The organism is Rathayibacter sp. AY2B9, from assembly GCF_002931595.1.
Classification (GTDB): domain Bacteria; phylum Actinomycetota; class Actinomycetes; order Actinomycetales; family Microbacteriaceae; genus Rathayibacter.
The window spans coordinates 111,969-219,910 of record NZ_PSUB01000003.1; the positions used below are offsets into that span (position 1 = coordinate 111,969).

The window sequence follows — 107,942 nt, forward strand, 5'->3', positions numbered from 1 at the left end:
CAAGCTCCGCGAGGAGGCCTGGCGCCGCCTCGCCCACGACCTCGACCTGGAGCTGCTCGACGAGCTGACGACGACGGTGCCGCTCGGCGGCGCGGTAGACGCGGCCGAGGACGTGCTCGCCGGCCGCTCGCACGGTCGGACGCTGGTGGACGTCCGCGCCTGAGTGCACGGCGTCGCCGGAGGGCGTCCGCCCGCCTCGAGCGTGGAGGAGGGGGCGCCCCGGCCGGCGCTGCGGGGCGGCTGCTCGTGCGGCGGTGCGCTACTCCGCGGCCTCGGTGGCGCCGCTCGGCTCGGCCGACGCGTGACCGACGGAGGAGTCGGGCCGCGCGGCGCGGGGCTTCGCCGGCGTGCGGGGCTTCGGCGCGGGCTTCGCGGCCGGAGCCGGCTTCGCGGGGGCGGGCTCGGCGGACTCGGATCCGGCGGGCTTCGGCTCGGCGGGCTTCGATCCCGCGGACTTTTTCTCGGCGGGCTTCGGCTCCGCGGGCTTCGGCTCGGCGGGCTTCACCGGAGCTGCGGAGTCGATCGGCTCGGAGCCGATGACGTCCACGGGCGCGAAAGCCCCGGACTCGGCCGGCGTGCTCGCGGCGGTCCGAGCACTCGTCTTCGGAGCGGCCTTCGGAGTGGCCTTCGGGCTCCTCGGAGCGGCCCCCGCTGCTGACTCCGTCGGCGCCGCGACGTCCTCCGCGGCGCCGTCCGCCTCCGGAGCCGCGGTCGCCGCGGCCGCCGCGCTCCCGCCGCTCGCCGCCTCCTGACCCTCGACCACCTTCGCCGGACCCGCCGCCTCCGCGGCCACGGCCGCGGCCTCCGCCGCCTTCGCCTTCGTCTTCGCGCGCTTCTCCGCGGCGGCCGCCTGGGCCCGCTCCGCCTGCTCGGCGACCTCGGGGACGATCACGAGGTCGTCGGTCTCGATCACGGGGATCGCCGCGGTCGTCGTCCCCAGCTGGAGGGCCGCGATCAGCTCGGGCGCGTGCTTGGTGCTCACGATCAGGCGGGAGTAGTCCTCGTCGACCAGGTCGATCACGACGGCCGAGGCAGTGCGCTTGATCAGCAGGAAGTCCTTGCCGCCGTGGAACTTCCACGTGCCGGCTGCGAGCGTGAGCGGCACCGCGGTGCCCGGCGCGCGGATGCCCCGGACCCAGATCCAGGGGTCCTCGGTGACCGTCGCCGAGCGGATGCTCGACCGGTCGACGACGACGTCGCTGCGGTGGAACGCGAACAGTCGCTCGGCCGCGGTGAGGCGGAGTTCGAGGCGGTCGGGGAGCACGGTCACGACGGGCATGCCTCTAGTCTGCCCCGCCGCCCGCCGCCGGGTCAGCGCCGGATCGCACAACGATGCCCCGCCGCTCGCGTGGGTGGCAGCATGGTCGGATGCCGATGGATCCGGACGAGGCGCGCCTCCTCGACGCGCTGCTGGCCGAGCGGCAGGCCGAGACGCGCGACGAGGCGGCCCGGCTCGAGGCCTCGCTGGCCGAGCTCCTGCGCGACCGTGCCGACGGCACCGCCGATGACGAGCACGACCCGGAGGGCACGCCGCTCTCGGCCGAGTGGTCGCGGATGGCCGGAGTCCGCGACGCTCTCGCCCGCACGGCGCGCGAGCTCGACGCCGCTCGCGCCCGCCTCGGCACCGGCGGCTACGGGGACTGCGCCTCGTGCGGCCGCCCGATCGGGGCCGCCCGCCTCGCCGCCCGGCCCACGGCCGAGCTCTGCATCGACTGCGCCCGTCTGGCGGAGTCGCGCATCCGCTGACGCCCCGCGAGGCGAGCCTGCGGCGCGCCCTCCGCCTGAAGGCCCCCACAGATCCCGGCGTGCGGAAACCCGGTTTCTCCTGCGAGCATTCACACCCGGTCGCGTCCCTCGAACAGGTCTGACGGACCCCCCCTCCCCCCCTGCTCGAAAGGCACTCCTGCGATGACCGAGACGTCGACCGCCCGATCGACCGGCGCCCCTCCCGCCCCCGACAAGCGCGCCTGGCGCTCGCTGATCGTCCTGCTCGCGGGCATGTTCATCGCCCTGCTCGACACGACGATCGTGAACGTGGCGCTGCCCACCATCCGCACCACGCTCGACGCCTCCGAGTCGACGCTCTCCTGGATCATCTCCGGCTACGCCCTCGCGTTCGGCCTCGCCCTCATCCCCGCCGGCCGCCTCGGCGACCGCTTCGGGCACAAGTGGGTCTTCGTCAGCGGCATCGCCCTCTTCACCGTCGCCAGCTTCGCGTGCGGACTGGCCGCGGACGACACCCAGCTCGTCATCGCCCGCATCGTGCAGGGCCTGGCGGGCGGCGTCTTCGTCCCGGCGGTCAACGCCTACATCCAGCTCCTCTTCCGCGGTCCCTCGCGCGGCAAGGCCTTCGCGGTGATGGGCGCGGTCCTCGGCGTCTCGTCGGCGCTCGGCCCGATCATCGGCGGCCTGATCATCCAGGCCTTCGGCGACGAGAACGGCTGGCGCCTGGTCTTCTGGGTGAACCTGCCCATCGGCGTCGCGACCCTGATCGCCGCCGCGGTCCTCCTCCCCGCCCGCCGCGACCTCGAGGCCGGCGACCGCGCCCCGAGCGGAGGCGTCGACTGGCTCGGCCTCGTGCTCGTCTCCGGCGGCCTGGTCGCCCTGCTCGTCCCGCTCATCCAGGGCGAGGACGAGGGCTGGCCGCTGTGGACCTTCCTCTCGATCGCCGGCGGAGTCCTGCTCCTCGCCGCGTTCGGCGCCTGGGAGGTCCTCCGCGTCCGCCGCGGCCGCGCTCCCCTGGTGCCGCCGTCGCTGTTCCGCCACCCGGCCTTCACCGGAGGCGTGATCCTCGCGCTGGTCTACTTCGCGGCCTTCACGAGCATCTTCTTCACCATCTCGCTGCTCTGGCAGTCGGGCCTCGGCCACACCGCGCTCGAGTCGGGCCTGGTGTCGATCCCCTTCGCGATCGGCAGCATCATCAGCTCCTCGCAGAGCAACCGGATGACCGCGCGCCTGGGGCGCAACGTCCTGGTGATGGGCAGCGGACTCCTCGCCGTCGGGCTCGGCTGGGTCTGGCTGGTGCTGCTGACCGCGACCCCGGACTCGATCAGCAACTGGCAGCTCCTGCCGCCGCTGCTGATCGCGGGCCTCGGCAACGGCTTCTTCATCGCCCCGAACGTGCAGTTCATCGTCTCGACCGTCGACCCGCAGGACGCGGGCGCGGCGAGCGGCGTGATCTCGGCGATCCAGCGCATCGGCTCGGCCGTGGGCATCGCGGTCATCGGCAGCGTGCTGTTCGGGAGCCTCGTCATCACGGGTCCGGACACGGTCGCCTCGGGCTTCCTCGACGCCGCGGCTCCCGCGATGCTCCTCAGCACCCTGATGGCGGTCGCCGCCTTCGCGCTGGTGTTCGTGCTGCCGAAGTCGGTCTCGCGCCGGGGCTGAGGGCCCCTGCCCGGTCGCCGCACGCCGGCGGCCGGGCGCGCGGGACGTCCGCCGCTCCAGTGCGGCGGGCCCCCCGCCTGATCCGCGGGTGGCCCCGGAGCCTACGCCCGAGCGGCCGCCGCGGCCTTCGCCGCCGCCGGCAGCGCGTCCACGATGCGCCCGATCGCCGCGTCGTCGTGCGCGGCCGAGACGAACCAGGCCTCGTACACCGACGGCGGCAGCGAGACGCCCGCGTCGAGCATCGCGTGGAAGAACGCCGGGTAGCGGAACGACTCCTGCGCCTGGACCTCGGCGTAGTCCCGCACCGGCCGGCCCAGGTCCGTGAACATGAAGCTGAAGAGGCTCCCGGCCGTCTGCACCGTGTGCGCGACGCCCTCGGCCGTCAGCGCCGCCGACACCTCGCGCTGGAGCGTCAGCGCCGTGGCGTCCAGCGAGGCGTAGACCGCGTCGTCGGCCAGCTGCAGCGTCCGGATGCCCGCGGCCACCGCGACCGGGTTCCCGGAGAGGGTGCCCGCCTGGTACACCGGCCCGAGCGGCGCCAGGTGGTCCATGACGTCCGCACGGCCGCCGAGAGCCGCGACCGGCATCCCTCCGCCGATGACCTTGCCGAAGGTGTAGAGGTCGGCCCGGTACGGAGCCTCGGCGCCGCGGTTCTCGAGCCCCCACCAGCCGCCGGCGCTCACGCGGAAGCCGGTCAGCACCTCGTCCATGATCAGCAGCGATCCGTTCGCGTGCACGAGGTCGGCGAGGGCCGCGTTGAAGCCCGGGTCCGGAGCGACCACGCCCATGTTGGCGGCCGCGGCCTCGGTGATGACCGCCGCGATGTCGGCGCCGCGCTCGGCCAGGACCGCGCGCACCGCCTCGAGGTCGTTGTACGGCAGCACGATCGTCTGGGCCGCGGTCGCGGCCGTGACGCCGGCGGAGGCGGGCAGCGAGAGGGTCGCGAGACCGGAGCCGGCATCGGCGAGCAGCCCGTCGGAGTGGCCGTGGTAGTGGCCGGAGAACTTGATCAGCAGGTCGCGGCCGGTGACGCCGCGGGCGAGACGGATCGCCGTCATCGTCGCCTCGGTGCCGGTGGAGACCAGGCGGAGCTTCTCGATCGGCGAGACTCCCCCGGCCGTGATCCGCGCCTCGACCAGCTCGGCGAGATCCGTCTCGGCGGGAGTGGACGCGCCGAACGAGAGACCGCGGGCGGCCGCCTCCTGCACCGCCGCGACGACCTCGGGGTGCGCGTGCCCGAGGACGGCAGGGCCCCAGGAGCAGACGAGGTCGACGTACTCGCGCCCGTCCGCGTCCGTGATGAACGGGCCGGCGGCCGAGACCATGAAGCGCGGGGTCCCGCCGACCGAGCGGAACGCTCTGACGGGCGAGTTGACGCCTCCGGGGATCGCGTGTCGGGCACGCTCGTACAGGGTGTCGTTCGCCGAGGTGGTCACCCCTCCAGGGTACGCGCGCCGCCCGGCGCCCTCGCGCCGGAGGAGCGCTTTCGGACGAGACGCCGAGGCTCGCTCCCGGGAGGAGGAGCGGCTACTTCAGCAGGTCGCGAGCGATCTCGACGGCCCAGTACGTGAGAACCGCGTCGGCCCCCGCGCGGAGGATCCCCGTGACCGACTCCAGGATCGCCGGCTCGCGCGAGATCCAGCCGTTCGCGGCGGCGGCCTCGATCATCGCGTACTCCCCCGACACCTGGTACGCCCAGACCGGCACGTCCGAGACGGAGGCGACGTCCGAGAGCACGTCGAGATAGCTCATGGCCGGCTTCACCATCACCACGTCGGCGCCCTCGGCGAGGTCGAGGGTCGCCTCGCGCAGGCCCTCGCGGCGGTTCGCCGGGTCCTGCTGGTAGGTGCGGCGATCGCCCTCGAGCGTGGACTGCACGGCCTCGCGGAACGGACCGTAGAAGCTGGAGGCGTACTTCGCCGAGTACGCGAGGATCGCGGTGTCCAGGTGCCCGGCGCCGTCGAGAGCGGCGCGGATCGCTCCGACCTGGCCGTCCATCATCCCCGAGAGCCCGAGCAGGTGGGAGCCGGCCTCGGCCTGGGCGAGCGCCATCTCCTCGTAGCGGAGGAGCGTGGCGTCGTTGTCGACGCGCCCGCGGTCGTCGAGCACGCCGCAGTGGCCGTGGTCGGTGAACTCGTCCAGGCACAGGTCGGTCTGCACGACCAGCGCGTCGCCGACCTCCTCCACGACGACCCGCGTCGCGGCGTTGAGCACGCCGTCGGGGTCGGTCGCACCGGAGCCGACCGCGTCGCGCGTTGTGGGCACGCCGAACAGCATCACGCCGCCGATCCCCGCCTCGGCCGCCTCCGTCACCGCTCCACGGACGCTGTCCAGCGAGTGGTGCATCACCCCCGGCATCGACCCGATCGGCCGGGCCTCGGTGATCCCCTCGGCCACGAAGAGGGGCAGGATCAGCTGCGCCGGGTGGATGCGCGTCTCCTGGACGAGACGGCGGAGTGCGGGGGTCGTGCGGAGGCGGCGCGGGCGGATGGCAGTCATGTCCTCCAGCGTAATCCCGCCCCGCCGAGCACCTCCCGGGAGCGCGGACGCCTCACCCCGTGGAGGTGCTCCGGACGCACGACGTCAGCCGAGAGGCGGGTCGCTGCGCTGCGGGGCGAGGCCCGCCCCTCCCGGCCGACGTCGCGCCGGGGAGGCGGCTCAGCGGGGAGCGCGCTCCGTGGCGACGGCGGCGACCGCGTCGATGAGGGAGGAGGCCGAGCGCTCGTCGGCGACGACGTCGACGCGCAGGCCGAAGGCGCGGGCGTCCTTCGCGGTCTGCGGGCCGATCGCGGCGACGAGGATCGACTCGGGCACCGGGCCGAGCTGCTTCTGGACCTGCTCCGCCACGCTGCCCGAGGTGACGAGGATCGCGTGCACGGCTCCGCCGGCGACATCCGCCACGACGCGCTCCTCCACCGGGACGCCGACCGTGCGGTAGGCGACCACGGAGCGCACGTCGTGCCCGATGCGGGTGAGGCCCTCGGTGAGCAGCGGCTTGGCGATCTCGGACCGCAGCGTCAGCACGCGCAGGGGGTGCCGGCCGCCGGTGGCCTCCTCCCACTCGGCCAGGAGGCCGCGGGCGGAGTTGTCCTCGGAGGGGACGAGGTCGACGGAGTAGCCGGCGGCGACGAGCGCGGCCGCCGTGGTCTCGCCGACCGCCGCCACCTTGGTGCTCGCGGGCACGGTGGTGCGCAGGAGGGAGAGGACGTCGACCGTGGTGGCACTCGTGACGGTCATCCAGTCGAAGGCGCCGGCCTCGAGGTCGGCGAGGGCCTGCTCGAGCGCGGGGAAGTCGTCGGTCGGCGCGAAGTTGATCATCGGAGCGACGACGGGCGAGGCTCCCTTGGCACGGAGAGCGGCGGCGACACCGTCCCCCCACGGGCCTCCGCGGGGGACGAGGATGCGCCACCCCTGCAACGGCTTCTCCCACTGGGAGTAGGCGGCGGGGACGATCACGAAGGGGCTCCCAGGGGTGCGAGTTCGGCGGCACCCGCACCGAGAAGCGCGTCAGCGAGCAGAGAGCCGCAACGGAACGCGGCTTCGACGACGGGCAGTTCGCGACCACCATACTGCGGATCCGCCCGGTGTCGACCACCGCCGACCGAACCGTTATCGACCGGCTCCGCGACCTCCCGTGCGAGGGACGCCGTGCCGTCGACGGCGAAGACCACGCCGTGCAGGACGACGCGGTCCTCCTCGACGACCGCGGAGGCTCCGATCGGAGCGGCGCACCCGGCCTCGAGGGAGGCGAGGAGCGACCGCTCGGCCGTGATCGCCGCGCGGGTCGGCACGTGCTCGACCGCTGCGAGAGCGGCGCGAAGCTCCTCCGACGGCTCCTCGTCGCGCACCTCGATGGCCAGCGCTCCCTGACCGGGGGCGTGCGGGGAGACGTCGAAGCCGAGCACCTCGGTGATCGCGTCGACCCGGCCGAGGCGGCGCAGGCCGGACAGGGCGAGCACGATCGCGTCCAGCGGCGAGTCGCTGCCGGGCAGCACCCTCCGGAGCCGGGTGTCGATGTTGCCGCGGATGTCCACGATCTCGAGGTCCGGACGGGCGGCCAGCAGCGCCGCGCGCCGGCGGGGCGAGCCCGTGCCCACGCGGGCTCCGACCGGCAGGGTCGCCAGGGTGAGCCCGTCGCGGGCGCAGAGCGCGTCGCGCGGGTCCTCCCGCTCGGGGACCGCTCCGAGCAGCAGGCCCTCCACCGGAGCGGTGGGCAGGTCCTTCAGCGAGTGCACGATCGCATCGCAGCGCCCGGCGAGCAGCGCGTCGCGCAGGGCGCTGACGAACACGCCGGTGCCGCCGAGGGAGGCGAGCGAGCCGCGCATGCGGTCGCCGTCCGACTCGATGCGCACCAGCTCCACGGGGACCCCCGCGGCGGCCGACATCAGATCGGCCGTCATCCGGGTCTGCGCCACCGCGAGCGCGCTCGCGCGGGTGCCGACTCTGATGCTCACGACAGACGACTCCTCATCACGGTGCGACTCCCGCCAGGGCGGGCTTGAACCCCGCTCGCACGTTCTCGCAGCAGCCGGGGCGGCAGACGTCGTACCAGGGGCCGAGCGCCGTCATCGAGGGCCGGTCCTCGGTCGGCACGCCGTTGACGCGCTCGAGGACCAGGTCGATCAGGCCGGAGACGTAGACCGGGTCCGTGCCGGGGGTCGCGACGCGGAGCGCGACGAGTCCGTGCTCCTCCGAGGTCTCGAGGGCCTCGTTGTCGAGGTCCCACATGACCTCCATGTGGTCGGACACGAAGCCGAGCGGGACGATCAGCAGCGCGCGGCGGCCGCGGGCCGGCAGTTCCGCGATGGCGTCGTTGATGTCCGGCTCGAGCCAGGGCTGAGTGGGCGGGCCGGAGCGCGACTGGTAGACCAGCTGCCAGGGCACGTCCTCGTCCGTGGCGGCGGCCATGACGACCTCGGCGACGGCGAGGTGCTGCGCCTCGTAGGCACCGCCCGGTCCGAACTCGTGCACGTCGACGACGGTGCCGTCGTCGTGGCGCTCGTGGGGTCCGCTGCGCTCGGCGTCGGCCATGGGGATCGAGTGCGTCGAGAACAGCACCTCCACCTCGGACGTGACATCGAGGTCGGGCATCCGCTCGCGCAGCTCGTCGAGCCCGTCGTGGACGGCCTTGACGAACGGCATGACGAAGCCGGGGTGGTCGAAGAACTGGCGCACCTTGTCGATCCGCAGCTCGCCCTCGAGGCCGGTCGCGTCGAGCGCCGCCGCGTAGTCCTCGCGGTACTGCCTGCAGGACGAAAAAGAGGAGTACGCGCTGGTGGCGATGGCGAGCAGGTTGGTGAACCCGCGCTCCTTCGCCTCGGCGACGGCCTCGCTCATGTAGGGCGCCCAGTTGCGGTTGCCCCAGAGCACGGGGAGGTCGATGTCGCGGTTCGCGAGCTCGGCCTCGAGCGCCTTCTTCAACGCGCGGTTCTGCGCGTTGATCGGGCTGACGCCGCCGAAGTGGCGGTAGTGGTGGGCGACCTCCTCGAGGCGCTCCTCCGGGATGCCGCGGCCGCGGGTGACGTTGCGGAGGAACGGGATGACGTCGTCCTGACCCTCCGGCCCGCCGAAGCCGGCGAGGAGGATCGCGTCGTAGGCCACGGGGACCTCGACGTGCTCGGGGCCGGACGCCGCCGCGGGGGTGGCCCCGCGGACGAGGATCGGCTCGCTGGTCGTGTCGCTCATCGGAGCACCTCGGCGATCTGGTCGGCGTCGATGCGCCGTCCTGTGTAGAAGGGGACTTCCTCGCGCACGTGGCGGCGGGCCTCCGTGGCGCGCAGGTCGCGCATGAGGTCGACGAGGTTGACGAGCTCCTCGTCCTCGAGGGCGAGGATCCACTCGTAGTCGCCGAGCGAGAACGAGGCGACCGTGTTGGTCAGGACGGAGCGGAACCGCGAGCCCTGGCGCCCGTGCTGGGCGAGCATCGCGCGGCGCTCCTCCTCGGGGAGGATGTACCACTCGTAGGAGCGGACGAAGGGGTAGACCGTGAGCCAGCGGGCCGGCGCCTTCCCGCGCATGTAGGCGGGGAGGTGGTTCGAGCTGAACTCGGCGTCGCGGTGCACGCCCATCGCGTTCCACGTCGGCAGGAGGCCGACCAGCAGCTCCGTGCGCCGCAGCTCGCGGTAGGCCCGCTGCAGCTCCTCGGGCGCCGGGCCCGTGAGCCACAGCATGATGTCGGCGTCGGCGCGCAGGGCCGAGACGTCGTAGGTGCCGCGAACGGTCACGCCCTGGCCCTCCAGCTGGGCGACGAGGTGCTCGTACTGCTTCACCGCGGGATCCACGGCGTCGCTGGAGAGGGTGAACGGACGTGCGGGATCCCTGCGGAGAACCGCCCAGAGCGTGTATCCCAGGGCCTGATCGGAGTGATCCTGATCGGCGGGGGGCTGCGGCGCCGGAGCGGCGGCGCTCGTGTCGGGGGCGGACTGAACGGGACCCGCCGTGCCGGCGGTCTGATCGGTCATTGATCCATCATCCCTCCGCTCGTGCCGATGCACAAAAGCGGCGGGGGCTCTGGCGCCGGAGGGCCCGGGACGCTAGCACCCCGGGCCCTCCGGCGCTCAGTCCTCGATGATCTGCTTCGCGACGCCCCAGACGACGAGGCCCACGGCGGCGGCGGCGCCGACCGCTCCGGCGATCAGCGCGGAGGGGTTCTGGCGGCGCACCACCTGGAGCTTGCGCTCGATCGTCCGCTGGGCCGTGCGCACCTTGCGCGGCACGTTGACCTTGTACTCGATGGCGTCGAGGGTCGCGGCGAGCTCGGAGCGAGCGCGCTCGATGTCGGCCTTCAGCTGGCCGGGCTTCAGCTCCGCCGGGTCGACGAAGCGGGGCGTGGTGCTGCTGACGGATCGCTCAGTTGTCATAGCTGCCCACTCCCTTGAACGCCTGGACGTCCTTCTTGATGCTGTCGATCGAGTCCTGCGGCACCGGCGGCACGGCCTTCTTGATGGTGCGCACGCCGACGAGGGCGAGGATCACGGCCACCAGGAGGAAGAAGACCGTCACGATCAGCGCCGACAGCCAGGCCGGCAGCCAGGAGGCGATGCCGATGATCGCGAAGGCGACCAGCGTCGCCCACGCGGTCAGGAGGAGGAAGGCCGCGACCGCGAACAGGCCGACGGCCAGACCCGCGCTCTTCGCCTTGCCCGCCAGCTCGTTCTTCAGCGAGGCGACCTCGGCCTTGACGAGCTCGATCACGAGGCCGGGCAGGTCGCTGACCAGCTCTCCCAGTGATCGGGCGTTCTTGGGATTGCGTTCGTTCACCACGGGAGCTCCTCGAGGGTGGGACGTGCCGGCCGGCGCGCGCCTGGCACGGCCGGAGGGATGAGCACTAGGCCCTGCTGGTGGAGGTGGACGTCGTCGACCCGCCGGAGCCGGCCGACGCCGCGGCCTCATCGACCTTCGAGGCCGCCTTGCGGGCGGCGGCCGACGCCTCCGCGTCGCTCGCTCCCTGGGCCTTCCTGCCGCCGGACACCGCCTTGACGACCACCGAGCGCACGACCTCGTACGCCTTGTCCGAGACGCTGCTCAGCTGGGTCTTCGCGGCACCGCCGACGGCGCCCGCGACGTCCTGCACCGGCTGGGTCCGCCAGAAGCGGCCTGCCGCCGAGGCGATCTGCTCGTACCGCTTGCGGCCGGCGCGTGCTCCCAGCACGTACCCGGCTGCGGCTCCTGCCACGAAAAGAATCTTGCCCTTCACGCCTACTCCTCGTCCTGGGTCGCTCTCGCGATCGTCCACGCGGTCGGTGACCACTCGTGCCGGGGCACGCCGCGCGCTCGCGCGGATGCCTGGGCCTAAGAGTAGCCGTCGGCGTCGCGGGCGTCGCTCGGCAGCCCGACTCCTTGACGCACCAGTCGGCGCCGGATAAGGGCGGCCGTCTCGGCGGCGTGCGGGAGCACCGAGGCGAGGCCCGTGCCCGCGATCCAGGTGCCGGTCACGGCGACTCCCTCGATCGGGAGGAGCGCCTCGCGGAACGCCTCCAGGTGCGCGCGGCGGCCCAGCGCCGCTGCGGGCCGGACGTTGGCCCAGCGCACCCGGGCGGAGTCGACGAGCGACGCCGGATCGAGGGCGAGTCCGAGCAGCGTCGAGGCGTCGAGCAGGGCGATCGCGGCCGCCTCGGCATCGGTGCGCCCCTCGAGCGGCGGGCGCTCGCCCGGGCGCCCGTAGGAGAGGCGCAGCACGTGGCGCCCGGGAGGGAGGGAGGCGGCCAGCCAGTCCCACTTCGCGGTCGCGTGCGTGATCGCCTTGGCCGTGACGTCGGTGGCGGTGGGCGCCACGAGCACACCGGAGCCGCGGGGGGCTGCGTCCAGGCGGGCGTCGTCGAGGACCAGGGTCACCAGCTCGACGGAGTCGTGGGGCGCCTCGTCTGCGCGCTCCGCGACGGCGGGAGCGAGGCCGGCGAGCAGCGCCCGGGCGTCGCGCTCCGGGGTCGAGACGATCACCGCTCGGGCGCTCAGAGCGCCGTCGGCGAGGGTCAGGACGAAGTCCCCGTCGGAGCCCTCGAGCCGCCGCACGGAGGCGCCGGTGCGGATCTCGCCGGAGAGGTAGTCGATCCGCTGGACCAACGCGGCGACCAGGCGGTGCATCCCGCCCTCGAGCCCGCGGACCGCGACTCCGGCCGGGAGGTTCGCGCGGAGGGCGGCCACGGCCCGGGCGAGGGAGCCCGCGCGGGTGAGCGCGCCGTTCAGTCCGGGTGCGGCCAGGTCGACGTCGATGTCGTCCGGCCGGCTCGAGTAGACGCCGGAGACGACCGGCGCGACCAGGTCCTCGAGCACGCGCTCGCCCATCCGGGTGCGCACCAGCTCGGCGAGGGAGTGCGCGCGGCCGATGCGCAGCACCGGCATCAGGGTGTCGAGCCAGGCGCGCCAGGCGCCGCGGCGGCCGATCGCCCGCACGACGTCGGGGGCGAGCGGCGTGCCGGGGATGCCGAGGATGCCGGCCCGGGGCGACGGCACGGAGCGGCCGCCCGAGAGGTGCAGCCACGAGCCGTGCGTCCGGGGCTCGACGATCGACTCGGCGAGCGGGACGCCGTCGAGGGTCAGCGCGGCGAGCGCCCGCTCGACGTGGCCGCCGCGGGTGGCGAAGCTCTCGGCGCCCGCGTCGAGCGCGGCTCCTGCCAGGGCGAGCGGAGAGACGGAGCCGCCGACCCGCTCCCCCGCCTCGAGCACCACGACGCGCAGGCCGATGCGCAGGCACTCCGCGGCGGCGGCGAGCCCCGCCACTCCGCCGCCGACGACCGCGACGTCGTACGACGCCGCGTCGCGGGGGCGCTCCTCGCTCACGGCCGCCAGGCGTGCACGAACGCGACGAGGCGCGTGAGCACGTCGGGGTCGGTCTCGGGCGGCACGCCGTGGCCGAGGTTGAGCACGTGCGCGGGGGCGCTCAGGCCGCGGCGGAGCACGTCGTCGACGTGGGCCTCGAGGACCTCCCACGGCGCGGTCAGCAGCGCCGGGTCGACGTTGCCCTGCACCGGCACGAAGCCGCCGAGGCGGTGGTTGGCCTCGTCGAGCGGGATCCGGTAGTCGACGCCCACCACGTCGGCGCCGATGCCGTGCATCGCTCCGAGCAGCTCGCCGGTGCCGACGCCGAAGTGCACGATCGGGACGTTGCGGCGCGTCTCCCCGTGGTCGAACGCGAGGTCGCGCACGTGGACGAGGGCGCGCGCGGAGGCGGGAGCGACGTGGGTCGTGTAGTCCGAGAGCGAGAGCGCCCCGGCCCAGGAGTCGAAGAGCTGCGCGGCGCTGGCCCCGGCGAGCACCTGCGCGCGGAGGAAGCGGCCCGTGACCTCGGCGGTCCACTCCATCAGCTGGGCCCAGGCGTCGGGGTCGGCGTGCATCATCGTCCGCGCACGCAGGTGGTCCTTGGACGGGCCGCCCTCCACCAGGTAGGCGGCCAGGGTGAAGGGAGCGCCGGCGAAGCCGATGAGCGGGGTGCCGCCGAGGCCCGCGACGGTGCGGCGCACGCCCTCGCGGATGGGCTCGAGCGTCTCGTCGAGCACGGACGGGTCGATCGAGGCGAGCTCGGCGACGTCGGCGGCCGTGCGCACCGGCTTCTCGAGCACCGGACCTCGACCGGGGACGATGTCGACGCCGACGCCCGCGAGCCGCAGCGGGATCACGATGTCGCTGAAGAAGATGGCCGCGTCCACTCCGTGGCGCCGCACCGGCTGCAGGGTGATCTCGCTCGCCAGCGCCGGGTCGAGGCAGGCGTCGAGCATCTTCGTGTCGGTGCGCAGGGCCCGGTACTCCGGGAGGCTGCGGCCGGCCTGTCGCATGAACCAGACGGGCGTCCTCTCGCCCCGCTCGGAGCGGTAGGCGCGCAGGAGCAGCGAGTCGGCCGTGCGGCCGGCGGAGAGGGGGTGCAGCGGATCGAGCAGGCCGTCGGTGGGGGAGGTCACCGCGGCATTATTCCAGGCGCATCCGTGCATTCCTCCCCAGTCCGGGGACCCCGCCCCGCAGAGCGCGCGTAGACTGACGTGGTGCTTCTGTGTCTGACGGCGTCGCACAAGAACGCCAGCTTCGATCTCCTCGAGAAGCTCTCCGTCGACTCCTCCGCCGTGACCGCGGCCCTCTCCGAGGGGATCGACTTCGTCTCCGGAGCCGTCGTCGTCGCGACCTGCAACCGCTTCGAGGCCTACCTCGACATCGAGGAGCCGCTGACCGCCGCGCAGGCCGTCGCCGTCGAGGCCGCCACCGCCGCCGTCAGCGCTGCGACCGGCGTCGAGCAGGACGAGCTGCGCGGGAGCGTCGACGTCGTCTCGGGCGACCGGGTGGCCGAGCACCTCTTCGCCGTCTCCAGCGGGCTCGAGTCCGTCGTGGTCGGCGAGGGCGAGATCGCGGGCCAGGTCCGCCGGTCCCTCGAGGAGGCGCGCCGCCTCGGCACCACCTCCTCCGAGCTCGAGCGGCTGTTCCAGCGCGCCTCGCAGACCTCGCGCGGCATCAAGAACCGCACCGGCCTCGGCAGCGCCGGCCGCTCGATCGTGCGCCTCGCGCTCGACCTGGCCGCGAGCCGCGTCACCGACTGGCGGGCCGCCCGCGTCCTCCTCGTCGGCACCGGCAGCTACGCGCGGGCGACCGTCGCGGCCCTGCGCGACCGCGGAGTGGTGGACATCGCCGTGCACTCCCCCTCCGGCCGCGCCGAGGGCTTCGCCGCCCGCCGCTCGCTCCGGCCCATCGCCGCCGCCGATCTCGCGCTCGAGGCGGTCTCGGCCGACATCGTCATCACCTGCACCACGACCCAGGAGCCGGTGCTCGACGCCGCTCTGCTCGCCGCCGGGCGCCTCCAGGGCTTCTCCCGCGAGCGCCAGCTCGTGATCGACCTGGGCCTGCCGCGCAACGTCGCCTCCGACGTCACCTCGGTCGCCGGCGTCGAGCTCCTCGACCTCGAGACGATCAGCCTGCACGCGCCTCTCGACGTGCTCGACGCGTCGCAGCAGGCGCGCGCGCTCGTCGACAAGGCGGCCCGGAAGTTCTCGGACGTCGCCGACGAGAAGAGCCTCACTCCGGCCGTCGTCGCCCTGCGCGCCCACGTGTTCGACGCGCTCGACGCCGAGATCGAGCGGGCCCGCTCGCGCGGCGACGAGGACGGCCGCACCGAGCAGGCGCTCCGCCACCTCGCCGGCGTGCTGCTGCACACCCCGAGCGTCCGCGCCCGCGACTACGCGCGCGCCGGAGCGCAGGAGGCGTACCTCACCGGGCTCGAGGCGCTCTTCGGCATCGAGGTCCCGGCCGAGCCCGCCGCCGCGCGCCCCGACTCTGACGCCGCCACCGCGTGAGCCTCCGGCTCCCCTTCGACGCGGAGCCGCTGCGCTTCGCGCCGCTGCTCACCGAGCGCCTGCTCCTGCGTCCCCTCGGACCGGAGGACGCCGAGGACCACGCGCGCTACCAGGGCGACGCCGACGCCGTCCGGTTCCTCCGCTGGCCGGTGCGCACCCCCGAGGAGTCGCGGGCGCACCTGCAGCGCCGCCTCCCCTCGACACGGCTCGCCGCTGACGGCGACGTGGCCGTGCTGGCGATCGTCCCCCGGGAGGGCGTCCTCGCCGGGCGGATGATCGGCGACCTCACGCTCATCGCGACGTCCGTCGAGCAGGAGGCGGTCGAGATCGGCTGGGTGCTGCACCCGGAGGCGCAGGGGCGCGGCTACGCGACCGAGGCCGCCCGGGCGCTGCTCGACCTCGCGTTCGACACCCTCGGCGCCCACCGCGTGATCGCGCAGCTCGACGCTCGGAACACCGCCTCCGCCCGCCTCTGCGAGCGCCTCGGGATGCGCCTCGAGGCGCACCACCGGGAGGACGAGTTCTGCAAGGGCGAGTGGACCTCGACCCTCGTCTTCGCCCTGCTCGCCCGCGAGCGCTGACCGCAGGGCCGGCTGGTCCGCGCCCTCCGGGACGCCGCCGGCCCGTCCGGTCGGCGGCGTCCCGGGAGGAGCGTCAGGCCCCGCGGAGCCCGGTGAAGAGGTACGACTCGAGCTGCTCGAGCGGGATGCGCTCCTGCTTCATCGTGTCGCGGTCGCGGACGGTCACGGCGTCGTCCTCGAGCGAGTCGAAGTCGACGGTCACGCAGTAGGGGGTGCCGATCTCGTCCTGGCGGCGGTAGCGGCGGCCGATCGCTCCGGAGTCGTCGAAGTCGACGTTCCAGAGCTGGCGCAGCTGGTCGGCGACGCGGCGCGCGAGCGGCGAGAGGGCCTCGTTGCGCGAGAGCGGCAGCACGGCCACCTTGACCGGCGCCAGGCGCGGGTCGAGGTGCAGCACGGTCCGCGTCTCGACCTTGCCCTTGGCGTTCGGCGGCAGCTCCTGCTCCTCGTAGGCGTCGACGAGGAACGCCATGAGCGCGCGGGTGAGGCCGAACGACGGCTCGATCACGAACGGCACGTAGCGCTCGTTCTTGTTCTGGTCGAAGAACGAGAGGTCCTTGCCCGAGTGCTCGATGTGCGTCTTGAGGTCGTAGTCGGTGCGGTTCGCGACTCCCATCAGCTCGCCCCACTCGTCCGAGGCGAAGCTGAAGCGGTACTCGATGTCGACGGTGCGCTTGGAGTAGTGGGAGAGCTTGTCCTTCGGGTGCTCGTACTGCCGGATGTTCTCGGGGTTCATCCCGAGCCCGACGAACCAGTCCCAGGCGAGCTGCATCCAGGTCTCCTGCCACTCCTCGTCCGTGCCGGGCTCGACGAAGAACTCGAGCTCCATCTGCTCGAACTCGCGGGTGCGGAAGATGAAGTTGCCGGGGGTGATCTCGTTGCGGAACGCCTTGCCGATCTGGCCGATGCCGAAGGGCGGCTTGCGACGGGCGCTCTGCAGCACGTTCGCGAAGTTGGTGAAGATGCCCTGGGCGGTCTCGGGACGCAGGTAGTGCAGACCCGACTCGTCGTCGACGACGCCGAGGTAGGTCTTCATCAGGCCCGAGAACTGCTTGATCTCGGTCCACTGGCCGACCTTGTCGGGGTGCTCCGGGTCCGGGATGTCGGCGAGGCCGTTCACGGGCGGGTGGCCGTTGACCTCCTCGTACTTCTCGAAGAGGTGGTCGGCGCGGTAGCGCTTGTGGGTGATCAGCGACTCGGTCAGCGGGTCCGAGAAGACGCCGACGTGTCCCGAGGCGTGCCAGATCGCCGTGGGCAGGATGACCGCGGAGTCCAGGCCGACGACGTCGCCCCGGCCCTGCACGAAGCTCTTCCACCACTGGCGCTTGATGTTCTCCTTGAACTCCACGCCGAGCGGCCCGTAGTCCCACGCGGAGCGGGTGCCCCCGTAGATCTCACCCGAGGGGAAGACGAATCCCCTGTGCTGCGCGAGGGTGATGACTTTGTCGAGGGTGGTGGGTTCTGCCACGGGTTGCTCCTCAGCTGTTCGGGCGCACGGGGCCCCGGCGCGCGCCGGCTGCGCGCGTCCTTCTGGTGTGCCCCCATGGTAGCCGCGGGGGCGCCGAGCCGGTCCGCCCGCGGCGGGCATGATGAGCGGATGAGCACCCTCCCGCCGATCGTCGTGTCCGCCGTCGCCGTCCTCCGCGACCGGCACGTCCTGATGGTCACGGCGCGGGGCCGCGACGTCCTCTACCTCCCCGGCGGCAAGGTCGACGAGGGCGAGAGCGGGATCGAGGCGGCGGCCCGGGAGGCCCGCGAGGAGCTCGGCGCCGTCGCGCTCGGCCTCGAGCCCCTGTTCACCGTCCGCACCCAGGCGCACGGCGAGCCGGAGGGGCGGGAGGTCCACATGAGCGTCTTCGCCGCCGAGCTCGACCGCGAGGCGCGCCCGAGCGGCGAGATCGACTCTCTGCACTGGGTCGACGGCTCCGATGCGGGCCGCTGCCCGCCCGCCGGGGTCGAGACCCTCCGGCTGCTGCGCGGTCTCGATCTCGTCGACTGACCCTCCGGCGCCGGGCCGACCGTGGGGCGGCTAGCCTCGTGGCGTGGAGACGAGACGGCGTGCACGGGACCGGTCGAGCGCGGAGGAGCCGGACCGGCTCGAGCCGGTGCGGCTGGAGGCGGCCGTGCCCATCCTGCGGATCTTCTCGGTCGCCAAGGCGGGCGAGTTCTACGTCGACTACCTCGGCTTCGAGGTGGACTGGGAGCACCGCGCCGCGCTCGACGCCCCCCTCTACCTGCAGGTGTCGCGCTCGGGGCTCCGCCTGCACCTCAGCGAGCACCACCGCGACGGCAGTCCTGGCGCCGCCGTGCACGTCGCCCTCCGCGGTGTCCGCGAGCTGCACGCCGAGCTCGACGCGAAGGCGTACCCCTACCTCAACCCGCGGATCACCCGCACGCCGTTCGGCTTCGCGCTCGACGTGATCGATCCGTTCGGCAACCAGCTGCGCTTCGCGGAGCCGGCTCCGGTGCCGCGCCTGCCCTGATCGGTGCGCGTGCGAGTGCTTGTACAACCTGAGCGCCGACTGATCAACCGTTCACCGGCCGTCCATGCACTTCGGAGTCCCATCCTTTAGCGTGGCTCCGATGGCTTCACGGGGGACGATCGAGCGGCCGGTCACGGCCCGGGCAACGGGACGGCAGCGCCGGCCGCGGCTCCGCTTCATGGAGGCCGCACCGCTGGCGACGGGCCTGCTGGGCTCGATCGCGATCCTCCTCGGCTCGCTCGGCGTGGGCTACCTGCCCGCCGGCTCGCCCATCCGCGACTGGCCTCTCGTCGCCTCGATCCGCGCCACGGGCTGGCTCACCGAGTCCAGCGGCGCCCTCGTCGTGGGCGGCGGGATGCTGCTGCTGATCGCGTGGCTCCGCCTGCGCACGGTCGCGCTCGCGGCGGGCCCCGGCTCCGTCCGCACCATCGTGGTGGCGGCCCTCGCCTGGACCGCTCCGCTCCTCGTGACGGTGCCGCTGTTCAGCCACGACATGTTCTCCTACGTGGCGCAGGGGCGCCTGATGACCCAGGGCATCGACCCCTACACCCACGGCGTCGCGACACTCCCCGGCTGGTTCGACCTCGGCGTCGACCCGCTCTGGGCCGACACGCCCACGCCCTACGGGCCCCTCTACCTCCTGATCGAGCGCACCGCGGTGCAGTTCGCGGGCTACGGCGCACCCGAGCTCTCGATCGCGATGCTCCGCGCCGTGTCGGTCGCCGGCGTCGCCGTCATGGCCGTCTACGCGCTCCGCCTGGCGCGCCTGCGCGGCCTCTCGGTCCCGCTCACCGCCTGGACGATCGTCGCCAACCCGCTGACCCTCGTGCTCTTCGTCGTCGCCGGCCACAACGACTCCGTGATGCTGGCGCTCATCCTCGCGTCGCTCTACTACGCCCAGACCGACCGGCGCATCGCCGCCGTCGTGCTGATGGCCGGAGCGATCGCGATCAAGCCGATCGCCGTGATCGCGCTCCCCGTGCTCGCGCTCCTGTGGCTGCGCCACGACGCGACGTGGCGTGAGCGCACCCGCGGCTGGCTCTGGACGGGCGCCGGAGCGCTCGGCCTCGTGGTCGCCGTCGGGCTGCTCGCGGGCGTCGGGGTCGGCTGGGTCGCGGCGATGGTCGTGCCCGGCTCGATCCTGCACTGGTACGCGCCGATGTCGTTCGTCACGGTCTCGGTCTCCCGCGCCGTCGAGTTCACCGGCCACGACCCCGCCGCGGCGATCGCCGTGGTCAAGATCCTCGCGCTCGGGCTCGCCGGCCTGATCGCCGCGCGCCTCATGCTCTCGCGGCGCTCCATCGATCCGCTCGCCCGCCTGTCCGGCGCGCTGCTCGCGTTCGTGACGGCGTCGACCGCCATCCACCCCTGGTACGCCCTCTGGATCCTGCCGATCGCCGCGCTCGCGCGCCCGTGGAGCCGCTCCCACGTGCACCTGGCGGTCTACGCGTCGATCTTCCTCATGTGCGTCACGCTCGCCGAGCCGATCGACGGCGGAGGCGGCACGATGGACCAGATCCCGGCGCGGGTCGCGACGATCGCCGCGATCGCCGTGGTCGGGATGTACGTCCTCCTCGGCTACACGGACGAGGAGCGGGTCGAGGGCCTGCCCCTCGTGCGCGCGCTGCCGTTCGGCTCCGTGATCCTCGCCCGCCTCAGCGGCGGCCGCCTGGTCGACGCCCGGATGGCCGCGACGCGCCTGCGCGACTAGCCGGAGCCGGGGCTCAGGAGTCGGACTCGTCGCTCCGACGGCGAGTGCGGCGGTCGAGCGCGGCCTGCGCTGTCTCGGCGGCCGAGTCCGGGGAGCCGACCGGCCCGGTGTGTGCGGCGAGGGTGCTCGAGAGCGACGACAGCCAGCCGGAGTCGTCGCGGCCGCCGTTCAGCGCATCCGAGAAGAGGGGGAGGTCGCTGCGGGTGGCATGGATCGCGTAGGACTCGCGGGAGAACCCGTTGTCGGGGACGACGGGCGTCCTGCGGGACGCGCGCGTGGCGTCCGGGGCCTGCTCCTGTCGCGAGGCGTCCGACGCCTGCTCCTGGGGGGCCTGCTCCTGGGCGGCCTGCTCCCGGCGGGCGTCGCGCTCGTCGCGCGGGGTGCTGCTGTCGTGGTCCACGGCGGTCCTCCTGCTCTCCGCCCCGAGCGGAGGGACGGGCGCCGCGATGACGGGGCGGCGCCCGGTCAGGCTACCCCTCGTTCAGGGTGTGGCGTCGTCGGCGGCCCCTGATCGTGGCGCGGGGCGCCAGACGACCAGCTCGGTCCGGCGCTGCGCGCGCGTGCCGTGGCGCAGAGTGACCACGTCCCCCTCGAGTCCGGCGGCGAACACGCGGCGGCCCGGCCGGTTCAGGAGCTCGTCGGCGAGGGCCGACTCCAGCTCGCGCACCCGCTGCGAGAGCGACTGCACCTGGTTCTCGAGCTGCAGGATGCGCGCGATGCCCTCGAGAGAGACGCCCTCGGAGGAGAGCCGGGCGACCTCGCGCAGCTGCACCACGTCGCGCATCGAGTAGCGGCGCGACTTGCCCGCGGTGCGGGTCGGGCTCACGAGCCCGAGCCGGTCGTACTGCCGGAGCGTCTGCGGGTGCATCCCCGCCAGCTCGGCGGCGACGGCGATCGCGAAGACGGGCGTGTTCTCGTCCATGTCTCCTCCTCCGACCGGTCGCGCCGATCCGGTGCTAGTAGCGGGCCTTCTCCAGGATGTCCTCGCGCGGGTCCTCGTCCGGCTCGGCGGCGGCGTAGGCCTCGAGGGCCTCACGGGCGGCGGCGGACAGGTGGCTCGGGACGGCGACCTGCAGGACCGCGAGCAGGTCGCCCGTGCCCTTGGGAGTCGTGACGCCGCGGCCCTTGACGCGCAGGACGCGGCCGCTCGGGGTGCCTGCGGCGACCCGGAGCTTGACGGGCTCGCCGCCGAGGGTCGGCACCTCGATCGTCGCGCCGAAGACGGCCTCGACGAAGGTCACGGGAACCGTCACGCGCAGGTTCAGCCCGTCGCGCTCGAACACCGGATGCTTGCGCACCGAGACGGTGAGCACCAGATCGCCGGGATCGCCGCCGTCCGGGCTGGGGCGGCCCTTGCCGCGGACGCGGATCTTCTGGTCGTCGGCCACGCCGGCCGGGATGCGCACCGAGAGGGTGCGCCCGTCGCCGGTCTGCAGCTGGACGGTGTCGCCCCGGGTCGCGGTGCGGAAGTCGATGGTGGTGCTGGCGGTGACGTCGGCGCCCTTCTGCGGGCCGCCGAAGCCGCGGTAGCCGCCGGTGGGCTGGCCGAAGCGGCTGCCTCCGCCGCCGAACATGCCGCCGAGGATGTCCTCGAAGCCGGGCGGCGGGCCCTGCTGGGTGCTGTAGGAGGTGCGCCCGCCCTGGCCGAACATGCCGCCGAAGACGTCGTCGAACCCTCCGGGCTGGCCGCCCGCGGTGAAGCGCGCTCCGCCGCCCATGGCGCGGATCTGGTCGTACTCCTTGCGCTGCTCGGCGTCCGAGAGCACGGTGTACGCCTCGCTGATCTCCTTGAAGCGCGCCTCGGCCTTCGCGTCCCCCGGGTTGGAGTCGGGGTGGAACTGGCGGGCGAGCTTGCGGTAGGTCTTCTTCAGATCCGCGGCGGAGACGTCCTTGGACACGCCGAGGACCTTGTAGAAGTCCTTGTCGAACCAATCCTGGCTGGCCATGTGCCTCTTCCTGTGTCGAATGCGGCGAGGGACCCCGCCCCGGTCCGGCAGCGTGCTGCCGAGCGGGGCGGGGTCCTCCGCGGTGGTGGTGCCGGTGGCGGGGTCAGTCGGCGGGGACTGCCACGACCACCTTGGCGGCCCGCAGCAGCGAGCCTCCGAGGTAGTAGCCCGCCTCGACGACGTCCGCGACCGTGGAGGTCTCGGCGCCGGGGGTGGGCTGCTGGAAGATCGCCTCGTGGATGTTCGGGTCGAACAGGTCGCCCACGGCGCCGGTCTTCACCAGGCCGAGCTTCTCCACTCCGCCGCGCAGCTTCTGCGCGATGGCCGTGAAGGGCCCGCCCTCGGCGAGGTCGCCGTGCTTCTCGGCGCGGTCGAGGTCGTCGAGCACGGGGAGGATGACCTTCACCGCGTCGCCGATCGCCCGCTCCTTGTCGACCTGGCGGTTGGCCTCGGTGCGCTTGCGGTAGTTCGCGTACTCCGCGGTCACCCGCTGGAGATCGGCGAGGTGCTCGGCCGCGAGCGTCTCGGCGCTGGACTGTCCCGAGAGGAACGAGAGGTCGGCGTCCGAGAGGCTGGTCTCGACGTCGGGCCCCTCGGCCTCGATGAGGCCCTCCTGGTCCTGGGCGTCCTGCGCCGCCTCGGCTCCCGCCTCGCCGCCGGTGGCCGGCTGCTCCTCGGGGAGGTCCTGGGGCTCGTTCTCGGCTGCCATGGCTACTTCGTGTCCTTCGGCTCGTCCTCGTCGATGACCTCGGCGTCGACGATGTCCTCGTCGTCCTTCTTGTCACCGTCGGCCGGAGCGTCCGCGGGGGCGCTCTGCGCGGCCTGGTCCTGGGAGTAGATCGCCTGGCCGATCTTGGTCTGCGAGGCGTTGAGGGCGTCGAACGCGGTCTTGACGGCCGCGTCGTCGTCGCCGGCGAGCGCGGTCTTCAGCGCGTCGACGTCTCCCTGCACCTCGGACTTGACGTCCTCGGGCAGCTTGTCCTCGTTGTCCTTGATCAGCTTGTCGATCGAGTACGCCAGGGTCTCGGCGTTGTTGCGGATCTCGGCGGCCTCGCGGCGGGCCTTGTCCTCGGCGGCGTGCTCCTCGGCCTCGCGGACCATGCGGTCGATGTCGTCCTTGGGCAGCGAGGAGCCGCCCGTGATCGTCATCGACTGCTCCTTGCCGGTGCCCTTGTCCTTCGCGGACACGTGGACGATGCCGTTGGCGTCGATGTCGAAGGTGACCTCGACCTGCGGGATGCCGCGCGGGGCCGGCGCGATGCCGGTCAGCTCGAACGTGCCCAGGTTCTTGTTGTCGCGGGTGAACTCGCGCTCGCCCTGGAAGACCTGGATCGCGACGGACGGCTGGTTGTCGTCGGCCGTGGTGAAGGTCTCGGACCTCTTGGTCGGGATCGCGGTGTTGCGCTCGATGAGCTTGGTCATGATCCCGCCCTTGGTCTCGATGCCCAGCGAGAGCGGGGTCACGTCGATCAGGAGGACGTCCTTGCGCTCGCCCTTGAGGACGCCGGCCTGCAGCGCGGCGCCGACGGCGACGACCTCGTCCGGGTTGACGCCCTTGTTGGGCTCCTTGCCGCCGGTGAGCTTCTTGACGAGCTCGGCCACGGCCGGCATGCGGGTCGAGCCGCCGACGAGGACCACGTGAGCGATGTCCTCGACCTTGACGCCCGCCTCGGCGATGACGTCGGTGAAGGGCTTGCGGGTGCGCTCGATCAGGTCGCTGGTGAGCTCCTCGAACTTGGCGCGGGTGAGCGTCTCGTCGAGGTTCGCCGGGCCGTTCTCGGTGAGCGAGAGGTAGGGCAGCTGGATGCTGGTCGAGGTGCTCGAGGAGAGCTCCTTCTTCGCCTGCTCCGCGGCCTCCTTGAGGCGCTGGCGAGCGATCTTGTCCTTCGAGACGTCGACGCCGGTCGAGTCCTTGAAGCGCTTGACCAGGTGGTCGACGACGCGCTGGTCCCAGTCGTCGCCGCCGAGGCGGTTGTCGCCCGAGGTCGCGCGGACCTGGATGGTCGAGAAGTCGTCGTCCTTGCCCACCTCGAGGAGGGAGACGTCGAACGTTCCGCCGCCGAGGTCGAAGACGAGGATGAGCTCGTCCTCCTTGCCCTTGTCGAGGCCGTAGGCCAGCGCGGCCGCGGTGGGCTCGTTGATGATGCGCAGGACGTTGAGGCCGGCGATCTCGCCGGCGTCCTTGGTCGCCTGGCGCTCGGCGTCGTTGAAGTAGGCCGGGACGGTGATGACCGCGTCGGTCACCTTGTCGCCCAGGTACTGCTCCGCGTCGCGCTTGAGCTTGCCCAGGATGCGGGCCGAGATCTCCTGCGGGGTGTACTTCTTGTCCTCGACGCCGAAGGTCCAGTCGGTGCCCATGTGGCGCTTGACCGACGCGATGGTGCGGTCGACGTTGGTGACGGCCTGGCGCTTCGCGGTCTCGCCGACGAGCACCTCCCCGTCCTTGGTGAACGCCACGACGGACGGCGTGGTGCGGAAGCCCTCGGCGTTGGCGATGACGGTGGGCTCGCCTCCCTCGAGGACGGCCACGACAGAGTTGGTGGTTCCCAGGTCGATGCCTACGGCACGGGACATATGCGTTGTTCTCCTTCGCGATCGGCGTCGCGCGGGCGGCTGCCGGTCAGTTGACGGGTGGTGCGGAATCCTCTGCGGGAGTTGAGCCCCGCACGCTCAAGTTTACGCATCCGTCGTCTCGCGTCAAGTCCGGAGGCGAGAAGTTGAGTCGCATCGGCTCAACTCTCAGACTCGCGGGTCCCGCGGCTTCCGGCCGTTCACCTCCTCCCCCTACGGTGGGCCCATGACGACGCGCACCGGCCGCTGGCCCGTCCTCGCCTGGGGCCTGTGGGACTGGGGCGGCTCGGCCTTCAACGCGGTGGTGACCACCTTCGTCTTCACCGTCTACCTGACCACCGACGGGCTCTTCGGCACTTCGAGCGGAGTCTCGGCCGCGCTCGGCTGGTCCCTCGCCGCCGCCGGCGTGATCGTCGCCGTCATCGCGCCGATCACCGGCCGCCGGGCCGACCTCGGCGGGCGCCGCCGGCTCTGGCTGGGGATCCACTCCGCCGTCGTCGTCCTCTGCATCCTGCTGATGTTCCTCGTGCGCCCCGACCCGGCCCTCCTCTGGCTGGGACTCGGACTGCTCGCGGTCGGCACGGTCTTCTTCGAGTTCGCGAGCGTCAACTACAACGCGATGCTCCTCCAGGTCTCGACCCGGGCGACCATCGGCCGCGTCTCCGGCTTCGGGTGGGGCATGGGCTACGTCGGCGGGATCGTCCTGCTGCTGATCGTGTACTTCGGCTTCATCTCGCCCGAGGTCGGGCTCTTCGGAGTGACGGGGGACGACGGCCTCGACGTGCGCGTCTCGATCCTGGTCGCCGGCGTGTGGTTCGCCGTCTTCGCCCTGCCTGTGCTGGTCGCGGTGCCGGAGACGCCGGCGCGCGCGAGCCGGGCGGAGCGCGTCGGGGTGATCGCCTCCTACCGCGCGCTCTTCGCGCAGGTCGCCGGCCTCTGGCGCGAGAGCCGCAGCACCGTGGCCTTCCTCATCGCCAGCGCGGTGTTCCGCGACGGGCTCACCGGGGTCTTCACCTTCGGCGGCGTGCTGGCGCAGGGCACCTTCGGCTTCGACGCCGGCGAGGTGATCCTCTTCGCCATCGCCGCGAACGTCGTGGCCGGAGTGGCGACCATCTCGGTCGGCGCGCTCGACGACCGCATCGGCCCCAAGGCCGTGATCGTCGCCTCGCTCATCGGCCTGGTCGTCTGCGGCACCGCCGTCTTCGTCCTGCACGACGGGGGGAGCACGGTGTTCTGGATCTTCGGCCTGCTGCTGTGCCTGTTCGTCGGCCCGGCGCAGTCGGCGAGCCGCAGCTACCTGGCCCGCCTCATCCCGGAGGGACGCGAGGGCGAGATCTTCGGCCTCTACGCGACCACCGGGCGGGCGGCCTCGTTCCTCGCGCCCGCCGCCTTCGCAGCCGCCGTCTCGATCGCCGCGGCCGTCTCGGGCAGCGGCGAGGCGAACGTGCAGTACTGGGGCATCCTCGGGCTCGTCCTCGTCCTCGCCGTGGGGCTGGTGCTGCTCCTGCCGGTGCGCCGCCCGCCGGCCACCGCCCCCGTCGTGCCGGAGCCGCGGCTCGCGCCGCCCGCCCGCCGGGACTGACGGGGCGGGGCCCGCGGAGACGCGGGCGAGGACCTCCCGCGCCGGCGGCCGCGGATCAGACCGTGGCGATCCAGAACACGATCAGCAGGAGCGTGACGAGGAAGCCGGTCAGGAAGTTCAGCGCGAGGAATCGCTTCCAGCCCGCGTTCGCCCGCTCCGCCTCGGCGTCCTCGAGCGACCGGTACGGCCAGATGCTCACCGCGTACGGCACCGCGAGGATCGCCGCGAGGGTCCCCGGCCAGGGCAGCAGGAGCAGGAGCAGGCCGCTCGCGACGTAGGCGGCGATGGCGAAGCGCGTGGTCGCCTTCGCTCCGATCACGGTCGCGATCGAGCCGATGCCGCCCGCGCGGTCGGCCAGGATGTCCTGCACCGCGCCGAAGGCGTGGCTCGCGATCCCCCAGAGGAAGAACGCCACGAGCAGCGCCACCAGAGGTCCGGTGACCACGGTGCCCGCGAGGGCGATCCCGAAGACGGCCGGGCTGACGAAGTGGGTCGCCGAGGTCAGCGAGTCGACGAACGGACGCTCCTTGAAGCGGAGCCCCGGCGCACTGTAGGCGATCACCGCGAAGACGCTGATCGCGAGGACCAGCCACGAGACCGGGGATCCGAGCAGCACGAGCGCCACCAGGAACGGCACGTTCGTGGCCACCGCCGCGATCAGCGTCGCGCGGTGCTCGCTCCGGTCGAGCACGGCGCCCTCGACGCCGCCCTTGCGGGGGTTCCGCAGGTCGGACTCGTAGTCGAAGACGTCGTTGATCCCGTACATCGCGAGGTTGTAGGGGATGAGGAAGTAGATCGTGCCGAGCACGAAGGCGAGGTCGATCTCGCGGGTGGTCAGCAGGTACGCCGCCGCGAACGGGTAGGCGGTGTTGACCCAGCTCAGCGGGCGGCTCGAGACGAACAGCGCGCGCAGCCGGTTCACGGCTCGCTCCGACGACGCGAGGGCAGGAGCACCCAGAGCGCCGGGAGGGCGAGGGCCGCGGCGATCGCGTAGGCGAAGTCCTCGATCGGAGCGACACCGATCCGGATGCCCGAGATCAGGTCGTCGTCGTAGGCGACCAGCAGGCCCACTCCGATCATGATGTTGTCGAACACGGCGGTCATCACCAGCAGCACGGCGAGGGTGCCGAGGACGGCGGGCAGGCGCAGGACGCGTCGGCGCAGCGCGAGCAGCAGCAGCACCAGCACCACCGCGAGGAACACGGCGTTGAGGAGGAGGTAGGTCACGCGCGCGCCTCCGCCCGCCGGGCGACCCGCTGCGAGAGGAAGCCGTGCACGTCCATCGTCAGGTAGCAGAGCAGGGTGAGGAAGAGGACCTCCTCGACCGGGAGCTCCGGCGCGATCTGCAGGCCGGTCATGTAGGAGGTCTCTCCGCGGAAGAAGACGCCCAGGCCGATCCCCACGAGGTCCCAGACCAGGAAGAACGCGACTCCCACGGGCAGCACGATCGCCGCGCGTCGCGCGTCCGCCCAGAAGAACAGCCGGAAGCGGCGGTCGAGCACGATCATCCCGGTGATCGAGACGAGGAGCGCGAGCAGGTAGAGGATCCCCACGCCTACTCCCCCACGGCGACGGGCGCGACCGGAGCGGACGGCGCCTCCCGCACGGGCAGCGGCTCGGTCGACACGTCGCCGCGCACGCGCTTGAGCATGACCTCGGCGCTGATGATGCACATCGGCAGGCCGATGCCGGGGATCGTGGAGCTGCCGGCGAAGAGCAGTCCGTCGACGTGCCTGCTGACGTTCCCGGCCCGGAAGAAGGCGCTCTGCGAGAGGACGTGGGCCGGTCCGAGCATCGAGCCGCGCCAGGCGCCGAGGTCGCTCTCGAAGTCGGCCGGGCCGATGGTGCGGCGGACGACGATCCGCTCGGCCAGGTCGGTCGCGCCGGTCCAGGACGCGATCTGCGCGATGGCCTGGTCGGCGATGGCCTCGACGCGCGCGTCGCCCGCGCCGTCGACTCCGCCGTGGCCGATCGAGGTGTCGGCCGGGATCGGCACGAGCACGAACAGGTTCTCGTGCCCCTCCGGAGCCGTGCTCGCGTCGGTCGCGCTCGGGCGGCAGACGTAGATCGACGCGGGATCGGGGACGGTCGGGTGCTCGCCGAAGATCTTGTCGAAGTTGTCGCGCCAGTCCTCCGTGAAGAGCAGGGTGTGGTGCTCGAGCTCGGGCAGCTCCCCGCGCACGCCCAGGAGGACGAGGACGGCGCTCGGGCCGGGCTCGCGCTTCTCCCAGTAGGCGGGCGGGTAGGTCCGCAGCTCCTCGGGGAGGAGCGACTGCTCGGTGGTGAAGAGGTCGGAGGCGTTGACGACCAGGTCGGCGGGGATCCGCTCCGTGCCGTCGGGGCCCGTGAACTCGACTCCGACGACCTCGGCGCCGCGGCGTCGGCCGCGGGGCGAGCGGGCGGTGAGGATCCGCGTCGCGGGCGAGGACGTGCGGACGGTGACGCCGGCCTCCTCGGCGACGTCGGCGACCGCCTCGATCAGCTTCGTGAATCCGCCCATCGGATAGAGCACGCCGTCGGCGAGGTCGAGGTGGCTCATCAGGTGGTACATGCTCGGCGCGGCGAACGGCGAGGAGCCGAGGAAGACGGCCGGGTAGCCGAGGATCTGGCGCAGCCGGTTGTCGGTGACCGCCGTCGCCGCGAACGTGTCGAGCGGAGTGAGCAGCAGGCGGCCGAGCCTCCCGGTCCGGCTGAGCACGTCGCGGCGCAGCAGCGGGAGGAAGGACGAGAAGCTCGTGTAGAGGAAGCGGCGCTTGGCCATCTCGTAGGTGTCGCGCGCGGAGTCGAGGTACGCGCGCATCCGCTCGCCCGCTCCGGGCTCGATGCTCTCGAAGAGCGCGAGGTTCGACTCGAGGTCGGCGAGCACGTCGATCGGCTCGTCGACGCCCTCGCTGTAGACCCGGTAGCCGGGGTCGAGCGTGACGAGGTCGAGGCGCTCCTCGGCGCTGGTGCCCATGAGGCGGAAGAAGTGGTCGAACACCTCGGGCATCAGGTACCAGGAGGGACCGGTGTCGAAGCGGAAGCCCTCGTGCTCCCACGAGCCGGCGCGGCCGCCGACGGCCTCGCGCGCCTCCAGGAGGGTCACGTCGTAGCCGTCGCGCGCGAGCAGCGCGGCGGAGGCGAGTCCGCCGATCCCCCCGCCGATGACGACGGCGCGGTGCGGGCCGGTCCTCGAGCGGGTCGCGCGGACGGGGCCGGGGCCCAGGCGCGGGCCGAGCGTCGACACGGCCGCCTTGGCCGCGAGCGCCGCCTTGGCGGCCGTGGGCACGCTGACGCGGGCGCGGAGGAGCTCCTCGGCGGGCGTCGCGCGGATCCGGTCGGCCAGGGCGGCGAAGAGGGAGTGGGCGAGCAGGACCGCGCGCCGGCTCGAGCGAGGGAGCTCGGGCACGATGGCGGCGGCCTCGGCGAGGTCGTCGTCGAGGTCGGCGAGCAGCGAGGCCTTGTCGCGCTCGGAGAACGCCCGCGGGTCGACTCCGGGGAAGTAGCTGCGGCCGAGGCCGTCGACGTCGGCGGCGAGATCGCGGAGGAAGTTGACCTTCTGGAACGCGGCGCCCAGGCGGCGCGCTCCGGCCACGAGCCGCGCGCGGGCGGCCTCGGAGACGAGCCCCGCGTCCGGCGCCGCGAGGAACACGTGCAGGCACATCAGCCCGACGACCTCGGCGGAGCCGTAGACGTAGGCCTCGAAGGACTCGGGGGTGTGCTCGGTCTCGCGGAGGTCGGCGCGCATCGACGCGAAGAACGGCCGGGTGAGCTCGGTGCCGAATCCGGTCGCCCGCGCGGTCCGAGCGAAGGCGTGGATCACGAGGTTGGAGCTGTAGCCGGAGGCGAGCGCGCGCTCGGTCTCGGCCTCGAAGGCGTCGAGGGACTCCTCCACCGCGGCCCGATCGAGACGGGCCTCCTCGGCGACGCCGTCGACGATCTCGTCGGCGACGCGCACGAGGGCGTAGACGTCCTCCACCCGCTCGCGGACGCCCGGAGCGAGCAGGCGCGTGGCCAGCCCGAAGGAGGTGGAGTAGCGGCGGATCACCTGCGCGGACGACTCGTGCGCGACGCGGTCGTACAGTTCGCTCTGGCGGCTCATCGTGCCACCGTACGGGGGGACGGCCGGGCGGAGCGCATCGTCGCACGCATCCGCGCGTGGCGGACAGCGCTCATCGGGTGCGCCCGACCACGCTGGCCACGAGCGGGCGGACCTCGTTGCGGAAGGCCTCCGACACCGCGGGCGTCTCCAGCGCCGCCCAGGCGCGGTCTGCGAACTGGTTCGCGAGCCCCTCGGCGTAGCTGCGGGCGCCGCACTCCTCGAGGATGCCGCGCACCTTCTCCGCGGTCTCGGGCGCGAGGTGCTCGTCGCCGATCAGCGCCTCGATGTCGGGCCAGCAGTCGGTGCCGGCCGCGTGGGCGATGAGGACGGTGCGCTTGCCCTCGCGGAGGTCGCCCAGCGTGGTCTTGCCGGTCTGCCCCTCCGAGCCGAAGACGCCGAGCAGGTCGTCGACGATCTGGTAGGCGATGCCGATCCAGCGGCCGAACTCGCCGAGCGCGTCCACCGCGGCGTCCGAGGCCCCGGCGAGGATCGCTCCGGCCTGCAGCGGCGCCTCGAAGGAGTAGACGGCCGTCTTGAGGCGCTCCATCTCGAGCACCTCGTCGACCGAGGGCATGCCCGGCATGAGGGAGAAGTCCACGTCGGCCAGCTCGCCCGCGGCTGAGGCGAAGACGGCCTCGTCGAGCAGGGTGAGCAGGCGGGCCCGCACGCCGTCGGAGGCGCCGACGCCCTCGACGAGGCGGTGGGCGCCGGTGAGGGCGAGGTCCCCGGCGATCACGGCCACCGAGGTCCCGCGGTGCTCGGCGATCGGGATGGAGAGGCCCGCGGTCGTCGCCTCGTCGCGGTAGCTGCCCGAGACGTTCGGGCCGCCGCGGCGCACGAAGTCGCGGTCGATCACGTCGTCGTGCACGATCAGCGCGGTGTGCAGCAGCTCGAACGCCGCGCCGAGATGGGCGGCGGCCTCCGGATCCTGGCCGCCGTGGGCCTCGTACGCCGAGATCACCATCAGCGGGCGGAAGCGCTTGCCGCCGCGGGTGTTGGCCTCCAGCGTCTGCCAGAGGGTCAGGTAGCGGGGTCCGAGACGCACCGCCCGGGACCTCGCCAACGAGAAGAACCTGTCCAGGACGGCATCGACGTGCTCCTGCCTCAACCGGGACAGAACCACGGGGTCGCGCGTATCCACGGGGGAAGGCTAACAAAGGGGAGAACCAGGACGATAAGCCGGCTGATGTGTTGCGGCGTGCTTGACTTGCGGGTATGACTTCGCCAGCCGCCACTGTGCAGACGGACCGGATCGAGCAGGTGGTCCTCCTCGACGAGGCCGGGAACGCCGTGGGGGTCGCCGACAAGGCGACCGTGCACGACACGGCCACTCCCCTGCACCTCGCGTTCTCCTGCCACGTCTTCTCCCCGGACGGCGCGCTTCTGGTGACCCGCCGCGCACTCGAGAAGCGCACCTGGCCGGGCGTCTGGACCAACTCCTTCTGCGGGCACCCCGCCCCGGGCGAGCGGATCGAGGACGCCGTCGTCCGCCGGGCCGAGCGCGAGCTCGGCGCCCGGCTGGCCACGCTGGAGGTCGCCCTGCCGGACTTCCGCTACCGCGCGATCGACGCGTCCGGCGTCGTCGAGAACGAGATCTGCCCCGTCTACACGGCGACACTGTCGAGCCGCGACGCCCTCGATCCGCGCCTCGACGAGGTCATGGACTACGAGTGGGTCGACGCCGAGGCGACGCTCGCCGCCGTCCGCTCGACCCCCTGGGCGTTCTCCCCCTGGCTCGTGCTGCAGCTCCCCCGCCTGCTGGGCTGACCCCTACGCCCTGATCCCTGCGCCGGCGTCAGTCGGTGTAGACGTCCGTGCGGTGGAAGTTGAGCGCCGACCGCGACGCGGTCGGACCGCGCTGGCCCTGGTACCGCGAGCTGTACTCCGCCGAGCCGTAGGGCTTCTCGGCGGGCGAGCTGAGGCGGAAGAAGCACATCTGGCCGATCTTCATCCCCGGCCAGAGCGTGATGGGGAGCGTCGCGACGTTGCTGAGCTCGAGGGTGACGTGGCCGGTGAAGCCCGGATCGATGAACCCGGCGGTCGAGTGGGTCAGCAGCCCGAGCCGTCCGAGCGAGCTCTTGCCCTCGAGGCGCGCCGCGATGTCGTCCGGCAGGGACACCTCCTCGTAGGTCGAGCCGAGCACGAACTCTCCCGGGTGGAGGATGAACGGCTCGCCCTGCGGCGTCTCGACCAGGCGGGTCAGCTCGGGCTGGTCCTCGGCCGGATCGATGTACGGGTAGCGGTGATTGTCGAACAGCCGGAAGAAGCGGTCGAGGCGCACATCGACGGACGACGGCTGCAGCATCGACGGATCGTGCGGGGCGAGCCCCACGCGGCCGGAGGCGAGTTCGAGCGAGATGTCGCGGTCGGAGAGGAGCACGCTGCGATCCTAGGGCGTGGCGCGACCCCGGGGCATGGGCCGGCTCCGGGCCTTGCTACGATGTCCTGGTGCGCCCGAGCGGCGCCGCGCGAGTGTAGTTCAATGGTAGAACTTCTGCTTCCCAAGCAGATGGCGCGGGTTCGATTCCCGTCACTCGCTCTCCTCCTCCCCTCGTCTGCGGCCGGTCCTCCGGCCCGATGCGGGCGGCTCCTCCTCCGGCGCTGCAGCGGCGTCCGTCAGCCCCGCGGTATCCGTCAGCCCCGCGGTATCCGTCAGCCCAGCAGCGGCAGCCGCCCGACGATCCTGTCGATCCGGTTCCTCGGCCCCACCAGGCTGACCGCGAGGTACTGCAGCTCGTCGGAGCCGCTCGCCGCCACCGCCTCCCGGTACTCGTCGTACACCCGGGTGGCCTGCGCGGACGCGGGCATGTCGGCGACGAACGTCCCCTCGTGCGCCTCGGCCTTCGCGCGGATCGCGAGCAGGGTGGCCGCGTCGGCGGCGAGGACCGTGCAGCCGGCCCACGGCAGACCGGGATGCAGCGATCCGGACGCGTCGGCGGGGCTCGGTCCGAGCAGTCCCGCGACGTGCGCGGCCGTCGCGGCGCCCACGCAGATCGCGGCGTTCACGGCGCGGCCGGCGGGGAGGGACTCGTCGACGACGACCACCCACTTGAGGCGGGCCGAGCGGGTGGGCGCGGCGGTGTCGATCTCGTCGGGGTGGAAGCCGACGGCGTCGGGGGCGGGGATGGTCATGCTGCTCCTCGGTTCGTGCGAAGTGACGTCACGAAGAGTAGGCAGGAGGGGTCCCCTGCGGCAGGATCTCCGTATGAACGACCAGCAGAACGGCCCAGGAGCGGCACTCGACGAACTCGACGTCCGGATCCTGCAGGTCCTGCAGTCGGATGCACGGATCACGAACCGGGACCTCGCAGCCGCCGTGCACGTCTCGCCCACCACCGCCCTCGACCGCACGAGGAGCCTCCGGCGCCGCGGCGTCATCACCGGCGCGACGCTCACCCTCGACTTCGCGGCCCTCGGGCGCGGCGTGCAGGCGCTGATCGCGGTCCGCATCCGTCCGCCGTCGCGCGAGATCATCGAGGCCTTCCGCGACTGGGTCGCCGGCCTCGACGAGACGGTCGGCGTGTTCGTCACCTCCGGCTCGGAGGACTTCATCATCCACGTCGCCGTCCGCGACAACCAGGACCTCTACGCCTTCGTCATCGACGAGCTGACGCAGCGCCGCGAGATCGCCGATGTGCGCACCTCGGTCGTCTACGAGCACCTGCGCGAGCAGGTCGTCCTGCCGCTGGAGCCGCACGGCCGCGCGGAGCGGTGAGGCGCCCGAGCGGCGTTCCGACGCGACACGCCGGGCGGATCAGTGGCAGCGCGCGGGATCGCGGGACGCAGAGGGCAGGGTGGAGGGGTGACAGAGCTCGTCCAGATCCCGTCGCCGGGCGTCGCCCTCGAGTACGGGCACCCCGGCCGGCCCGTGGTGGTCGTGCTGCACGACGTCTTCGGGCGCCTGCCGTGGCTGGAGCCGTTCGCCGAGGCCGTGGCGAAGCACGGCTACCACGTGCTCGTGCCCGACCTCTACGACGGCTGGGCCACGCTCGCCCCGGAGGACGCGCGCGACCTCGCCGCGATGGCCGCGCAGGACCGCACCCTCGCCGCCGTCGCCGAGGCGGTCGGCACCGGAGTCGCGGCCGGGGCACCGCGCAGCGCCGTCATCGGCTTCGGCTTCGGCGGCCGCCTCGGGCTGCTCGCCGCGGGCACCGGGCTCGTGGACGCGGTGGTCGCGTATTACGCCACCCTGGGTGCGGAGGAGCACGTGCTGGTCCCGTGCCCCACCCTCCTGCATTACGCGCAGAGCGACGAGTGGCCCGCGGGCGACGACCCGGAGTCGTTCGTCGGGCGGCTGAAGGAGTCGGGGACGCCGGTCACGGCGCACACCTACCCGGACACGCAGCGGCACTTCGCGAACGGCAACCTGCGCGACGCGGTCAGCCCCGCCTCCGCGGCGCTCGCCTACGCGCGGACGCTCTCGTTCCTCAATCCGCAGCTCATCGACACCTGAGCTCAGCCCTGCACGTCGTGCAGGTGGTGCTGGACGTCGTGCAGGTAGTAGCGGGCGATCGTGTCGACCGTGAACGCCGCGCCGTCGCTGCGGCGGCCTCGGCGCTGCCACTGGGCGCCGGCGACGGAGTCGAACACCTCGGCGATGCGCTCGGCCGCCTCGACCAGCTCGCGGCCGACCGTCGCGGGGTCCTGCTGGTCGTAGCGCTCCTCCACGGCGGTGACGTCCTGGTCCCAGTTGGGGTAGAGCGGGTCGTCGCCGGCGAGCATCAGCTGCACACGGGTGCGGTAGATGCGGTGCACGTCGCGCACGTGCGCGGCGTACTCGAGCGGCGACCAGGTCTCGTCGTCGGGCCGGCCCGCCGCGTCGTCGCGGTCGAGCACGTAGGGCCAGGCGGCGGCGTTCTCGCGGATGAGCTCGGCGACCTCGTCGGCGTCGACGAGCGAGGCGTCGAAACCGCACTCGAGGCACGGGCGCTCGAGGACCCAGGTCCAGTCCTTGGTGTCGGGAGTGATCGGCATGGCACCAGAGTAGGGCGCCGCCGGATCAGCAGCGCGTCGGGGTCCCCTGCACGGCGCCGCGCTCGCCGTCGGCCGTCCACGGGAGCCGGGGCAGGCCCTCGGCTCCCGCCGCGGCTCCCTGCTCGACCGCGATGGCGGCCAGGGTGCGGGCGACCGTCGCGGCGAAGTCCCCGCCGGGCGTCGAGCTGTTGATCGAGACGGCCACGGTCAGGCCCGAGACCGGGTCGGAGTAGGCCGCGGTGACGAAGCCGGGCGCGAGACCCGAGAAGCCGCGGAGGGGTCCCGCCTCGTGCCCGCCGAGCCCGGCGCGGAGGTAGTCGGCGCGGCCCTGGCCCTGGACGACCGGGTCCTGCCACATGGCGTCGCCCGCGGGATCGGCCGCGAGCCCCGTCGCCAGCCGCCGGAGGTCCTCCAGATCGGTCAGCGCTCCGCCGGCGGCGCCGAGGGCGGACGGGGACGCGGCGGTGACGTCGAGGCGCACGTCGCAGCGCTTCTCCCCGGTCGCCGGGTCGAGCGCGACCGCATAGCCGCGGGGGGACGGAGCGGGCAGGTCGACCTCGGAGGCGCCGGGCAGCTCCGTGCTGCGCAGCCCGTACCGCGGCACCACGTACTGGTCGTAGAGCTCCCCGATGCTCCGACCGGTCACCTGCGCGGCGACGATGCCGGCGAGCAGCGGACCGGTGGCGGAGTCGGACCACGCCGCTCCGGGCTCGGCCGAGGCGCCGCGCACCTGGGCCGCGGCGAGCAGCTCGAGCGTCGGCCACTGCCGCGGGGGGTTCTGGAGCACGGTCGGCCAGAGCGCCGAGCGGAAGTCGGCCAGGCCGGAGGTGTGCGCGCAGAGCTCGCGCAGCGTGAGGCCGTCGATGCCGGGCAGGGAGCGCAGCGTCTCGCCGACGTCGGCGTCGAGGTCGACCCGGCCGGAGTCGGCGAGGGCGAGGACCACGTCGCAGGTCATCGCCTCGGTGCCGCCGGTGCCGAGCCGCAGGTGCGCGTCGGTGGTGAGGGCGGTGGTGCGCTCGTCCGACTCCCAGCCGACCGCGCCCTCCCAGCTGCCGCCCCACGGCGACCAGACCCCGGCGACCGCTCCGGTCGCGCCGGCGACGCCGACCGTCTCGTCGAGGAACCCCGACAGGGCGGAGGCGAGCTCCTCCGACGCCGCCTGCGCGGGCGCCTCCGCCACGCGCGAGGCGGCGGCGGGCGTGCAGCCGGCCAGTGCGAGCACGAGGACCGGGACGACGAGCAGTCCCGTCCGCGTCCGTCTGCGAGATCCCATGCCGTGCGACTCCCCCGTCGTCTGCGAACGGCACCACTGTACGGGGGCTCCGTCGGGCCGGAGAGGGCCGCTGAGCGCGCGATCGCGATTCGTGTCCTGACCGTGACCGGCGGAGTCCACCCCGTTCCCAAACCGGCAGGCGCCGGGTTACGAAGAGAGGGAGTACAGCGCAGAGGCGCTGCTCGAAGGAGGTAAGAGACCATGCGCAGATCCCCCAATCGACTGCTGGCGACTCTCTTCGGAGCCGTCTACGTCGTCGTCGGGCTCCTCGGCTTCGTCGTGACCGGAGGCGTGCAGTTCCTCTCGACCGAAGGCGGGCTCCTGCTCGGCATCTTCGAGGTGAACCCGCTGCACAACATCGCCCACCTGCTCATCGGAGGCGCGCTGCTGATCGCGGGCCTGTCGACCGTCGCCGCGGCGAAGACCGTCAACGTGACCGTCGGAGCGGTGTACCTGCTGCTCGGCATCGTCGGCTTCTTCCTGGTCGACACCGCCCTGAACGTGCTGGCGCTGAACACCGCCGACCACTTCCTGCACCTGGCCAGCGCGCTGGTGCTCCTGGGAGTCGGACTCGGCACCGAGAAGACGGCGAGGACGCGCACCGCAGCGACCGCCTGACCCGGGCGGCACCTGCCGCCCCCCCTCTACTCCGTCCGCCGTGGGCCCGCCGTTTTCCGCGGCGGACGGACTGAACGGCCCCGGACGACACGATGCGGTGTGTCGATCCGGGGCCTCCTCTTCTTCCCCGATCCAGCGAAGGAGCCGCCATGACCACCGTGGCCCGCTGCAACGCCGCTTTCGCCGGACTCGGCGCCGGGCTCGTCCACCTCTCGCTCGCCGCCGGCGGCGAGGGCGTGCAGGCCCCGGTGATCGGAGTGCTCGGTGCCGTCGAGATCCTCTGGGCGGTCCTCGTCCTGGCACGCGGCCGGATCGTCGTGCCGCGCTCCGCGCTGGTCGTCGCGGTCGCCTCCCTGGCGGCGTTCGCCCTCGCTCTGGCCCTCGGCGCACTCGCCGAGCCCCTCCCCGCGCTGGCGGCCGCGGTCCTCCAGCTGATCGCGGTCGCCGTGGTGGCCGTCTCGCTCCGCTCTCCGCGCGTCGAGGAGAAGGCCGTCTCGCCGTCGCGAGCTCTCGTCGGACTCCTGGCCGGCGCGCTCACCGTCTCCGCCCTCGCCACCCCCGCCATGGCCGCCTCCTCGGGCGGCTCGGGCGACATGGGCGGGATGATGCACTCCGTCGTCGACCGCGGACACGGGCACTGACGCCCTCTGGTCCCGGCGGCCCCGCTCGGCTAAGGTAAGGCAGACCTCAGTCGCCGAGGGAGGCCACCGTGTCGAACGTCATCCCGTTCTCCGAGGCCCTGCGCCTGCGCATCGGGCAGTCCGGCGCGGACGACGAGGGCGCCGCCTTCATGACCTCGCTGATGACCGGCTCCGGCAGCCGTGACGACTACATCGCGCTCATCTCGCAGCACTACTTCGTCTACGAGGCACTCGAGGCCGTGGCGGAGGACATGGCCGGCGATCCGGTCGCGGAGCCGTTCCTCTCGGCCAAGCTCACCCGGCTCCCCGCGATCGCGGAGGACCTGCGCTTCCTCGTCGGCGAGGACTGGCGCGAGCGCATCCGCCCGCTGCCCTCGACCAGCGCCTACGTCGACCGGATCCGCACCGTGGCCTCGGGCTGGAGCGGCGGCTTCGTCGCCCACCACTACACGCGCTACCTCGGCGACCTCTCCGGCTGCGCGATCGTCCGCGGGCTGCTGCAGCGGCGGTTCGGCTTCGAGACCAACGGCGTCGGCTTCTTCCTCTTCGGCGAGATCGCCGCACCGTCGGCCTTCCGCGCCACCTACCGCGAGCAGCTCGACGCCGCGGGCTGGGACGAGGAGGAGCGCGAGCGGGTCATCGCGGAGGTCTCGGAGGCGTACCGGCTGACGACGGAGCTGTTCCGCGATCTCGCCCGGACCTGCGCGGCGGCCTGAGGGCCTGCTCCGACGTCCTCCGCGGGGCGTCAGTCCGCGGACGCCTCCGCGACGGCGGCCGGCTCGGCTCGCCGCTCGGACATGAAGCGCAGCACGTCCTTGTCGACGATGATGTCGCTCGGCCGGAGCGGCCGCGTCAGGTAGAGACCCTCGAGGCTCGTGATGCGGCTGAGCGCCACGTAGGTCTGCCCGGGGGCGAAGGCGCGCTGCCCGAGGTCGACCACCGCGGAGTCGTAGGTCTTGCCCTGCGACTTGTGGATCGTGACCGCCCACGCCAGGCGGAGCGGGAACTGCGCGAACTCGGCGACGATCTCGCGGGTGAGCTTCTTCGTCGCGGCGGAGTAGGAGTAGCGGTAGCGCTCCCAGGTCGCGGGCTCGACCTCGTGGACCTCGCCGTCCACCTCGACCCACACCGTCCCCGCGACCTTCGTCACCCGACCGATCGTGCCGTTCACCCAGCGCTGCTCGGAGTCGTTGCGCAGGAACATCACGTGCGCGCCGATCTTGAGCTCGAGGTTCTGGTCCGCGGGATAGGCGCGCCCGCCGAAGTCGCCGCTGATCTCGGCCGACGCGGTCTTCAGCGGGCCCTTCAGCCGCGCGAGCGCCGCCTGGTTGATGCGGTTGACCGTGTCGTTGCGGGTCGCGAGCGTGATCGCGCCGTCGGCCGGAGGCGTCCGCGCGCCCGCCGCGTTCAGCACGTCGGCGATCTCCTTCGTCACCATGCCGAAGCGGACCGCGTTGAGCATCCACTTGAAGCGCTCGTCGCTCTGCCGGTGGATCCGGCCGAGCTCGACGATCCGCAGCGGCGCCTCCTGCCAGACGAGGGCGTCGAAGAACCACAGCGAGCGGTAGCGGTCGGCGAAGTAGGCGCGCTCCTCCGGATCGCCGGGAACGGGTGCGAGCTGGAACGGGTCGCCGAAGAGGACGACCTGCACGCCCCCGAACGGCTCGGAGCGCCGCTGCCGCGCCTGCCGGAGGCTGCGGTCGATCCCGTCGAGCAGGTCGGCGTTGACCATGGAGATCTCGTCGATGACGAGCGTGTCGATGGTGTTGAGGAGCTTGCGCAGCTCGGGCGGCTGGTCGAGGTCGGAGTCGGCGACGACGCCGATCGGCAGTCGGAAGAGCGAGTGGATGGTCTGGCCGCCGACGTTCAGCGCGGCGACGCCGGTGGGGGCGCAGATGACGATCTGCTTGTCGGTGTTCCAGCTCAGGTGGTTGAGCAGGGTGGACTTGCCCGTGCCCGCGCGACCCGTGACGAACAGGTGCTCGCGCGTGTTCTCGATGAGGTCGAAGACCCGCTGCTGCTCGTCGGAGAGGGTCGGCTGAGTCACCGCTCCACTGTACCCGCGGGCCGCCGGGACCCCGGGGCCCGGGGCCCGGGCGCGGATCAGCCGCGCTTCTGGAGGGCGGCCAGGCGGTCGTTGTAGGCCGTGAGCTCGGCCTCTCCGGTGCGGTCGGCCTGGCGGTCGCGGCGCTTGGTCTCGCGGGCGTCGGAGCGGCTCCACATCATCGCGACGACGATCGCGAGCGCGAGGGTGGGGATCTCGCCGATGCTCCACGCGATACCGCCGGCCGCCTGCTGATCGGCGAGCGCGGAGGTGCCCCAGCCCATCGCTCCGTACCAGTCGGCGAGGAGCAGCCCCTCCCCCGTCATCAGCGCGAGGCCGAAGAAGGCGTGGAACGCCATGGTGCCCAGCAGCAGCAGGAGGCGCATCGCGTAGGGCACGCGGTGCACGCTCGGGTCCACTCCGATCAGGACGCTGACGAAGAGGTAGCCGGTGATCAGGAAGTGGACGATCATCCACTCGTGGCCGATGTGGTCCGTGGTGGCCCAGCGGAACAGCGGGGAGTAGTAGAAGCCCCAGAGCGACCCGACGAACAGCAGCGCGGCGACGATCGGGTGCGAGATCGCGGTGGCGAAGCGCGAGTGCACGGCGAGCAGCACCCACTCGCGGGCACCGCGGGAGCCGTCGGTGCGGCGGGCGGCGGCGCGGGCGATGAGCGTGACCGGTGCCGCCGGGACGAGCAGCAGCGGCACCGCCATGGTGAGGACCATGTGCGAGAGCATGTGGGCGCTGAACAGGTACTTCTCGTACGCGTTCACCCCGCCGTTCGTGATGTAGGCCAGGAGGAGCATGCCCGCGATCCAGAGGATCGTGCGGTGCAGGGGCCAGCGGTCGCCGCGGCGGTGCAGGCGCACCACTCCGGCGACGTAGAACGCGATGGCGAAGGAGCAGACCAGGAGCCAGACCAGGTCGATGTTCCAGAGCGTGAGGAAGTTCATCGCGCTCGCGGGCGGCGGCAGGGGCTCGCCCGTCAGCAGCTGGGCCGGGGTCGGATCCGTGAGCTGGCTCGCGGCGATCTGGTCGACCGGGGTCGCTGTGCGCGCGAGAGCCGCGGCGACTCCGGACGCGATCCCCATGAAGGCGATCTCGGCGCCGACGAGCCACCAGAAGCTGCGGCCGCCGACACCGCCGGCGTTCCGCATCCGCTCGATGAGGTAGCGGCGCTGCAGAACGCCGAACAGGCCCAGCGCGACCAGCGCCGCGACCTTGACCAGCACGAGGATCCCGTAGCCGGTCAGCAGGTTGTCGAGAGTGGCGAGCCGGAGCTCGGCGCTGACGTACCCGGACGCCGCGACCACGACGAAGCTCACGAGCGCGAGGCTGGAGTAGCGCTCGATCACGGGCAGCAGGCGGGAGCCGCCGAGCAGGGGCCGCAGGGCGACGACGGTGATGAGGCCGCCCAGCCAGATCGCCGCGAAGACGAGGTGGAGGCCCAGCGCCGTGACGGCGGCGTCGTGCCCGCTCGCTCCGGCCGCGTGCCCCTGCTGCGCCATCGGCAGCAGCGTGAGCAGGGCCAGGCCCGTGACGAAGACGAGCGCGGTCTGGTTGCGGACGGCGAAGCAGAGGACGGTGACGACGGCCGCGAGCAGGGTCGTGATGAGCCAGGCCTGGCCGACCTCGATGCTGCCGATGAAGTAGCTGAGCTTGGTGCCGAAGTCGCGGTCGAGGCTCAGGGGCGTCTGCGTGACGTTGAGGAAGGTGAGGAACCCGGTCACCGCGCTGGCCGCCGCGAAGAAGGCGGCGCTGGCGGCGGCGACGTCGAGGGCGATCGAGAACTCGGTGCGCGGCTCGGGCGCGGCCTCGGCGGGCGCGGGGCGCGCGGGGGCGACCGCGGTGCGCGTCGATCCGGCGCGGGAGGAGGACTGGCCGCCGCGCGAGGACTGGCCGCCGCGCGAGGAGGCGTGAGCGGTCGAAGATCGGGACGAGGACCGGGCGTCGCGGGCGGCGGCGGCGCGGGGGCTCAGCGCGAACAGCGTCAGCACGAGCGAGCCGATCATGCCCGCGGCGCCGAGATTGACGGCCAGCTTGGCGATCGGGAGGCCGTAGCGGACCACGGGGCCGGGATCGTTCAGCAGCGGAGCCGCGGCTCCCCCGCCGAAGGCCAGGGCCGCGAGGAGGGCGACGAGCGCTGCGGCGACGAGCACGAGCGCAGGGCCGACGATCCGGACGGTTCGATTCACCGGTCCAGCCTACGTTCCGCGGCTGATGGGCAGCCGCGTCCGCGGACGATCGGCAGCCGCGTCCGCGGACGACGACGGCCCCGGCGCAGTGCCGGGGCCGTGTCGGAGGGCGCGACTACTTCGCGGCGGCCTTGAGCTTGGTGCCCGCGGAGACCTTGACCGAGTGGCCGGCGGCGATCTGGATGGTCTCGCCGGTCTGCGGGTTGCGGCCGGTGCGCGCGGCGCGGGAGGTGCGCTCGACGGCGATCCAGCCGGGAATGGTGACCTTCACGTCGTTCGACACGGAGTCGGCGAGGGTGGTGAAGAGCGAGTCGAGGACGCCGTTGACGGCGGCCTGGCTCTGGCCGGAGTCGGCGGCGATCTTCGCGACGAGCTCGGTGCGGTTGAGCGACTTGTCAGCCATGGAGTGTCCTCCCAGGACGTTCTCGCTGTCGGAACAGCTGGTTTCGATGGATCGTCCTCGGCCGGGGACGGACGTCCTCAACCGGTCGGACCGTCGGTAACCTACCAGCCCCGCCCCGGATCTCCGGCGATTCCGGCCTCGAGACGCCCGGAACGACGCCGATCGCGCCGGTCGGTCCCTCCACAGGAGGCGCTCGGCGCCTCTCGTCCACCGGTCCGCCGATCGCCTCTCCGCAGAGTCCGCCGCCTGACGAGGATCGGCTCATGACGACGACGGCACTCCTCCCCCTACCCGCTCCGGCCGACGCGGCCCTCCCTCGGCCGCCCCGGCGGCACCCTCCCGCCCACCGGCCGTACGAGCCCGGTCTCGCCGCGCTCGCGCTGGGCCTGCTCGCGCTCGCGTCCTCCGTGCATCCGCTCTGGGCCCTCCCCGCCGTCGCCGTGGCGGTCGCCGCGGTGATCGCGTCCGTGCGGGCGCTGCGGTGGGCGGGCGAGCGGAGGAGCGCGGTGGCCGGGCTCGCCTGCGCGGCTCTCGCGCTGCTCGTCTGCACCGTCACGGCACCCGCCTCCGTGCGGGCGGGCCTCGCCGTGCTGGCCTGGATCGCCGCCCTGCGGCCCGGCTCGTGAGCGGGCGCGGCTCCGGTCCAGCCCGCCTCGCTACAGTGACGGCGGCCCGCGCCCGAGCGGGCCGGGAGGACGGCCACGATGGCTCAGACGGACGGTTGGATCTCGACGGCGATCTGGTGGCACGTCTACCCGCTCGGCTTCACGGGCGCCGAGGCGAGCGCCTCGGAGGGTCCGGGCCCGGACGACGAGCCGCAGCACCGCCTCCGCGCCCTGCTCCCCTGGCTCGACGACCTGCTGGCGCTGGGCTGCAACGGGCTGCTGCTGGGGCCGGTCTTCGCCTCCTCCACCCACGGCTACGACACGGTCGACCACTTCCGGGTCGATCCCCGCCTCGGCGACGAGGCAGACCTCGACGCGCTGATCGCCGCGTGCCGCGAGCGCGGGATCCGGGTGCTGCTCGACGGGGTCTTCAACCACGTGGGACGGGAGCACCCCTGGTGGCGTGCCGCGGTCGCGGCCGGCGAGGGCTCCCCCGAGGCGGCGCGCTTCTCCCGCAGCGAGCGGTCGCAGGAGGTCGACGGCCTCCGCGTCGACGTGTTCGAGGGGCACGACGCTCTGGTCGAGCTCGACAACGGGAACCCCGAGGTCGCGGAGCACGTGTCCTCCGTGCTCGCGCACTGGCTCGAGCGGGGCATCGACGGCTGGCGGCTCGACGCGGCGTACGCGGTCGCGCCGGCGGCCTGGCACGCGGCGATCGACCCGGTGCGGCAGCGCTTCCCCGACGCGTGGTTCGTCGGCGAGGTCATCCACGGCGACTACACCGGCTACGTGCGGGAGTCGGGGCTCGACTCGGTCACGCAGTACGAGCTCTGGAAGGCCGTCCGCAACTCCCTCGAGGAGGCGAACCTCTTCGAGCTGGCCTGGTCCCTGAAGCGCCACGACGACTTCGTCCGCGAGTTCCTGCCCCTGACCTTCGTCGGCAACCACGACGTGACCCGGATCGCCAGCGCCGTCAGCGACGAGCGCCACCACGGCCACGCCACGGCGATCCTCGGCTTCGTCGCCGGCGTGCCGAGCATCTACTCCGGCGACGAGCGGGGCCTGCGCGGCGTCAAGGAGGAGCGGATCGGCGGCGACGACGCGATCCGCCCGGAGTTCCCGGCCGATCCCGCCGAGTGGCCGGGCGGGGAGGCCTACCGGGCCCACCAGGAGGTCGCCGCGTTCCGCCGACGGAAACCGTGGCTGGTCGGCGCGAGCACCCGCACGGTCGACCTCTCCAACACCGCCGTGATGCTCGTGGCGGAGGGCCCGGAGGGACGCACCGCGCGGCTCGCGCTGAACATCGGCGACGAGACGGCGACCGTCGGCGGCGTCCAGGTCGCTCCCCACTCCTGGTCGCTGCACGACTGACCCGGCGCGCGGGCGGCCCGGCAGTGCGCGACGGAGCGTCGACCTCCGGGGGCCCGTCCTCTACGCTCGGGCGCATGCCGAGACCTGCACGAGGACCCTCCGACGGGCGAGCCGACTCGATCGACGACGCCGGGATGCCGGCGTCCGGACTCGAGCAGGCGTTCGCCGCCCCCGTCGACCCGGAGAGCGACCCCGGACCGGGCGAGAGGAGCGGCCTGTCGAGCCGCATCGCCCAGGAGCTGCTCGAGGACGGCTTCGGCCTCGATGCGAGTGACGAGGAGGCCCCGTCCCGCGCCGTGGAGATCGACGATCCCGCCCGCGCCGTGGGTGACGATCCCGCCCACCCCGTGCACGGCTCGATGTCCGGCGAGTTCGAGCGCCGCTGAGCCCGGCCGCCGTCGGTCGGTCGTCGTCTGCCCGGCGGCACTGCTCGGCCCGCCGGCCGTCGTCACCCCGCCGGTACCGCGCCGCCGGCCGCCGGAGCCGGATCCGGGCCGGCCGCCTGCAGCTCGGCGAGGAATCCGGGCCGGAGCACGCGCGCCTCGATCGACGCGGCTCCCGAGGTCCAGCCGTCGCCGAGCGGACGCTCGGGCGTGAGCAGCACGTGGCCCGGCGTCCCGGCTCGGCCGAGGACGGCGGCGACGCGGCCCTCCGGATCGTAGAGGGCGTGGTCGACGAGCGGCCCGTAGACGGCGTGCACCGCGAAGTCCTCGCGGCTGCCGAGGAGGACGGGCAGCAGCTCCTCGCCCGGGCGCAGGCCGTGGGGCCACCAGCGGAAGCGCTCGACGAGCTCGTGGCAGGCGGCGCACGAGGGCGAGAAGAAGACGAGGTGCGTCGCCGGGCGGGACAGCTCCTCGAGCGTCAGGAGCTCGCCGGCCACCGTGACGAACGCGAGGTCGGCGGCCGAGAGGTCGCCCTCATGCGCGGGCCCCGGCGCGGACTCCCGATCGGCTGCGGACAGGCGGGCGGCCGCCCGGACGCGAGCGGCCGTCGACGCCGCACGGCGGTCGCGCACCAGCACGAGCGAGACCGCGGCGAGAGCGGCGGCGAGCCCGGACGCCGCCGCCGAGGCACCGCCGCCGCCGAGCAGCGCGGCCGGAGCGAGCCCGCCGAGCGCCCCGGCGACCGCCAGCGCGAGCAGCACCGCGTTCCTCGCGACGGTGCGTCCGGTCATCCGCGCCGAGCCCAGCCCGCCGAAGCACTCGCAGTCGACGTCCTCCGTCGCGCGGACCGCGCGGACGGCGACGACGAGGAACACGGCGTCGAGGAGCGCCACCGGCACGAGGGCGGCACGGTGCGCCGGAGCTGGCGCCAGCACCACCGCGGCGCCCAGCGCGATCTCGACGACGGGGAAGGCGGCCGCGAACCAGCCGCGGCGCCGGAGGAGGAGGGGGACCCCGAGCGCCTCGAGGCTCGCCCGGAACCGCTCCGTGCGGCCGAGCTTCAGGGCGCCGCTGACGCCGAGCACCGCGCCCGCGCACCACGCGGCGATCGCGAGAACCGCCTCCAGCATCCGTCGCCCTCCTCGCTCGGCATCGACCCGCGCGACGCTACCGGCGCGGACCGGCCTCCCGCGGCCGAGGCGGGGAACGGGGCGGAGACGGCGCGATCCGGCGCGTTCCGTCCGCCCGACGAGCCGCTGCCGGCGCATCCGGCGCCCTGATCCGTCCAGGCGCGGCGCCCCCGGGCTCCCTCCCGGTCCCGGACGGCCGCTCCGCCGTACACTGCGAGAGGATCGGAGGGGTCATGCGGGGACGGCGAGCGCGCGACGAGCGGCACGGCACGGCGGCGAGTCCGCCTGCGGCCGCCGCTCCCCCGGCTGCGGTCACGGCTCCGGCCCCCTCGGACTCGCCGGACGACGCCTCGGGCGACGTCTCGACCGGGATGCGGATCGCCGCCGCCTGGTCGTGGCGCTTCCTCGCCGTCGCCGGGCTCCTCTACCTCCTCGTGCGCCTCGTCTCGCTGCTGCCCGTGATCGTCGTGCCGGTGCTGATCGCGCTGCTGCTCACCGCGCTCCTCACCCCGCTGCGGAACCGGCTCGAGCGCCTGCGGCTCCCCCGCCCGCTCGCGGTCCTGGTCTCGATCGTCCTGATGCTCCTCCTGCTGACCGGCCTCGTCGGGCTGGTGGTCGTGCAGTCCCGCTCCGGCTTCAGCGGAGTGGGACAGCGTGCCCTCGACGCGGTCGACGCCGTCGAGGCGTGGCTGCGGAGCCCGCCGCTGTCGTTCTCGGACGTGCAGCTCTCGGACTGGGCGCAGCGCGCGGTCGACTGGGCCGACGCGCAGGCGTCGACGATCGCGTCCGGCGCCCTCGCCGTCGGCTCCCAGCTGGCCGAGGTCTTCGCAGGGACCCTCCTCACCCTGTTCTCGCTGATCTTCCTGCTCCTCGACGGCCGCCGGATCTGGCACTGGTTCCTCCGCCTCCTCCCCCGCCGCGCGCGCCCCGCGATGGAGCGCGGCGGCGCCGCCGGCTGGCGGACCCTCAGCCAGTTCGTGATCGCGCAGCTCGGCGTCGCCGGGATCAACGCCGTCGGCATCGGCATCGGCGCGCTCGCGCTGCAGCTGCCGCTCGTCGTGCCGATCGCGATCGTGGTGTTCCTCGGCTCGTTCGTCCCGATCCTCGGTGCGATCGTGACCGGTGCGCTCGCCGCACTGGTCGCTCTGCTGTTCAGCGGGCCCGTCGCCGCGCTGGTGATGGTCGGCGTCGTGATCCTGGTGCACCTGCTCGAGGGGCACGTGCTGCAGCCGCTCATCCTCGGGACCGCCGTGAAGGTGCATCCGCTCGCCGTGGTGCTCGGAGTCGCGACCGGGCTCGAGGTGGCCGGGCTCGCCGGAGCGCTGTTCGCGGTGCCGACCATCGCGACGCTGAACGCGGCGGTCACCGCCATGCGGGCGCGCGCGCCCGGCGCGGAGTGAGCGCGTTCGATCCGGCCGCCCGACCCGGATCGACGGTGCTGCCCGCCCTCGCCTGCCCGGTCTGCGGCGGCGCGCTCGCCCCCGATGCGCTGCCCCGCCCCTCCTCGCTCCGCTGCCCCCTCGGGCACAGCGCCGACCTCGCGCGCCAGGGCTACGCCTCGCTCCTGCGCGGGAGGCACGCGACCTCGGGCGACACCACGGCGATGGTGCAGGCCCGCGCCGACCTGCTCGGCTCCGGCCACTACCGGGTGATCCAGGACGCGGTCGCCGCGGCCGTCCCCGCCGGCGCACGGCTCGTGGTCGACCTGGGCTGCGGCACCGGGGCGTACCTCGCGGCCGTGCTCGAGGCGCATCCAGCGGCGGACGGGCTGGGCCTGGACCTCTCGGCCCCGGCCGCCCGCCGCGCCGCCCGCGCGCACCCCCGGGCGGCGATCGCGACCGCCGACCTCTGGCAGCCCCTCCCGCTGGCCGACGCCTCCGCCGACGCGCTGCTCACCGTCTTCGCGCCGCGGAACGCCCCGGAGATGCGGCGGGTGCTCCGTCCGGGCGGCGTCGCCGTCGTCGTCACTCCGCGCGAGAGGCACCTCCACGAGATCCGCGAGCGGTTCGGGATGCTCGGCATCGACGCCGGCAAGGCGGAGCGGCTCGACGAGCAGCTGGCGGGGTTCGCGCTCGGGGAGCGCATCGAGCTGGACACGACGGTGCTGATGAGCGTCGACCAGCTGCGCGCCGAGGTGCTGATGGGGCCGAGTGCCCACCACGTGGATCCCGAGGCGCTGGACGCTCGGCTCGCGGCGGTGGAGGGGACGACCGCGGTGACGGTCGCGGTCACCGTGTCGCGCTTCGTGCGCGCGGAGTAGCGGCGGGCGCGCCGTCGGCCCCGCGTCAGTACGTCTCGCGCAGGCGCTCCTGGTCGACCACCGCTTCGCGGTCCGCGAGGCGGCGCAGGCCCGCGAGGGGCTGGGCCATCCGGTGGTTGCCGCGGAGGACCGGCTCGGCCCGGTCGAGGAAGGCCCAGTACCCGGCGGTCACCGGGCAGGCGTTCTCGCCCAGGCGCACCTTCGGGTCGAAGCGGCAGCCGCCGCAGTAGTCGGACATCCGGTTGATGTAGGCGCCGCCCGAGGCGTACGGCTTCGTCGCGACGACGCCGCCGTCGGCGTGCTGGGACATCCCGATCACGTTCGCGGGCATCACCCACTCCGTGCCGTCGACGAAGACGTCCACGAACCAGTCGTTGAGCTCCGCCGGATCCCACCCCCGCTGCAGTCCCCAGTTGCCGAGCACCATCAGGCGCTGGATGTGGTGCGCCCAGCCGTGCCGGTGCACGTCGTCGAGCGTCTCGTGCAGGCAGTTCGCCTCGATGCCGCTCGGGTCGAGAGCGAGCAGCTCGGCGGGCAGCGGCGTGGAGGCGCCGAGCGCGCGGCTGCGGTTCCGGTACTCCGGCCCGAGGTGCCAGAACAGGTTCCAGACGTAGTCGCGCCAGCCGAGGATCTGGCGGATGAACCCCTCCGTCGCCGCGATCGGCGCGCCCCCGGCGGCGTACTCCGCCTCGGCCGCCTCGACGACCGTCCGCGGATCGAGCACGCCGAGGTTCATCGGGGCGCTGAGCAGCGAGTGCGCCATCGTCCAGTCGCCCGAGAGCATCGCGTCCTCGTAGGTCCCGAAGTCGCCCAGGCGCGACGACACGAAGTCGGCGAGCGCCGCCTCTGCCTCGGCGGGCGTCGCGGCGAAGCGGCGCGGACCGTCGGCGCCGACCAGGCGGACCGCCCCCTCGGCCTCCCAGCGCGCGAGGTCGGCGCGCACCTCCTCGTCGATGTCGTCCTCCTCCGGCCACCACGGGTCCGGCAGGCCGAGCCGGGAGGCGCCCTTGGGCGGAGGCTGGCGGTTGTCGTGGTCGTAGTTCCAGCGGCCGCCCTCGGGCTGGTCGCCGCGCATCAGCACGCCGGTGCGCTCGCGGCTCCACCGGTAGAAGTCCTCCAGCAGCAGGCGCTTGCCCGAGCGGGAGAGCGCCCACTCGCGGAAGTCCTCCTCGGCCGTGATGAAGCCGCGGCTGGGCAGAACGCTCATGCCGAGCCTGCGGGCGAGGCGGCGGCCGCCGCGGGTGGGCGGGTCGATCACCTCGAGGTCGTCGCGCCCGGCGAGGGCCTCGCCGAAGGTCTCGGAGCGGACGTACTCGGCGCGGTCCCCGAGCTCGCGGGCGCGGTGGCGGAGCGCCGACAGCAGCAGCTGCGCCTTGGCGCGGTGCATCGGGCGGCGCCCGAACGCCGATCGGGCCTCGACCAGCAGCATCGGACCGCCGTCGTCGAAGGCCGGTCCGAGCTGGCCGATGACGCTCCAGCGGGTGCGAGGGGGTCTGCTCATCCTCGGAGGCTAGGCGGGCGGATCCGGCACCGGTAGGAGTTGCGCGGCACGGATGTGCAGCCGCCACGTCTTGCACCCCCGCCCCAGATGCAGAAGTCTCGGAGCGAGCGCGGCCGATCCGACCGCGCACCGACGCGACGAAGCGAGGAGGCCGCCATGGCCCACCACGACCACGACAACGAGCACCACGAGGGTCACGAGCACCACGACCACCACGAGGGTCACGACGAGCACACCGCCGGCCACGGCCGTCACGTCGCCGAGGGCACGAGCAACGAGGACACCGAGGGCGGCGAGTACACCTCGACGGAGGGCGTCTCGCACACCGCCGGCGAGGCCGAGGGCAGCTACGTCGACACCTCGGTCAACGAGCAGAGCACCGCCGACAAGGGCAGCTACGTCGACACCAGCGCCGCGGGCACCTCCGCCGAGGGCGAGGGCGAGTACACCGACCGCGACGAGTGACCCGCGCCCGGGCGCCGCGCGTCCCGCCGGTGTCCCGGCGGGGAGCCGGCGCCTCGGCGGGACGCGGTGGTCCGCCGGCGCTTCAGGCGGGCTTCAGCGGGGCCGCGGCTAGCCTGGGCTCGCGCGGACCCCCGCGCGCCGAGCCCGGGGAGGCCGCCATCCGCATCCTGGTCGTCGACGACGAGATCAACCTGCTCCGCGCCCTCGAGACGGGCCTGGAGGCCGAGGGCTTCGCCGTGGACACCGCCACCACCGGCACCGACGCCCTCTGGTACGCGCAGGAGGCCGACTACGCCGCCATCGTCCTCGACCTGATGCTCCCGGACGTCAGCGGCTTCCGCGTCTGCGAGCGGCTGCGCGCCGCCGAGGACTGGACCCCGATCCTGATGCTCACCGCGAAGGACGGCGACCTCGACCAGGTCGAGGCCCTCGACACCGGCGCCGATGACTACCTCACCAAGCCGTTCTCGTTCCCGGTGCTCGTCGCGCGGCTGCGCGCCCTCATCCGCCGCGGAGCCGCCGAGCGGCCCACGGTGCGCGTCGTCGGCGATCTCGTGCTGGATCCGGCCTCCCGCACCGTCGAGCGGGGCGGAGTCGCCGTGCCGCTGACCGCGCGCGAGTTCAGCGTCCTCGAGTACTTCGTCTCGCGGGCGGGCGAGGTCGTCTCCAAACGCGACGTCCTCGGAGCCGTCTGGGACTTCGACTACGACGGCGACCCGAACATCGTCGAGGTCTACGTCCGCACCCTGCGCAACAAGATCGACCGGCCCTTCGGCCGCGACACCCTCCGCACCCGGCGCGGGGCGGGCTACACGCTGGTGGCCGGGTGAGCCGCCGGAGCCTGCGGACCCGCATCACCGCGGCCGCGACCGCCGTGGTGGCCGCCGCCGCGCTCCTCGGGAGCGTGCTCTTCGTCCTGATCCTCTCCTCCGTGCTCGCCTCGAGCGCCGCCTCCGCCGCCGACGCCGAGGCGGAGCGGGTCGCGGCGCTGGTCGAGCAGGGCGGCCCGGAGGCCGTCCGCGGCTCGGAGGGACTGGTCCAGCTCGTGGTCGACGGGCGGGTCGCCGCCGCGGGCGGGGACGCGGAGGACCTCCCTCCGCTCGCGCTGGCCGAGAGCGACGACCCGGTCACGGTCGACGTGGACGACGAGGGGGCGGTGGTGGTCGCCGCCCGCGAGCTCGACGACGACTCCCTCGTGGTGGTCGGCGTGCCCGACGAGGGCCGCGAGGAGGCGGTGTCCACGACGATCGGGCTGCTCGCGGTCGCCGTCCCGCTGCTGATCGCGCTGGTGGCGGTGGTGTGCGCCGTCGTCGTCGGCCGGGCGCTGCGCCCCGTGGAGCGGATGCGCGAGGAGGCCGAGGCGGTCACCTCCTCCGCCCTGGACCGCCGGATCGCCGCTCCCGGCTCCGGCGACGAGGTCGACCGGCTGGCGCACACCCTCAACCGGATGCTCGATCGGCTGCAGAGCGGGCAGGAGCGGCAGCGGCGCTTCGTCTCGGACGCCTCGCACGAGCTGCGCTCCCCCGTCGCGGCGCTGCGCCAGACCGCGGAGGTGGCGCTCGCGCACCCGGACCGGCTCGACTCCGCCCGGCTGGCGAGGACGGTCGCGGAGGAGTCGGTGCGGCTCGGCGGGCTGATCGAGGGCCTGCTGCTGCTCGCCCGGGCGGACGAGGCGCGCCTGGCCGTGGCGGCGGCTCCCGTGGACCTCGACGACCTCGCCCTCGGCGAGGTGCGGCGCCTGCGCGACTCCGGAGCCCGCGTCGACGCGAGCGGGATCTCGCCCGTGCAGGCGGTGGCCGACGAGGCCCTGCTCTCGCGGGCGCTGCGGAACCTGGTCGACAACGCGGTGCGGCACCGCTCCTCGCAGCTGGCGCTCTCGACCCGGATCGACGGAGCGGAGGCGGTGCTCGCGGTGGACGACGACGGGCCGGGGATCCCGGCGGCGGAGCGCGAGCGGGTGCTCGAGCGCTTCGTCCGCCTCGACGAGGGCCGGACGCGCGACGCCGGAGGGTCGGGCCTCGGCCTGGCGATCGTCGCCGGGATCGCGCGGGCCCACGGCGGACGGGTCGTCGTCGGCGACTCGGAGCTAGGCGGCGCCCGGGTCGAGGTGCGGGTGCCGCTCGTCCGCTGAGCGGGCGCTTCAGGCCTGCTTCAGCGCCCGACCGCGAGAGTGCTGGAGGCGTCGACGAGCGGCGCCGGGATGGAGCCATCGTGCAGAAGAAGACGAAGATCATCGCCGGGATCGCCGGAGCGGTCGTGCTGATCGGAGCCGGGACGGGCATCGCCTACGCCGCGACCGACGGCTTCGAGGGATCCGACTCCCTCACCGGCAGCGACCTGGACCGCGCGAGCGAGGCCGCGCTCGCCGAGATCGGCGGCGGGACCGTCACCTCGGCCGAGCGCGACGACGACGGCGCCACCGGCTACGAGCTGGACCTGACCGACCGCGACGGCCTCGAGTACGAGGTGCGCCTCGACGATTCCTTCGCCGTCCTGTCCGTCGACCCCGACGACCGCGCCCTCCAGGCCGGCTCGGGCGACGACGGCGTGCCTGCCGGCGACCCGACCGCGGCCGCCGTGGACCCGGACGACCTCACCGGCGACGACCTGGCCCGCGCGAGCGAGGCGGCGCTGGGCGCCGTCGGCTCCGGGACCGTCACCGAGGCCGAGCGCAGCGACGACGCCGACCACGCCTTCGAGGTGGAGGTCACCCGCGAGGACGGCACGGACGTGGACGTCGAGCTCGACGCCGCGTTCGCCGTGCTCTCGACGCAGGAGTAGCGCTCTAGCGGCCGCCGGGGCCCTTCGCGGCCCCGGGCGCGGCACCGCTGCCCGCGGGGGCGCCGACGCCGGTCGCCGCACCGCGAGCGCCGGGGCCGTTGCCGTTGCCGCCCGCGTTGCCGTTGCCGTTGCCGTTGCCGGGAGCGTTCCCGCTGTTCCCGGGAGCGTTCCCGCTGTTCCCCGGAGCGTCGCCGCTGCTCCCCGGAGCGTCGTCGCCGGGAGCGGCCGGGGTCTCCTCCGCGGGCTCCTCCGGCTCGGTCGGCGTCTCCTCCGGCTCCGACTCCTCGGGCGAGGGGGCGGGGTCGTCCTCGGTCTCGACGGGGGCCGGCGTGTCCTCCGGCTCCTCCTCGACCGGGGTCGTCTCCTCGGGAGCCGGGGCGGTCGTCTCGGCCGGCGCCGGCTCCGGGGCTCCCGCGATCAGGGCCTCGAGGTCGCCGCGGACGACGTCGACCTGCGTCTGCACCGTCGCTGCGCGGTCGGAGCTGACGGAGCCCTCGGCGAGCGCGGCGTCGAGCGCCGACTGGAGCGAGGCGAGCTCGGTGAGAGCGCCCTGGTAGTCGTCGGCCGAGGCCTTCTCGGCGACAGCCACCACCGCGTCGTCGAGGGTCTGGGCGGTGCCCTCGTCGATGCCCTGCGGCGCGGAGGAGCATCCGCTCAGAAGCAGGACCGAGGCGAGCACGGCGCCGGCGGCGCGCAGTCGGAGGCCCCTCACGAGCGGATGCTCTCGCGCAGCTGACGGAGGTGGTTGCCCAGCTCGCCGTCCACCTGCGGCAGAGGCGACTGGGGACCGTCGATCAGGATGATCGCGAGCCCGACGGCGACCGCGACCAGCGCGAGCACCAGCACGATCAGCCACGGGCTCGGGCCGCGGCGCTGCGGAGGGGCGGCCGCGGAGCGGAGCGGAGCCGTGCGCGGCGCCGAAGCGGTCTGCGGTGCCGGAGCGGTCCGCGGTGCCGGAGCGATCCGCTCGGTCGCGGTGAAGCGCTGCGTCGGAGCGATCGCCTCCGTGGCCGGGTAGGCGTCGGCCGCGAGCCGGCGGGTCGGGTCGAGCGCCTCCGTCCGCGTGATCGGCTCGGTCTCGGCGAGCGGCTCCGTCGACATCACCCGGGTGGCGGGGACGTCGGGGACGACGATGGCCGCCGGCGGGGAGTCGCGCCGCGGATCGATCAGGCGGCGCGCAGACTCCGCCACCTGCAGCGCGGCGGGACGCTCGCCGGGCTCGCGTCGCGTCATCGCGGTCAGGAGCGAGGTCCAGCCGCTGCCGAGCGACTCCGAGACCTCGGGGTCGCGGAGCAGGCGGGCGAGCGTGACCTCGATCGCCGAGCCCGTGAACGGGCGGCGGCCGGTCAGCGACTCCAGGAGCACCAGGCCGAGGGAGTAGATGTCGCTCGCCGAGGTGACCGGGTCTCCGTGCGCCTGCTCGGGGCTGAGGTAGGCGGCGGTGCCGATGAGGGTGCCCGGCGCGGTGATCCGCGTCGCGTCGATGAGGGAGGCGATGCCGAAGTCGGCCAGCTTCGGGCGGAACTCGCGGCTGGTCAGCGGGCTCGGGACGAGCAGCACGTTCGACGGCTTCACGTCGCGGTGCACGACGCCGGCCGCGTGGACCGTGTGCAGCGCCTCGCCGAGGTCGCCCGCCATCGAGGCGACGTCGTTCGGCGCGACCGGGCCCTCGGCGAGCCGCTCGGACAGGCTCGGGCCCTCGGCGAGCTCCATCACCATGTAGGCCTGGCCGTTGGTGTCGTCGCCGCCGTCGTGCGCGTCGTAGAGGGTGACGAGGGCGGGGTGGTTGAGGGCCGCGAGCAGCCGGATCTCGGACGCCTTGCGCTGCAGGTCCTGCGCGTCGTCGATGCCGGGGGCGAACATCTTCAGCGCGACGGAGCGGCCGAGGACGCCGTCTCGCGCCCGGTAGACCGTGGCCATGCCGCCGCGGCCGATGAGCTCCTCGATCGTGTACCGGCCGTCGACCGTCGTCCCGACGATGCGGGTGTCGCCTGTCCGGTGGGATGCCACGGGTCCTCCTCGCGGTCGGCGGCGGGTGTGCCGCGCCCCCCGGTGCGACCGTCGACCCAGGGTAGTACGTCGACCCTGCACGCCGCCCTCCCCCGGCCGGGCTGTCAAGCGGGTGCCCCCGCGCGCGCCCCGACGTAGCGTCGGAGGTCCCGACGAAAGGCGACGACATGGACCAGGACCGCACGGAGCAGGACGACCAGGGCTCGACCATCGGCAAGCCGGACGGGGCGGCGCCCGCTACCTCCTCCGAGAGCGAGACCATCGAGAAGGACATCTCGGAGTCGCCCGGCAGCGAGCGCGAGACCGAGGCCAAGCAGGATTCGGACCCGGCGGAGAGCCGCACCGAGGTCTCCGGCTCGGCCGAGGTGAAGGCCGTGCCCGGCACGGGCGGCCCGGACGACGTGGGCGACGTCGAGGTCGACCCCGACGAGGTCTCGCTGAACGGCAAGCCGTTCCCGGGTCACGCCGGCACGAAGTAGGACGCCCGGGAGGGGCGGGGCCGCGGCTCAGCCCCTCCCGTGCTCTCCGGTCCACCCACCACCGGTCGTCCGCCCTCGCCCGGAGGTTCCGCGGACCGCGCGGATCGTCCCGCGCCTGTCAGGCGAGCGGCGTCAGGCGACCGGCGTCAGCAGGCCCGGGTCGCGGCGGTCGACGGTGCGGGAGTTGTTCACGCGGCGGTCGACCGGGTGGGCCGTGACGGTCGAGGCCATCGCGACGGACGCCCGGTCGAGGGTGGCGAGCATCTCCTCGGCGGAGGCGAGCGGAGCCGGGTCGAGCCAGGCGTCGCGCACGTCGTGCGTGAGGAACACGGGCATCCGGTCGTGCACCTCGCCGGAGGCGTCGCGCGCCTCGCGGGTGATGATCGTGAAGGAGACGCGCCAGTCGTCGCCCTCCTTGCGGGCCGTGTAGAGGCCGGCCGCGGCGAGGATCGGCTCCTCGCCCTGCAGGAACCAGGGCTGCTTGCCGTCGGCGCGGGTCTCCCACTCGTAGTACCCGCGCATCGGCACGATCGCGCGCTGCTTGGCGAACGCCCCGCGGAACAGGCCGTTCGTCGCGACCGACTCGAGGCGCGCGTTGATCGGCGAGGGCCCCCTGCCCTTCGACCAGGACGGGGTGAAGCCCCAGGACGCGAGCTCGAGCTCGCGCTCCCGCTCGCCGTCGTGGAGCCGCTCGCGGACGATCGGCGCGACGTCGGTGGGAGCGACGCTGTAGTCGGGCGCCCAGTCCTCGGCGCGCCCGCCCGCGGCGACGAACTCGCGGATCAGCTCATCGGTCTCGGAGTCCATCGCGAAGCGGCCGCACATGCGGGACAGGCTACGCCGCACCTCCGACGCCGCGCGAGGCGCCCGGTCCGACCACCCGGGACTTCGCGGACCAGAAGCGCATCAGCGCGCCGGCGAGGATCGAGCCCAGCGCGCCGGCGGCGAGGTCGCCGAGCGTGTCCTCGTAGCCGACGAAGATCGAGGAGTCGATGAAGCGGTGCCCCGCCCACTCGCCCCACTCCCACAGGACGCCCGCCGTCGTCCCGAAGCAGGCGCAGAGCACGACCGCCGGGAGCAGCGGCCCGCGATCGCCCGCGACCGCCGGCACGACTCCGGCCCGCGCGGCGACGATGTAGGCCACCGCGGCGATCAGCCCGTTGAGCACGCAGTGCACGACCAGGTCCCACTGCGGCCAGGCCTCGTAGAGGCCGAGGACGCTGCTCCAGGACGCCACGAGCAGCGCGAGCCCGAAGAGGGCGTCGAGCGCCGGACGGATGCCGAGGAAGCGCGGCAGCACCAGCCCGATCGCCGCGAGCGCGAGCACCGCCACGTCGACCAGGTCCCAGCCGATCGCGGCCGCCACGATGCTCGCCGCTCCGATCGCGCGGATGCCGTCGGCCGTCCACTCCCCGCGGGTGCGCGGGGGCTCGAGGAAGGTCTCGACGAGGGCGGAGCCGCTCACGGCTTCGTGAAGCGCAGCACGGCCTGGACCGGCTCGTGGTCGGAGGGCGCCGCTCCCCCGTAGCGGACGGCGTTGATCCCCGCGGAGACGACCTCGAAGGCGCCCTCGCTGACGAGCAGCCAGTCGATCCGCTTGCCCGGCGCCGGCGCGCGGTAGTTCGAGAAGGTGCTCCACGAGTGGGTGAGGTGCTTCTCCGCCGTCTCCCACGCGTCCGCGAGGCGGCCCTCCTCGAGGATCGTCCGGTAGGGGACGGTGTCGACGTCGGTGTTGGTGTCGCCCATCACGATCGCGGGGCGTCCGAGCTCGAGGACGCGGCGGGCGATCAGCTCGGCGGAGCGCTGGCGCGAGCGCCGCGAGATGTGGTCGAAGTGGGTCGAGACCACGGTGAGCTCGCGGCTGGTCGCGTGATCGGTCAGCTCCGCGATCACGGCGGTGCGCGGGATGCGGTTGCCCCAGCTGCGCGAGCCGGCGACGTCCGGGGTGTCCGAGAGGGCGATCTGGGTCCAGTGCCGGACGGCGTAGCGGCTGCGGTCGACGAAGAGCATCACGCGCTCGCCGCCGCGGTCCGCGTCCCGGCCGAAGCCCATCGCCTCGAAGGAGGAGCCCAGCGCCTCGTGCACGGCGGCCGACTGGTCCGGCAGCGCCTCCTGCACGGCGAGGATCGAGGGGCGCTCCTGCTCCAGCACCCGCTGGACGAGCGGGCGGCGCCGGTCCCACTGGTCGACGGCGCGGGAGGTGAGGCGCGGCATGCGGCGGCGGATGTTGTAGGTCATCACGTGCAGATCGGGCGCCTCGGTCGGGCCGATCAGAGGCGTCGCGTCGGTCATCACTCCACCCTACGGGGGCGGATCGAGGTGCCGCGGAGGCTTGCGGTGACCGCTCCCGGCCGCTCTACTTCGGACATGCCCCTCTCCCAGGACCTCACCGCTCTCGCCGACGAGCGCTTCGTCTCGCTCACCACGTTCCGGAAGTCCGGGGACGCCGTCTCGACCCCGGTCTGGATCGCCCGCGACGGCGACGAGCTGATCGTCACCACTCCCCGCCGCAGCGGCAAGGTGAAGCGCCTCCGCAACGACGCGCGGGTGACCCTCGTCCCCTGCGACCGCCGCGGCCGCGTCTCCGACTACGCGGTGCCGGTCGAGGCCGCCGCGGAGATCGACGCCGACCCCGGCGAGGTCGATCGCCTGGGCCGCGTGTTCCTGGCGAAGTACCGGCTCGAGTACCGCGTGTTCCTCCTGATCGAGGGCCTGGTCACCCGCGCCGACCGCACCCGCGTGATGCTCCGCGTCTCCGACCGCTGACCCGGCACCGCCCTACACCCCCGGAGGCTCCCGCCGGAAGGCCTGGGGGCCGCCGGACCCGAGGTCTACCGTGGGGCGATCGCCGGTGCCCCTGCGCGCTTCCCGCGCGCGTTCCGGCGGCAGTCAGAAGGAGCACGCAATGAGCATCGGAGCAGGGATCTTCCTCCTCGTCGTCGGCGCGGTCCTCGCCTTCGCGGTGGACGTGCAGGTGTCCGGGATCGACCTGAAGCTGGTCGGCTACATCCTGATGGCGGCCGGAGCGGTCGGCCTGATCCTCGGGCTGGTCCTGCTGACGCGCCGCCGCCAGGCCGTCTCGACCACGCGCTCGGCCGTCGACCCGGCCAGCGGCGAGCAGGTCACCCGCCGCTCGAGCGAGAGCGACGGCCCGCTGATCTGATCGGCGGAACGACGAAGGGCGGGACCTCGCGGTCCCGCCCTTCGTCGTTCACGGCCCTACTCTGCGGGCTCGTCCGGCTCTCCGCCGGAGACGGTGTCGGTGTCGCCGCCACCGGAGGAGGTGTCCGTCCCGGTGCCGTCGGGGAGGTCCTCGGTCTTCTCGGTGTCCTCACCCGTGGTGCGGTCGGTGCTCATGGCGCTCTCCCTTCGCGTCGGCGACCTGCCGACCCTCCCACTCTGCTCCGCCCGCGCCTCGCGGGGCAGGGGGTAGCGGAGGCGGAGGGCGGCGTGGAAGGCGCCTACTCCTCGACGACGATGGTGGTGATGACCGGGTTCCGGCGGTGGCGGCGGGTCAGCCAGCGGCCGAGGGTGCGCGTGATCAGCGCCTCCATGGCCTCGAGCTCGACCGGCTTGCCCGCGGCCTGCAGGACGGCGTCGTCGATCGCCTTGCTCGCGTTGGCCTTCCAGCCCGGCTCCTCGACGAAGCCGCGGGTGAAGAACTCGACCGGCTCGCCGAGCGTGCCGCGGTCGAGGTCGGCGATGGCGAGGACCGTGATGGCCCCCTCCTCGGCGAGGACGATGCGGTCGTTCATCGCGTCCTCGGTGGCGACGCCCATCGTGGTGCCGTCGACCAGGATCTGGTCGGCCGGGATGCGCCCGCTGATGCGCGAGCGGCCCTTCACCAGGTCGATCGAGACGCCGTCCTCGATGACGAAGACGTCCTTCTCGTCGATCCCGGTGCGGGTCGCGATCGCCGCGTTCGCGGTGAGATGGCGCCACTCGCCGTGCACGGGGAGCACCGCGGTGGGGCGCAGGATGTTGTAGCAGTAGGCGAGCTCGCCCGCGCTGGCGTGGCCCGAGACGTGCACCTTGGCGTTGCCCTTGTGCACGACCGTGGCGCCCCAGCGGGTGAAGGCGTTGATGATCCGGTAGATCGCGTTCTCGTTGCCGGGGATCAGCGAGCTGGCCAGCAGCACGGTGTCGCCGGGGCCGATGTCGATGATGTGGTCCTTGTTGGCCATGCGCGAGAGCGCCGCCATCGGCTCGCCCTGCGAACCGGTGCAGATCATCACGATCTCGGTCGCGGGGAGCTTCTCGAGCACCTTCATGTCGACGACGAGGCCGGCCGGGATCTTGAGGTAGCCCAGGTCGGCGGCGATGCCCATGTTGCGGACCATCGAGCGGCCGACGAAGGCGACCTTGCGGCCGTGGCGCTGCGCGGCGTCGAGGACCTGCTGGATGCGGTGCACGTGGCTCGCGAAGCTGGACACGACGATGCGGCGCGGCGCGGTGCGGAACACCTGGTCGATCGCGGGGGCGAGGTCGCCCTCCGAGATCGCGAAGCCGGGGACGTCGGCGTTCGTGGAGTCGACCAGGAACAGGTCGACGCCCTCGTCGCCGAGGCGCGCGAAGCCGGGGAGGTCGGTGGTGCGCCCGTCGAGCGGGAACTGGTCCATCTTGAAGTCGCCCGTGTGCAGCACGAGGCCGGCCTCGGTGCGGATCGCGACGGCGAGCCCGTCCGGGATGGAGTGGTTCACGGCGAGGAACTCGAGGTCGAAGACGCCGGCGTCGATCCGGTCGCCCTCCTTCACCGGGCGCGTGCGCGGCGTGATGCGGTGCTCCTGCAGCTTCGCGCTGATCAGCGCGAGGGTGAAGGTCGAGGCGATGATCGGGATGTCGCCGCGCTCCTTGAGGAGGTACGGCACGCCGCCGATGTGGTCCTCGTGGCCGTGGGTGAGGACGATGGCCTCGATGTCCTTCAGCCGCGAGCGGATCGCGGCGAAGTCGGGGAGGATCACGTCGATGCCGGGCTGGTTCTCCTCGGGGAAGAGGACGCCGCAGTCGACGATGAGCAGCTTGCCCTTGTGCTCGAAGACGGTCATGTTGCGGCCGATCTCGCCGAGGCCGCCGAGCGGGGTGATCCGCATGGCGCCCTTCTCGAGGGGCTTGGGCTTGGGGAGCTCGAGGTGGTGGCGGGCGGGCTTGGCGGTTCTGGCGTTTCTCATGCGGTTCTTCCGGGAGGGAGTGGCTGGACGCGGGCGCGCGGCGCAGGGTCCGACCGCGCGCCCGGTCGGACCGCGGTGATGTGTCGCTCCGGCGCTGTGAGCGCTGTCGGGAGCGGGTGGAGGTGTGCGGGACGGGGCCGGGCGGGGCCGCTCTCAGCGGGCGGTGCCGTCCGTGCGGCGCGCTCTCGCGCACCGACCGTCCCGTACATCCTGCCAGCGTTCCCTGGGTCGCGGGTCCAGGAGGCGGGATCCGGGCCTCGCAGGCGCTCAGGCGCGTGCGTCCTCCGGGGTCTCGGCGGCCTCCTCCGCCGCGCGGAGCACGCGCAGGGTGTTGCGTCCGGCCAGGTCGAGCAGCTCCGCGTCGCTCCAGCCGCGGTCGGCCAGCTCGGCCAGCAGGCGCGGGTAGCCCGAGACGTCGCCGAGCCCCTCGGGCAGGTCGGCGACGCCGTCGAAGTCGCTGCCGAGGCCGACGTGGCGGGACCCGACGGCCGCGCGGGCGGCGTCGACGTGGTCGGCGACCTGCGCGACGGTGACGAGCGGCGCCGGATGCGCGCGGCGCCACTGCTCGAAGGCGGCGAGCGCGGCGGGGTCGGCCACCGGGAACGCGGCCCGGTTCGCCCGCGCGGCGTCCTCGGGTGCCTCGGCGGGGCGGGGGGCGCGGGGCCAGGGCATCGACGTGGTGATCCCGAGCCCGGTGCGGGCTGCGTCCGCCTCGGCCGACCAGTCGGCGAAGGCGCGCGAGACGAACTGCGCGACGAAGGCGATCTGCAGCACTCCTCCGTTCGCGGCGAGCGCCGCGAGGGCCCGGGCGGAGACGTTGCGCGGATGCGCGGCGACGTCCGCGACTCCGGAGTGGGAGTAGAGGACGGGAGCGGAGGTGGCGGCGAGCGCGGCGAGCTGGGTGCGCTCGGAGGTGTGCGAGAGGTCGACGACGACGCCGAGCCGGTTCAGCTCGTGGACGACGGCCACCCCGTCCGCCGTGAGCCCGCCCTCGACCGGGGTGCCGGTGGCGGCCTCCGCCCAGTCGAGGGAGCTGTTGTGCGTGAGCGTCATCGTCCGCACGCCCAGCCGGGCGAGCATCCGGAGCACGCCGAGGGAGGAGGCGACGGAGTGGCCGCCCTCGATCCCGAGGAAGGAGGCGATCCGGCCGGAGGCGACCGCCTGCTCCGCCTCCCGCACCGTGGTCACGACGCGCAGGTCGCGCGGGTGGGCGGCGGCGAACCGGTACGCGGCGTCGATCTGCTCCAGCGTCGCGGCCACCGCGTCGCCCTCGCTCTGCAGCGCCGAGACGAAGACCGACCAGACCTGCGCCGAGACGCCTCCCGCGCGCAGCCGCGGCAGATCGGTGTGGAACTCCGGGCGGGGCCGGTCGAAGCCCTCGACGCGGTACCCCTCGTAGCGCCGCAGCCCGCAGAGCAGGTCGTTGTGCGTGTCGAGCAGCACCTCGCCCTCGAGGAGCCGGCGGAGGCGCTCGGCGCTCACGCGTCGTCGTCGGTGGGGATCGGCCCGACGCCGCGCCAGCGGGAGAACACCAGGGTCGTGTAGGTGTCGGCGACCACCGGGTCGGAGGTGACGCAGTCGAGGACGAAGTCGCTCAGCTCGTCGGGGCTCGCGGCGACCACTTCGATCAGGTAGTCGTCCTCGCCCGCGACCAGCCACAGGTTCACCACCTGGGGCAGCTTCGACATCGCCTCGGCGAAGCGGGCGTTCTCGGCTCGGGAGTGCTCGCGCAGCTGGACGCGGAGGATCGCGCGGATGCCCTTGCCGAGCAGGCGCGCGTCGACCTCGGCGTGGAAGCCCGAGATGACTCCGCTCTCGATCAGCGCCCGCACCCGGGCCAGCGAGGAGGAGGGCGCGAGGCCGATCCGGTCGGCCAGCTCCTTGTTCGGGATGCGCCCGTCCTGCACCAGGACGTTGATGATCGCGCGGTCGACCTCGTCGAGCCGGACCGGCCTAATTATGTTCGGCAAGGGAGACACCTTTCGCGGGGGTGAGCCGCTTCTGTGCGGCCAGAGTAGGAATCGCTGTACAGGATACAGACCGTTTGCCTCAACGGGCATCGACGTGCAGACTTTCTGCGAGATCACCGAACGCATGCGCCAGTCCCCTCGATGACGCCGCACCCTCCCGACTCCCCCGAGTCTCCCGATGCACCACACACGAAGGGGTACCTCCTCCCATGAAACGGCTCCCGAAGCTCCTGATGGCGGCGGTCGCGATGACCGCGGCCGTCGGCCTGCTGTCCGCCTGCGGCACCGACTCGACGTCGTCGAGTCAGGCCGGCACGTCCTCCCACGTCCTCACCGTCGGCAAGCTGCTCCCCCTGCAGGCCGTCGATCCGCACAAGGTGAACGACGGCATGTCGAACGAGGTGCTCACCGCCGTCTTCGACGGCCTCTACACGCTCGACGCCGACGGCCAGATCGACCCGCTGATGGCGGAGAGCGTCGAGAAGTCCGACGACGGCCTGACCTACACCTTCACGATCCGCGACGCGTCGTGGAGCAACGGGACGCCGGTCACCGCGCAGGACTTCGAGTACTCGTGGAAGCGCCTGGTGAACCCGGCCACCGCGGCCCCGAACAGCAACGAGGCGGTCGCCGCCGGTATCAAGAACGCGAACGAGATCGTCAACGAGGGGATGGACTACACCCAGCTCGGCGTCACGGCGCTGGACGACAAGACCCTGCAGGTGCAGCTCGCCGCGGACGTGCCCTACTTCCAGGCGCTGCTGGTGCGGCCGGCGTTCCTCCCGGTGAACCAGGCCTACCTGGAGAGCGTAGGCGACACCTACGGCCAGACCCCCGAGACGACGATCTACAACGGGCCCTTCGTCTGGGACTCGTGGGACTTCGCGAACAACTTCTCGGTCGCCAGGAACGCCGACTACTGGAACGCCTCCGGCATCGACCTGGACGCGATCAAGTGGCAGGTGGTGAAGGACTCGCAGACCGCGGCGCTCCTCCAGGAGAGCGGCGACCTCGACTTCACCGAGATCTCCGGAAGCCTGATCGACCGCTACACCGACTCCCCCGAGCTGACCACGGCGCTCGAGGTGCACATGTGGTACTTCTACCCCAACCTCCAGAATCCCGCGCTCGCGAACGAGGACATCCGCACTGCGCTGGCCACCTCCTTCGACAAGGAGGCGCTCGCCGACGAGGTGCTGAAGAACGGCGCCCAGCCGGCCGACTACTTCGTCGGGCAGAACCTGGCGGTCGGACCCGACGGGAAGCAGTTCCGCGACACGGGGGGCAGCTACCTCGCCTACGACCTCGACGCGGCGCAGGCCGCCTGGACGAAGGGCCTCGCCGTCCTGGGCACCGACTCCGTGAGCCTCACGCTCTCGTACTGGGACGACGAGGCCTCGATCGCGCAGGCCGAGTACGTCGCCTCGCAGTGGGAGGCGAACCTGCCCGGTCTGAGCATCGAGCTCACCAGCCAGCCCAAGGCGACGGCGAACGAGCAGGCCACGGCCGGCGACTTCGACCTCTACCTCTTCCGCTGGGGCCCCGACTACAAGGACCCGATGGCGTTCCTGGAGCTGCTGTCCTCCACCTCCGCCCGCGACTTCGGCGGCTACGCGAACCCGGAGTACGACTCGATCATCGCCGCGGCCCGCACCGCCGACATGCTCTCCCAGCCGGAGGCGCGCTGGCAGAGCCTGCACGACGCGGAGGACATCCTGATGGGCGACGTGGCGGTGATCCCGACCGTGCAGAACGGCATCGCGATGCTGATCAACCCCGCCGTGCAGGGCATGGAGGTCCGCAACGTGAGCCTGACCTGGAACTACCGCCTCGTCACGAAGGACGACTGATGCGGACCACCCCCCGAGAGGAGACGGCACGATGACCGCGACGAGGACCCTGCGCGAGCTGATGGAGTCCGGGAGCGTCCTGGCCCCCTGCGTCTTCGACTGCTCCTCCGCCCGAGCGGTCGAGCTGGCCGGCTTCGAGGCGATGCTGCTGAGCGGATCGGAGGTGTCGATGTCGATGAAGGGCATCCCCGACCTCGGACTGCTCTCGCTGGAGGAGCTCCTCTGGGCGGTGGAGCGGATCGTCGACATGTCGCCGCTGCCGCTCGCGGTCGACATCGAGGACGGCTTCGGCGCCAGTCCCCTGCAGGTCTACGAGACCTGCAGGCGGGTGGCCAAGGCCGGCGCGATGGCGGTGCTGATGGAGGACGAGTTCGAGCCCGGCTACGCCCGGGACGTCTCGGCCGACAACATGATCCCCCGCGAGGAGTACTACGCGAAGGTGCGGGCCGCCGTCCGCGCCGTCGAGGGCACCGACTGCATGGTGATCGCGCGCAGCAACTACGGCAGCGCGAATCTGGAGGAGGGCATCCAGCGGATGATCGACTGCGTCGCCCTCGGAGCGCACGCGACGGTCGTGGTCAACGTCACGACCCTCGCGGACGCCACCGAGGTGGCCCGCCGGGTGCCGGGGCTGAAGATGTTCGCCGACATCAACGCCAAGCGCGGCCTCGAGCAGATGTCGTTCGCGCAGCTGGCGGAGCTGGGCTTCCAGCTGGTCACGATGCACTTCACGATGAAGGCGTCCATGGCCGGGATGATCGAGGCCGGCCGGGCGAACCTCGCCGAGATGGGCAACACCTACTCGAACGAGCTGATGCCGGAGGAGTACCCGGGCCACAGCGGCATGGCGTTCTTCGCCGCGCAGGAGCTGCTCGACCTCGAGTCGGAGTTCTCGGGCCGCGTCCAGTCGTTCAACGACCCTCGGACCGTGCACGCGGCCCCGGCCGGCTGAGCGCGACCGCACCTCCGCAGGGCCGTCCGCCCGCGCCTCGAGCGCGGCGGGCGGCCCTTCGTCGTGCGCGGGGCGCGAGGGGCGCGGCGCCGAACATCGTTCGGCCGAGAGCCCTCACTGCCGCACGCAGCCGAATCCGCTTCGGCAGCAGCGTCGCATCGGCGCTTCTGTTCGGCTGACTTGCTGCTCGACCGCGTTCTATGCAGACTTAAGCCACTACCACCGAACGACCGAGGCTCCGAAGCCGGATCAACGAAAGAGACTCACTCCCATGACTGAACTGGCACAGACGAGCGGAACCGCCACGATCGGCTCCTCTCAGCCCGACTTCGTCGAGATCGACGGCTTCACGCTCACGATCGAGGACATCGCGCTCGTCGCCCGCGGGCTCTCGGACGGCACGTTCCCCGAGGTCGTCCTCAGCGACGAGGCCCGCCGGGTCACGAACGAGGCCCGCGCCTACGTCGACGAGCACTTCCTCGCCCCCGACGCCCCCGCCATCTACGGCATCAACACCGGGCTCGGCCGGCTGATGGACGTCCGCGTCCCCGCCGAGGACCAGGCCCGCTTCCAGCGCCTGGTCATCAACTCCCACTCCGCCGGAGTCGGCGAGCCGCTCCCCCTCGACGAGACCCGCGCGCTGCTGCTGCTGCGCACCAACGCGATCGCCAAGGGCATGTCGGGCGTGCGGATCGAGTGCATCGACCGCCTGATCGCGATGCTCAACGCCGACGTCCTCCCGGTCATCCCGGGCCAGGGCTCGGTCGGCGCCTCGGGCGACCTCGCCCCCCTCGCGCACATGGTCAGCGTGATGGTCGGCCACGAGAAGGCCGAGGCCTACCACCGCGGCGTGCGGATGCCCGCCGTCGAGGCCCTCACTGCGGCCGGACTCGCCACCGAGTTCGAGCTCAAGCCCAAGGACGTCCTCGCCCTGATCAACGGCTCCACCATCTCGCTCGCCACCGCCTGCCTCGCCCTGCACGACGCGTGGAGCCTCACCCGCCAGGCGGACGTGGCCCTCTCGCTCTCGCTCGAGGCGATCCGCGGCGAGCTCGACGCGTTCGACGAGCGCATCCACCTCGCCCGCAACGCCCCCGGCCAGGTCGACGTGGCCGCGAACGTCCGCGCCCTCACCGCGGGCAGCGAGCGCACCGTCGAGGAGGCGCGCCGCCTCCGCCTCCCGGACGAGCAGCGCGTCGGCGGCGTCTACAAGCCGCGCGTGCAGGACGCCTACTCGCTGCGCTGCGCGCCGCAGGTGCACGGCACGACCCGCGAGTCGCTCCTGTTCGCGCAGACGCTGCTGGTGCGCGAGGCCAACGCCGCGACCGACAACCCGCTGGTGCTCCCGGACGGCGAGGGCGGCTACGACGTCCTCTCCGGCGGCAACTTCCACGGCGAGCCGATCGGCGTCGCGGCCGACCTCATCGCGATCGCGGTCGCCGAGATCGGCGCCATCTCGGAGCGCCGCTCGTTCCGCCTCACCGACCCCAACCTCAGCTACGGCCTGCCGCTCAACCTCGTCGGCGGCCAGCTCGGCCTCAACACGGGCTTCTCGATCGTGCACTGCGCGGCGGCCGCCATCGCCTCCGAGAACAAGGTGCTGTGCTTCCCCTCCGTCGTCGACTCGATCCCGACGAAGGCGAACCAGGAGGACCACGTCTCGATGTGCACCTTCTCCTCGCGGAAGGCGCGCAGCATCATCCACAACACGCAGGTGATCCTCGGAGTGGAGTTCATCCTCGCCACCCAGGGCATCGACCTCGCGTCGCCGCACCTGGAGGACCGGGCGCTCGGCGAGGGCAGCACGGCCGCCTACGAGGCGGTCCGCTCGATCGTGCCGATGACCCGCGAGGACATCTACCAGTCGGAGCAGATGATCAACGCGCAGGCGATGGTCGTGCTCGGCACCGTCCTCACCGCCGTCGAGGCGCGCATCGGAGCCGTGCGGTGACCGCGGGCGGGACGGTCGTCCACGGCCGCGTCGTCACGCCGGGCGCCGTGATCGAGGACGGGGCGGTGGTCGTCGAGGACGGCCGCATCGCCGCCGTGCTCGGCGGACGCGAAGCGGCGCGCGCCCTCACGGAGGCCTCGGTCGTGATCGGCGGCGCGGGGATGCTCGTCCTGCCCGGCGCGGTCGACGCGCACGTCCACGCCTTCTCGGAGCCGGCCGAGACGTTCACCGGCGCGACCTCGGCCGCCGCCGCGGGCGGGGTGACCACGATCCTCGACATGCCCTACGACGCGGGCAGCCCGGTGAACACGGCCGCCGCCGTCGTCGCCAAGCGCGAGCGCCTCGAGCGCGAGGCCGTCGTCGACGTCGCCCTGCACGGCACGGTCCGCCCCGGGGACGGCGCGCGGGACGTGGCCGGGATGATCGACGAGGGCGTCTGCGGATTCAAGGTCTCGCTGTTCGAGACCGACCCGATCCGCTTCCCCCGCATCCCCTCCGACCAGCTGCTCGAGGCCTTCGCGATCATGGCCGAGCGCGGCGTCCGCGTCGGCGTGCACGCGGAGGACGGCGAGATCATCGGCGCGCTCGTCGCGGCGGCGAAAGCCGCGGGCCGCACCGCCCCCCTCGACCACGTCCGCAGCCGCCCGCCCGTGTCCGAGACCTCCTCGGTGGCGCTCGGGCTCGAGCTCGCCTCGGCGGCCGGTGTGCCCTTCCACATCTTCCACGCGAGCCTCCCCGGCACCGTCGAGCTCGTGACGGCGAGCGCCGCCCGCGGGCTCGACGCGACGCTGGAGACCTGCCCGCACTACCTCGTCCTCACCGAGGACGACATGGAGCGGCTCGGCGCGCTCGGCAAGATCAACCCGCCGCTGCGGACCGCCGAGCACGCCCGCGGGATGTGGGAGGCGCTCGCCGACGGCCGGATCGGCCTGGTGACCTCCGACCACGCGCCGTGGCCGCTGGCGAAGAAGAGCGCCGACGTGATCTTCGACAACGCCTCCGGGGCGCCCGGCGTGCAGACCCTGCTGCCGATCGTGATCGGCGCCGGATACCTCGGCGGCCGCCTCTCGCTGCTGCGCGCCGCCGAGGTCCTCGCGACGAACCCCGCCCGCGCGTTCGGCCTCGGGCACCGCAAGGGCGCGATCGAGGCGGGCCTGGACGCGGACTTCGCCGTCGTCGATCCGTCCGGCACGACCGTGATCGACGACACCCCGATGCTCTCGACCGCCACCTGGAGCCCCTACGCCGGGATGTCCTTCCCCGGCCGCCTCGAGACCACCGTCGTCCGCGGCACCCCCGTCTTCAGCCGGGCCGAGGGCCTGCTCGCGGAGCCGGGCGACGGACGCTTCGTCGCGAGGGCCGCCTGATGGGCGAGCAGTCCCTCCGCGCCTTCGTCGACGCGCTGCCCGCCGACGAGCTCGTCACCGTCGAGCGCACCGTCGACGCCCGCTTCGAGCTGGCGAGCGTGCTCGCGCTGCTGGACCGCGGCCCGGCCGTGCGCCTGACCTCGGTCGCCGGCTCGGCCCACCCGGTCGTCGGCAACGTGCTCTCCAGCCGCGAGCGGATCGCCCGCGCCGTCGGCTGCCGGGTCGACGAGCTGCTCGACCGGCTCACCGCCGCGGTCGCCGACCGCACCCCGGTGCGCGTGGTCGAGGACGCTCCGGTGCAGGCCGTGCGCCTGCCCGCCGCGTCCGTGTGGCAGGAGGTCGTCGCTCCGGTCTGGTTCGAGAAGGACTCCGGCGGCTACCTCACCGCCGGGCTCATCGTGGCGTTCGACCCGGTGACCGGGCACCGCAACGCCTCCTACGCGCGGATCAAGCCGCTCGACGCGACCACCGGCTTCGTCGGGATCGCGCCGAACCACCACCTCACCGCGCTCTCGCGCTCGGCCGCGGCCGTCGGCGGGCTCCCCGTCGCCGTGGTCCTCGGCGCGCACCCGGCCGTGCAGCTCGCCGCCTGCTGCTACCTCGCCCTGGGCGACGACGAGCTGGAGCACGCCGCGCACCTGCTCGGCGAGGAGGTGCGGGTCGCGCGGGCCACGACGAGCGACGTGCTCGTCCCCGCCGACGCGGAGATCGTGATCGAGGGGATCCTGCACGCCGACCGGCCGGTGCACGAGGGCCTCGTGAACGAGTACCACGGCATGTACGAGGACTACGGCGACGGGATCACCCTCGAGGTCACCGCCGTGACCCGTCGCGAGTCCCCCGAGGTCCAGGTGATCCTGCCCGGCCTCTCCTCGGAGCACAGCTACATCGCGGCGCTGCCCATCGCCGCCGGCATCCGGCACGCGCTGCGCAACGTCGGCTGCGACGTCGTCGACGTGGCGGTCACCCACTCCGGCGGCGGCCGGGTCGACGTGGTGGTCGCGATCGCGAACGGCCGTCCGGGCACCGCCAAGCGCGTGATGTTCGGCGCGTTCGCGGCCGTCAGCATGGTCAAGCAGGTCACCGTCGTCGACTCCGACGTGGACGCCTGGGACATGGAGCACGTGCACTGGGCCCGGACGAGCCGGATGCGGTGGGACCGCGACCTGATGCTGGTCGACGGGGTCGCCACCGACCGCAACGTGCCGATGCAGGTCGGCGGCACCGTGACGAAGGTCGGGATGGACGCGACCCGCAAGGAGGGCGACCGCGCCCTCGGCGCCGAGCTGGCCGTCCCGCCCGGGGACGTCCTCCGCCGCGTGCGCGACGCCCTCGTCGCCGACGGAGTCGCCCTCCGCCCCGCCGTCGTCGTGCACGGCTCCCTGGCCGACGACGGGGAGGACCCGCGATGACCCCCGACGTGCGCTTCCCCGACGCCGGCCGGCTGGCCCTCGACCTCGACGAGATCGCCGGCCTCGTCGACTCCTCGCGCCCCGGCTGGAGCCGCGTGGCGATGACCGAGGTCGACACCGACTCCCGTCACTGGGTCGCCGAGCGGATGCGCTCCGCGGGCCTGGAGGTCCGGATCGACGGAATCGGCAACGTGATCGGCACCCTCGCCGGCACGGGAGCCGCCCGCCGCGCGATCGTGATCGGCTCGCACACGGACACGGTGGACGGCGGCGGGCGCTACGACGGCGTCGTCGGCGTGCTGGGCGCGATCGAGGTGGCGCGCCTGCTGCAGGAGTCGGGGATCCGGCTCCACCACGACCTGCGCGTCGTCGACTTCTACAACGAGGAGGCCAACCGCTTCGAGCTCTCCTGCCTGGGCAGCCGCGCGCTGGCCGGCTCCCTCACGGGCGAGCACCTCTCGGCGACCGACGACACCGGGCGCACCCTCGGCGCCGCCCTGGAGGCCGCCGGATGGTCCGACCCGCTCTCGGGCACCCGCTGGAGCCCCGACGAGGTGCTCGGCTTCCTCGAGCTGCACATCGAGCAGGGCCCGGTCCTCGAGCGCGAGGGGCTGCCGCTCGGAGTCGTCACCTCGATCGCGGGCATCTCGCGGTTCCGCACCCTCTTCTCGGGCCGCCGCGACCACGCGGGCACCATGCCGATGGCGCTGCGGCACGACGCCGGCTGCGCCGCGGCCGGCGTGGTCCTCGCGGTCGAGCGCATCGCCTCCCGGGCCGCGGAGGCGGTCGGCACCGTCGGCTCCGTCACCTTCACCCCGGAGGCGACCAGCGTCGTCACCGAGAGCGCCCTGGTCACCGCGGAGTTCCGCAGCCCCGACCCCGGCTGGTTCACCATCGCCCGCGAGCAGATCGCGGAGGCCGCGGCCTTCGAGGCGGCGGCGCGCGGCCTCGGCCACGAGGTGACGTGGCTGCCCTGGGAGCGCCCGACGGCCATCGACCCCCGCCTCGCGGACGGCATCGGCCGCTCCATCGAGCGCCTCGGCCACCCCGCCGCCCGCCTCTACAGCGGAGCCGGGCACGACGGGGTGCAGATGGCGAGACTGGGACCCATCGGCATGATCTTCATCCCCTCGCAGGACGGCCGCAGCCACTGCCCGGAGGAGTACACCGGGATCACGGACATCGCGGTGGGCGTGCACGCGCTCGCGCAGTCCGTGCTCACCCTCGACAAGGAAGGCCTCGCATGAACCGCACCCGCCAGGAGCCCCCCGGCCGCGTGATCGTCGCCATCACCGGCGCCTCCGGAGTCGGGATCGGGGTCCGCATCCTCGAGCTGCTGCGGATGGATCCGGGGCTGCGCAGCGACGTCATCGTCTCGAAGGCGGGCGCGATGACGCTCGACCAGGAGTGCGGCCTCACCCAGAAGCAGGTGGAGGCGCTCGCCGACACGGCCCACCGGCCCGCGCACATCGGCGCCTCCATCGCGTCGGGGTCCACGCCCGCCACGGCGATGGTGATCGCGCCCTGCACGATCAAGACCCTGAGCGGCATCGCCTACGGCCTCGCCGACAACCTGATCACGCGGGCGGCCGATGTCTGCCTCAAGGAGGGCGTGCCGACGCTCCTGATGGTGCGGGAGTCGCCGCTGCACCGCGGCCACCTCGCCGCGATGGACGCGGTGGCCCGCTCGGGCGGCATCATCGCGCCGCCGGTCCCCGCCTTCTACACGCGGCCCGCCTCGGTGGAGGAGATCATCGACTCCCTCGCCCGCCGCGCCCTGGTGCGCGTGGGGCTGACCCAGTTCCACGCCCGCTCCTGGGCCGGCATCCCCGAGGACGGCGAGCGCGCCGTGCTCGCCGAGGGGTCGAGCCGGTGACGAAGTACGTCGCCACCCGGCTGCTCACCTCGGTCTTCACGATCATCGCGATCGCGATCGTGATGTTCGCGCTGCTGCAGCTGCTCCCGGGCTCGCCCTTCAACAGCGAGAAGCTCGACGCGGTGCAGAAGGCGCTCCTCACGCAGAAGTACGGGCTCGACGAGCCGGTGCTGCTGCGGCTGGGCACCTACCTGGTGAACCTCGCCCGCGGCGACTTCGGCATCTCGTACAACCTCATCCCGGACTTCCCCGTCTCGGAGATGCTCGGCAGCCGCCTGCCCGTCACGATCCGCATCGGCCTGCAGGCCCTCGTCCTCGGCGTGGTGCTGGGACTGCTGATCGGCATCGTCTCAGCGATCCGCCCGCGCGGCTGGTTCGACAACCTCTCGACGTTCGTCTCGGTGATCGCCTTCAGCGTCCCGTCGTTCGTCATCGCGCTGCTGCTGGTCTACTTCGTCGGCTTCGAGTGGAAGCTGCTGCCGATCCGGTACTCCGAGTCGGACCCCTTCACCTCGAGCGTGCTGCCGACGATCTCGCTCGCCGCCTACGTGATGGCGGTGACCGCCCGCTACGCCCGCTCCGAGATGCTCGACTGCCTCGAGAGCGACTACATCCTCCTGGCGAAGGCGAAGGGCATCGGCCCCTCCAAGGTGATCGGCCGGCACGCTCTGCGCAACACCCTGGTCTCGATCATCACGGTGCTCTCGCCGCTGCTGATCGGCCTGATCACCGGCTCCGTCGTCATCGAGCAGATCTTCGGAGCGCCGGGCCTGGGCCAGCTGCTGCTCACGGCGATCCAGAACGTCGACTACAACATCGTCATCGCGATCAGCCTCGTCTACAGCATCATCTACATCCTCGTGATGCTGCTCGTCGACGTGCTCTACGGACTGATCGACCCCCGCATCCGACTGGCAGGACAGGCAGCATGAGCGACCGCGTCTCCCCCACGGCCGGCCTCGACGCCGGCGTCCCGCCCGAGGGCCTGCGCCTCGTCTCGCCGGGCAACCGGCCCGCCGGGCCGCCGACCACCTCCACCCGCATCATCCGCGGCGGCGGCCGCGACATCGCCCGGCGCTTCCGCGGCAACTGGCCGGCGATGGTCGGCCTGGTGCTGCTGGTGGTCATCGTCGTGCTGAGCCTGGTGGTCCCCTTCTTCCCCGCAGCCGGAGGAGGAGCGGACGTCGGCTCGCGCTTCCTCCCGCCGCGCGTGCCGCTGCTCGAGGGCCTCGGGATCCTCGACGGCACCCGCGACGGCCGGGACGCGTACGCCGCGGCGGGCCTGCCGCCCGGCACCTACTTCCTCTTCGGCACCGACGAGCTGGGCCGCGACGTGTGGTCGCGGGTCTGGAGCGGCACCCGCGTCTCGCTCCTGATCGCCGTGATCGCCTTCGCGATCGACGTGGTCATCGGCATGACCTACGGCCTGGTCTCGGGCTACTTCGGCGGTCGCACCGACTCGGCGATGCAGCGCGTGGTCGAGGTGCTCTCCGGCATCCCGCAGCTGGTGATCGTGACGCTCTTCGTGGTCGCCGTCGGGCCGGGCATCGGCGCCATCGTCTTCGGCCTCCTGCTGAGCAACTGGCTCGCGATGAGCCGCGTCAGCCGCGCGCAGGCGCTGCGCCAGAAGACGGAGGAGTACGTGCTCGCCTCGCGCACCCTCGGAGCGCGGGACAGCCGGATCGTGTTCGTCGAGATCCTCCCGAACATCATCGGCCCGATCGTGACGATGAGCATGTTCTCGATCCCGTCGGCGATCTTCACCGAGTCGTACCTGTCGTTCGTGGGCCTGGGCGTCCAGGCGCCGATGGCCTCGCTCGGCTCGCTCGTCAGCGTCGGCTACAAGTCGTTCCTCTCCTATCCGTTCCTCGTGATCGTCCCCGTGGTCGTGCTGGGCCTGCTCATGGTGGCGTTCACGCTCGTCGCCGACGGGTTGAAAGAGGCCACCGATCCGCGACTGTCCCACTCGAGAGGCCACTGACATGACCGAGAGCAGCACGGGCACGACCCGTCAGGACACGGCCGGACCGGAGCGCGGCAGAGTCCTCCTGTCGGTGCGAGATCTGGCGATCTCGTTCGACAACGAGGGCGGCAGCGTCGAGGCGATCCGCGGACTGGGCTTCGACCTGCACGAGGGCGAGGTGGTCGCGATCGTCGGCGAGTCCGGCAGCGGCAAGTCGGTGACGGCGCGCGCGATCCTCGGCCTGATGGCCCGCAACCAGCGGATCACCGCGGGCAGCATCGAGTTCTCGCACCGGAGCGACGACGGCACGGTGACCGCGAAGGACATCGCGGCGATGCCCGAGTCGGCGATCCGCCGCGAGATCTGCGGGCGCCGCATCGCGATGGTGTTCCAGGACGCCCTGACCTGCCTCGACCCGACGATGTCGGTCGGCAAGCAGGTGATGGAGGGGATCCAGGAGCACTTCGGGCTCGGCCGTCGCGAGGCGCGCGCCCGGGCCGTGGAGCTGCTCGGCGAGGTCGGCATCGACGATCCGGAGCGGCGGTTCAAGCAGTACCCCCATCAGCTCTCCGGAGGCATGTGCCAGCGGGTCAACATCGCCATCGCGCTGTCGTGCAACCCGGACGTGCTGATCTGCGACGAGCCGACGACCGCGCTCGACGTGACGATCCAGCTGCGGATCCTCGAGCTGCTGAAGCGCCTGCAGGCGGACCGTGGGCTCTCGGTGATCTTCATCACCCACGACCTCGGAGTCGTCGCGACCGTCGCCGACCACGTCAGCGTGATGTACGCCGGACGGATCATCGAGCAGGGCACCGCCGAGCAGGTCTTCTACGACCCGCGGCACCCCTACACCTGGGGCCTGCTCTCCGCGATGCCGGACCTGACCACCGACTCCCCCGAGCTGTTCGCCATCCCCGGCAGCCCGGCGAGCCTGGTGAACCGCGCGCCGGGCGACCCCTTCGCTCCGAGGAACCCGTTCGCGCTCGAGATCGACTTCGTCGAGGAGCCGCCCCTCTTCGACGTGGGCGGCGGACACCGGGTCGCCTCGTGGCTCTGCCACCCCTCCGCTCCCCCGGTCGAGATGCCGGCGCCGCTGCGCGCCAAGATCGACGCCATGCTCGCCCCCAGTGAAGGACCGACCCCGTGACCGCACTCGCTCCGACGCCCGACTCCGCGCCCGCCCTGCTCTCGGTGCGCGGCCTCACCCAGGTGTTCCGGCTGGGCCGGCGGCACCACGTGACCGCGATCGGCGGCGTCGACTTCGAGATCCGGCGCGGCGAGACCTTCGGGCTGGTCGGCGAGTCCGGCAGCGGCAAGTCCACGATCGGCCGCTCGATCATCCGGCTGATCGACCCGACCGACGGCCAGGTCGTGCTCGCGGGCCGCACGATCAGCGGCCGGCTCGACGCCGCCCAGCGCGACCACCTGCGCTCCAGCATCCAGATGATCTTTCAGAACCCGATGTCGAGCCTCAATCCGCGCAAGACCGTCTTCGACATCGTCGCGCAGGGACTCACCACCCAGCGCCGGTACTCCTCGGCGGCCGAGCGCGACGAGAAGGTCTACGCGATCCTCGAGAAGGTCGGCCTCGACCGCTCCCACGCCGACCGCTACCCGCACCAGTTCTCGGGCGGCCAGCGGCAGCGCATCGGCATCGCCCGCGCGCTCGTGATGCAGCCCGACCTCGTGATCGCGGACGAGTGCGTCTCGGCGCTCGACGTCTCGATCCAGGCGCAGGTCGTGAACCTGATGCGCGCGCTCCAGGAGGAGCTCGGCACCGCGTACCTCTTCATCGCCCACGACCTCGCGATGGTGAAGTACATCTCGGACCGCATCGGGGTCATGCACAAGGGCCACCTGGTCGAGACGGGCACGACGGCCGAGATCTTCTCCGGGCCCGTGCACCCCTACACCCGCTCGCTGCTGCGCGCCGTGCTCTCGGCCGACCCGCGCGCGATGCGCCGCCGCGCCCCCTCCGAGCCGTACGACCCGGTCGCGCTCGGGATCGACTACTCGGCCGGGAGCGTCCACGAGCTCTCGCCGACCCATCGCGTTCTGGCGACCCCGGAGGAGCTGGCGGCCTGGCGCGCATGACGGCCGCCCGGCGTCAGGACTCGTCGGCCTCGAAGCGCAGGGGCCGGTCGGCCACCGGCAGCCCGGAGTCGCGCACGGCGGCCTCGATCGCGGCGTGCCCGCCGTCGGGCGCGACGATCCGCAGGCCGTCCTCGGTCGCCCAGTAGGCGGTGACGCCGTGCTCCCCGACGAGGGTCGTGAGCAGCGCGGCAATCCGCTCCTGCTCGCCGGGACCGACGGTGATCGCGGCCCAGGGACCGGAGATCTCGACCGGGGCGCCCCGCTCCGCGCCCGCAGCGTCCCGCAGGTCCTCCGCCGCCCGGACGATCGGGAGCAGCGCGGGCAGCCCGCCGGAGACGTCCTCGAAGGAGTCGAGGGCGAAGGACCCCTCGCGGAGCGACGCGTGCAGCTCCAGGCCGCGGCCGAGCCCGTCGATCCGCTCGAGCAGGGCCGACGCGTCGACAGCGGGAGCGGGGCACGCGGCGGTCGGCTCCTCCGCGCCCGCGAAGGAGAGGGTGTTCCCGCCTGCGGACGTCGCCCGGAACGACCACAGCACCGGATCCGCGTACTCGGTCGCACAGGCCGTCGCGAGGGCGTCGGCGAGCGCCGGCTCCTCGACCGCGACCCCGACCCAGGAGGTCGGCGGGCCGAACGCCGGCGCCTCGACCCAGCGCTCGGCGCCATCGAGGGAGACTCCGGGCACCGCGGCGACCTCGCTCTTCAGACGGTCGAAGCCGGCGTCGGGCCGTGCGAACGGCGTCTCGTCGATCGTCCAGACGAGGAGCGTCAGCCCGCCGGCGGCGAGGGCCGCGGCGAGGACGCCGGCGACGGGGAGGAGGAGGCGACGGGACACGCCCCCATCCTCGCTCCCCTCCTCCGCGGCGTCACGTGAACATGGGGCGAACGGACGGTGCGTCGGCGACGACGGCTCCCGCCCGCGGCCCGGCCCGCGCCGCTACTGCCCGGCGCCCATCCCGCCGTCGATCCGGTACTGGGCGCCCGTGATGAACGAGCTCTCGTCCGAGGCGAGGAAGAGCACCAGCGCGGCGATGTCCGAGGCCTCGGCGTAGCGTCCGAGCGGGATCCCGGCCTCGTAGGCGGCACGCTGCTTCTCAGCGTCGCCGCCGCCCGCCTCGATCGAGCGCATCATCCGCGTGTTCACGGGCGACGGGTGGATCGAGTTGACCCGGACGCCGGTGCCCGCGACCTCGAGGGCCGCGCTCTTGGTGAGCCCGGCGACCCCGTGCTTCGAGGCGACGTAGGGGCTGAGGCCCGGGGCGCCGTCGAGCCCGGCGACGGAGGAGGTGTTGATCACGCTGCCCCGCCCCTGCTCGATCATCCGCGGCAGCACGGAGCGGAGCCCGAGGAAGGCACCGCGCAGGTTGATGCCGATGACGCGGTCGAAGTCCTCGGGGGCCGTGTCGACGATCGACGCCACCCTCCCCTCGATGCCGGCGTTGTTGAAGAAGACGTCGATCCCGCCGAAGGCGTCGACGGTCGCGCTCACGTAGCGGTCGACGTCGTCGGGGTCGGAGACGTCGGCGCGGACGGTGAGGACGCGCCCCTCCGCCTCGAGGCCCGCGGCCGCCTCGTCGAGCGCCGACTGGTCGATGTCGACCAGCACGACGCGGGCTCCGGCGTCCAGGAGCGCGCGGGCGGTCGCGAGGCCGATGCCTCCGGCGCCGCCGGTGATGATCGCGGTGCGGTCAGTGAAGTCGGTCATGGTGATTCCCTTCGTCGTCCGAGGTGCGGGGCGGCGGCGGTGCCGGCCCGCTCCCAGCACGCTAGGCGGCGGCCGACCGCCTGCCACGGGGGTCGACCTCCGCGGGGGTCAGGGGTTACCGGCGCAGTCCCGAGACGAGCGCGAGGAGCCCGTCCATCGACTCGACGACGAGGGGCGGGAGGTCGCCGCGCTCAGCGACGAAGGCGATCGGGGTGGTCGCGACGACGTGCCCGGCGAGCTCGCCGTCGACGTGCACGACCAGGAGGCCCGCCCCCTCGGCCTCGGGGGTGCCGACCACGACCTCCCGCTCGCCGAGGAAGCCGGTCCGCGGATCCTTCCGGGCGGAGCGGATCCACGCGGGCAGCGGCTCCTCGGCGACGTACCTCGAGAGCGCGTCCTCGAGCGACGGGCAGGTCACGTCCTCCTGCGGCAGCCCGAGGCGGTGCGCCTCGAAGCCGCCGTCGACCGGCGTGATGAAGCCGAGCACGGCCTCCGGCTCCCGCGGGTCCTCGGTGCGGGCGCGGACACGCCAGCCGTCGTCGCCGACCGGGTCGAGCTCCACGTCGTCGACGGTCGCGGGCAGTGCTGTGCGGATCACGGGTGGTCCTTCCTCGAGGGACCGTCCAGTCCACCGGACGGCGGAGGGTGCGTCACCGGGGTTGACGACGGTCGCACCACCCGCATCGAGCACGCCCGGTCCGGACGCGTCCGACTGCTCCCGCTCCGGCACAAGGCCCAGCGCGCGGGCCGCCGTCTCCGCTTGACTGGGGGCGACGCGCCGACCCTCGGCGCACCCGGGAGGCGACATGGCGAACCACCGTTTCGAGCTGCGGTCCGGCCGCGGGATGGGCGTCTCGGCGGCGGGCGATCCCGTCGCCGACCGGCTGGTGGTGTTCTGCCACCCCACTCCCGGAGCGGGCGGCTTCGACCCCGACCCCACTGTCACCGGCCCCTGGGGCCTGCACCTGCTGATCCTCGACCGCCCCGGCTACGGCGCCTCGGACCCGGTCGACGCCGCTCACGGCCGCGTCGAGGACCGCGCGGACGACCTCGCCGAGTACCTGCGCCGCTCCGAGCGCACCGCCCGCATGGTCGAGGGCGCCCGCTTCGGCAGCGTCGGCGTGGTCGGCTGGGGCTCCGGCGGCGCGTTCGCGCTCTCGCTCGCGGCCCGGCACCCCGACCTCGTGGACCGCCTCGCGCTGGTCGGCACCCCCGCGCCCCCGCAGGCCGGCGTGATCGTGCACCCCACCAGCGCGTGGGAGCGGCGCGAGACCCTCCGCGGGGAGGACGCCGACGCGATCGCCGCCGCCCTCCCGCAGACGCAGCCGGGCCTGGACGCGCTCGGGATCGACTCCGACGACCCGGTGCTCGCCACCCACGGCGGACTGCGCAACCGGCTGGAGCGGATGCTCGCCGAGGGCTGGCGGCAGGGCTCGAGCGGCGCCGCGACCGACCTCGCGGCGCTCCGCGACGGCTCCTGGGCCGACGACCTCGACCGGGTGACCGCCGAGACGCTCCTGGTCCACGGCGACGCGGACCCGGTGGCGAGCGCCGAGGACGGCCGCTGGTACCGCGGCCGCCTCGCGCGGGCGCGCACCGTGACGGTCGACGGGGCCGGCCGGCTGGCGCTGGTGCGCGAGTGGCGCCGGATCCTCGACCACGTCGCTCCGCTCGAGCGCGGGGCGGAGGGCCGATGAGCGGCCTGGGCGCGGGCCCGCTCGTGCTCGTGTCGGCGATGGCGGTCTCGGGAGTCGTGCACCTGGTGCACCCGCGGACCTTCGACGCGGTCGTCCCGCGAGGGATGCCCGGCTCGGCGCGCGGATGGGTCCTCGTCTCGGGAGCGGCGGAGCTGGTCTGCGCGGCCGCGACGCTGCACCCGCGGACCCGCGCGGCCGGCGGTCTCGCCTCCGCCGCCCTGATGGCCGCCGTCCTCCCCGGCAACGTGCAGATGGCGCGGGACGCCCGTCGGCCTGGGACCCGGGTGATCACGCTGCTGCGCCTCCCGCTCCAGATCCCGCTCGTGCTCTGGGGTCTTCAGGCGGCACGCAGCCGCTGACGCAAGCCCGCGCGGGCGCGGATCGCCCGCTGCTACCGTCCAGGCATGACCGACCAGAGCGCGGACGACCGCCACGACCAGCTGACCAGCGCCCCGAAGGCGACGGAGGCCGACGCGGCCCCGCGCATCGAGGTCTCCACCACCGAGGCCGGCGACACCCGCATCGACATCCGCGAGGACGCCGCCGTGCGTCCGGGCCGTGTCGACGAGAACGGCGACGAGCTCGACGAGAGCCGCGACGATGCCTGAGCGCCGCCGCGCCGCCCTCGTCTACAACCCCGTCAAGGTCGACCTGGAGTCCGTGAAGGCCGCTGTGAAGCGCGCCGAGGAGGCCGCCGGCTGGGAGGAGACGCTCTGGTACGAGACCTCCGTCGAGGACCCCGGAGCCGGTCAGACGAAGGAGGCCCTCGCCGCAGGCGCCGACGTCGTGATCGCGGCCGGCGGCGACGGGACGGTCCGCGTCGTGGCGGAGGCCCTCCGCGGCTCCGACGCCTCGCTCGCGCTGCTGCCCTCCGGCACCGGCAACCTGCTCGCCCGCAACCTGAACCTCACGCTCGACGACATCGACAACTCCCTGACCGTCGCGTTCTCCGGACAGGACCGGGCGATCGACGTCGGGATGATCGACATCGAGACCTCCACGGGCCGCGACCGCCACGCCTACGTCGTGATGGCGGGCCTCGGGATCGACGCGAAGATGCTCGCCAACACCGACGACGACCTCAAGAAGCGGGCCGGCTGGCTCGCCTACGTGGACGCGCTGCGGAAGGCCCTGCTCGACAAGAACCAGCTCGAGTTCCGCTACCGCCTCGACGGCTCGAAGACCCGCAAGGTGCGCGCGCACACGATCATCGTGGGCAACTGCGGCGCCCTGCCGGCGAACATCCTCCTGCTGCCGGACGCGGCCGTCGACGACGGCGAGTTCGACATCGTCCTGCTGCGCCCCGAGGGCTTCTTCGGCTGGGTGCAGATCATCTTCAAGGTGGTGTGGGAGAACGGCGTGCTCCGCCGCAGCGGCGTCGTCGGCAAGAAGCTGATGGGCCTGACCAAGGAGGTGTCGGCCCTGCGGTACGTGAAGGGCCGCGACCTCACGGTCCGCCTCGAGCACGCGCAGGAGATCGAGCTCGACGGCGATCCGTTCGGCTCGACCTCGGCGTTCCGCACCTGGATCGAGCCCGGCGGGCTGACGGTGCGCGTCCCGGCGTAGCGCCGGCGGCGGCCGGGCGGACCCGCCCGGTCCGCCTCCCGCCGGGAGAGAGGATCGTCATCCCTCCCGGCGGAGGCGTCTGCTCCGAGCAGGGCGGTGCAGTGCGGCTTCGGGTACCGCACCCCATGCACCTGCATGAACACGGCGACTGTAGTGCGGAATCCGTCGCCGACGCAACGATCCGCGGGGCTCCGGCGGCTCGAATGGGTAATTCCACCGTGCGATGCTCCGTGACCGCGACGGATTCCGCAGCTGACTCGCCCCGGCAGGAACGTGATCGCCCGTCCGTCGATCGACGGGGCTTCTCCTCGGCACGGTGCCGACACGCGCACGAAACGCCCGCCCGCTAGCGTGCGGACATGACATTCCGTGCGTCAGCCGCGCTCAGCGCGCTCGTGGCCTCCTCCCTCCTCCTCGCACCCGCCGCCATCGCCTCCCCCGCCGCCCGCGCGGGCGCCGTCGACGGGGGCACCAGCGCCGGCGATCCCTACTTCCCCGGCCTCGGCAGCAGCGGCTTCGACGCCCTCACCTACAGCCTCGTCCTGAAGTACGATCCGGCGACCCGGGCCCTCGGCGGCAGGGCCGTGGTCACCCTCGCGCCCCAGAAGGACCTGCGCTCGCTCTCCTTCGACCTGACCGGCCTCACCGTCTCGAAGGTCACCGTCAACGCCGGGGTCGCCCGGTTCTCGCAGTCGGGGGACGAGCTGACCGTCACGCCCGCCCGGACCCTCCGGAAGGGCCTGCCCGCGCTGGTGAGCATCGACTACGCCGGGACCACCGGGAACCCCGTCGACGGCACCGGGGCCCCCTTCGGCTGGTGGTCGACGGACGACGGCGCCCTGGTCGCCAGCGAGCCGGACGGCGCCTCGACCTGGTACCCCGTCAACGACTCGCCCGCCGACAAGGCGCGCTACACCTTCAGCATCACGGTCCCGGAGGGCCGGACGGTGGTCGCGAACGGCCTGCCGGTCGGCTCCCCCACCACGTCGAAGGGGTGGACGACCTCCCGCTGGGTCGAGACCAGCCCGATGGCGAGCTACCTCGCCATGGTGAACATCGGCGACTACGACCTGGTCCGCTCCACCCAGGGCGGCGTGACGACCATCGACGCGATCGACCGGGACATCACCGGCGACACCCGCGCCCGCACCGAGGCGGCGCTCGCGAAGCAGGGCGCGATCATCGACTACTTCTCCTCCGTCTTCGGCCCGTACCCGTTCCGCTCGGCCGGAGCCGTGGTCGACGACGAGCGGATCGGCTACGCCCTCGAGACCCAGGGCCGCTCGTTCTACTCCGGCGGCGCGGACGAGTCGACCGTCGCGCACGAGACCGCGCACCAGTGGTACGGCGACAGCGTCACTCCGGAGACCTGGTCCGACATCTGGCTGAACGAGGGCTTCGCGACCTACGCCGAGTGGCTCTGGGAGGAGCACACCGGCGGCGCGAGCGTCACCGAGTCCGCCGCCCGGGTCGCCGCCGCTCCCGCCGACGACCCGTTCTGGTCGACCGCCGTCGCCGACCCCGGAGCCGCGGGCCTCTTCGACGCGCCCGTCTACGCCCGCGGCGGCCTGACCCTCGTCGCCCTCCGCGACCGGATCGGCGCGGACGCGTTCGGCGTGCTGCTGAAGCGCTGGGCCTCCGAGAACCGCTACTCGAACGCGACGACCGCCGACTTCCAGGCCCTGGCCGAGAACGTCTCCGGCTCCGACCTGGCGGACTTCTTCGACACCTGGCTGCGCACGAAGGAGAAGCCCGCCGGTCTCTGACCCCCGGATCGCCGCGGCGCGGCCGGGGTGTCAAGGAGGGACGGCAGGTCGGCCCGAGCCGATACCGTCCCTCCATGGGCTTCTTCGACCGCAACGACTCCTCGACCAGCGCCGCCGCGCCGCAGCCGAGCGCACCTGATCCGCAGCGGCGGGTCTGGAGCGACGGCCTCGGCCGGTTCGCCACCCGCTGCCTCCAGGTGGTCATCGTCCTCCTGCTGGCCTCGGTGCTCGTCTTCGCGATGACGCAGCTCACGCTGGTGCTCATCCCCGTGATGATCGCGCTCATCCTCGCCGCGGCGATCCACCCGGTCCTGGCGTGGATGCGGCGCAAGGGCGTGCCGTCGATCCTCGCGACCTGGCTGGCGCTGATCGGGCTGCTCGCGGTCCTCGGCGCGGTCGGCTGGCTGATCACGGTCGCGGTCCGCAACCAGTGGGACGAGCTGGTCAGCAGCGCCTCCGACGGCATCACCTCGCTGCAGGACTACGTGCAGCACCTGCCGTTCCAGATCACCGACGAGCAGATCGAGTCCGCCCGCCAGTCGGTCGTCGACTTCCTCACCTCCAGCTCGTTCGGCAACGGCGCGCTCGCGGGCGTCTCCGCAGCGGCGAACTTCATCACCGGCCTCGTGCTGATGATCGTGGTGCTCTTCTTCTTCATGAAGGACGGCCCGAAGATCTGGGAGTTCCTCCTGCGCCCCTTCACCGGCTCGGGCTACGAGCGCGCCAAGCGCGTCGGGCACAAGACGGTGGACGTGCTGGGCGGCTACGTCCGCGGGACGGCGACCGTCGCGGCGGTCGATGCGATCGGCATCGGAGTCGCGCTGGCGATCATCCAGGTGCCGCTGGCGATCCCGCTGGCCGTCATCGTGTTCCTCACCGCGTTCATCCCGATCGTCGGCGCGACGGCCGCCGGCATCCTCGCCGCTCTCGTCGCCCTGGTCGCCAACGGCCCGGTCGCCGCGCTGATCGTGATCCTGGTCGTCATCGGGGTCAACCAGCTCGAGGGCAACTTCCTCCAGCCGGTCGTGATGGCGCGCTCGCTCAAGCTGCACCCGCTGATCGTCCTCATCGCGCTGACCGTGGGCACCGTCCTCGCCGGCATCGTCGGCGCCGTGCTGGCCGTGCCGATCGCGGCCGTCGTCTGGGGCATCGTCTCGATCTGGAACGGACCCTCCGACCCCGCCGAGCCCGCGCGGCAGAAGCGCGCCGAGACGGTCTAGGCCCCCGGGATCGTCTAGCGCGCGCCTAGCGCTCGACGATCCCGTCGCGCAGCGCCTGCCGGCGGAGCGAGATCTTCGTGCCGACGGCCAGCCCCTCCGCCCGGTACTTGCCCCGGGCGCTGCGCAGCGAGCTCCGCGCGGCGTCCTGGGTGATGCCGAGGAGCGTCGCGACCTGCTTCAGCGGCATCCCGTCGACGAAGAGGCGCACGATCTCCCGCTCGCGGTGCGTCAGGGTGCCCGGGCGATCGGCCCCGAGCAGCTCCCTGGTCTGCGCCGTCAGGAAGCGCTCGTCGCGCGCCGCCGCTCGGATCGCCGCGAGGATCGTCTCGGTCCGCTCGCTCTTGACCACGTAGCCGTGCGCCCCGGCCTCGAGCGCCCGGCTGATCGTCCCCGGCTCGGAGTGCGTGCTGATGATGATCGTGGCGGCGCCGGCGGCCGCGATGATCCGGATCTTCATGGCGAGGTCGAGCTCGTCGCCGAGGTCGATGTCGAGCAGCACCACGTCGGTCGGGAAGGCCGGGTGAGCGAGCAGGTCCGTCCAGGTGCCGGCCGTCGCCGCCACGCGGATGTCCGTGCCCGAGCGGCGGATCCACTCCGCCAGCGCCGCCAGCAGGATCGGGTGGTCGTCGAGGATGGCCAGCGTGATCGCGGGCTCGTCGCTCATGTCGTCGTCCTCCTCCGGGGGCGGTGGGCGACGAGGATCCTCGTCGCGCCGTGGTCGGTCGTCGTGCGGTGCTCGCCGAGCTCGCTGAGGATGCCCCAGACCGAGCGGTCGAGGTCGCGGGCGCGGATGCCCGCGGCGACCAGGGCGAGCTCCACCCCGCCGCCGGCGCCGGCCTCCAGGCGGACGGCCAGAGAGGGCCGGGCCGCCGGGACGGTGAGCAGCCAGAGCACCGAGAGCAGGCGCGAGCGGTCGAGCGGGGGCAGCAGCGCGGCGGCACCTCCGGGATCGTCCACCGCTACCGCGGAGGACAGCAGCGCCGACTCCTCCACGGCGATGCGCAGCCAGGTGCGGTCGTGGCTGCGGGCGAGCGCCACCCGGAGCTCGTCTCCCAGCACGCGCGCCCGCTCGCCCAGCTCCTCGTCCAGGAGCCCGGGCGTCCGGACCCGTTCGAGGAGCTCCTCGATGCGCGCGTCCACCTGGGTGAACTCGTCGCCGTCGGCCGCGTGGACGGTGCTGTCGGCCAGGCTCCGGTCGAGCGTGCGCCGCACGTACTGGTCGAGCGCGGTCAGCACGACGACGCACACGGCCGCCGGCGCGGTGGCGAGGAGGACGTTGCCCACCGCGAGGGCGGCGCCTCCGTCGCCGAGCAGCGCCTGGCCGACGAGTCCGAGCGCCGCGAGCGCGACCAGGACCACGAGGGCGAGGAACGAGCGCGAGAGCGGCTGGAAGGTGATCAGCGCGATCACGCCCGCGCCCACTCCCACGCAGACCGACGGGTAGTACATCGGTGCCGGAGTGGGCAGCGCGTGGTCGGCGAACTCGAGCAGCAGCGCGATCACGTCGACGCCGAGGACGCCCGCGAAGGCCCAGCGCGGCAGCTCGCCGTGGCGGCGCAGGGCGATCGCGGCCCCCGCCGCGCTCGCGGCGATCACGAGCAGCCAGGAGAGACCGCTCACCCAGGTCGCGGATCGGGCGTCGAGGGACCAGAGGTACGAGATCAGTCCGCGGATGTCGAGCATCACCGCCATGGTGAGGAAGCCCAGCCCGAGGTAGCTCCCGCTCAGGCGGTTCGGCCGCGTCAGGCGCTCGCGGATGCTCCACAGCGCTCCGGGGCTCCGATCCGCCGCGCGGACCAGCTCGAGGAGCGTCCCGTCCTCCGGCCCCTCCTCCTGCCGCGTCCCGCTCACAGCGGCACGCTCAGCAGCGGCACGCTCAGCAGCACGGTCGCGCCGGATCCCGGCGCCGAGAAGACCCGGACCGTGCCGCCCACCGCCTCGACGCGGCCGACGACGGACTCCGCGAGGCCCAGGCGCCCCGGCGGCACCGCGGCCGGATCGAAGCCGCGCCCCTCGTCCGTGACGACGACGCGGAGCGAGCCAGCCTCCTCCGCGACGCTCACGTGCGCCAGCGCTGCCCCGGAGTGACGGCGCACGTTCTCGAGGCACTCCCCGGTCGCGCGCACCAGGGCGTCGAGCACCTCCGCACGGATCCGCGGCTGGGCACCGCCGTGCCAGCGCACCTCGACGCCGACCTCCGCCGACCGCCGACCGAGCGCGGCGAGCGGCTCGGGCAGCCGGACGCCGGAGGCCGGCTCCGGCTCGTCCACCGCCTCCACACCGCGCAGGAGCGCGAGGTCGGCCGCCGCCCGGTCGCGCAGCACCGGAGCCGGCACTCCCTCGCCCCGATGGGCCACGAGCGTCAGGGTCGCCAGGATGGTGTCGTGCATGAGCCGCGCGTCGGCGCGGTGCCGCGACTCGGTCTCGCTGGAGCGGCGCTCGGCGTCGTGGGCCCTCCGGAGACGGGCCGTGCCGACGTGGGCCCGCGCGACGCTGCCCGCGAGCCAGCGGGCGGCCGTCAGCAGCAGGGCCCAGCAGACGACGATCGAGAGGAGGACGAACGGCGCGCGCCCGGACGCCCCCGTCGTCGCCGCCCCGAGGACCAGGACCGGGAGCAACGCCAGGACCGCGGCCCAGGGCAGGCCCCGCCAGGCGCCGACGGCGAGCATCGCGCACGGCAGCGCCATCGAGGTGAGCATCGTGATCCCGCTCAGGACGGCTCGGAGGGAGGCGTCGACGTCCGGCGAGAGGAACGCGACGAGCGCCGCGACGTCCAGCGCGAGCCCGAGGGCGACCGCCCTCGCCCCCGTCGCGACGGACCGGCTGGGCGCGAGCTGCACGAGCGCCGAGACGACGAGCAGCGCGGCGCTCGGCACCACCGTCAGCAGCTGGGCCGGAGTCAGGGCGAGCAGGTGCAGGGCTGAGGCGGCGGTGAGCACCCCGCCGGCCCGCCGAGCGCAGAGCACGCCGACCTCCCGCTGCTCGCGCAGCAGCACCGCGGCGTCGGCGGGCCGGGGAGGCAGGGGCACGGTGACCTCGGAAGGAGGGGCGGGGGCGAAGACGGGGAGGTGCGGTGGGGTCGGCGGTGGGGTCGGCGCGTTCCGAGTCGTATCGTGGCACACCGCGACCCACTCCAGCGGGCCTTCCGGCCGTCCAGCGCAGGCGGATCGGCACTCAGTGTGACGCGAGCGGTCGCGCTCGGGGGCCGTGATCCCGTAGAGTCGAGACATCTCCTGGGCGATCGCCCGAATTCCACGGCTGAGAAGTCGCACGACGACGAAGAGACTCAGCCCCTGATAGAGACCGCACCGACCGAGAGCATCGTCCTCGGTCGTCCGGTTCGAACGCCCGCCTCGCACGCGGGTACCGCCCTTCACAGGACGCCGCGGAAGCCGCGCCGTTCCTCGTTCGACCCCCGCTCCACCGGCTCGCCCGGTCCGCGGGACGTTCTCCCCCGCAGAGCCGCCCTCCCCCGGAGGCGCGAGCTCAGCCCCTAGACGACCCGGACGACTCCGGCAGACGCGTGTTTCACCCGCGGAGGCCGAGTCGAGCGGGTACCGCACACTCGTGCGGACTCTGACGACGCCGGCCCCGGTCGGCGTCATTAACACATAAGGAAAAGAAATGCCTACTGGCACCGTTAAGTGGTTCAACTCCGAAAAGGGCTTCGGCTTCATCGCTCCCGACGACGGAGGCGCCGACGTGTTCGCGCACTTCTCCGCCATCGCGAAGCAGGGCTACCGCGAGCTCGTCGAGAACCAGCACGTCGAGTACGACGTCGAGCAGGGCCGCAAGGGCCCGCAGGCCGCGAACATCCGCGGCGTCGGCGAGTAATCTCCGACTTCCGACGCCCCGTCGACCAGGATCCCCGGATCCGGTCGGCGGGGCGTCCGTCGTTGACGGGGTGATCCCGCCCCCGGCCGGCGGAGGCGAAAGCCGTGTCACCCCTCCGCGTCGCAGGATCGGTATCCTCTCCGTGGCGGCTCCCGAGCTCACGGAGCCCGCGACGCCGTCCGGGACTCCGGCGCGTCGGCACGACTTCACGGCGGAGACAATGGGACGACTGATCTACGGACCGCAATCACTCGAGATCGACTTCGAGGACCGGCTCCTCGCGCACCTCAAGGTCGCGATGTTCACCAAGATGCGGCGGAACGAGTCGTTCAGCCTCTCCTGGAGCGAGCCGGAGTCGTCCGGCTACGGCCGAAGCTCCGTCTGGGTGCACCCGACGACTCCGCTGCACTTCCGGTTCCACGGCAGCAAGCGGCCGTCGCTGAACCGCCTGTGGATCGAGCAGTTCATCGCGAGCGCGAACAACACCGGCGAGATGACCGTGGTGCCGGAGCCGGCCGAGGGCTCCTGACCCGCGACGCTCCTCAGACCACGAGCGGCCGGGCCGTGTGCACGAGCTCCTCGTGCGGCAGGGCTCGGAGACGCTCGGCGATCTCGGCACGGGCGCCCGCGTCGACCGACGCCCGGGCGTGCTCCTGCGGCCGCAGCGGCGTGAGGGTGACCAGGTCGGCGTGACCGGTCGCCAGGTCGAGCCGCTCGGGCAGGCCGGGGCTGCGCAGACCCAGGAGGACGCCGACGGTGCCCTGCTCATCGGTCCAGGCGGGCGGCGCCGCGACGTTCGCGAGCCGCGCCGTGTCGAGGGAGCTGCGGCAGCACACCCCCTGGAGGGCGGCCCGTCGGGCGGCCTCGTACAGCAGGCGGAAGTGCCAGTGGTTCCAGAGCTCGGCGGTGGGGACGCCGCGGACGGCGGACGTCTCGAGGCACAGCTCGAGGCCGAGACCGGTGCCGGGATGCTCGAGCCGGTCGAAGGGATCGCTCAGCCCGTCGGTAGCGAGCACCACGGAGGCGCCGCGGTCGACGCGCAGGAACGCACGGTGATCGGTGGGCCAGCGCGCGCCGCCGCGGACGCCGGGATCCTCGGTCGAGACGACGACGGTGCGATCGAGCGCACCCACTCCGCGCCAGGCGTCGGCCCGGTCCTCCGCCACCGCCTCGGCCAGCGCCCGCCTCTCGTCCTCGGTCCATCGGACCTCACGAGTGCGGTTCAGGAACAACGACATGGGACTCCCCGTCCGCGCGACCGGCGTGCCGCGCTCCCGGAACGCTACGGCGCCCACCCCTGCTCCTCCTCCGAGCAACCGGAACGCCAGCTGTGTGCGGTGTTCACTCCCGCGGCGGTCCCCGCCCGCCGCGGCGCGGTCGGCTCCCAGGAGTGGCCGGGCAGGTGGAGCGGGTCGCGTCCGGCTACGCCGAAACGCTGGAACGCGTTTCGACGGTTCGCCTCGCGGCGGTGTTCGATCCCGCGGCGGTCCCCGCCCGCCGCGGCGCAGTCGGCTCCCAGGAGTGGCCCGGCAAGTGGAGCGGGTCGCGACCGGCTACGCCGAAACGCTGGAACGCGTTTCGACGGTTCGCCTCACGGCGCGCCGCCGTGGCCGTGGATGGAGGAGTCGATGACCCGCGCGGCCGGGCGTCCACCGCCGCTGTGTCCGCGAGGCGAACCGGCGGAACGCGTGTCAGCGTTCCGTCGTAGCTGGACGCAGGACGCTCCACCCGCCCGGCCATCCCGAGTAGCCGACTGCGCCGCGGCGGGCGGGGGACCGCCGCGGAAGAAGGCTCAACCCAGCGGGTTGATGCCGTTGGTGCGCCAGCGCTCGTCGGCGAGCTGGCCGGGGGTGCCGGCGCTCGCGTTCTCGCCCAGGGGCTCGCCGCCCTCGATCGCGTCGGCGCCGAGCGCGGTGCCGGCTCCCTCGGCGGTGCTGCCGGGGGGAAGCAGGCCCTCCTCGTCCTCGCGGGGGCCGACCTCGTCCTCGGGGGCGTTCTCGGAGCCGCTCTCGCTCATCGGGTCGTAGCCGTGGTCCGGGTCGCGGCTCTCGTCGGCCGTCGCGTTCTCCTCGACCTCGGCGTCGGCGGGACGGACGTCGTCGGCCTTCTCCGCATCGGTGGAGGGGGTGGCCTCGAAGCCTGCGAACTCGGGGCTGTCGTCTGCGCTCATGGCCGCCACGGTAGCACCGGGCCCGCGGGCACCGGAGGGGGTTCCGCCGGGCTCCCGCGACGCCTCCGCTCAGCGGCCACGCCCTAGGCTCGGGGGGCTGGCACGGACGACGGGAGCGACATGCGACGACTCGGGTACGACAGGTTCGGCGGGCCCGATCTGCTCTCGTGGCGGGAAGCGCCGGTGCCCATGCCGGGTCGCGGCGAGGTCCTGGTGCGCACGCGCGCGGCGAGCATCAACGCGACCGACGAGAAGATCCTGTCCGGCTCCGCGCGGATCATGGCCGTCGGCCGCTCCCGTCCCTACGGGTTCGGGCTCGACATCGCCGGCACCGTCGAGGCGCTCGGCCCGGGGTCGCACTCGGTCGCGATCGGCGACCGCGTGGTGGGGATGACCCGCGACGGCGACGCCTTCGCCGACGCGTCCATCGCGCGCAGCCGCTCGCTCGTCCCGATGCCCGACTCCCTCGGCTTCGTCGAGGCCGTCACGCTCGCGATGTCGGGCGGCACCGCGGTGGGCCTGGTGGACGCACTGCACGTGCGCGCCGGCGAGCGCGTCCTCGTCAGCGGCGGCTCGGGAGCCATCGGCGATCCGACGATCCAGCTGCTGGTGCGGGCGGGCTGCACGGTCGCGGCCACCGGCTCGGCCGCCTCCGCCGACCTGCTCCGCTCGCTCGGCGCCGAGCCGCACGACTACCGCGCGCTCGACCTCGGGGTGCTGGGCGGCCGCTTCGACGTGGTCGTCGACGTCTCCGGCCACCTGCCGGTCGACGACGCGGCGATCCTCCTGGCCGAGGGCGGGCGCATCGCGACGCTGGTGCCGAGCGGTCCGGCGCTGGTCTCGCAGGCGACGGGCCTCGTCCGCCGCGACCGCCCGCGGGTGCGCAACATGATCGTGGTGGCGACGGCGGAGCGGATCGGGCGCGCGGTCTCGCTCGCCGCCTCCGGCGAGCTGCGGCCCCGGCCGGGCGCCGTGCATCCGCTGGGCGACGTCGTCGACGTGCTGTCGCGCCGAGCGACCGGCGCCGACCGCACGATCGGCAAGATCGTCTTCACCGCCGACGACTCGGCTCCGCTGAGCTGACCTCCGGCTCCTCCTCCTCTGCCGGGCGGCCGAGCGAGAGCGTGGCCAGGAAGCCGACGGCGAGGAACCCGGCGGCGGCGAAGGCCGCGTAGCGGGTGCCGTCCGAGAACGCCTCGCCCGCCGCCCGGGCCGCGTCGGCGGTGTCCGGTGAGGCGGCCAGCCCGGCGATCGCGGCGCCGGAGGAGTCGACCACCGCGTCGACGGTGCTCGCGACCTGCTCCGCGGGGAGGCCCTGCTGCTCGAGCGAGGTCGTGAGGACCCCCGCGGTCGAGGTGTAGAGGATCGTCCCGAGCACGGCGATGCCCAGCGCCGAGCCGATCTGCCGCGCGGTCGACTGCGTGCCCGAGCCCTGCCCGCTGAGCTCGACGGGCACGTCCCGGAGCACGACCCCGGTCAGCTGCGCCGTCGCGAGGCCGACGCCGAAGCCGTAGACGGCGAGGAACGGGACGAGGGCCCACCACGGGGTGGAGTCGGAGACGACCAGGCCGATGCCCGCGACGCCGACGATCTCGGCCGCGAGACCCACCCGCACGATCAGCACCGGCGCGACCCTGTTGCCGAAGGCGCCGGCGAAGCCCGAGGCGACGAAGGAGCCGAGCGCGAGCGCGAGGAGCACCAGGCCGGTCTGCACGGCCGTGTAGCCGAGGACGCTCTGGAGCCAGATCGGCAGCGCCAGGATGATCCCGAACTCGCCGAGCGAGACGATCATCGCGGCGAGGTTGCCGTTGCGGAACGAGGCGAGGCGGAAGAGCCCGATCGCGAGCATCGCCGAGCGCCCGGCGCGCTCGCGGGCCCGCGCCCAGAGGACGAAGGCGACCCCGGCGAGCACCGCGACGGCGAACGCGATCGGGACCGGTGAGAGGCCGAGCGGCCAGCTCCAGCCGCCGACGCTCAGCCGCTCGTCGACGCCCCACCAGCCGAGGGTGCGCCCCTCGATGAGGGCGAACACGAGGGAGGCGGAGGCGATGATCGAGAGCGCGGCGCCGACGAGGTCGACCCTCCGCCCGTCGGGCTGCCGCGACTCGTCGACGAACAGCAGCGCTCCGACCACGATGATCACGCCGAGCGGGATGTTGATGCCGAACGCCCAGCGCCAGGAGAAGTCGGTGGTGAGCCAGCCGCCGAGCAGCGGGCCGACCGCGGTCATGCCGCCGATGGTCGAGCCCCAGACGGCGAAGGCGATGGCGCGCTCGCGCCCGCGGAAGGTGGCGTTGATCAGCGAGAGGGTCGTCGGCAGCACCATCGCTCCTCCGACGCCCTGCACGACCCGGGAGAGGATCAGCAGGTCGCCGGTCGGAGCGAGGGCCGCCGCGACGGAGGAGAGCGCGAAGAGCGAGACGCCGACGATCAGCATGCGGCGCCGGCCCCAGCGGTCGGCGAGGGTGCCGAAGACCAGCAGGAGCGCGGCGAACACGAGCGTGTACGACTCCTGCACCCACTGCACCTGGGTCGAGGTGATCCCGAGATCGGCGACGATCGACGGGATGGCGACGTTGACGATGGTCGAGTCGACGATGATCGTCGCCACTCCGAGGCTGATGACGACCAGCCCGATCCACTTGCGGTTGCGCACGACGCTCTCCTCCGACGATTTAGTAAGCCAGCTGACTATATGCCCGCGGAGGGCGCCGTGTCGAAGGGAGGGCCTGGAAGATTAGCGGGAGGCGGGCGCGGCGACAAGGGCGCGAAGCTCCCGGAGCCGCCCGGTCAGGATGGACGCATGCCCGCATCCCCCCGTTCCTTCCCGTATCCCCTCGGCGTCTCCCTCCGCGGCGACGCCGGCGCCGACGTCGCCGTCTACTCCGAGACCGCGGACAGCGTCGAGGTCTGCCTCTTCGACGAGTCCGGAGCAGAGACCCGCGTCGCCCTCACCGAGCGGACCGGCCACGTCTTCCACGGCCTCGTCCCCGAGATGGGCATCGGCACCCGCTACGGGCTGCGCGTCGACGGCCCCTGGGACCCCGCCAACGGCCTCCGCCACAACGCCGCCAAGCTCCTCCTCGACCCGCACGCCACCGCGATCGAGGGCTCGTACACCTGGTCCGAGGACGTCTTCGGCCAGTTCTACGAGGACGCCGACACCCGCAACGACGCCGACTCCGCGCACGCGGTCCCCCGCTGCGTCGTCACCGACCCCGACTCCTTCGACTGGAGCGGCGACACCGCGCCGCGCATCCCGCTCGAGGAGACCGTCGTCTACGAGGTGCACGTGAAGGGCTTCACGAAGCTGCACCCCGACGTGCCCGAGGACATCCGCGGCACCTACCGCGGCCTCGCGCACCCCGCCGCGATCAAGCACTTCACCGACCTGGGCGTGACCTCGGTCGAGCTGCTCCCCGTGCACCAGTTCGTGCAGGACTCGCACCTCGAGGAGAAGGGCCTGCGCAACTACTGGGGCTACAACTCTCTCGGCTTCTTCGCGCCGCACAACGAGTACTCGCACGCCGGCGACGACGGCTCGCAGGTCGACGAGTTCAAGGCCATGGTCAAGGCGTTCCACGAGGCCGGCCTCGAGGTCATCCTCGACGTGGTCTACAACCACACCGCCGAGGGCAACGACAAGGGCCCCACCCTCTCGTTCAAGGGCATCGACAACGGCTCCTACTACCGCCTGGTGGAGGAGGACCGCGCGAACTACTTCGACACCACCGGCACCGGCAACAGCCTCAACGTCGCGCACCCCGCCGCGCTCGGCCTGATCATGGACTCCCTGCGCTACTGGGTGACCGAGATGCACATCGACGGCTTCCGCTTCGACCTCGCCACCACCCTCACCCGCCAGACCGGTGAGGCCGAGGTGCACAGCGCCTTCCTCGACCTGATCGCGCAGGACCCGGTGCTCGCGCCCGTCAAGATGATCGCCGAGCCGTGGGACACCGCCGGCTACCAGGTCGGCGGCTTCCCCGCGGACTGGTCGGAGTGGAACGGGAAGTTCCGCGACGACGTGCGCGACTTCTGGAACGGCGCCGACTCGGTGCTCGGCACGACCGCGCAGCGCGTCCTCGGCTCCCCCGACGTGTACGAGGCCGACCGCCGCTCGCCGGTCTCCAGCATCAACTTCGTCACCGCGCACGACGGCTTCACTCTCGCCGACCTCACCGCATACTCGCGCAAGCACAACGCGGCCAACGGCGAGGACAACAACGACGGCGAGAGCGACAACCGCTCCTCCAACAACGGCGCCGAGGGCCCGACCGAGAACGAGGCGGTCAACGAGCGCCGCGACCGCATGCGCCGCAACTTCCTCGCGACGCTGCTGCTCTCGGCCGGCGTGCCGATGATCCTGGGCGGCGACGAGATCGCCCGCACGCAGGGCGGCAACAACAACGCCTACTGCCAGGACGACGAGATCTCGTGGTTCGATTGGGAGAACGCGGACCGCGAGCTGCTCGCCTTCACCCGCGAGCTGATCGCCCTCCGCGCCGCGGAGCCGGCGCTGCGCCCGAAGTGGTTCCGCCGCGCCCCCGGCGACGGCGGCCCCGACACGGTCGACATCCTCCGCTCCGACGCGCAGGGCTTCGCCGACGAGGACTGGGACAACCCCGACGCCCGCTCGATCACCTTCGTGTTCGAGCACGAGGGCAGCGCGAGCTTCGCCCTGCTGCTGAACGCGGCGGAGAACGGCGTCGAGTTCACCGTTCCCGAGGCGCCCGGCGCCGAGTGGACGCTGGCCGCCTCGAGCGACCCGGAGCAGGTCGTCGAGGGCGAGGTCACCACGCTGATCGTCCGCGACGGCTCGTTCACGCTGCTGCGCTCGGCCTCCTGATGACCGGCCGGACCCCGCGGCTCCTCCGCTTCGGCGGGCGCATCGCGGGGTTCGGCACGTCCTCGGGCACGAGGATCGTGCTGGGCCTCTGGGAGGACACCCCCTTCGGCCCGTTCGCCGACGCGATGGTCGAGGACGGCGACGGCCGCCGCCTCCTGATCGCACCGACCCGCGAGGTCGCGGACTTCATCGGGTCGACGTACGCGTTCGACGAGGTGCGGATCGCGCCGGTGTCGTGGCGGAGGATCGCGGGCGGCCTGTCCGTCGCGGCCGGACCGCTCGCGGTACGACTTGAGCTCGGCGGTCTCACTGCGCTCGGCCGGCTGCTGCGGATCGTTCCGCGACCGCTCGCCGAGCACCCGGCATGGCTGACCGCGATCTCGCCGGTCGCCTCCCTGCTCGTCCGCGGGGTCAGCACGGCCGGGTCGGCCGGGCACGGACGCCGCGAGTATTACGGCGTACGGGCGATCCGCCGCGTCGAGGGCGTCCACGCGGTGCTGGCGGAGGAGGACCTCGGCCCGTTGCGCCCGCTCTCGCCGCCCGTGCGGTTCGGCTTCTCGTCGGCGCCCGCCGCTCCGGCGATCGTCGACGTCACCACCACCATCGCGCTTCCGCGCGACGGGACCACCGCGCTCCGGCGCGACCGAGAGAGAGGAGCCGCCTCGTGAAGAAGGGCGACAAGATCAGCTGGAACACCTCGCAGGGCGAGACCCACGGCGAGCTGGTCGAGAAGAAGACGAAGGAGTTCCAGTTCGAGGGGCAGAAGTTCAACGCCTCGGACGACGAGCCCTACTGGATCGTGCAGAGCGACAAGACCGACGCGAAGGCCGCGCACAAGGAGTCGTCGCTGACGAAGAAGTGAGCGGGCGCAGGCCGAGCGGCTGCGGGCCGGGCTCCGGATCGACTCCGGGGCCCGGTCCGCGCCCGTCTCACGCGATGCGGATGAGCTTCTTGTTCACGAACTCCTCGAGGGCGGGGCGGCCCATCTCGCGGCCGGTGCCCGAGCGCTTCACGCCGCCGAAGGGCAGCTCGGCCGCGTCGCCGAGGACGAGGTTGATCCAGACCATCCCCGCGTCGATCCGGTCCGCCAGGCGCAGCGCCTGCTCCTGGTCGGTCGTGTAGAGGTAGGAGCCGAGGCCGTAGGGGGTGTCGTTCGCGAGGGCGATCGCCTCGTCCTCGTCGCGGACGCGGTAGAGCGCGGCGACGGGGCCGAAGAACTCCTCGCGGTAGGCGTCCATCTCGGGCGTGACGCCCTCGAGCACGGCGGGCGGGAAGAAGTTGCCGGTCACCTCGCCGCTGGCGCGGACGGTGGCCCCCTGCTCGCGCGCGGCCGCCAGCTGCGCCTCGAGTCGCTCCGTCGCGGCGGAGGAGGAGAGCGGGCCGAGGAGGGTGCCCTCCGCGAACGGATCGGCCGGCTGGGCGCGGGTGAACGCCTCCGTGAACTTCTCGGCGAACGCGTCGTACAGCTCGTCGATCACGATGAAGCGCTTCGCGGCGTTGCAGGACTGGCCGTTGTTGTCCAGGCGCGCGGCGACCGCGTCCTCGACCGCCTTGTCGAGGTCGTCGGTCGACAGGAGCACGAACGGGTCGGAGCCGCCGAGCTCGAGCACGACCTTCTTCAGGTGTCGGCCCGCGAGCTCCGCGACGGCCGCGCCGGCCCGCTCGGAACCGGTGACGGAGACGCCCTGGACCCGGGGGTCGGCGATGACGGTCGCGGCCTGCTCGTTCGTGGCGTAGAGGTTCACGTAGACGCCGGCGGGCGCGCCCAGCTCCTCGGCCGCGGTGCGGAACATGTCGGCGATGGCGGCGGCCGACTCCGGGCACTGCGGCGCGTGCTTGAGCAGGATCGTGTTGCCCGCGACCACGTTCGGGCCGGCGAAGCGGGCCACCTGGTAGTAGGGGAAGTTCCACGGCATGATGCCCAGGAGCACGCCCAGCCCGGCGCGGCGGATCAGCGCGGAGCCGGTGCCCTCGGCGAGCTCGATCGGCTCGTCGGCGAGGAAGGCCTCGCCGTTCTCGGCGTAGTAGCGGTAGATGTCGGCGGCGAAGCCGACCTCGCCCTGCGCCTGGTCGAGCGGCTTGCCCATCTCGCGGACGATGATCGCCGCGAGCTCGTCGGCGCGCTCGACGTGCAGCTCTGCCACGCGGGCGATCAGCGCCGCGCGGGTCGCGACGGGCACGGTCCGCGACCACGAGGAGTAGGCGTCCTGCGCCGAGCCGATCGCCGCGGTCAGCTCGGCGTCGCCGAGGGTCGGGTACTCGCGGAGGGTCTCCCCCGTGGCCGGGTCGATCACGGCGTAGTGGGTGCTCATGCGGGCTGTGCTCCTTCGCGCTGGGGGGCCGGTGCGGTCGCGCCGTCCTCGTCGATGATCTCCTGTGCCAGGCGCCTGCCGACGCGGATGGCGCCGTCGACGTGCTGGTAGCCCTCGGCGGCGAGGTCGCTCGTGCCGAAGCGGAGCGGACCCACCGGCTCCAGCTGCAGCGCGCCGTACCGGGTCAGCCCGCCCAGGTCGAAGCTCGCGGCGTACGCGCCCTGCGTCCACTCCTCGGACGCCCAGTCGCTCTCGTAGTAGACGACCGGATCGAGTGCGGCCGGGCCGAAGTAGGCGGCGAGCGAGTCGAGGATCGCGGCCTTCCGCTCCGCCTCGTCGAGCGCGAGCACGCGGTCGGCCTTCTCGTCCGAGACGAAGCCGACCAGGGTGCCGCGCTCCTCCCCGTGGTTCGCGTTGTCGTAGGCCTCGTGCACGAGCGAGTGCGGGCTGAACGCGGTGCCGGAGAGGCCGTCGGCGCGCCAGAAGGGCGTGGCGTACGTGGCGTGCACCTTGATCACGAGGCCGAGCGACTGGTGCTGCAGGGCCTGCTGCCGCAGGCGCGGGAGCGGCGGGTCGAACGAGATGCGGCCGACGAGGTTCGGCGGCACGGCGACGATCGCGCGGCGGGCGCGGAGGACGACGCCGTCGGCGCGCACCTCGACCCCGTCGTCGCCGTAGCGGACGGAGCGGACCGGGTGCCCGAGCAGGACGCGCTCGGCGCCGAGGCGCTCGGCGAGCCGCTCCGGGACCTGCTGGAGGCCGCCGATCACGCGCTTGTCGAGGATGAAGTCGGCGTCGACCAGGTTGCTGAAGCTCCCCGCGCTCGCGGCCATGAGGAGCGCCTGGAGGAGGGAGAAGGCGTGCGCCGGCTTGGTGAGCATGGCGTCGGCGAGGAAGAGGGCGATGTTGGCCCGCGCCTCCTCGTCGTCGCTCTGCTGCTCCAGCCAGGCGGCGAAGGTGATGCGGTCGTAGTCGCGGGCGAGCGGGTGCGTCCACGGCGCCGCCGGATCCGTCTCGGCGACGAGGCGGTCGAGCACCTCGATCAGACGGGAGATCTCGGACTCGGTGCGCTCGCTCCCCGGGAAGATGTCGCCGGTGAAGCGGCGAGCGGAGCCGTCGGCGCCGATGTAGACGCTCTCGCCCTCGCGGTAGCGGGAGTAGGTGCCGAGGCCGAGCTCGTCGAGGGTCTCGAGGAGCGCCGTCTGGTCCGGCGAGACCCACTGGCCGCCGAGCTCGAGGAGCTGCCCGTCGACCACGCGGGTCTCGAGCCGCCCGCCCACGCGCTCGCGCGCCTCGACGACGACGACGTCGAGGCCGTGCTGCTGCAGCCGGAGCGCCGCGGTGAGTCCGGTGGCACCGGCTCCGATCACGACGACGTCGTGCTCGCTGGGGGACATGACTTCTCTTTCCGTCGGTGATCGCGGGAGTGGACGCGCGAATACGGACGATCCTGTCACAGAAGCGGAGGAGAACGTCAGTGAGTGCGCCCGATGGAGGGTGGACTCGGAGCGCCCTCCACCGAACTACATAGGCGTGCTATATTGTTTCTCGTGCCCGATCCCAGTGCCCCCGTGCGTCTCGCCTCCGCCGCCACCGCCCTCACGCGGTTCGCGGGCCGGGCGAGCGGCGCGACCGGGCTCGGCGCGCAGTCCGGAGCCGTCTGGTCGACGCTCGCCGAGCTGCGGACAGCCTCCCCCTCCCGCCTCGGCGAGCTCGCCGAGCGGGTCCGCGTCACCCAGCCGACGATGACCGGCATCATCGCCCGGCTCGACGAGGCCGGCTGGATCCGCCGCGTCCACGACGCCGGCGACGGCCGCGCCTGGCTGATCGAGGGCACTCCCGCCGGCTTCGACGCCCTCGCCGAGCACCGGCTCCGCCTCGAAGCCGCCCTGGCCCCGCTGTTCGAGGACCTCGACGAGGACGACCGCCTCGCCCTCGAGCGCGCCGCGACCCTCGTCGAGGCCCGCGTCACCCGCATCGCCGGCACCCCCGTCCCCTCCTCCCCCGAGAAAGGCTCCACGCCGTGACCACCTCCCCCCACTCGCCCGCCCAGGGCTCGATCCTGAAGCAGCCGCTGGCCGTCTGGGCCGTCGCCTTCGCCGCGGTGATCGCCTTCATGGGGATCGGCCTGGTCGACCCGATCCTCCCGGCCATCGCCGAGAGCCTGCAGGCGACTCCGACCGAGACCTCGCTGCTCTTCACGAGCTACCTCGTCATCACCGGCGTCGTGATGTTCTTCACCAGCTGGCTCTCCAGCCGCATCGGCGCCAAGAAGACCCTCATGATCGGCCTGGTGCTGATCGTGGTGTTCGCCGCGCTCGCCGGCACGGCGGGCAGCGTCGAGGGCGTCATCGGCTTCCGCGCGGGCTGGGGCTTCGGCAACGCGCTGTTCATCTCGACCGCCCTGTCGACCATCGTCGGCGCGGCGAGCGGAGGCTCCTCCGCGGCGATCGTGCTCTACGAGGCCGCGCTGGGCATCGGCATCGCCGTCGGCCCGCTGCTCGGCGGGCTCCTCGGCAGCGTCTCGTGGCGCGGCCCGTTCTTCGGGACCGCCGTGCTGATGGCCGTCGGCTTCATCGCCATCGCGACGCTCCTGCGGGAGGACGGCCCCAAGCCCGCTCCGACTCCGCTCTCGGCGCCCTTCGCGGCCCTCAAGGTCCCGGCCATCCGCACGCTGGCGGGCGCCGCCCTGTTCTACAACATCGGCTTCTTCGTGCTGCTCGCCTACACGCCCTACCCGCTCGGGCTGGACGAGATGGGCCTCGGCTTCACGTTCTTCGGCTGGGGCCTGGGCGTGGCGATCACCTCCGTGTTCGTCGCTCCGCTGCTCACCCGGCGCCTCCCGCGCACCGTCGTGCTGCGCTCGGTGCTGCTGCTGCTCGCGCTCGACCTGATCGCCGGCGGCCTCGTGATCTCGTCCCGTGTCGGCCTGATCGTCTGCATCATCGTCGGCGGCCTGCTGCTCGGAGTCGTCAACACGGTGCTCACCGAGTGCGTGATGGAGGCGACCGACCTGCCCCGCTCCGTCGCGTCGTCCGCCTACTCCGGCGTCCGCTTCCTCGGCGGCGCGATCGCCCCGCCCGCCGCCTCCGCCCTGGCCGCGGCGATCTCGCCGGCCTTCCCGATGTACGCCGCGGCCGGAGCCGTCGCCGTCGCCGCGCTGATCGTGCTGCTCGGACGCCGCACCCTGGCCCGCGCCGACGCCCACGAGCCCGAGCCCGAGCTCGTCGAGGCGCAGGCGATCACGCTCGGCGAGTGACGCGCCCGCACCTGCGCGCACCAGCTCGCTGAGGGGTCGCGAACGGTCGTCATCCGAGCGGGATGGCGGCCGTTCGTGACGCATGGACGCGGTCGAGCGGGGTGGGCGGCGGATCCGACCTGTGGAGAACCGGTTCACGAGGATCGGGAGGCGGGACAGTGGCCGGATGCACGATCCCTCGCCGCTTCCGATCGGACTCCGCGGCCGCGCCTTCACCGTCGCTGACGCTCGCGCGAGCGGTCTGAGCCGCGGGCGGCTCCGCAGCTCCGACCTCCACCGGCCCTTCCACGGCGTCCGCACCGCCGACCCCGACCCCGACCTGCGCCTGCGCGCGGAGGCGCTCCTCGCGCTGGTCGGTCCGGAGGCGCTCCTGAGCCACGTGACGGCGGCGCGGCTCTGGCCGCTCGACCTCCCGCCCGCCGCTGCGGACGAGCCGGTGCACGTCAGCGTCCGCCGGCCGGGACGCGCTCCCCGGCACCGGAACGTCGTCGGCCACGCCCTCGCCGATCCCGACGTCCGCCGTGTCCTCCGCCGCGGACTCCCCCTCACCGATCCGGCCTCGCTCTTCTGCCATCTCTCCGCGCTCCTCGAGCCGGACGACCTCGTCGCGGTGGGCGACGCGCTGGTGCGCACGCCGGTCGTCGGCGATCCGGCGGATCAACGGCCCTGGGTGCCGCTGCCCGACCTGCGGGAGCGCGTGTCGGCCTTCCGCGGTCGGGGCTCGGTGCGACTCCGCGCCGCGCTCGCTCTGGTGCGCGACGGGGCGGAGTCGCGGCAGGAGTCGCGGTTCCGGCTCGCGTCCATGCGGGCGGGGCTCCCGGAGCCGGTGCTGCAGGAGCCGCTGTTCGACTCCGACGGGGTCTTCGTCGGGCGGCCGGACGGCTGGTACCCCGCGGAGCGGGTCGCGTGGGAGTACGAGGGCGACGATCATCGCACCAGCAACCGGCGCTTCGCGCGCGACCTCGGCCGCTACGACGACCTCGCCTCGATCGGGGTCCGCGTCGTCCGCATCGTCGGCGCCGAGTTCGTCCCCCACCCCGAGCGCTCCGTCGAGCGCCTGCGACGAGCACTCGCCGACCGGGCTCCGCATCGACGACCGCCGAGGGGTCGCGAACGGTCGTCATCCGGGCAGGGTGACGACCGTTCGTGACGCCTCACGGGAGGGCGCGCGCTCAGGAGTCAGGGCGCGACCTCGAAGAGGCGCGGGCGCAGCGCGGACGTGCGCGGGTCGGCGGCGCACGCGGCGAGCGCCGCCGCGAGGACGCCGCGGGCCGGGTGCGGCTCGCGGACGTACACGTCGACGCCGGCGGGCGTGAACGGAGTCCGGGCGAAGCGGGTGAGTGCCCAGCCCGCCTCCTCGTCGGCGGCCACGAACGACCAGCGGCTGCGGGCGAGGAGGGTCAGCGGCTCGACGCCGCGCCAGCGGAAGCCGGACGGATCGTGCGGGTCGGGGATGTCGATGCCGACCACGTAGTGCGAGCGCGTGCGGCCGCGCCAGCTGACGACGTCGCCGATCCCGCCGGTCGGGAGCGGCGCGTACGTGATCGCCACCCCCGACCGCGAGCGCCAGAGCGGCAGCGAGGAGCCCCGGACGAACCAGGTGCCGCTCGCGAGCGCCCGGGCGTCGATCATCGGAGGGCGTGCTTGATGTTGGTGCGGGCCAGCGCGACGGCCTCGCCCGCTCCTCCGTTCATCACGATCTTCGAGACCGCCAGCGCGAAGCCCTTCACCTGCGCGCCCGTGATCGTGGGTGGGAGCGAGAGGGCGAGCGGATCCGTCACCACGTCGACGAGGACCGGGCCGCCGTCGGCGAGTGCCGACCGGAGGGCCTCCTCCACGTCGCGCGGGTCCTCGACGCGGATGCCGCGGATGCCGATCGCCTCCGCCACCTTCGCGTAGTCGACCATCGGCACGTCGACAGCGAAGTCCGGGAAGCCGTCGACCAGCATCTCGACCTTCACCAGCCCGAGCGTGGAGTTGTTGAACACGACGATCGTCACGGGCAGCCGGTAGGCGGCGACCGTGACCAGCTCGCCCATCAGCATCGAGAGCCCGCCGTCGCCGCTCAGCGAGACGACCTGGCGCCCCGGGTGCGAGAGCTGCGCGCCGACCGCCTGCGGCAGCGCGTTCGCCATCGAGCCGTGCATGTACGAGCCGAGCAGGCGCCGCTTCCCGTTGGGGGTGATGTAGCGGGCCTGCCAGACGTTGCCCATGCCGGTGTCGGCGGTGACGATCGCGTCCTCGGAGAGCAGGCCGTCGAGCGTGGACGCGACGAGCTCGGGGTGGATCGGGCTGCGCGTGCCGACCTCGGTGTACTTCCCGACGACTCCGGTGACCAGCTTCTCGTGCTTCTTCAGCGTCTTGTCGAGGAAGCGGTGGTCCTTCCGCTGCACGAGCGGGGTCAGCGCGGTGAGGGTCGCCGCCACGTCGCCGTGGACGGGGTGCGCGACGCTGACGCGGCGTCCGAGCTTCGAGGCGTCGCTGTCGACCTGAGCGATCACGACCTTCGAGGCGTCGGGGAGGAACTGCTCGTAGGGGAAGTCGGTGCCGAGGAGGAGGAGCAGGTCGGCGTCGTGCATGCCGGCGTGCGCCGCTCCGTAGCCGAGGAGGCCCGTCATGCCGACGTCGTAGGGGTTGTCGTACTGGATCCACTCCTTGCCGCGCAGGCTGTGCCCGACGGGCGCGCCCACCAGCTCGGCGAAGGCGACGACCTCGTCGTGCGCGTTCTGCACTCCGGCGCCCGCGAAGATCGCGACGGTCCGCGCCTGGTCGATCGCGGCCGCGAGGGCGCGGACGTCGGCGTCGGCGGGGACCAGGACGGGCGTCGACGGCAGCACGAACGCGGGGAAGCCGTCCACCGCTTCCAGCTCGGCGATGTCGCCGGGGAGGGTGACCACGGCGACTCCGCGGAGCGCCACCGCGCTGCGCATCGCGGCGTTGACGACCCGCGGGGCCTGGGCGGCGGTCGAGATCAGCTCGCGGTAGTTCGAGCACTCGACGAAGAGCCTGTCCGGGTGCGTCTCCTGGAAGTAGGACGAGCCGATCTCGTTGCTCGGGATGTGGCTCGCGATGGCGAGCACCGGGGCGGAGGAGCGGTGCGCGTCGTAGAGGCCGTTGATCAGGTGCAGGTTGCCGGGGCCGCAGCTGCCGGCGCAGACGGCGAGGCGCCCGGTGAGCTGCGCCTCCGCGCCGGCGGCGAAGGCGGCCGCCTCCTCGTTGCGCACGTGGATCCAGTCGATGCCTCCCTTCTCGGAGCCGCCGCTGCGGCGCACCGCGTCGACGATCGGATTCAGCGAGTCCCCGACGATCCCGTAGATGCGGGAGACGCCGGCGTCGATGAGCTGAGCGATGAGCTGGTCTGCGACCGTCTTCTGAGCCATGACCCCATTCGACCGGACGGGGCTGAGCGTCCGCTACTCCGGAAAGTGGAGATCCGGATCGGGTGCATCCCCCTCGGGACGGATGCCCTGCACCTCTAGCCTGGGAGTCGTCACAGGAACACCTCCGTACCGCTGATCCCGGGAGTCGCCATGAACCGCCGCAGAACCGCCCTCGTCCTGGCCGCCGGCGCGGCCCTCGCCCTCGGCCTGACCGGCTGCTCGGGCCTGAACGGCCTGATGGGAGGCGAGACCCGCGACGACGAGACCGGGGAGATCACCGAGGGCGGGACGACCGACGTCTTCCAGCTGCGCGTGGGCGACTGCCTGAACGGCGAGCTCAGCGAGGAGGCGACCGAGGTCACCGACGTGCCGACCGTGCCCTGCACCGACCCGCACGTCTACGAGGTGTTCCAGAACCTGACGATGGCCGACGCCGACGAGTACCCGGGCGAGTCCGTCGCGACGGAGCAGGCCGAGACCGACTGCGTCACGGCGTTCGAATCGTTCACCGGGATCGGCTACCAGGACTCGGCGTACGACTTCAGCTACTACTACCCGACCGCCGAGAGCTGGGGCACGGGCGACCGGACGATCAACTGCATGATCACCGACCCGAACGGGCCGAGCACGGGCACGCTGGCGGGCGTCGCGGCCTGATCGCGATCTCCGCGCGCGGCGGTGCCGGTCCCGCCGAGCGCTCCGCGCGCGGCCCGGGTCAGTCGCGGTCGCGCGCGGGGAACAGCCGCAGCAGCAGGCCGGAGCCGATCCAGACGACGGCGATCCCCGCGACGAGCCAGGAGGCTCCGAGGCCGGCCGCCGCTCCCGCCAGCACGGCGCCGACGGCCGCGGCGGCGGAGCGCAGCCCCGCGCCGATCGTGAACACCTGCGAGCGGACGGTGGCGGGGCTCTCCTCGTCGCGCAGCAGCAGCATCGCCGCGTTCGAGGGGGCCGTGAAGACGCCCGCGACCGCGAAGGCGGCGATCGCCACGACGACGCCCAGGTCGGGAACGGCGACCAGGAGGACGGCGCCGGTCGCGATGTAGGCGGCGCCCATGGTCCACGCCGGCGGACGGCGGGTCCAGCGGCGGGCCGCCACGGCGAGGGCGCCGAGCAGGCCGCCCACGGCGAAGGCGGTCAGGATCCACGCGGCGGCGTCGGTGCTGCCCAGCCGCTCCACAGAGAGGCTGATCGCCGCGACTCCCGCCGCTCCGCCCGCGACCTGGCTGAGGGTGCCCGCCGAGGTGACCACCGCGATCGGACGGTGCCGCACGAGGTGGGTGACGCCCGCGACGATCGTCCGCAGCACGCCGACGGTCGGCGCCGGACGGGCCTCCATGGCGAGGCCGAGCGACCCGACGACGCCGATGAGGGCGAGGACCGCCATGGCGAGCATCGCGGTCCGCGCTCCCCCGACTCCGACCGCGAGGCCCACGATCGCCGGCCCGCTGATCGAGGCGACCGTGTACGAGAGCGAGTCCTGCGCGTAGGCGCGGCGCGGCTCCGGGATGGCGCTCGTGACGAAGCTCGACATGCCGCCCATGTAGACGGGCGTCGCGAGCCCCGCGAGGAGCAGCAGCACCACGATGAGCGGCGTCGGCACCTCGCCGAGGAAGGCGGCGACCGCGAAGGCGACGGCGGTCGTGAGCGCGGCGCCGACCAGGAGCCGGCGGGGGCGGCGGACCCGGTCGAGCACCGTGCCGACCAGCGGCGCGGCGATCACGGCGGGGAAGAGCGCCGCTCCGGTCAGGGCACCGCCGAGCGCGACGTCGCCGAGACGCTCGACGGCGAGGACGGGGAGGGCGACGACCATGCCGGCGCTGGCCAGGCGGAGGGGGATCGACGCGGCCTGGTAGCTGACCGCGCTCATGCGGGACCGGGGATCGACATCACCTCCGATGGTGTCACGGCTGCGGGACCGGGTCGGCCGGGGAGGCAGGCCACCGGCCTCTGAGCGGCCTGCGGCGGCGCGCCCTAGGCGATCGGCGTCCGCGCCGCGAGTTCGGCCGCCGCCGCGACGCCCAGGCGCCAGGGCGCGCCGTGGCCGGGCAGGAGTGTCCGCGCCCCGGTCCCGGCGAGGACCCGCAGCGAGTCGAGGGACTGCGCCGTGTCGGCGGTCGCGGCGCGCGCGACCAGGTGCGGGCCGGTGCGCGCGGAGTAGGGGTCGAGCGTGACCAGGGCGTCTCCGTCGATCACCGCGTCGCGCTCGGGCAGGTGCAGCGAGACGTGCCCGTCGGTGTGCCCCGGAGTCGCGAGCACGCGGGGCGATCCGGGCACGTCGAGCACCGCTCCGGCGGTCAGCGGCAGGGTCCCGTGCACGGGCGGCACCGCGAGCGCGCCCGCACGGGCCATCGCTCCGAGCACCGGGATCGCGGAGGGGTGCAGCAGCGGGTACACGAACGGGGTGCGCTGGCGGCGGTAGGAGTAGGGCTGCGCGGCGAGCGGCTCGTCGGCCGCGTGCAGGTGCACGGGGACGCCCCGCCGGACGAGGCTGCGGGCGACGCCGAGGTGGTCGAAGTGCGCGTGGGTCAGCACGAGGGCGTCGATGTCGCCGAGCGAGCGGCCGAGCACCTCCAGCGCGCGGACCAGGTGCGGCCACGTCCTCGGGAGACCGGCGTCGACGACGGTCAACCGACCCGCCTCCTCGATCAGGTAGAGGTTCGTCCAGGCGTGCTCGAGCCGGTGCACCCCGGGTGCGACGTCCCGGTGCAGGCTCGCGCCGCCCCCTCGCCGCTGCTGCCGGCCCTGCTGCTCGCGCTGCTGCTGCTCCATCGTGCTCCCGCCCCTCCGGGCCCGCGCCCGATCGCGACGACGCTACGAGCGTCTGCGACGGATCGGACAGGGCGTTGACGGCGGGGTTCCGCGTCGTGCAGGGCTCAGCGGCGCCGCCCGCGGAGGGCGAGCTGCACCGCGGCGAGCAGGAGGAGGACCGCGAAGAGGATCCCGGACACGCGCGCGGCAGGAGGAAGGAGAGCGCCACTCCGGCGAAGGAGAACGCCGTCGCGGTGAGCCCGACCACGAGGCCCGCGCGCACGTCGAGCAGGCCGCGCCGGGCGTTCGCGATCGAGCCGGTGACCGCCGTGGGGATCATCGCGGCGAGCGAGGTGCCCTTGGCCAGGAGGTCCGCGAGCCCGAAGGCGCCGACCAGGACCGGCACGGCGATCGCTCCGCCGCCGATGCCGAAGAGGCCGGAAGCGACGCCCATCCCGATGCCGAGCCCCGCGAATCCGGGCCACACGCCCCAGCCCTCGGCGACGTCGCCGGTGTCGTTCGAGCCGAACACGGCCATCCGCACCGCCGCGGCCACGAGCAGCGCCACGAACATCCAGCGCAGCACGCCCAGAGGCAGCCGCGCGAGCAGCCAGGATCCGGCCACCGCCCCGAGCATCGCCGCAGCCGCGATCACCGCCGCCGGGACCCAGGCGACCTGGCCGGCGAGGGCGTAGCCGAACGCTCCGGCGACCGAGGTCGGAGCGATCGCGAGCAGCGAGGTGGCGGAGGCGCGGCGCTGGTCCATCCCGGCCCACGCGATCAGCATCGGCACCATCACGATCCCGCCGCCGACGCCGAACGCGCCCGACAGGGTCCCGCCGACCGCGCCGATCAGGGCCAGGACGAGCAGGGCGCGCGGGCGCATGCGCGCGGCCGTCCGATCGAGGAGGGGCGCCTGCGGGGCGGTCGCGTCGGTCACGGCTCCATGCCACCACAGCACCGGGCCGAGGGCGAATCGACGGGCGTCGACCGCGTTCCTGAGAGGACCGGCCCGGCCGGGCCCGCCTCTCTGGCAGTTGCCTGGGCGGGGCGGATCCGACCGTGACGTTCGGCGTCGACGGAGCGTCCTACCTGCATACCCCGCCTGATCGAGCGATCGGGCCCCGAGCGAAAGAGGAGACCATGGCCGAGACCACCGCGACCACCACCCGTCAGACCAGCACCGGATCCGGACGCACCGTGATCGAGGACGGCGTCATCGCCAAGGTCGCCGGCATCGCCGCGCGCGAGGTCCCGGGCGTCCACGCCCTCGGCGGAGGAGCGGCCCGAGCGATCGGCGCCATCCGCAGCGCGATCGGCAACGACGACCGCGGCCAGGGCGTCAAGGTCGAGGTCGGCGAGCGCCAGGTCGCCGCCGACATCACCATCGTCGCCGAGTACCCCGCGCCGCTGCAGAAGGTCGCCGAGGACGTGCGCTCCGCCGTCGCCGACGCCATCCAGCACATCGCCGGCATGGAGGTCGCCGAGATCAACGTGACCGTCCAGGACGTCCACATCCCCGAGGACGACACCCAGGAGTCCGACCCGCGCGTCGTCTGACCCGTTCCCCCCGCACCGACGCCCCGG

Annotated in this window: 111 protein-coding genes, 1 tRNA gene and 1 pseudogene (1 of these 113 only partly in view); 56 read left to right on the forward strand and 57 right to left on the reverse strand. The window is 73.3% G+C overall.

Features of this window, described 5'->3' with window-relative positions:
- Nucleotides 1-163, forward strand: the end of a protein-coding gene (locus tag C5C25_RS04750; protein WP_104249899.1) for an MDR family oxidoreductase. It extends 848 nt beyond the left edge of the window; only the last 163 of its 1,011 coding nucleotides appear in the window; its start codon lies beyond the left edge, outside the window; its stop codon occupies nt 161-163.
- Between the two features lie 96 nt (nt 164-259).
- On the opposite strand, the gene C5C25_RS16940 is transcribed toward C5C25_RS04750, so the two are convergent.
- Entirely contained in the window at nt 260-1,279 is a 1,020-nt protein-coding gene (locus tag C5C25_RS16940) for a hypothetical protein (RefSeq protein ID WP_308470787.1), read from the reverse strand.
- An 89-nt stretch (nt 1,280-1,368) separates the two neighbouring features.
- On the opposite strand from C5C25_RS16940, the gene C5C25_RS04760 reads away from it, so the two are divergent.
- Together C5C25_RS04760 and C5C25_RS04765 are read left to right on the forward strand one after the other, a co-directional pair.
- Nucleotides 1,369-1,746 (forward strand): TraR/DksA family transcriptional regulator, encoded by a 378-nt coding sequence (locus tag C5C25_RS04760; RefSeq protein ID WP_258060010.1) that lies wholly within the window; start codon nt 1,369-1,371, stop codon nt 1,744-1,746.
- A gap of 162 nt (nt 1,747-1,908) precedes the next feature.
- Nucleotides 1,909-3,387 carry an MFS transporter gene (locus tag C5C25_RS04765; protein WP_104249900.1) on the forward strand — a complete coding sequence of 493 codons (1,479 nt, stop codon included), beginning with the start codon at nt 1,909-1,911 and terminating at the stop codon, nt 3,385-3,387.
- A gap of 101 nt (nt 3,388-3,488) precedes the next feature.
- Here the strand turns inward: C5C25_RS04765 and hemL are convergent, their stop codons facing one another.
- From hemL to hemE, 11 genes are all read right to left on the reverse strand, one after another.
- Complete coding sequence (gene hemL, locus C5C25_RS04770; protein ID WP_104249901.1) at nt 3,489-4,823, reverse strand: glutamate-1-semialdehyde 2,1-aminomutase; 1,335 nt, start codon at nt 4,821-4,823, stop codon at nt 3,489-3,491.
- Nucleotides 4,824-4,914: 91 nt separating this feature from the next.
- Nucleotides 4,915-5,886 carry a porphobilinogen synthase gene (gene hemB, locus C5C25_RS04775; RefSeq protein WP_104249902.1) on the reverse strand — a complete coding sequence of 324 codons (972 nt, stop codon included), beginning with the start codon at nt 5,884-5,886 and terminating at the stop codon, nt 4,915-4,917.
- Between the two features lie 159 nt (nt 5,887-6,045).
- Nucleotides 6,046-6,840 carry a uroporphyrinogen-III synthase gene (locus tag C5C25_RS04780; protein ID WP_104222950.1) on the reverse strand — a complete coding sequence of 265 codons (795 nt, stop codon included), beginning with the start codon at nt 6,838-6,840 and terminating at the stop codon, nt 6,046-6,048.
- On the reverse strand, nt 6,840-7,841 hold the full coding sequence (gene hemC / locus C5C25_RS04785) for a hydroxymethylbilane synthase (protein WP_104249903.1): 1,002 nt from the start codon (nt 7,839-7,841) through the stop codon (nt 6,840-6,842). Before hemC ends, C5C25_RS04780 begins: the two co-directional genes overlap by 1 nt.
- A 16-nt stretch (nt 7,842-7,857) precedes the next feature.
- Nucleotides 7,858-9,072 carry a ferrochelatase gene (locus tag C5C25_RS04790; RefSeq protein ID WP_104249904.1) on the reverse strand — a complete coding sequence of 405 codons (1,215 nt, stop codon included), beginning with the start codon at nt 9,070-9,072 and terminating at the stop codon, nt 7,858-7,860.
- Nucleotides 9,069-9,848 carry a hydrogen peroxide-dependent heme synthase gene (gene hemQ / locus C5C25_RS04795; protein ID WP_104226142.1) on the reverse strand — a complete coding sequence of 260 codons (780 nt, stop codon included), beginning with the start codon at nt 9,846-9,848 and terminating at the stop codon, nt 9,069-9,071. Before hemQ ends, C5C25_RS04790 begins: the two co-directional genes overlap by 4 nt.
- Nucleotides 9,849-9,944: 96 nt before the next feature.
- Complete coding sequence (locus C5C25_RS04800) at nt 9,945-10,247, reverse strand: DUF3618 domain-containing protein (protein ID WP_104222879.1); 303 nt, start codon at nt 10,245-10,247, stop codon at nt 9,945-9,947.
- Nucleotides 10,237-10,647, reverse strand: coding sequence for a phage holin family protein (locus C5C25_RS04805; RefSeq protein ID WP_244229489.1), 411 nt, complete (start codon nt 10,645-10,647; stop codon nt 10,237-10,239). The genes C5C25_RS04800 and C5C25_RS04805 overlap by 11 nt, the downstream gene beginning before the upstream one ends.
- Nucleotides 10,648-10,714: 67 nt before the next feature.
- Nucleotides 10,715-11,062 (reverse strand): YtxH domain-containing protein, encoded by a 348-nt coding sequence (locus C5C25_RS04810; protein ID WP_146076886.1) that lies wholly within the window; start codon nt 11,060-11,062, stop codon nt 10,715-10,717.
- Between the two features lie 116 nt (nt 11,063-11,178).
- The gene (locus C5C25_RS04815) at nt 11,179-12,666 is read right to left on the reverse strand and encodes an NAD(P)/FAD-dependent oxidoreductase (RefSeq protein WP_258069340.1); all 1,488 of its coding nucleotides are present in this window, start codon (nt 12,664-12,666) and stop codon (nt 11,179-11,181) included.
- Nucleotides 12,663-13,811 (reverse strand): uroporphyrinogen decarboxylase, encoded by a 1,149-nt coding sequence (hemE, locus tag C5C25_RS04820; RefSeq protein WP_104249906.1) that lies wholly within the window; start codon nt 13,809-13,811, stop codon nt 12,663-12,665. Before hemE ends, C5C25_RS04815 begins: the two co-directional genes overlap by 4 nt.
- A gap of 51 nt (nt 13,812-13,862) precedes the next feature.
- Here hemE and C5C25_RS04825 point away from each other — a divergent pair, with 51 nt between their 5' ends.
- Both C5C25_RS04825 and C5C25_RS04830 read left to right on the forward strand, forming a co-directional pair.
- A complete protein-coding gene (locus tag C5C25_RS04825) occupies nt 13,863-15,158 on the forward strand; it encodes a glutamyl-tRNA reductase (RefSeq protein ID WP_104222952.1) in 1,296 nt (431 codons plus the stop codon).
- Nucleotides 15,155-15,739 carry a GNAT family N-acetyltransferase gene (locus C5C25_RS04830; protein ID WP_258069341.1) on the forward strand — a complete coding sequence of 195 codons (585 nt, stop codon included), beginning with the start codon at nt 15,155-15,157 and terminating at the stop codon, nt 15,737-15,739. The genes C5C25_RS04825 and C5C25_RS04830 overlap by 4 nt, the downstream gene beginning before the upstream one ends.
- Nucleotides 15,740-15,812: 73 nt before the next feature.
- Here C5C25_RS04830 and C5C25_RS04835 read toward each other — a convergent pair whose 3' ends face one another.
- Nucleotides 15,813-17,204, reverse strand: coding sequence for a glycine--tRNA ligase (locus tag C5C25_RS04835; RefSeq protein ID WP_104249907.1), 1,392 nt, complete (start codon nt 17,202-17,204; stop codon nt 15,813-15,815).
- 129 nt (nt 17,205-17,333) lie between these two features.
- Between C5C25_RS04835 and C5C25_RS04840 the strand changes: the two genes are divergently transcribed.
- The 3 genes from C5C25_RS04840 (at nt 17,334) to mptB (ending at nt 19,930) form a co-directional block, all read left to right on the forward strand.
- Nucleotides 17,334-17,735 carry an NUDIX domain-containing protein gene (locus tag C5C25_RS04840; protein ID WP_104237622.1) on the forward strand — a complete coding sequence of 134 codons (402 nt, stop codon included), beginning with the start codon at nt 17,334-17,336 and terminating at the stop codon, nt 17,733-17,735.
- A 43-nt stretch (nt 17,736-17,778) separates the two neighbouring features.
- Nucleotides 17,779-18,219 (forward strand): glyoxalase superfamily protein, encoded by a 441-nt coding sequence (locus tag C5C25_RS04845; RefSeq protein WP_208543318.1) that lies wholly within the window; start codon nt 17,779-17,781, stop codon nt 18,217-18,219.
- A 100-nt stretch (nt 18,220-18,319) separates the two neighbouring features.
- Entirely contained in the window at nt 18,320-19,930 is a 1,611-nt protein-coding gene (gene mptB / locus C5C25_RS04850) for a polyprenol phosphomannose-dependent alpha 1,6 mannosyltransferase MptB (RefSeq protein ID WP_146076887.1), read from the forward strand.
- A 13-nt stretch (nt 19,931-19,943) separates the two neighbouring features.
- Here mptB and C5C25_RS04855 read toward each other — a convergent pair whose 3' ends face one another.
- The 5 genes from C5C25_RS04855 to dnaK all read right to left on the reverse strand — a co-directional run bounded on the left by C5C25_RS04855 (nt 19,944) and on the right by dnaK (nt 24,450).
- Complete coding sequence (locus tag C5C25_RS04855; RefSeq protein ID WP_104249908.1) at nt 19,944-20,330, reverse strand: hypothetical protein; 387 nt, start codon at nt 20,328-20,330, stop codon at nt 19,944-19,946.
- An 81-nt stretch (nt 20,331-20,411) separates the two neighbouring features.
- Nucleotides 20,412-20,852 (reverse strand): heat shock protein transcriptional repressor HspR, encoded by a 441-nt coding sequence (locus C5C25_RS04860; RefSeq protein WP_104226135.1) that lies wholly within the window; start codon nt 20,850-20,852, stop codon nt 20,412-20,414.
- A gap of 34 nt (nt 20,853-20,886) precedes the next feature.
- Entirely contained in the window at nt 20,887-21,876 is a 990-nt protein-coding gene (locus tag C5C25_RS04865) for a DnaJ C-terminal domain-containing protein (RefSeq protein WP_104249909.1), read from the reverse strand.
- A gap of 103 nt (nt 21,877-21,979) precedes the next feature.
- A complete protein-coding gene (locus C5C25_RS04870; protein WP_104222889.1) occupies nt 21,980-22,585 on the reverse strand; it encodes a nucleotide exchange factor GrpE in 606 nt (201 codons plus the stop codon).
- A 2-nt stretch (nt 22,586-22,587) separates the two neighbouring features.
- Entirely contained in the window at nt 22,588-24,450 is a 1,863-nt protein-coding gene (gene dnaK / locus C5C25_RS04875; RefSeq protein ID WP_104222890.1) for a molecular chaperone DnaK, read from the reverse strand.
- Nucleotides 24,451-24,673: 223 nt separating this feature from the next.
- Between dnaK and C5C25_RS04880 the strand changes: the two genes are divergently transcribed.
- The gene (locus tag C5C25_RS04880; RefSeq protein WP_104249910.1) at nt 24,674-26,029 is read left to right on the forward strand and encodes an MFS transporter; all 1,356 of its coding nucleotides are present in this window, start codon (nt 24,674-24,676) and stop codon (nt 26,027-26,029) included.
- Nucleotides 26,030-26,084: 55 nt separating this feature from the next.
- Here C5C25_RS04880 and C5C25_RS04885 read toward each other — a convergent pair whose 3' ends face one another.
- The 5 genes from C5C25_RS04885 to C5C25_RS04905 form a co-directional block, all read right to left on the reverse strand.
- On the reverse strand, nt 26,085-26,951 hold the full coding sequence (locus C5C25_RS04885; protein WP_104249911.1) for a prenyltransferase: 867 nt from the start codon (nt 26,949-26,951) through the stop codon (nt 26,085-26,087).
- Nucleotides 26,948-27,256: a lycopene cyclase domain-containing protein gene (locus tag C5C25_RS04890; RefSeq protein WP_104222893.1), complete on the reverse strand. Its 309-nt coding sequence runs from the start codon at nt 27,254-27,256 to the stop codon at nt 26,948-26,950. The genes C5C25_RS04885 and C5C25_RS04890 overlap by 4 nt, the downstream gene beginning before the upstream one ends.
- Nucleotides 27,253-27,582: a lycopene cyclase domain-containing protein gene (locus C5C25_RS04895; protein WP_104222894.1), complete on the reverse strand. Its 330-nt coding sequence runs from the start codon at nt 27,580-27,582 to the stop codon at nt 27,253-27,255. The genes C5C25_RS04890 and C5C25_RS04895 overlap by 4 nt, the downstream gene beginning before the upstream one ends.
- Before the next feature lie 2 nt (nt 27,583-27,584).
- On the reverse strand, nt 27,585-30,110 hold the full coding sequence (gene crtI / locus C5C25_RS04900; RefSeq protein ID WP_104249912.1) for a phytoene desaturase family protein: 2,526 nt from the start codon (nt 30,108-30,110) through the stop codon (nt 27,585-27,587).
- 70 nt (nt 30,111-30,180) lie between these two features.
- Nucleotides 30,181-31,155, reverse strand: a complete 975-nt coding sequence (locus C5C25_RS04905) for a polyprenyl synthetase family protein (RefSeq protein ID WP_244229492.1) — start codon at nt 31,153-31,155, stop codon at nt 30,181-30,183.
- Nucleotides 31,156-31,325: 170 nt separating this feature from the next.
- On the opposite strand from C5C25_RS04905, the gene idi reads away from it, so the two are divergent.
- The gene (gene idi / locus C5C25_RS04910; protein ID WP_104249913.1) at nt 31,326-31,877 is read left to right on the forward strand and encodes an isopentenyl-diphosphate Delta-isomerase; all 552 of its coding nucleotides are present in this window, start codon (nt 31,326-31,328) and stop codon (nt 31,875-31,877) included.
- A gap of 28 nt (nt 31,878-31,905) precedes the next feature.
- Here idi and dcd read toward each other — a convergent pair whose 3' ends face one another.
- Nucleotides 31,906-32,490, reverse strand: a complete 585-nt coding sequence (gene dcd, locus C5C25_RS04915) for a dCTP deaminase (protein ID WP_104222898.1) — start codon at nt 32,488-32,490, stop codon at nt 31,906-31,908.
- A gap of 88 nt (nt 32,491-32,578) precedes the next feature.
- On the opposite strand from dcd, the gene C5C25_RS04920 reads away from it, so the two are divergent.
- A tRNA-Gly gene (locus C5C25_RS04920) sits at nt 32,579-32,649 on the forward strand.
- A gap of 113 nt (nt 32,650-32,762) precedes the next feature.
- Here C5C25_RS04920 and C5C25_RS04925 read toward each other — a convergent pair.
- Nucleotides 32,763-33,242, reverse strand: coding sequence for a DUF2000 domain-containing protein (locus C5C25_RS04925; RefSeq protein WP_104249914.1), 480 nt, complete (start codon nt 33,240-33,242; stop codon nt 32,763-32,765).
- Between the two features lie 73 nt (nt 33,243-33,315).
- On the opposite strand from C5C25_RS04925, the gene C5C25_RS04930 reads away from it, so the two are divergent.
- Together C5C25_RS04930 and C5C25_RS04935 are read left to right on the forward strand one after the other, a co-directional pair.
- Nucleotides 33,316-33,825 carry an Lrp/AsnC family transcriptional regulator gene (locus tag C5C25_RS04930; protein WP_104249915.1) on the forward strand — a complete coding sequence of 170 codons (510 nt, stop codon included), beginning with the start codon at nt 33,316-33,318 and terminating at the stop codon, nt 33,823-33,825.
- Nucleotides 33,826-33,912: 87 nt separating this feature from the next.
- A complete protein-coding gene (locus C5C25_RS04935; RefSeq protein ID WP_104237610.1) occupies nt 33,913-34,563 on the forward strand; it encodes a dienelactone hydrolase family protein in 651 nt (216 codons plus the stop codon).
- A gap of 2 nt (nt 34,564-34,565) precedes the next feature.
- Here C5C25_RS04935 and C5C25_RS04940 read toward each other — a convergent pair whose 3' ends face one another.
- Together C5C25_RS04940 and C5C25_RS04945 are read right to left on the reverse strand one after the other, a co-directional pair.
- Nucleotides 34,566-35,084 carry a DinB family protein gene (locus tag C5C25_RS04940; RefSeq protein WP_104222903.1) on the reverse strand — a complete coding sequence of 173 codons (519 nt, stop codon included), beginning with the start codon at nt 35,082-35,084 and terminating at the stop codon, nt 34,566-34,568.
- A gap of 25 nt (nt 35,085-35,109) precedes the next feature.
- Nucleotides 35,110-36,357 (reverse strand): serine hydrolase, encoded by a 1,248-nt coding sequence (locus tag C5C25_RS04945; RefSeq protein ID WP_104249916.1) that lies wholly within the window; start codon nt 36,355-36,357, stop codon nt 35,110-35,112.
- Nucleotides 36,358-36,558: 201 nt separating this feature from the next.
- Between C5C25_RS04945 and C5C25_RS04950 the strand changes: the two genes are divergently transcribed.
- The 3 genes from C5C25_RS04950 (at nt 36,559) to C5C25_RS04960 (ending at nt 38,332) form a co-directional block, all read left to right on the forward strand.
- Nucleotides 36,559-36,975 (forward strand): DUF4383 domain-containing protein, encoded by a 417-nt coding sequence (locus tag C5C25_RS04950; protein WP_104246935.1) that lies wholly within the window; start codon nt 36,559-36,561, stop codon nt 36,973-36,975.
- A 149-nt stretch (nt 36,976-37,124) separates the two neighbouring features.
- Nucleotides 37,125-37,616: a hypothetical protein gene (locus tag C5C25_RS04955; RefSeq protein WP_104249917.1), complete on the forward strand. Its 492-nt coding sequence runs from the start codon at nt 37,125-37,127 to the stop codon at nt 37,614-37,616.
- 68 nt (nt 37,617-37,684) lie between these two features.
- Nucleotides 37,685-38,332 carry a heme oxygenase (biliverdin-producing) gene (locus tag C5C25_RS04960; protein WP_104249918.1) on the forward strand — a complete coding sequence of 216 codons (648 nt, stop codon included), beginning with the start codon at nt 37,685-37,687 and terminating at the stop codon, nt 38,330-38,332.
- Nucleotides 38,333-38,361: 29 nt separating this feature from the next.
- Here C5C25_RS04960 and C5C25_RS04965 read toward each other — a convergent pair whose 3' ends face one another.
- The 3 genes from C5C25_RS04965 to C5C25_RS04975 form a co-directional block, all read right to left on the reverse strand.
- Complete coding sequence (locus tag C5C25_RS04965; RefSeq protein ID WP_104249919.1) at nt 38,362-39,663, reverse strand: ATP-dependent RecD-like DNA helicase; 1,302 nt, start codon at nt 39,661-39,663, stop codon at nt 38,362-38,364.
- Between the two features lie 56 nt (nt 39,664-39,719).
- A complete protein-coding gene (locus C5C25_RS04970; protein WP_258069342.1) occupies nt 39,720-41,858 on the reverse strand; it encodes a bifunctional copper resistance protein CopD/cytochrome c oxidase assembly protein in 2,139 nt (712 codons plus the stop codon).
- A 115-nt stretch (nt 41,859-41,973) separates the two neighbouring features.
- Nucleotides 41,974-42,261 (reverse strand): HU family DNA-binding protein, encoded by a 288-nt coding sequence (locus tag C5C25_RS04975; RefSeq protein ID WP_056037903.1) that lies wholly within the window; start codon nt 42,259-42,261, stop codon nt 41,974-41,976.
- Between the two features lie 263 nt (nt 42,262-42,524).
- Here C5C25_RS04975 and C5C25_RS04980 point away from each other — a divergent pair, with 263 nt between their 5' ends.
- From C5C25_RS04980 to C5C25_RS16780, 3 genes are all read left to right on the forward strand, one after another.
- Nucleotides 42,525-42,887, forward strand: a complete 363-nt coding sequence (locus C5C25_RS04980; RefSeq protein WP_104249920.1) for a hypothetical protein — start codon at nt 42,525-42,527, stop codon at nt 42,885-42,887.
- Nucleotides 42,888-42,965: 78 nt separating this feature from the next.
- Entirely contained in the window at nt 42,966-44,237 is a 1,272-nt protein-coding gene (locus tag C5C25_RS04985) for an alpha-amylase family glycosyl hydrolase (RefSeq protein ID WP_104249921.1), read from the forward strand.
- 74 nt (nt 44,238-44,311) lie between these two features.
- Entirely contained in the window at nt 44,312-44,623 is a 312-nt protein-coding gene (locus C5C25_RS16780) for a hypothetical protein (RefSeq protein WP_146079427.1), read from the forward strand.
- Between the two features lie 62 nt (nt 44,624-44,685).
- Here the strand turns inward: C5C25_RS16780 and C5C25_RS16785 are convergent, their stop codons facing one another.
- A complete protein-coding gene (locus C5C25_RS16785; RefSeq protein ID WP_104249923.1) occupies nt 44,686-45,750 on the reverse strand; it encodes a MauE/DoxX family redox-associated membrane protein in 1,065 nt (354 codons plus the stop codon).
- Nucleotides 45,751-45,983: 233 nt separating this feature from the next.
- Here C5C25_RS16785 and C5C25_RS05000 point away from each other — a divergent pair, with 233 nt between their 5' ends.
- Nucleotides 45,984-47,150 carry an AI-2E family transporter gene (locus tag C5C25_RS05000; protein ID WP_104249924.1) on the forward strand — a complete coding sequence of 389 codons (1,167 nt, stop codon included), beginning with the start codon at nt 45,984-45,986 and terminating at the stop codon, nt 47,148-47,150.
- Nucleotides 47,151-47,185: 35 nt separating this feature from the next.
- A complete protein-coding gene (locus tag C5C25_RS05005) occupies nt 47,186-48,010 on the forward strand; it encodes a methyltransferase domain-containing protein (protein WP_374955568.1) in 825 nt (274 codons plus the stop codon).
- 25 nt (nt 48,011-48,035) lie between these two features.
- Here the strand turns inward: C5C25_RS05005 and C5C25_RS05010 are convergent, their stop codons facing one another.
- The gene (locus C5C25_RS05010; protein ID WP_104246940.1) at nt 48,036-49,511 is read right to left on the reverse strand and encodes a cryptochrome/photolyase family protein; all 1,476 of its coding nucleotides are present in this window, start codon (nt 49,509-49,511) and stop codon (nt 48,036-48,038) included.
- A 156-nt stretch (nt 49,512-49,667) separates the two neighbouring features.
- Here C5C25_RS05010 and C5C25_RS16435 point away from each other — a divergent pair, with 156 nt between their 5' ends.
- The 4 genes from C5C25_RS16435 to C5C25_RS05030 all read left to right on the forward strand — a co-directional run bounded on the left by C5C25_RS16435 (nt 49,668) and on the right by C5C25_RS05030 (nt 52,757).
- Nucleotides 49,668-49,976, forward strand: coding sequence for a hypothetical protein (locus C5C25_RS16435; protein WP_181133633.1), 309 nt, complete (start codon nt 49,668-49,670; stop codon nt 49,974-49,976).
- 158 nt (nt 49,977-50,134) lie between these two features.
- On the forward strand, nt 50,135-50,806 hold the full coding sequence (locus tag C5C25_RS05020) for a response regulator transcription factor (RefSeq protein WP_104249963.1): 672 nt from the start codon (nt 50,135-50,137) through the stop codon (nt 50,804-50,806).
- A complete protein-coding gene (locus C5C25_RS05025) occupies nt 50,803-52,107 on the forward strand; it encodes a cell wall metabolism sensor histidine kinase WalK (protein WP_104249926.1) in 1,305 nt (434 codons plus the stop codon). Before C5C25_RS05020 ends, C5C25_RS05025 begins: the two co-directional genes overlap by 4 nt.
- 80 nt (nt 52,108-52,187) lie before the next feature.
- The gene (locus tag C5C25_RS05030; RefSeq protein ID WP_104249927.1) at nt 52,188-52,757 is read left to right on the forward strand and encodes a PepSY domain-containing protein; all 570 of its coding nucleotides are present in this window, start codon (nt 52,188-52,190) and stop codon (nt 52,755-52,757) included.
- 4 nt (nt 52,758-52,761) lie between these two features.
- Here the strand turns inward: C5C25_RS05030 and C5C25_RS05035 are convergent, their stop codons facing one another.
- Entirely contained in the window at nt 52,762-53,469 is a 708-nt protein-coding gene (locus tag C5C25_RS05035; protein WP_104249928.1) for a hypothetical protein, read from the reverse strand.
- Nucleotides 53,466-54,767 carry a serine/threonine-protein kinase gene (locus C5C25_RS05040; RefSeq protein ID WP_104249929.1) on the reverse strand — a complete coding sequence of 434 codons (1,302 nt, stop codon included), beginning with the start codon at nt 54,765-54,767 and terminating at the stop codon, nt 53,466-53,468. The genes C5C25_RS05035 and C5C25_RS05040 overlap by 4 nt, the downstream gene beginning before the upstream one ends.
- A gap of 167 nt (nt 54,768-54,934) precedes the next feature.
- Here C5C25_RS05040 and C5C25_RS05045 point away from each other — a divergent pair, with 167 nt between their 5' ends.
- Nucleotides 54,935-55,246, forward strand: coding sequence for a hypothetical protein (locus C5C25_RS05045; RefSeq protein WP_104222919.1), 312 nt, complete (start codon nt 54,935-54,937; stop codon nt 55,244-55,246).
- Nucleotides 55,247-55,378: 132 nt separating this feature from the next.
- On the opposite strand, the gene C5C25_RS05050 is transcribed toward C5C25_RS05045, so the two are convergent.
- The 3 genes from C5C25_RS05050 to C5C25_RS05060 are packed head-to-tail and all read right to left on the reverse strand — an operon-like array spanning nt 55,379 to nt 57,538.
- Entirely contained in the window at nt 55,379-56,071 is a 693-nt protein-coding gene (locus C5C25_RS05050) for an SOS response-associated peptidase (RefSeq protein ID WP_104249930.1), read from the reverse strand.
- Between the two features lie 10 nt (nt 56,072-56,081).
- Complete coding sequence (locus tag C5C25_RS05055) at nt 56,082-56,711, reverse strand: hypothetical protein (protein ID WP_104226114.1); 630 nt, start codon at nt 56,709-56,711, stop codon at nt 56,082-56,084.
- Nucleotides 56,708-57,538 carry an endonuclease/exonuclease/phosphatase family protein gene (locus C5C25_RS05060; protein ID WP_104249931.1) on the reverse strand — a complete coding sequence of 277 codons (831 nt, stop codon included), beginning with the start codon at nt 57,536-57,538 and terminating at the stop codon, nt 56,708-56,710. The genes C5C25_RS05055 and C5C25_RS05060 overlap by 4 nt, the downstream gene beginning before the upstream one ends.
- 75 nt (nt 57,539-57,613) lie before the next feature.
- On the opposite strand from C5C25_RS05060, the gene C5C25_RS05065 reads away from it, so the two are divergent.
- Nucleotides 57,614-58,012, forward strand: coding sequence for a PPOX class F420-dependent oxidoreductase (locus C5C25_RS05065; protein ID WP_104222923.1), 399 nt, complete (start codon nt 57,614-57,616; stop codon nt 58,010-58,012).
- A gap of 139 nt (nt 58,013-58,151) precedes the next feature.
- Nucleotides 58,152-58,409, forward strand: a complete 258-nt coding sequence (locus tag C5C25_RS05070; protein WP_104222924.1) for a DUF6458 family protein — start codon at nt 58,152-58,154, stop codon at nt 58,407-58,409.
- A 56-nt stretch (nt 58,410-58,465) separates the two neighbouring features.
- Here the strand turns inward: C5C25_RS05070 and C5C25_RS16440 are convergent, their stop codons facing one another.
- From C5C25_RS16440 to C5C25_RS05085, 4 genes are all read right to left on the reverse strand, one after another.
- On the reverse strand, nt 58,466-58,603 hold the full coding sequence (locus tag C5C25_RS16440) for a hypothetical protein (RefSeq protein WP_159940924.1): 138 nt from the start codon (nt 58,601-58,603) through the stop codon (nt 58,466-58,468).
- Between the two features lie 104 nt (nt 58,604-58,707).
- The gene (locus tag C5C25_RS05075) at nt 58,708-60,414 is read right to left on the reverse strand and encodes a ribonuclease J (protein WP_104222925.1); all 1,707 of its coding nucleotides are present in this window, start codon (nt 60,412-60,414) and stop codon (nt 58,708-58,710) included.
- 267 nt (nt 60,415-60,681) lie between these two features.
- Nucleotides 60,682-61,896, reverse strand: a complete 1,215-nt coding sequence (locus C5C25_RS05080) for a dipeptidase (RefSeq protein ID WP_104249932.1) — start codon at nt 61,894-61,896, stop codon at nt 60,682-60,684.
- Entirely contained in the window at nt 61,893-62,393 is a 501-nt protein-coding gene (locus C5C25_RS05085) for an Lrp/AsnC family transcriptional regulator (protein ID WP_104238816.1), read from the reverse strand. Before C5C25_RS05085 ends, C5C25_RS05080 begins: the two co-directional genes overlap by 4 nt.
- Nucleotides 62,394-62,593: 200 nt before the next feature.
- Here C5C25_RS05085 and C5C25_RS05090 point away from each other — a divergent pair, with 200 nt between their 5' ends.
- The 11 genes from C5C25_RS05090 to C5C25_RS05140 all read left to right on the forward strand — a co-directional run bounded on the left by C5C25_RS05090 (nt 62,594) and on the right by C5C25_RS05140 (nt 75,852).
- Entirely contained in the window at nt 62,594-64,234 is a 1,641-nt protein-coding gene (locus tag C5C25_RS05090) for a peptide ABC transporter substrate-binding protein (protein WP_104249933.1), read from the forward strand.
- Nucleotides 64,235-64,265: 31 nt separating this feature from the next.
- Complete coding sequence (locus C5C25_RS05095) at nt 64,266-65,186, forward strand: oxaloacetate decarboxylase (RefSeq protein WP_104249934.1); 921 nt, start codon at nt 64,266-64,268, stop codon at nt 65,184-65,186.
- Nucleotides 65,187-65,457: 271 nt separating this feature from the next.
- A complete protein-coding gene (gene hutH / locus C5C25_RS05100; protein WP_104238813.1) occupies nt 65,458-67,137 on the forward strand; it encodes a histidine ammonia-lyase in 1,680 nt (559 codons plus the stop codon).
- A complete protein-coding gene (locus tag C5C25_RS05105) occupies nt 67,134-68,504 on the forward strand; it encodes a dihydroorotase family protein (protein ID WP_104249935.1) in 1,371 nt (456 codons plus the stop codon). The genes hutH and C5C25_RS05105 overlap by 4 nt, the downstream gene beginning before the upstream one ends.
- Nucleotides 68,504-69,916 carry a UbiD family decarboxylase gene (locus C5C25_RS05110; RefSeq protein ID WP_104249936.1) on the forward strand — a complete coding sequence of 471 codons (1,413 nt, stop codon included), beginning with the start codon at nt 68,504-68,506 and terminating at the stop codon, nt 69,914-69,916. Before C5C25_RS05105 ends, C5C25_RS05110 begins: the two co-directional genes overlap by 1 nt.
- Nucleotides 69,913-71,163: a M20 family metallo-hydrolase gene (locus C5C25_RS05115; RefSeq protein WP_104249937.1), complete on the forward strand. Its 1,251-nt coding sequence runs from the start codon at nt 69,913-69,915 to the stop codon at nt 71,161-71,163. Before C5C25_RS05110 ends, C5C25_RS05115 begins: the two co-directional genes overlap by 4 nt.
- Nucleotides 71,160-71,792, forward strand: a complete 633-nt coding sequence (locus C5C25_RS05120) for a UbiX family flavin prenyltransferase (protein WP_104238809.1) — start codon at nt 71,160-71,162, stop codon at nt 71,790-71,792. Before C5C25_RS05115 ends, C5C25_RS05120 begins: the two co-directional genes overlap by 4 nt.
- The gene (locus tag C5C25_RS05125) at nt 71,789-72,724 is read left to right on the forward strand and encodes an ABC transporter permease (protein WP_104249938.1); all 936 of its coding nucleotides are present in this window, start codon (nt 71,789-71,791) and stop codon (nt 72,722-72,724) included. Before C5C25_RS05120 ends, C5C25_RS05125 begins: the two co-directional genes overlap by 4 nt.
- Nucleotides 72,721-73,773, forward strand: coding sequence for an ABC transporter permease (locus C5C25_RS05130; RefSeq protein ID WP_104249939.1), 1,053 nt, complete (start codon nt 72,721-72,723; stop codon nt 73,771-73,773). Before C5C25_RS05125 ends, C5C25_RS05130 begins: the two co-directional genes overlap by 4 nt.
- Before the next feature lies 1 nt (nt 73,774).
- On the forward strand, nt 73,775-74,905 hold the full coding sequence (locus C5C25_RS05135; RefSeq protein WP_104249940.1) for an ABC transporter ATP-binding protein: 1,131 nt from the start codon (nt 73,775-73,777) through the stop codon (nt 74,903-74,905).
- Nucleotides 74,902-75,852, forward strand: a complete 951-nt coding sequence (locus tag C5C25_RS05140) for an ABC transporter ATP-binding protein (protein ID WP_104249941.1) — start codon at nt 74,902-74,904, stop codon at nt 75,850-75,852. The genes C5C25_RS05135 and C5C25_RS05140 overlap by 4 nt, the downstream gene beginning before the upstream one ends.
- A gap of 13 nt (nt 75,853-75,865) precedes the next feature.
- Here the strand turns inward: C5C25_RS05140 and C5C25_RS05145 are convergent, their stop codons facing one another.
- From C5C25_RS05145 to C5C25_RS05155, 3 genes are all read right to left on the reverse strand, one after another.
- Nucleotides 75,866-76,684, reverse strand: a complete 819-nt coding sequence (locus tag C5C25_RS05145; RefSeq protein WP_104249942.1) for a hypothetical protein — start codon at nt 76,682-76,684, stop codon at nt 75,866-75,868.
- Nucleotides 76,685-76,786: 102 nt separating this feature from the next.
- Entirely contained in the window at nt 76,787-77,554 is a 768-nt protein-coding gene (locus C5C25_RS05150; protein WP_104226110.1) for an SDR family NAD(P)-dependent oxidoreductase, read from the reverse strand.
- A 115-nt stretch (nt 77,555-77,669) separates the two neighbouring features.
- The gene (locus C5C25_RS05155) at nt 77,670-78,152 is read right to left on the reverse strand and encodes a hypothetical protein (protein ID WP_104246946.1); all 483 of its coding nucleotides are present in this window, start codon (nt 78,150-78,152) and stop codon (nt 77,670-77,672) included.
- Nucleotides 78,153-78,360: 208 nt separating this feature from the next.
- On the opposite strand from C5C25_RS05155, the gene C5C25_RS05160 reads away from it, so the two are divergent.
- The 6 genes from C5C25_RS05160 (at nt 78,361) to C5C25_RS05185 (ending at nt 83,803) form a co-directional block, all read left to right on the forward strand.
- Nucleotides 78,361-79,251: an alpha/beta fold hydrolase gene (locus C5C25_RS05160; RefSeq protein WP_104246947.1), complete on the forward strand. Its 891-nt coding sequence runs from the start codon at nt 78,361-78,363 to the stop codon at nt 79,249-79,251.
- A complete protein-coding gene (locus C5C25_RS05165; protein ID WP_181133634.1) occupies nt 79,248-79,610 on the forward strand; it encodes a hypothetical protein in 363 nt (120 codons plus the stop codon). Before C5C25_RS05160 ends, C5C25_RS05165 begins: the two co-directional genes overlap by 4 nt.
- Nucleotides 79,611-79,655: 45 nt before the next feature.
- Nucleotides 79,656-79,859, forward strand: a complete 204-nt coding sequence (locus C5C25_RS05170; RefSeq protein ID WP_104222930.1) for a multidrug transporter — start codon at nt 79,656-79,658, stop codon at nt 79,857-79,859.
- Nucleotides 79,852-80,817 (forward strand): diacylglycerol kinase family protein, encoded by a 966-nt coding sequence (locus tag C5C25_RS05175; protein WP_104222931.1) that lies wholly within the window; start codon nt 79,852-79,854, stop codon nt 80,815-80,817. The genes C5C25_RS05170 and C5C25_RS05175 overlap by 8 nt, the downstream gene beginning before the upstream one ends.
- A gap of 359 nt (nt 80,818-81,176) precedes the next feature.
- Nucleotides 81,177-82,583 (forward strand): M1 family metallopeptidase, encoded by a 1,407-nt coding sequence (locus C5C25_RS05180; RefSeq protein WP_104249943.1) that lies wholly within the window; start codon nt 81,177-81,179, stop codon nt 82,581-82,583.
- Between the two features lie 74 nt (nt 82,584-82,657).
- A complete protein-coding gene (locus C5C25_RS05185) occupies nt 82,658-83,803 on the forward strand; it encodes an AI-2E family transporter (RefSeq protein ID WP_104233055.1) in 1,146 nt (381 codons plus the stop codon).
- A gap of 25 nt (nt 83,804-83,828) precedes the next feature.
- Here C5C25_RS05185 and C5C25_RS05190 read toward each other — a convergent pair whose 3' ends face one another.
- The 3 genes from C5C25_RS05190 to C5C25_RS05200 are packed head-to-tail and all read right to left on the reverse strand — an operon-like array spanning nt 83,829 to nt 86,832.
- The gene (locus tag C5C25_RS05190) at nt 83,829-84,467 is read right to left on the reverse strand and encodes a response regulator (RefSeq protein ID WP_104246949.1); all 639 of its coding nucleotides are present in this window, start codon (nt 84,465-84,467) and stop codon (nt 83,829-83,831) included.
- On the reverse strand, nt 84,464-85,654 hold the full coding sequence (locus C5C25_RS05195) for a hypothetical protein (protein ID WP_104249944.1): 1,191 nt from the start codon (nt 85,652-85,654) through the stop codon (nt 84,464-84,466). Before C5C25_RS05195 ends, C5C25_RS05190 begins: the two co-directional genes overlap by 4 nt.
- Nucleotides 85,651-86,832, reverse strand: a complete 1,182-nt coding sequence (locus C5C25_RS05200; protein ID WP_104249945.1) for a sensor histidine kinase — start codon at nt 86,830-86,832, stop codon at nt 85,651-85,653. Before C5C25_RS05200 ends, C5C25_RS05195 begins: the two co-directional genes overlap by 4 nt.
- A 595-nt stretch (nt 86,833-87,427) precedes the next feature.
- Here C5C25_RS05200 and C5C25_RS05205 point away from each other — a divergent pair.
- Nucleotides 87,428-87,637: a cold-shock protein gene (locus tag C5C25_RS05205; protein WP_055786246.1), complete on the forward strand. Its 210-nt coding sequence runs from the start codon at nt 87,428-87,430 to the stop codon at nt 87,635-87,637.
- 220 nt (nt 87,638-87,857) lie between these two features.
- Nucleotides 87,858-88,166: a hypothetical protein gene (locus C5C25_RS05210; protein WP_104226101.1), complete on the forward strand. Its 309-nt coding sequence runs from the start codon at nt 87,858-87,860 to the stop codon at nt 88,164-88,166.
- Nucleotides 88,167-88,179: 13 nt separating this feature from the next.
- Here C5C25_RS05210 and C5C25_RS05215 read toward each other — a convergent pair whose 3' ends face one another.
- Nucleotides 88,180-88,875: a hypothetical protein gene (locus C5C25_RS05215; protein ID WP_104249946.1), complete on the reverse strand. Its 696-nt coding sequence runs from the start codon at nt 88,873-88,875 to the stop codon at nt 88,180-88,182.
- Between the two features lie 554 nt (nt 88,876-89,429).
- The gene (locus C5C25_RS05220) at nt 89,430-89,807 is read right to left on the reverse strand and encodes a hypothetical protein (protein WP_146079428.1); all 378 of its coding nucleotides are present in this window, start codon (nt 89,805-89,807) and stop codon (nt 89,430-89,432) included.
- Between the two features lie 120 nt (nt 89,808-89,927).
- Here C5C25_RS05220 and C5C25_RS05225 point away from each other — a divergent pair, with 120 nt between their 5' ends.
- A complete protein-coding gene (locus C5C25_RS05225) occupies nt 89,928-90,890 on the forward strand; it encodes an NADP-dependent oxidoreductase (protein WP_104226099.1) in 963 nt (320 codons plus the stop codon).
- Here the strand turns inward: C5C25_RS05225 and C5C25_RS05230 are convergent.
- A complete protein-coding gene (locus tag C5C25_RS05230; RefSeq protein ID WP_104246954.1) occupies nt 90,859-92,463 on the reverse strand; it encodes a DHA2 family efflux MFS transporter permease subunit in 1,605 nt (534 codons plus the stop codon). The genes C5C25_RS05225 and C5C25_RS05230 overlap by 32 nt on opposite strands.
- Before the next feature lie 147 nt (nt 92,464-92,610).
- Here C5C25_RS05230 and glgX point away from each other — a divergent pair, with 147 nt between their 5' ends.
- The 3 genes from glgX to C5C25_RS05245 are packed head-to-tail and all read left to right on the forward strand — an operon-like array spanning nt 92,611 to nt 95,518.
- Nucleotides 92,611-94,656: a glycogen debranching protein GlgX gene (gene glgX, locus C5C25_RS05235; RefSeq protein WP_104246955.1), complete on the forward strand. Its 2,046-nt coding sequence runs from the start codon at nt 92,611-92,613 to the stop codon at nt 94,654-94,656.
- Complete coding sequence (locus C5C25_RS05240) at nt 94,656-95,324, forward strand: hypothetical protein (RefSeq protein WP_104249948.1); 669 nt, start codon at nt 94,656-94,658, stop codon at nt 95,322-95,324. Before glgX ends, C5C25_RS05240 begins: the two co-directional genes overlap by 1 nt.
- Nucleotides 95,321-95,518, forward strand: coding sequence for a DUF2945 domain-containing protein (locus C5C25_RS05245; protein WP_056866275.1), 198 nt, complete (start codon nt 95,321-95,323; stop codon nt 95,516-95,518). Before C5C25_RS05240 ends, C5C25_RS05245 begins: the two co-directional genes overlap by 4 nt.
- A gap of 67 nt (nt 95,519-95,585) precedes the next feature.
- Here C5C25_RS05245 and C5C25_RS05250 read toward each other — a convergent pair whose 3' ends face one another.
- On the reverse strand, nt 95,586-96,968 hold the full coding sequence (locus tag C5C25_RS05250) for an NAD-dependent succinate-semialdehyde dehydrogenase (protein WP_104226095.1): 1,383 nt from the start codon (nt 96,966-96,968) through the stop codon (nt 95,586-95,588).
- Entirely contained in the window at nt 96,965-98,365 is a 1,401-nt protein-coding gene (locus C5C25_RS05255) for an NAD(P)/FAD-dependent oxidoreductase (RefSeq protein WP_104249949.1), read from the reverse strand. The genes C5C25_RS05250 and C5C25_RS05255 overlap by 4 nt, the downstream gene beginning before the upstream one ends.
- Nucleotides 98,366-98,518: 153 nt before the next feature.
- Between C5C25_RS05255 and C5C25_RS05260 the strand changes: the two genes are divergently transcribed.
- The 3 genes from C5C25_RS05260 (at nt 98,519) to C5C25_RS05270 (ending at nt 101,377) form a co-directional block, all read left to right on the forward strand.
- The gene (locus C5C25_RS05260; RefSeq protein WP_181133635.1) at nt 98,519-98,995 is read left to right on the forward strand and encodes a MarR family winged helix-turn-helix transcriptional regulator; all 477 of its coding nucleotides are present in this window, start codon (nt 98,519-98,521) and stop codon (nt 98,993-98,995) included.
- Nucleotides 98,992-100,227 carry an MFS transporter gene (locus C5C25_RS05265; RefSeq protein ID WP_104225140.1) on the forward strand — a complete coding sequence of 412 codons (1,236 nt, stop codon included), beginning with the start codon at nt 98,992-98,994 and terminating at the stop codon, nt 100,225-100,227. The genes C5C25_RS05260 and C5C25_RS05265 overlap by 4 nt, the downstream gene beginning before the upstream one ends.
- A gap of 166 nt (nt 100,228-100,393) precedes the next feature.
- The gene (locus C5C25_RS05270) at nt 100,394-101,377 is read left to right on the forward strand and encodes a hypothetical protein (protein WP_104249951.1); all 984 of its coding nucleotides are present in this window, start codon (nt 100,394-100,396) and stop codon (nt 101,375-101,377) included.
- A gap of 29 nt (nt 101,378-101,406) precedes the next feature.
- On the opposite strand, the gene C5C25_RS05275 is transcribed toward C5C25_RS05270, so the two are convergent.
- Together C5C25_RS05275 and C5C25_RS05280 are read right to left on the reverse strand one after the other, a co-directional pair.
- Nucleotides 101,407-101,859, reverse strand: coding sequence for a hypothetical protein (locus C5C25_RS05275; RefSeq protein ID WP_104249952.1), 453 nt, complete (start codon nt 101,857-101,859; stop codon nt 101,407-101,409).
- Nucleotides 101,856-103,607, reverse strand: a complete 1,752-nt coding sequence (locus C5C25_RS05280; RefSeq protein ID WP_104226089.1) for a pyruvate dehydrogenase — start codon at nt 103,605-103,607, stop codon at nt 101,856-101,858. Before C5C25_RS05280 ends, C5C25_RS05275 begins: the two co-directional genes overlap by 4 nt.
- Nucleotides 103,608-103,757: 150 nt before the next feature.
- On the opposite strand from C5C25_RS05280, the gene C5C25_RS05285 reads away from it, so the two are divergent.
- Nucleotides 103,758-104,264: a septum formation family protein gene (locus C5C25_RS05285; protein WP_104226088.1), complete on the forward strand. Its 507-nt coding sequence runs from the start codon at nt 103,758-103,760 to the stop codon at nt 104,262-104,264.
- A gap of 58 nt (nt 104,265-104,322) precedes the next feature.
- On the opposite strand, the gene C5C25_RS16645 is transcribed toward C5C25_RS05285, so the two are convergent.
- The 3 genes and pseudogenes from C5C25_RS16645 to C5C25_RS16980 form a co-directional block, all read right to left on the reverse strand.
- Complete coding sequence (locus C5C25_RS16645) at nt 104,323-105,474, reverse strand: MFS transporter (RefSeq protein WP_104308321.1); 1,152 nt, start codon at nt 105,472-105,474, stop codon at nt 104,323-104,325.
- Between the two features lie 104 nt (nt 105,475-105,578).
- On the reverse strand, nt 105,579-106,376 hold the full coding sequence (locus C5C25_RS05295) for an MBL fold metallo-hydrolase (RefSeq protein ID WP_104249953.1): 798 nt from the start codon (nt 106,374-106,376) through the stop codon (nt 105,579-105,581).
- Nucleotides 106,377-106,617: 241 nt separating this feature from the next.
- Nucleotides 106,618-107,241: pseudogene (locus C5C25_RS16980) on the reverse strand (sulfite exporter TauE/SafE family protein); the annotation flags it as partial.
- A 257-nt stretch (nt 107,242-107,498) separates the two neighbouring features.
- On the opposite strand from C5C25_RS16980, the gene C5C25_RS05305 reads away from it, so the two are divergent.
- The gene (locus tag C5C25_RS05305) at nt 107,499-107,915 is read left to right on the forward strand and encodes an Asp23/Gls24 family envelope stress response protein (RefSeq protein ID WP_104225148.1); all 417 of its coding nucleotides are present in this window, start codon (nt 107,499-107,501) and stop codon (nt 107,913-107,915) included.
- The last annotated feature ends 27 nt before the right edge of the window (nt 107,916-107,942 follow it).

Bases quoted from the DNA above. Each gene is read 5' to 3' on its own strand.
- C5C25_RS16940 (WP_308470787.1), bottom strand. From the start codon at position 1,279: ATGCCCGTCGTGACCGTGCTCCCCGACCGCCTCGAACTCCGCCTCACC.
- C5C25_RS04760 (WP_258060010.1), top strand. From the start codon at position 1,369: ATGCCGATGGATCCGGACGAGGCGCGCCTCCTCGACGCGCTGCTGGCC.
- C5C25_RS04765 (WP_104249900.1), top strand. From the start codon at position 1,909: ATGACCGAGACGTCGACCGCCCGATCGACCGGCGCCCCTCCCGCCCCC.
- hemB (WP_104249902.1), bottom strand. From the start codon at position 5,886: ATGACTGCCATCCGCCCGCGCCGCCTCCGCACGACCCCCGCACTCCGC.
- C5C25_RS04790 (WP_104249904.1), bottom strand. From the start codon at position 9,072: ATGAGCGACACGACCAGCGAGCCGATCCTCGTCCGCGGGGCCACCCCC.
- hemQ (WP_104226142.1), bottom strand. From the start codon at position 9,848: ATGACCGATCAGACCGCCGGCACGGCGGGTCCCGTTCAGTCCGCCCCC.
- C5C25_RS04800 (WP_104222879.1), bottom strand. From the start codon at position 10,247: ATGACAACTGAGCGATCCGTCAGCAGCACCACGCCCCGCTTCGTCGAC.
- hemE (WP_104249906.1), bottom strand. From the start codon at position 13,811: ATGCACGGATGCGCCTGGAATAATGCCGCGGTGACCTCCCCCACCGAC.
- C5C25_RS04840 (WP_104237622.1), top strand. From the start codon at position 17,334: ATGAGCACCCTCCCGCCGATCGTCGTGTCCGCCGTCGCCGTCCTCCGC.
- mptB (WP_146076887.1), top strand. From the start codon at position 18,320: ATGGCTTCACGGGGGACGATCGAGCGGCCGGTCACGGCCCGGGCAACG.
- C5C25_RS04860 (WP_104226135.1), bottom strand. From the start codon at position 20,852: ATGGACGAGAACACGCCCGTCTTCGCGATCGCCGTCGCCGCCGAGCTG.
- C5C25_RS04865 (WP_104249909.1), bottom strand. From the start codon at position 21,876: ATGGCCAGCCAGGATTGGTTCGACAAGGACTTCTACAAGGTCCTCGGC.
- C5C25_RS04870 (WP_104222889.1), bottom strand. From the start codon at position 22,585: ATGGCAGCCGAGAACGAGCCCCAGGACCTCCCCGAGGAGCAGCCGGCC.
- dnaK (WP_104222890.1), bottom strand. From the start codon at position 24,450: ATGTCCCGTGCCGTAGGCATCGACCTGGGAACCACCAACTCTGTCGTG.
- C5C25_RS04880 (WP_104249910.1), top strand. From the start codon at position 24,674: ATGACGACGCGCACCGGCCGCTGGCCCGTCCTCGCCTGGGGCCTGTGG.
- crtI (WP_104249912.1), bottom strand. From the start codon at position 30,110: ATGAGCCGCCAGAGCGAACTGTACGACCGCGTCGCGCACGAGTCGTCC.
- idi (WP_104249913.1), top strand. From the start codon at position 31,326: ATGACTTCGCCAGCCGCCACTGTGCAGACGGACCGGATCGAGCAGGTG.
- C5C25_RS04925 (WP_104249914.1), bottom strand. From the start codon at position 33,242: ATGACCATCCCCGCCCCCGACGCCGTCGGCTTCCACCCCGACGAGATC.
- C5C25_RS04930 (WP_104249915.1), top strand. From the start codon at position 33,316: ATGAACGACCAGCAGAACGGCCCAGGAGCGGCACTCGACGAACTCGAC.
- C5C25_RS04940 (WP_104222903.1), bottom strand. From the start codon at position 35,084: ATGCCGATCACTCCCGACACCAAGGACTGGACCTGGGTCCTCGAGCGC.
- C5C25_RS04945 (WP_104249916.1), bottom strand. From the start codon at position 36,357: ATGGGATCTCGCAGACGGACGCGGACGGGACTGCTCGTCGTCCCGGTC.
- C5C25_RS04950 (WP_104246935.1), top strand. From the start codon at position 36,559: ATGCGCAGATCCCCCAATCGACTGCTGGCGACTCTCTTCGGAGCCGTC.
- C5C25_RS04955 (WP_104249917.1), top strand. From the start codon at position 37,125: ATGACCACCGTGGCCCGCTGCAACGCCGCTTTCGCCGGACTCGGCGCC.
- C5C25_RS04975 (WP_056037903.1), bottom strand. From the start codon at position 42,261: ATGGCTGACAAGTCGCTCAACCGCACCGAGCTCGTCGCGAAGATCGCC.
- C5C25_RS04980 (WP_104249920.1), top strand. From the start codon at position 42,525: ATGACGACGACGGCACTCCTCCCCCTACCCGCTCCGGCCGACGCGGCC.
- C5C25_RS04985 (WP_104249921.1), top strand. From the start codon at position 42,966: ATGGCTCAGACGGACGGTTGGATCTCGACGGCGATCTGGTGGCACGTC.
- C5C25_RS16780 (WP_146079427.1), top strand. From the start codon at position 44,312: ATGCCGAGACCTGCACGAGGACCCTCCGACGGGCGAGCCGACTCGATC.
- C5C25_RS16785 (WP_104249923.1), bottom strand. From the start codon at position 45,750: ATGCTGGAGGCGGTTCTCGCGATCGCCGCGTGGTGCGCGGGCGCGGTG.
- C5C25_RS05000 (WP_104249924.1), top strand. From the start codon at position 45,984: ATGCGGGGACGGCGAGCGCGCGACGAGCGGCACGGCACGGCGGCGAGT.
- C5C25_RS05010 (WP_104246940.1), bottom strand. From the start codon at position 49,511: ATGAGCAGACCCCCTCGCACCCGCTGGAGCGTCATCGGCCAGCTCGGA.
- C5C25_RS16435 (WP_181133633.1), top strand. From the start codon at position 49,668: ATGGCCCACCACGACCACGACAACGAGCACCACGAGGGTCACGAGCAC.
- C5C25_RS05045 (WP_104222919.1), top strand. From the start codon at position 54,935: ATGGACCAGGACCGCACGGAGCAGGACGACCAGGGCTCGACCATCGGC.
- C5C25_RS05050 (WP_104249930.1), bottom strand. From the start codon at position 56,071: ATGTGCGGCCGCTTCGCGATGGACTCCGAGACCGATGAGCTGATCCGC.
- C5C25_RS05060 (WP_104249931.1), bottom strand. From the start codon at position 57,538: ATGACCGACGCGACGCCTCTGATCGGCCCGACCGAGGCGCCCGATCTG.
- C5C25_RS05065 (WP_104222923.1), top strand. From the start codon at position 57,614: ATGCCCCTCTCCCAGGACCTCACCGCTCTCGCCGACGAGCGCTTCGTC.
- C5C25_RS05070 (WP_104222924.1), top strand. From the start codon at position 58,152: ATGAGCATCGGAGCAGGGATCTTCCTCCTCGTCGTCGGCGCGGTCCTC.
- C5C25_RS16440 (WP_159940924.1), bottom strand. From the start codon at position 58,603: ATGAGCACCGACCGCACCACGGGTGAGGACACCGAGAAGACCGAGGAC.
- C5C25_RS05075 (WP_104222925.1), bottom strand. From the start codon at position 60,414: ATGAGAAACGCCAGAACCGCCAAGCCCGCCCGCCACCACCTCGAGCTC.
- C5C25_RS05090 (WP_104249933.1), top strand. From the start codon at position 62,594: ATGAAACGGCTCCCGAAGCTCCTGATGGCGGCGGTCGCGATGACCGCG.
- C5C25_RS05095 (WP_104249934.1), top strand. From the start codon at position 64,266: ATGACCGCGACGAGGACCCTGCGCGAGCTGATGGAGTCCGGGAGCGTC.
- hutH (WP_104238813.1), top strand. From the start codon at position 65,458: ATGACTGAACTGGCACAGACGAGCGGAACCGCCACGATCGGCTCCTCT.
- C5C25_RS05110 (WP_104249936.1), top strand. From the start codon at position 68,504: ATGGGCGAGCAGTCCCTCCGCGCCTTCGTCGACGCGCTGCCCGCCGAC.
- C5C25_RS05115 (WP_104249937.1), top strand. From the start codon at position 69,913: ATGACCCCCGACGTGCGCTTCCCCGACGCCGGCCGGCTGGCCCTCGAC.
- C5C25_RS05120 (WP_104238809.1), top strand. From the start codon at position 71,160: ATGAACCGCACCCGCCAGGAGCCCCCCGGCCGCGTGATCGTCGCCATC.
- C5C25_RS05130 (WP_104249939.1), top strand. From the start codon at position 72,721: ATGAGCGACCGCGTCTCCCCCACGGCCGGCCTCGACGCCGGCGTCCCG.
- C5C25_RS05135 (WP_104249940.1), top strand. From the start codon at position 73,775: ATGACCGAGAGCAGCACGGGCACGACCCGTCAGGACACGGCCGGACCG.
- C5C25_RS05150 (WP_104226110.1), bottom strand. From the start codon at position 77,554: ATGACCGACTTCACTGACCGCACCGCGATCATCACCGGCGGCGCCGGA.
- C5C25_RS05160 (WP_104246947.1), top strand. From the start codon at position 78,361: ATGGCGAACCACCGTTTCGAGCTGCGGTCCGGCCGCGGGATGGGCGTC.
- C5C25_RS05165 (WP_181133634.1), top strand. From the start codon at position 79,248: ATGAGCGGCCTGGGCGCGGGCCCGCTCGTGCTCGTGTCGGCGATGGCG.
- C5C25_RS05170 (WP_104222930.1), top strand. From the start codon at position 79,656: ATGACCGACCAGAGCGCGGACGACCGCCACGACCAGCTGACCAGCGCC.
- C5C25_RS05175 (WP_104222931.1), top strand. From the start codon at position 79,852: ATGCCTGAGCGCCGCCGCGCCGCCCTCGTCTACAACCCCGTCAAGGTC.
- C5C25_RS05180 (WP_104249943.1), top strand. From the start codon at position 81,177: ATGACATTCCGTGCGTCAGCCGCGCTCAGCGCGCTCGTGGCCTCCTCC.
- C5C25_RS05185 (WP_104233055.1), top strand. From the start codon at position 82,658: ATGGGCTTCTTCGACCGCAACGACTCCTCGACCAGCGCCGCCGCGCCG.
- C5C25_RS05190 (WP_104246949.1), bottom strand. From the start codon at position 84,467: ATGAGCGACGAGCCCGCGATCACGCTGGCCATCCTCGACGACCACCCG.
- C5C25_RS05205 (WP_055786246.1), top strand. From the start codon at position 87,428: ATGCCTACTGGCACCGTTAAGTGGTTCAACTCCGAAAAGGGCTTCGGC.
- C5C25_RS05210 (WP_104226101.1), top strand. From the start codon at position 87,858: ATGGGACGACTGATCTACGGACCGCAATCACTCGAGATCGACTTCGAG.
- C5C25_RS05215 (WP_104249946.1), bottom strand. From the start codon at position 88,875: ATGTCGTTGTTCCTGAACCGCACTCGTGAGGTCCGATGGACCGAGGAC.
- C5C25_RS05220 (WP_146079428.1), bottom strand. From the start codon at position 89,807: ATGAGCGCAGACGACAGCCCCGAGTTCGCAGGCTTCGAGGCCACCCCC.
- C5C25_RS05225 (WP_104226099.1), top strand. From the start codon at position 89,928: ATGCGACGACTCGGGTACGACAGGTTCGGCGGGCCCGATCTGCTCTCG.
- glgX (WP_104246955.1), top strand. From the start codon at position 92,611: ATGCCCGCATCCCCCCGTTCCTTCCCGTATCCCCTCGGCGTCTCCCTC.
- C5C25_RS05240 (WP_104249948.1), top strand. From the start codon at position 94,656: ATGACCGGCCGGACCCCGCGGCTCCTCCGCTTCGGCGGGCGCATCGCG.
- C5C25_RS05250 (WP_104226095.1), bottom strand. From the start codon at position 96,968: ATGAGCACCCACTACGCCGTGATCGACCCGGCCACGGGGGAGACCCTC.
- C5C25_RS05255 (WP_104249949.1), bottom strand. From the start codon at position 98,365: ATGTCCCCCAGCGAGCACGACGTCGTCGTGATCGGAGCCGGTGCCACC.
- C5C25_RS05270 (WP_104249951.1), top strand. From the start codon at position 100,394: ATGCACGATCCCTCGCCGCTTCCGATCGGACTCCGCGGCCGCGCCTTC.
- C5C25_RS05275 (WP_104249952.1), bottom strand. From the start codon at position 101,859: ATGATCGACGCCCGGGCGCTCGCGAGCGGCACCTGGTTCGTCCGGGGC.
- C5C25_RS05280 (WP_104226089.1), bottom strand. From the start codon at position 103,607: ATGGCTCAGAAGACGGTCGCAGACCAGCTCATCGCTCAGCTCATCGAC.
- C5C25_RS05285 (WP_104226088.1), top strand. From the start codon at position 103,758: ATGAACCGCCGCAGAACCGCCCTCGTCCTGGCCGCCGGCGCGGCCCTC.
- C5C25_RS16645 (WP_104308321.1), bottom strand. From the start codon at position 105,474: ATGAGCGCGGTCAGCTACCAGGCCGCGTCGATCCCCCTCCGCCTGGCC.
- C5C25_RS05295 (WP_104249953.1), bottom strand. From the start codon at position 106,376: ATGGAGCAGCAGCAGCGCGAGCAGCAGGGCCGGCAGCAGCGGCGAGGG.
- C5C25_RS05305 (WP_104225148.1), top strand. From the start codon at position 107,499: ATGGCCGAGACCACCGCGACCACCACCCGTCAGACCAGCACCGGATCC.